Here is a 101,184-nt window from a genome sequence, read left to right on the forward strand (position 1 = left end):
GCTGCCAGGCTGTTTTAAAATAATATTATCGCGGGGTGAAGCAACGAGCGTTGCCTCATCGAATAATCTGCGAGTTGTACCCATCGAACTGCTACTTGAATAAGCTACTGAGATGGGGACAGTCCATGAAACTATGAGCATGGACAATATTAATAACTTTTATTATCGCGGGGTGGAGCAGTCCGGTAGCTCGTCGGGCTCATAACCCGAAGGTCGCAGGTTCAAATCCTGCCCCCGCAATCTGGTCTGGTAGTTCAGTTGGTTAGAATGCCTGCCTGTCACGCAGGAGGTCGCGGGTTCGAGTCCCGTCCAGACCGCCATTACATAGCAGATTAAACACACTGGAAAAAGTGTGTTTTTTTGTTTGCATTTAACTATTTTTAAAGCATTCTCGATCATTTCTATTAAAGACAAAATTAGAAAAAAACTCGAAGAAATGTCGTTAATAGGCCCTATTAACGACAAAACACCGAAAATATTTTGATAAAATGTCTTTAATGGAGCTTCTTAAAGACAATTTTGCAGAAAAAAACACAGAAGTGTCGTTAATAAAAATCCTAAAGCTAAAATTGCTAACTGTGCTGGTCAGAACAGAACCATTCGCCTGTCTTTCAAAGGCTGTAACCTAACTTTTTTTGCTCAAAAGATAAAAATCAGGTAAACTACTATAGATTAGGTGTCCTTAGGCGAGTGCCTAAGGTTTTTTTTATGAAAAAATAAGGTAAAATGAAGATATGTATAAGGCATGGATAAAAGGTGATGGTATGAACCAATTTGAACGAAATACAGCAAGCTCTGAAGAAACTTCCCAGTTTGCCCAAAGGCTTGCTGCACTGTTGCAGCCTGGAGATGTCATTGCTCTTGAAGGAGACTTAGGGGCAGGTAAAACAACCTTTACCAAAGGCTTGGCATTGGGATTAGAAATCAAGAAAACAGTCAATAGCCCGACTTTTACCATTATTAAAGAATATCATGGCAGATTGCCCTTGTATCATATGGATGTGTACCGGGTAGAAGACGCATTAGAGGACTTAGGTTTCGATGAATACTTTGAGGGTGAAGGAGTCACCGTAGTAGAGTGGGCCCATTTGATTGAAGAGCAGCTGCCTGAAGCGCGGTTAACGATTTATCTGTATCATGAAAGCGATGATAAACGGAGAATCGTTCTCGTGCCTAAGGGCAAGCGATATGAGGAATTATGTAAGGAGATTTTTCAATGACAATATTAGCGATTGATACTTCTAATAATCCATTAGGAGTAGCGCTTTTAGAAGAGGACCGAGTCCTTGGCGAATATATTACCAATTTAAAAAAGAATCATTCTATCCGGATTATGCCGGCGATTGAGACCCTGATGAAGGAATGTGAGCGGGTTCCCGCTGACCTGACGAAAATTGTGACGGCAAAAGGGCCAGGGTCTTACACCGGCGTCCGGATTGGGGTCACGATTGCCAAGACATTGGCTTGGACACTGAACATTCCTCTTGTAGGGGTTTCAAGCTTAGAAGTTTTGGCTGCAGGGACAGGACGGTATTTTGATGGCTATGTATCCCCGCTATTCGACGCGAGAAGAGGGCAAATCTATACAGGTCTTTACCAGTTTCAGAACGGCAAATTAACTGTGGTGGAGCCGGATCAGCTTGTGCTAGCGGTTGATTGGGCGGAAAAGCTTTCCAAAACCAAACAACGTATATTATTTGTAGGAACTGATTTGCCGCTGCACCGTTCCGTTTTGCAAGAGAAACTAGGGACACAGGCGGTTTTTGCTGGAATGACGGAACAGAATCCCCGGCCGGCGGAGCTGGGTTTATTAGGAATGGATAAACCAGGAGAAGATATCCACACTTTTGTCCCGAACTATATCCGGTTGGCAGAAGCAGAGGCCAAATGGCTGGAGAAACAGGGAAAAATCATAAAAGGATAGGATAGATAAATGGAAGACACATTTAGTTTTCGTTATATGAGGGAAGAGGATATTGATCAGGTTTTAGAGATTGAACATGCATCTTTTACCCTGCCGTGGAGCAGGGAAGCTTTCTATAATGAATTGCATAACAACAAATTTGCCGTCTACATTGTGTTAGAGCACGGTGATAAAGTCATTGGCTACTGCGGGGTATGGATTGTCCTTGATGAGGCGCATATTACGAATGTAGCCATTCTGCCGGAATACCGCGGCAGGAAGCTTGGGGAAGCCATGATGCGCAAATTAATGACGACGGCCAGGGAAATGGGCGCTAAGAGCATGACCCTGGAAGCAAGGGTAACAAATTATGTGGCACAATCTCTGTATCGAAAAATGGGATTTCAAAATGGCGGAATCCGGAAAAACTATTATTCGGATAATCAGGAAGATGCCTTAGTAATGTGGGTGAACTTATAATGAAAGATCAATTAATTTTAGGAATTGAGACAAGCTGTGATGAGACAGCTGTAGCCATTATTAAAAATGGCCGGGAAATAACAGCCAATGTGGTAGCATCGCAAATCGAAAGCCATAAACGGTTTGGGGGTGTGGTTCCAGAAATTGCCTCCCGTCATCATGTCGAGCAAATGACCATTGTGTTGGAGGAGGCCCTTAGTCAAGGGCACGTAACGATGGCTGATATTGATGCCATAGCGGTTACAGAAGGTCCGGGATTGGTAGGCGCCCTGTTGATTGGTGTCAATGCTGCCAAGGCACTGGCATTTGCCAATCAAAAGCCGCTGGTCCCTGTCCATCATATTGCTGGGCACATTTATGCGAACCGGTTAGTGACAGAGTTTAAATTTCCGCTATTGGCTTTGGTAGTGTCCGGGGGACACACTGAGCTGGTCTACATGAAAGAGCACGGCCATTTTGAGGTAATTGGGGAGACGCGCGACGATGCGGCTGGTGAGGCCTATGACAAGGTAGCCAGAACGTTAAATATGCCGTACCCAGGCGGACCGCACATTGACAGGATGGCCCATGAAGGAACTCCAACAATTGATCTGCCCCGTGCATGGCTGGAAGAAGGCTCTTACGATTTTAGCTTTAGCGGCTTGAAATCGGCTGTGATTAATACAGTCCACAATGCTGAGCAGCGCGGTGAAACAATTGCCCCGGAAGATTTGGCTGCCAGCTTTCAAGCCAGTGTTGTCGACGTTTTAGTGACGAAAGCGAAAAGGGCTGTTGAACAATATGGAGTCAAACAATTATTAGTGGCTGGTGGCGTTGCGGCTAATAAGGGCCTAAGGGAAGCATTACAACAGACCTTTTCACAGCAGTCTGATGTGGAACTGGTCATTCCTCCGTTATCATTATGTACCGACAATGCTGCCATGATTGCTGCTGCAGGCAGTGTCATGTTTGAAAAAGGAATTAGAGCCGAAATGACCTTGAATGCCAACCCTGGGTTAGATATTGAGATATTTAACTAAGTTCCCCTTAAAAGGGGAATTTTTTTGTGGAAAAGTAAATTGGGTTAAAAAGGATTCTTAATTAAACGTTTAAGTAGGAATGAAGAGATTTAATTAATTGTTTGTTTAAATATAATTAAACATTTGATTAAAACTGCTGAACACATGTTTTAAATGGGTTTTCGCGATTAATCAAACGATTGAGTAAGAATAATTAAACGTTTGATTAGTTTCTCAAGTTTTTAACTAAACGTTTGTTTAAATGAATAACTGTGGATAATAAAATCGCATACATAACGATGGAACTGTGGATAAGTTATAAAGTTTGTTGATAATGTGGATAAATTCAATATAAATTGTGGATAATGTGGAAAAGTCAGTGGATTACTTTAATAAAGCCATCCTTTTTGTGAATAAGCTTGTGGAAAAACAAGAAATTATTATCTTTCTATAATACTTTATGTAAAAAAAAACCGGACAAAAGTGTCCGGTATCACCATTATTCCGCCAAATCAGCCCATTCTTCCATTAATTGTTCGAGGTCTGCTTTGGCTTGTTCATTCTTACTATTAATTTCTAATACTTTTTCGTGGTCTTGGAATACTTCAGGCTCGCATAATTGCTGTTCATAGGATTGTATTTCTTCTTCTAGTTGTTCAATCTTCTGTTCGATTTCTTCTAGTTTTCTTTTGCGCTGACGTTCAAGCTTTTTAGATTCTTTGTCTTGTTGATAACTTGTTTTTTCAATCTGGTCATTGGCTGCGGCTTTCTGCTGTGATGATTGTGCCTCCAAGGCGGCCAGCTCTTCTTGTTCTAGTTTCTTTTCTAAATAATAATCGTAATCGCCAAGATATTCGGTACTGCCTGTTGGACTAAGCTCTAATACCTTTGTGGCAATCCGGTTAATAAAGTATCGGTCATGGGAAACGAACAAAATCGTTCCCGGATAATCGACTAAGGCATTCTCCAAAATTTCCTTGCTGTCCAGATCCAAGTGGTTAGTCGGCTCGTCGAGAATTAATAGATTGGCTTTTTCCATCATCAGCTTGGCCAATGCCAGCCGAGCCTTCTCACCGCCGCTTAAGGAGGAGACTGTTTTTAATACATCATCACCAGAGAACAGGAAATTCCCCAAAACGGTGCGGATTTCTTTTTCCGGCTTGAGCGGGTATTCGTCCCATAATTCGTTTAAGACACGTTTATTGGAGGATAGGTTTGCTTGCTCCTGATCATAATATCCAATGGATAAGTTTGTCCCATATTGGACCGTTCCTGCAAGGGACGGAAGCCTCTTGATAATTGTCTTTAACAGGGTTGATTTGCCGATACCATTGGGACCGACAAGGGCAATGCTATCCCCGCGAAACACACGAAAGGAAATTCCCTCAGACACTTTATCGCCATCATAACCGACTGCAAGTGACTCTACCGTTAACACGTCATTTCCACTCTGTTTTTCAATATCAAACAAGAAGTTGGCCGATTTTTCATCGCCTTGTGGACGGTCCATTACTTCTATCTTCTCGAGTTTCTTTCGGCGGCTTTGTGCCCGTTTAGTGGTTGAAGCCCGCGCTAGGTTTCTTTGGATAAAGTCCTGGAGGGCAGCAATCTCTTGCTGTTGCTTTTCGTACAGCTTCATTTCCCGTTCGTAATTGGCTGCCTTCTGTTCCAGATAGGCACTGTAGTTGCCTGTATACTTTTGCATTTGCCGGCGCGACAGTTCGTAGACTTGTGTTACCACTTTATCTAGAAAGTAGCGGTCGTGGGAAACGATGAGAATCGCCCCGTCATATCCTTGCAAATATTGCTCGAGCCAGGAGAGCGTCTCAATATCGAGATGGTTGGTAGGCTCGTCCAAAATTAAAATATCAGGCTTGGTCAAAAGCAGTTTACCCAAAGCTAACCGGGTCTTTTGTCCGCCACTGAGGCTCGAGATCATCAGTGAGTGGTCCTGAAAGTTTAATCCATGCAGGATAGAGCGGATGTCCGCTTCAAATTGATAGCCACCCTGCTCTTTAAACTTTACCTGTAGTTGGTCGTAATCTTTTAAAATCCGTTCATACTTTCCCTGATTGTTGAAAATGTCAGGGTCAGCCATTTGCTCCTCCAGCCGTCTTAACGTTTTTTCCATGATCCGTAATTCTTCGAAAACAGTCAGCATTTCCTCCCATATCGAGAGGGTTGACTCCAAACCCGTATTTTGTGCGAGATAACCGATCGAGACATCCTTAGGTTTGATGATTTCCCCGCCATCATGCGACAGATGGCCGGCAATAATTTTCAAAAGAGTCGATTTTCCGGCTCCATTACGCCCGACCACGGCAACGCGGTCCCGGGTTTGTAATTCAAGCTTTATATTCGATAAAATAAGGTCAGCACCATAAAATTTTTGCAGTTGATTAACTTGTAATAAAATCATTTTTTTCACCTCAATTACCTATGAATAGTGTACCTTATTCCGAATAGGTCGGCAATAAAGGGACGTTTTTCGGGTATGTGTATATTTTGGGAAAGGCTTTGTTAATTGGGCTGTAAAGGGGTCAATAATAGCGGTTAATAGAACTTTTGGAAAAAAATAATCTAATTCGTTCAAAGTTTCACAGACAGATTCGTGAAAATATAGTATTATTCCTTTGGGAGGCTTTTTTTATGGCTGAGTTTACGCATTTTAATGAAGAAGGCAGGGCCAAGATGGTGGACGTTAGTGATAAGCCGGAAACCGCACGGACGGCACTAGCTCACTCCAGCATCACGGTCAGCAAAGAAATTTATGAAAAAGTGACCAATAATCAAATGAAAAAAGGCGATGTTCTGGCGGTGGCCCAGGTTGCAGCCATCATGGCGGCTAAAAAAACATGGGACATCATTCCAATGTGTCATCCAATCCCCTTGACCGGTGTGAACGTGAACTTTTCATGGGAACCTGTGGAGGAGAATCAGTATAAGTTACTTATACGAGCCGAAGTAAAAACAAAGGGCAGCACTGGCGTCGAGATGGAAGCGCTAACAGCGGCATCGGCTTGCGCATTAACGGTATATGATATGTGTAAAGCTGTCGATAAGGGCATGGTAATTGGCCCGACCTATTTAGTAAGGAAAACCGGAGGGAAAAACGGCGACTTTATTAGAGAAGACATAAATCATTTTGAGAGGTGAGGAGTATGGCGAACGAGACAACAAAGATTCCACAGGCAACAGCGAAACGACTACCCTTATATTATCGATTCATCCAAAACCTGCATGCCTCCGGGAAACAACGGGTTTCTTCAGCAGAATTAAGCGAGGCTGTAAAGGTAGATTCGGCAACGATTCGCCGGGACTTTTCCTATTTTGGTGCTTTGGGGAAAAAAGGATATGGCTATAACGTCAATTATCTCCTAAATTTCTTTCGGAAAACACTCGATCAGGATGAATTGACCAAGGTAGCCTTGATTGGTGTAGGTAATTTAGGAACCGCTTTTTTGCATTATAATTTTATGAAAAATAATAATACAAAAATTGAATGTGCGTTTGATGTGTCCCCTGAGAAAATTGGGACTTCGATTGGGGATGTTCCGGTTTACTCCATGGATGAATTGGAAAATTACCTAGTCGAGGAAAATATTCCGGTTGTTATTTTGACGGTACCGGCTCCGGTTGCCCAACAAATTACGGACCGAATTGTGAAAACCAGTGTCAAAGGGATCCTAAATTTTACCCCGGCCCGGTTAAATGTTCCACCCGCCATTCGTGTTCATCATATTGATTTAGCAGTCGAACTGCAGTCATTGGTATACTTTTTAAAACATTATCCAAATACCTTGGAACCAGAGGAAGATTAAAGAAAGAACAGACCTTATCAAAAAGGTCTGTTCTTTTTAAAATGAGATAATCATGCCGCCTTTGCCGGCATAGGTCCCCATTGTTGCCCCCATGTAGTTGACGAGAACGTCTTTAGGTTGGAACCTTTCTATGAGTTCTTGCTTAATGGCTTCGGCTTCCTCCACATTACCGGTGTGAGTAATCCCAAATACCGTATTAGAAAAATCACTGTGTTTCTCTTGAATGAGTTCCATTGTGTGATTATGAAATCGTTTCTTGCCTCTAACTTTCTCTTTGATCTCGACTTTCCCGCCCTCGACTCTTTCTAAAATAACCTTGATATTAAGAATTTTCGCTAACGAGCCTTGAAACTTGCTGAGGCGGCCGCCTTTGACGATATTCTCCAGGGTATCCAGGAGGACCAGGATGGTCATTTTTTCTCGGTAATCGGTCAGGTCCTTCAGGATTTCCTCCATCGACTGGCCTTGCTGGGCGAGTTCTGCGGCACGGATAATTTGCAATCCATGTCCTAACGAGCCGGCAAGTGTATCAAACACTGTGACGTTGGCGTCTGACAGGTCTTTGCCAAGGCAGGCAGATTGATAGGTGCCGCTCAGGCCGGATGAAATGGTCAGGCAAAGCAGCTGGTCATCTTTGGTGAATTGGTTAAAGGTTTTGGCAAACAAGGCCGGTGAAGGTTGAGATGTTTTTGGCAGCTCATCTGAATGGAACATTTTTGTAAAAAAGTCCTGTGGGGACAGGCTGACTCCTTCAGAAAAGGTTTTGTTGTCGATCAGAACGGTCAACGGGACCACAGTGATGTTGTATTTTTCTATTAAATGTTTCGGCAAATCAGCCGAGCTATCGGTGATAATTTTGATCATAGAGACCCCGTCCTTAAATATTTTTCTTTTATTTTAGTATAACAGTTAGCGGAGTGGATGGTACTTTAAATAATTTGTCTGGTCGTTCTCCCTATACAAATTTGAAGGATACGGGTAAAATGTATGTAAACCTATAAAACTAATAAGAAAGGTCGGGATTAAAATGACAGAAGCTGTTCGGTCGATTCCACGTCCGCTTGTTAAAACCAATCAATGGGTGATTGTGATTAGTGTACTCCTAACATGGGTAACCGGTTATGAGTGGATCTTATTAATACCATTTATAGCAGGAATACTTGGTTTATTATTCGGATTTAATCCGGTTATGCAAATAGCAAAGCTGTTTTTAAAGAAGGATCCCAAATCGTATATTCCAGAGGACTGGGAGCAGCAGCAGTTTAACCAAAAGATTGCGGTGTCTTGTCTTGGAATTGGATTTATCGGTTTTGTGCTGGGCTGGAATACGCTCGGTTATGTGTTTTCGGCGCTGGTAGCGATTGCTGCGTTTGTCGCGATCCTGGGATTTTGCATCGGCTGTTTTATCCACTACCAATGGAGACAATACCAATATCGCAGAACCCAACAACAATAGAGAGAATTTAGGAAGAGAGCTGTTTTTATGCAGCTCTTTTTTTTAATGGGGAGATGATTAGTCCTAGCTATGTTATGAGGACAAGGATTACGAAAATCCCAGGAGATTTGTCTTCATGGAGCCGTTATGAGGACAAGAATTGCGAAAATCGACAAAGATTTGTCCTCATGATTCCCTAATCACATTCAAACCTCAGCCGTATTCCTCACATTGACGCCCACCCCTTCCCCAGCTTAAAATGAAACTAAATATTTTGTAAAATTCTCCCAAAAAGAAGGGGTGACATTCAATGAACATCGCTTCCCAAGACAACGCCACTAGAGGAGCCAATTCCTATAGCTTTGATGAATTTCTCGAAAAACGCGCCAGCCTTGACTGGTACCGGGACGAGCCATTCCTACAGAAAGCCGTCAAAAAATTCACCGCAGCGCAGTACGAAGCCATCGATGAAACCTTAAAAACTTTCTCCCCCACTGTATCAACCAAATGGAATTCCTTAGCTGAACGCATTGCCCGTCCGGAAGTTCGTCCCTACATGCTCCACTACGATGCATTTAACCATCGGATTGATCGAATCGTCCGGCCATTCGAAACCCTCGAACTTGAAAAGGGCATATTTGGTGAAGGCCTGTTTTCTAGCAAAATCCATCCATGGGAAAGCTTTGTCAAAAGAATGTTAATCCATCAGCTCGGCGAAGCGGGAGTCACTTGCCCGTTGACCTGCACCCATGGCTTAGTGGCCCTATTAGAGCAGTTTCCAAATGAAGATATCCCCGAGCTTCAAGAAATCCTCGAGCATACAAAAGAAGGCATCCATGGAGAATTTGCCATCGGGGCCCAGTTCATGACGGAAATCCAAGGCGGGTCCGATTTGCCGGCCAATGTTTTGGAAGCAGTGCCAGAAGGGGCGTATTACCGGTTATACGGGAATAAGTTCTTCTGCTCGGCTGCACATGCCGATTATTCAGTAGTCACCGCCAAAATAACCGGAACCAATAAAGTCTCCACGTTTATTGTTCCGTCCTGGCTCCCAGGCGATAAAGAAAAAGAAAAACGTAACGGATACGAAATTAACCGCATCAAATGGAAATTGGGAACAGCGGAACTTCCGACGGCAGAAATCCAATATAACGGAGCGCTTGCCTATCCAATCGGCCCTAAGGATAAGGGGATTGCTGTCGCCGTGGGAATCGTCTTAACTCTATCAAGATTGGAAATCGGCATTGCCTGTGCCGGATTTATGCTGCGGGCTGCAAGAGAAGCCAATCTTTATGGGGATTTCCGGACCGTTTTTGGCAAAAAGGTAAAAGACTATCCGCTTTCAGCCAGCAAACTAAAGAAGATCGAAAACGCCGCCCAACGGACAACTGCAGGGGCTTTTAAAATCTATGACTTATTTTTAAAACTGGAAAAGCCACTTCACCCGGGGATCCACTCCGATCAGCCACTAGAGATTCGAAAAAGACTATTCAATCTACGGGAACTCGTCTTGCTGCAAAAAATTTGTGCAACCAATGAGGGGGCAGAAATCCTCCGCGAGGCCATCTCCGTTTTTGCGGGACACGGAGTCATGGAAGAATTCTCTTCTTTGCCGCGAATTTTTCGGGACGTCGTGGTCAACGAGCAGTGGGAAGGGCCACGTAATCTATTATTAACGCAAATCTATCGCGACCTGCAGCGGGTGGCTGACTGGTATCCGCCGGAAGAGTTTGTCGCCCATGTCTTGGAGGGAGCCTCCGAAACCACAATCAGGTCATTTGCCAATCAACTAGCTGAACTCATGGAAAAACCCGTCTTAGGCGAGGTAAGTGAGGCATCAATCGAAGCTGCGGCAGCTTGGGATTTGTTCTGTGATTCCTTCTTTAAAGCCTACCAACAGGTGGCTTTAGCAGATATGGAATAAACCAGGAGAATGGTGTCAGTTGCTGGCACCATTTTTGGGCTTTGCAAACGTAACAGTGTTATGTTACACTGTTGCTATGAAAGAAAGGGGTTCTGAATAATGAGCGAGGAGTTAATATCCAAGAAGGATTTATTAGAACTGGCCGGGATTTCTTACGGACAGCTGTATCGTTGGAAGCGGAAGGACCTAATTCCCGAAGAATGGTTTATAAGGAAGTCCACCTTTACTGGGCAGGAAACCTTTTTTCCAAAAGAAAAGATTTTGCAGCGGATCGAAAGAATTCAAACCATGAAGGAGAATCTTTCACTAGATGAGCTGGCAGACATGTTTTCGCCTAATGTATCCGAATTGCAATTAACGAAGGATGATTTATTAAAACGTAACATTGTTTCAGAAACAGTGATGAACATTTATATAGATACCGACAAAGGCAGTTCAGTTTTCGATTTTTCCCGCATTCTTGAAGTATATGTGCTTGAGAAGCTGCTTCAGTCAGGGGAAATCAGTCTGGATGAAGGGAAAATGCTGCTTGGGGTGTTGAAGGAAAATCGGGCTGTGGTGAAGCAGAAGAGCTGTGATTTGGTGATTATGAGAAAGCTGGGGATTTCCTCCTGTCTGCTGGTGGTTAACGCGGAAAGCTTCTCCTTCGAGACGGGAACAAAGGTGGCTGCCCAACTGAGCTTGATGACATGTGCCGAAGAAATCAAATCGAAATTATTATAAAGGAGAATCAGTATGGAACTGAAAAAACGGGGCGACTTGACACTGAATGGATTAGGGTCAGCTAACGGGGGGCAATTTCACCATGTGAAAATAAACGGCACTGGGACCGTTAATACAGATATTGATTGTACGGAGTTCGAATGCCATGGTTCAGGCAGCGTGAATGGAAATGTTACCTCCCATAAAGTGAAGATTAGCGGCAATGGAAAAGTGAAGGGAACGATCGAAACCGGCCTGATGACAGTTGAAGGGACAGCAAAGATTGGTGAAAACCTATTTGCGAAAACAGTAGAGGTCTCTGGTAAGGCTGTTATAGGCGGGAGGCTGAAGGCAGAGGAAATTAAAGTGAAGGGAATGCTTGTCGTCAAAGAGGATTGTGAAGCCGAGCTATTTAAAGCAGAATCTCACTTTTCCATAGGAGGTCTGTTAAATGCGGACCATATCGAGGTAAGCCTGTTTGGTGAATGCAAGGTGAAAGAAATTGGCGGGCAGAAAATTTTTATCAAACAAAAGGCTGCATTGCTCGGATTGTTCAAATCATTCCTACCGACACAGTTAGAGGTGGACTTAATCGAAGGGGATGAAATAGAAGTAGAAAATACAAAGGCCGCTGTCATTCGGGGGAACCATGTGACCATTGGCCCTAAGTGCCAAATTGGCCTTGTGGAATATAAAGAAGAACTGACAATCGATAAAAAAGCAACCGTAAAAGAATACAGAAAGGTATAAAAGGGGGGAGTTCATATGAAAGCAAGTCAAGACCTTAAAATCAATGGCTCAGGGAACTACCCAGGAGGTCGTTATGACAAAGTCAGCATCAGAGGGGAAGCCACAATCGAAAACTATGTTGAATGTACTGTATTCAATACCTATGGCACCGCTGAAGTGTTAGAGGGGGTGCGAACAGATTCGATCAAAATAATCGGAGAGTCAGAAATAAGTGGGAATATGGAAGCTGGGGACATGCTGATCATGGGGAATATGGCGATTGAAGGCAGTGCGGTTGTCCATAAAATGAAGGTCCTTGGGACGCTTTCCGTAGGGGAAAGGCTTCAAGGCGAAACCGCTAATGTGAAAGGCAGTGTATCGGTAAAGGGGGACGTAGAATATGAAACTTTTATCCTCAAAGGTGGATTTGAGATAAAAGGCTTGCTAAATGCGGATCACATTGAAGTCGGCCTCCATTTTGGGGAAAGTACAGCGGAAGAAATAGGTGGAGAAAAGATTAAGATCAAAAAGAAATCGTCTTTTCTTCCGTTTGTAAAGGATACGGGATTTCTGACAGCGAAAGTAATCGAAGGGGATGACGTTTCTCTTGAAAATACAAAGGCTGAGATTGTACGGGGGAAGTTTGTAAAAATCGGTAAAGGCTGTGAAATTGGGACAGTAGAGTATTCTGAAAATCTAATTCAAGATAAATCTGCCTCTATTAAAACGTTTAAAAAGGTATAAACAAAAATCCCCTGGATCATATCTAGGGGATTTGCTCTATTTTTTCAATTGGTCTCTATATTTAAAATGAAAGGCGATCAGTTTGATACCGGAGCCAAAGTCAAAGGTTGCAAGGATAACAAGTAGGTAGCTAAAAAAGCCCCAGCCATTATCTTGAACATCGTCGATGGCGAAGAACGTAAACAGACCGCCAATTAAAAAATAAATCAGACCGGAAACAAAAGGTGAACGTCTCATAAGAAACCTCCGATAAAGTTTTGCACCGCCTCAGCTTGTTTTAACAGTCTTTCAATATCATCACGAAAAACAGATTGGACCAAAACGACCATCGTATTCATGGCAACATGGGCAAACATCGGTACGATGATCCGTTTTGTTTTTACATAGAGAAAGGCGAAGGTAAAGCCCATCGCTGAGTATAGGATGATGTGTTCCGGCTCCATGTGGGCAAGAGCAAAGATGACGGAGCTGATTAGGCCGGATATAAAAAAGTTATAGCGCCTATAAAGGCTTCCAAAGATAATTTTTCGAAAGACGACTTCTTCCAGGATCGGACCGAAAATGGAAGTGACGATAATCGCCAGCGGGAATGTATCAATTAAATGAAGAATCTGCTGGGTATTTTCGGAGCCGCTTTGGACACCTAACATCGACTCCACAATGGCGGCAGCATATTGGGAGAACAGAGCCAGAAAAAAACCAAGGAAGGCCCATTGGACCGATTGTCCCCAAGAACTGCCGATTGCTCGTTGGCTTTTCATTTCCTTGCGCAGGATAAAAAGCGTAATCAGCAAGGCGGCTAAAAAACTGATGAGCAGCCAAACAGGAACAGCTTGCTGCTTGTCAATCCCGATTGTAGGTAAAACCAGCATAAGTAAGGGAACCCCGACCAGACTGGAAAATTGCATTCCAATATACACGATTAAAATAATCCAATATTCCCGTTTCAATCTTTCGTCTCCTTTGTCTTCTATTTTTGATATAGAAAGATAATCTTATACTCTTCTCGGATATTGTGCTGTTGTATTTACTTAGGCAATTCTTTTTCATTCTACCGTTAAATATAGGTAACTTTCAATTTTAAATGCTTTTCATGCAAGGGGGAAATGAACTTTTTCGTTTTTGCAGGAAAATAATGTATAGATTGGGAGGTTCATCACATACTTTATAAGGTGGAAAAAAACAGAATTCTTTTTAAAAAATTTATGCTTCATACTTGCAAAAGATTTTTAGATTCATTATTATAATAATTGTGTTAGCACTCATCATTACCGAGTGCTAATAATGACCCGAATAACATATATTTGAGGAGGTTGTTTGTATGTTAAAACCACTAGGTGATCGCATTGTCATCGAACTAGTTGAAACAGAAGAAAAAACTGCAAGCGGTATTGTATTACCGGACACAGCTAAGGAAAAGCCTTCGGAAGGAAAAGTAGTTGCTGTTGGTACAGGCCGTGTACTTGACAACGGCGAACGTGTAGCACTTGAAGTTTCTGTAGGCGATCGCATTATCTTCTCAAAATACGCTGGAACTGAGGTTAAATACCAAGGTACCGAATACTTAATTTTACGTGAAACTGACATTCTTGCGATTGTTGGCTAAAAAAATCACGTCTCTTAAATAAACAAGCTTTTATATCATATGAGGAGGTTATTTTACAATGGCTAAAGAGATTAAATTTAGTGAAGACGCTCGCCGCGCGATGCTTCGCGGTGTTGATACTCTAGCAAATGCAGTAAAAGTCACTCTTGGACCTAAAGGACGCAACGTGGTTCTTGAGAAAAAATTTGGTTCACCATTAATCACGAACGACGGTGTGACGATTGCAAAAGAAATCGAATTAGAAGATGCATTCGAAAACATGGGTGCAAAACTAGTTGCTGAAGTAGCAAGCAAAACAAACGATGTTGCCGGTGACGGTACAACAACTGCTACTGTTCTTGCTCAAGCGATGATCCGCGAAGGCTTAAAGAACGTAACAGCTGGTGCGAACCCAATGGGCATCCGCAAAGGGATTGAAAAAGCTGTGCTTACTGCTGTTGAAGAGCTAAAAGCTATTTCAAAACCAATCGAAGGAAAATCTTCTATCGCTCAAGTTGCTGCGATCTCTTCTGCTGACGACGAAGTTGGCCAATTGATTGCTGAGGCAATGGAGCGTGTTGGTAACGACGGCGTTATCACAATTGAAGAGTCTAAAGGCTTCACAACTGAACTAGATGTTGTAGAAGGTATGCAATTCGACCGTGGATATGTTTCAGCTTACATGGTAACCAACACAGAAAAAATGGAAGCTGTTCTAGAAAATCCATATATCCTAATCACTGACAAGAAGATTTCTAGCATTCAAGAAATCCTTCCATTATTAGAGCAAGTGGTTCAACAAGGTAAGCCATTATTGCTTGTTGCTGAAGATATTGAAGGGGAAGCTCTTTCTACATTAGTAGTCAACAAGCTTCGTGGAACTTTCAATGCTGTTGCTGTTAAAGCTCCTGGCTTTGGTGACCGTCGTAAAGCTATGCTTGAAGATATCGCTGTCCTAACTGGCGGTGAAGTAATTACTGAAGAGCTTGGCCGTGACCTTAAATCTGCAACGGTTGCTTCTTTAGGCCGTGCTGCTAAAGTTGTGGTTACAAAAGAAAACACTACAATCGTAGAGGGCGCTGGCGCTACTGAAGATATCCAAGGCCGCGTTAACCAAATCCGTGCTCAATTAGAAGAAACAACTTCTGAATTTGACCGTGAAAAATTACAAGAGCGCTTAGCTAAATTAGCTGGCGGTGTAGCAGTCATCAAAGTTGGTGCTGCAACTGAAACAGAATTAAAAGAACGCAAACTTCGCATTGAAGATGCTCTTAACTCAACTCGTGCCGCAGTTGAAGAAGGAATCGTATCCGGCGGTGGCGTTGCGCTTCTAAACGTATACAATAAAGTAGCTGGTATTCAAGCTGAAGGTGATGTTCAAACAGGTATTAACATCGTTCTTCGTGCCATCGAATCTCCAGTTCGCACCATTGCTGAGAACGCAGGTCTTGAAGGATCTGTTATCGTTGAGCGCTTAAAACGTGAAGAAGTTGGCACTGGATTCAATGCTGCTACTGGCGAGTGGGTAAACATGATCGAAGCTGGTATCGTTGACCCAACTAAGGTAACTCGTTCAGCTCTTCAAAATGCTGCATCTGTTGCTGCTATGTTCTTAACAACTGAAGCAGTTGTAGCTGACCTGCCTGAAAAGAATGCTCCTGCAATGCCTGACATGGGCGGCATGGGTGGAATGGGCGGCATGATGTAATAGGGGTTTTAAAACCTTGTTATATCAACGTCTAAAATAATAATATGCTTTTCTTGTCCTCGGATTTGTCCTCGTTTTTAAAAAAAGCAGGGCAACCTATGACTAAAAAGCTAACTAAAGGAGAAGGTCTTTCATCAGTTTGCTAAACTGTTGGGAGGCCTTTTCTTCCATATTGGCGGTCATATGAGCATAGATGTTCATTGTCGTATTAATATCTGTATGTCCAAGCCTCTGTTGTATTTCTTTAATGCCGACTCCAGCTTCAATCAATAATGAAGTGTGGGTATGTCTAAATGAGTGTGGAGTAATGTTCTTTACTATCTCTGCTTTTTTCAGAAGTCTTTTAAGCCGGGTCTCAACAACTTTTCTTAATTGTGGATGCCCATCCTCTCGAGCAAAAATAAACTCGTTGTCTTGATATATAGGTCTATTTTTTAATTTCATTTCATTTTGTTTAAGCCGATGCTTCTTTAACATGCTGATAAGCATTTCATCAATCTTGATTGTACGGACAGAGCCTTTTGTTTTTGGCGTTAAAAGCTGATATTTTTCAAAATGATTGGTAGGGTTATAAAGAGTTTTAGTAACTCGGATAGTACCTTGCTTTTCGTTAAAATCCCCCCATTTTAAGGCCAATAATTCACCTATTCGTAATCCAGTATAGGATAGTACCGTGAAGACAAGATGATCCATTTCAAGCCCGTCTGTATGGGCTAATTTAAGAAAATGGGCAAGCTCTTCTTTTTCAAGAAAAACAATTTTCTCTTCTGCCTTCTCCAGTTCTTCAACACTTTGCTGCTTTTTAGGCATTTTTAAATCCTCAGTAGGATTAATTTTTATCAGTCCTTGAGTTAATGCTTTCCGAAAAATCATTCTTCCGCAAGCATGAATACCATCCATATAATTTTGGCTGTATTTTTCGTTTAATTCCAGAATCCTTTCTTCATACATTTTCTTAGTAATGCGGCTGATTGGATAAGGTCCCCAAACAGAGGTAAAATGCTTCATTTCTTTTTCTCGAGCTCTCACACTGCTTATCTTCACACCACTGTGACTATACGTTTTTAACCAATCCTGGGCGAATTGTTCAAAAGGCATATCGGATTCTTTGGTAAAAGTGCCATTTTGAATTTCTAATTCAACTAGGCGTGCTGCTGCCTTTGCTTCTCGTTGTGTTTTAAAGCCACCTTTAGATATCTCCTTGCGTTTTTTTGTAAGTGGATCCAGCCCTAAATAAATATGATAACTCCATGTTTTCCCTCGTTGCCTGAATTTTGCCATGTTAGCTTAGCTCCTTTTTCATTTTTCAATGTAAATTTCAAAAAGTTCATTTAGGGATTTACTAATTTCATCCTTTTCTCTTTGAGCTATTCTTAAAAGTTCATATTTTTCCGATGGTGAAAATCCACCTTTTTTATTTCCCATGCCAAAGCCGTTTTTTGCTTTAAGGATAGAATTAAAGATTTTCTGTAAATAATCTAGCTCTTTATTTTCTTGATTTCCGATGGCATGATCACACGTTAGAAAAAATAATATATCATGTATTTTTAATATTTGTTCTCTTAAACCAGGTTCAGTTTTACTAAGCATTTGATTAAAGTCTTCAGTGTACCGAATAACCTGGTATTCTTCAAAGTTAACAATGTCATCCCCTCTTGTAAGGTAATCCATTGAAACCCCAAAATATTTGGCTATTTTTAAAACTAAACCAAAATCAGGGCTTCGATCCCCACGTTCATAATTACCTAGAGTTGTAAAAGGAATCCCCAATTCAGAAGCTAATTCCCTTAAAGTCATGTTTCTCCTTTTCCTTAGTTCCCTGATCCGTTCTCCAATCATAATACATTCCTCCTATTGAGTAATTACACTTTAATATTACACAGTTTGGGTACGATTTTCAACTTGAATTACTCAAAATGGGTTGTTATTATTAATTTGTACTCAAATCGAGTAATTAGTGGAGGTGTGATTATGGAGTGTACACTACAAGTTAAGCATGAACAGTACCTAAATATTGATGGAGCAAAAGTAAAAATTGCACGGGTTGAAAAAGACTGGACAATATCAAAACTTGCCGAAAAGTCAGGCGTAACAAGAAAAACCATTGGAGAAATTGAAAGAGGAAATAAAAAAAGAATACGTCCTTCTACAATTCAACAAATTGCTATTACTCTTGATAAGCAAGTCGCATATTTTTGTACCAGAATTGAAAAAAGGAAAGAAGGGGTGGGATTGGATGAACTTTAAAGTAGATTTACCAAAGGGTGAGGTGGAAACATGCTTGAAATAAGGCTGGATGACGAAGAGTTAAAGGCCTTGTATTTGGCTGAGGTACAGAAGCGATTAGACAAAATCGAACTTCAATCAATGTTAATGGATACAAAGCAATTGTGTAAGATGCTCTCGTTATCATGGCCCACAATAGAAAAACTATTCCTTAGTGATCCAAACTTTCCATCAATACGAATAGGGAAGAAGTGGGTATTTAACCGAAAACAGGTCCAGGACTACATTGACCTATGGTCTATTGAAAAGAAGAAAAATGTGTAGGTGAGGTGATAATGCAGGGATGGATTAAGTTACATCGTCAAATTCAAGACCATTGGTTATATAAAGAGAAAAGAATTTTCTCAAAGTATGAGGCTTGGATTGACCTATTGATGATGGCTAGCCATAAAGATACTAAGTTTATTCACGGTAATGAATTGATTGAATTAGAAAGAGGAAGCTTTGTTACATCTGAATTAAAACTAATGGACCGTTGGAAATGGGGAAAGTCAAAATTAAGAGGTTTTTTAGAAATTCTCGAAAAAGACGGAATGATTGTTAAAAAATCAGACCACAAAAAAACCATGATAACCATATGTAAATACAGTGTTTATCACGATTCGGAAACAAAAAACAGACCAAAAGTAGACTACGAGCAGACCGTTGGCAGACCGTTGGCAGACACAATCAAGAATGTTAAGAACGATAAAAAAGATATAAATACTTCTTGTCGTAAGTCAAAAACTTACGATGAAGAGAGTGTTCCTTTTCAGTTATCATTAAGGCTTTTACATAACATCAGGAAAAACAACGAGGCATTTAAAGAGCCTGACCTTCAAAAGTGGTCAAATGATATCCGATTGATGATGGAAAGAGACAATAGAACTGAAGATCAAATTAAATATTTAATCGATTGGTGTCAGCTGGATTCTTTCTGGAAAACTAATATCCTTTCTCCAGCAAAATTAAGAAAACAATATGATCAATTGGTAGCAAAGATTAAATCAGCAAATGATAAGAAAAAGAAAAGTCCCCACGATATTCCAACAAAACGTCCGGAACATTGGCCGGAAAGAAAACCCTTAACAAAAGAAGAATTACGTAAAATTGAAGAATTAGAGGCGGAAATGCCTTTTTAGGAGGTTGGCTTGATGCAAGCTATTAAGCGTTTTATGAAAATCGAGGATGTTTATAAAGATGCTGTTAAAAAAATAGTTCCGACATTAGCTGAACGAGACGATTTCGAAACGGAATACCAATATAAATTGCCATGTCCTAGTTGTGGGGACGAAACTGCAAGTGGGTTATTTTATCGAATGATAAATCAAGATGATTGGTATGCAGTTGGCAAAACGATGAAATGCTCAGTTTGTAGGGATAAGGAAGCTTTCAATATTTATCAAAGTAATAGCTTAGAAGAATTAAGAACATTAATTGGTGAAAGGCTTACGAACGAGTATTTTCTCCTTCCGGAGGATTTAATGGCTGCTGGGTTTAAGAATTTCGAGAAAACTAACGATGTTACTTCGAAGGCAAAAGAAACGGCAATGACATATACAAAAATGTTTTTGGCAGGTGAACTTTACAACTTGCTAATTATGGGAAATCCCGGAACAGGAAAAAGTCATCTATGTGCTGCAATTGCAAGGACTATAAAAGAAGTGAAAGAAAAAGGCTTTTCCGTAGGTTTTTTAACTACAGGTCAGTTGCTATCAATGTTTAAGACAACCTACAGAAAAGGAGCTTCTAAATCTGAAGAGGATATTTTTAGGGATATTAAAAGATTAGATCTTCTAGTCCTGGATGATATGTGCTCAGAGGCAATCGGGGGAAATGACGATTGGAGAAAGGGAATGTTATTTCAAATTGTAGAGGGTCGGTCTGGGAAACCGACAATCTACACAAGCAATTTGACGGATACAGACTTACCATTTGCAGTGGGAGATCGTGTCTTTAGCCGTCTTTATAATAATACAAAATTTATAGATTTATTCATAGAAAATTATGATTATAGAAAAAAACTCCAGGGTCATTAAATGGATTTTCTAAGGGGAAATGTACAGAGTAATTGATATAGAATGTAAGGTAAATCAGCCCACATACACGCCATTTTTTCCCTTTAGGACTGCTAGAAACTTACAGAGAGCCCAAAGACAATTCTCAAGGGCTCCTGTAGGTTCCTAACATTTATCCTTTTCCTATGGATTACACTTAAAAAATGAAAAACAAAATCTCGCTTAGAAGGGCCGGAGAGAATTAATATTCCGGAAAAAAAGGACTTATTTTTACAATGATGAAACATAAATCGGATTTTTTATCACGTTTTGTAAACTTAAAATTGGCGAAACCCTTGATGTACTGGAATATTTCTAGTTTACAAGAAAAGGAGCCAAAGTATGAATAAACATTTTACTAAAGACATTAGGATTAACAAGCCTCAAGACATTAGAAGGATGTTAGCAAAGGTGATTAATATTTTGCTGAAAGATGGAGAAATGACAATAGACAAAGCCAAAACTATAGCAACCTTATCGAATACAGCTTTAAAATCAATGGAATTAGGAGATTTAGCGGAAAGGATGAGCAAGATTGAGAAAATGGTTGATAACCAGGAATAGTAATGAATTATTGAAAGGACCGATTTTAAATGAGTTTAAAATCTCGGCTGAAATATCTTGAGCGAAATATAAAGCCAAAGGGAAAAGACCTTGTTCAAGAGTGGCAAGATAGGGTTAAAAGGCATGATGAAATGGAAAGCCTTTCTCCTGCTATTGAAGAAGGTAATTTGCAAGCTTGCATTCGCTACTGCCAGTTGTGTGAGGAAAGTGTCGTTGACAGGACATTTGCTTACCGGAATGTTTTTATTAAAGTTGCTGCAATGAACGGAGGTTATGAACCGAGATATGAGGAAGAAACAGAGATTGATGTTTGGTATCACAATCTAAAGGCGACATATAAATATCTGAACGAGAAAGTAAAGGTTCCGCATACACAGGAACCTGAATTAAAAATCTGGAACTCCTAAAGTGTAATGGTTCCAAATAAATATAGTTGAAAGATGAGCTACCGGGAGTTGGGTGTAGTCGGTTTATATACATACCAGCCTAATGTGGGCCCAGCTATCAAGGAGCTCATTTTGGATATTTGGAGTGTATGTGATTATCAGGAATAAGGAGCAATTTTGTGCTCCTTTTTTAATGCAATCAAATTCTTTAAGGGCATATTCTATAATTAATACTTGCAGTGAATCGGTTTTGGTAAAGAAAGAGGATTTGAATTACTTGAGATTGAGTACATTAAAGACCAAACAAGATGGGACCCTGCTGTATTAGGAGGGAGTAATTTACTAGGTAAAATGACATAAAAAAAGATTAGTATTTCAAGTGAATCCGTTCCTACCTATCTTCCAATCGTGTAATATAAGTACTAAGAAATCTCTAATAAAACAATCATGAGCTTTCTCTCCCAACCCAGGCATGAAAATTAATTCCTCCTGTCCATAATGTTAGTGACACAAACAGTATTTAAGGATGTGCCTTTTTATGGTGGCGTTAGACCCTGTAAATAAAACTGTTTGAGTGAATTTGGTGTTCAACCCTTTGTTAGCTTCTTCCTTACGGAAGGATGACTACGGACAGAAAAATGCTTATTTTACAAATTCACTCACTGTTTGTGATCTTAATAGACAGGAGTTTTTCTATGGAAGTGTTTATCGAACGATGTGCTGGATTAGATGTCCATGCGGAGACAATTGTAGCTTGTGTAATTTCCGGGAGTAGAGAAGACGACTTGCTTAAGGTAACGGAAACTTTCCCTACTCTTACAAAAGATCTTTATCGTTTATTACAGTGGCTTGAACATCATGGAGTCACTCATATTGCGATGGAAAGTACCGGTGTTTATTGGAAACCCGTATTTAACATCTTGGAAGATTACTTTGATATTACACTCGCTAATGCACAACGAATTAAAAATGTCCCTGGTCGGAAAACCGATGTTTCTGATGCAGAATGGATTGCAAAATTATTAAGACATGGGCTGATTGAAAAAAGCTTTGTTCCACCTGTTGATATTCGGGAACTTCGTGATTTAACACGACTTCGTAAGAAGTGGATAGGCCACTTAACATCGGAGAAGAACCGGATTCAAAAGGTATTAGTGTGTTCAAATGTTAAACTCAGTTCAGTCATTTCCGATGTTTTTGGCGTATCAGGGAGGAAACTTCTCAAAAAGTTAATTGAACAAGGATATGTAGATGAATCTGACGTTGAAAATAGCATACATGGAAAAATGGCTGGAAAGAAGCAGAAAATTACTGATTCACTTTTTGGTACTTTAAACGAACATCAAATTTTTCTTATTAGACAGTCTTGGCAACACATCATATATTTGGAATCGCTAATCTCTGAAATTGAAGAACGTGTGGATAACCTTTTGAAAAACTATCAAGAAGAATTGAGCTTACTACTCACAATTCCAGGTATTAAAAAAGACACAGCGGCGATCATCATTGCGGAAATTGGAGTGGATATGGGACAGTTTCCTACCTCTCAGCATTTAGCCTCATGGGCTGGAGTATCACCAGGAAATCATGAAAGTGCTGGGAAACGAAAAAGTACAAGGACCACAAAAGGAAATCCTCACATTAAGTCAGCGATGTGTGAAGCCGCCTGGGCTGTATCAAGATGTCGAAATCGATGGTTAGCAGCAAAATATTGGTCAATAGCAGCAAGAAGAGGAAAGAAAAAAGCACTCGTTGCCATATCGCATCGAATGCTTCGAATTATCTACTCCATGCTTATAAACAAGGAGCCTTTTAAAGAAAAGCAAATTAGTTAGTATAACCAAAATTCAATAAGCTTAAACAGAGTTGCCCTCCCACAGGTCCCTCTGCTTTCTTACTGGCTTTTTTAGGTTACTTTTAGGATTTCCAACCTCGATCTAATGCATACCTAAAGGCCAAGGTTAATTTATTTTCACAGAAAAGAGGTGAATAAATGAATATTATTGAGCGGTTAAATGAAGAAATACAGTCCATTCGAAGACAAAGGTATCAATATTTACTTATAAAATATAAACAAAGTAGTGGAAATGATTTACATAAGGAAATTGAATAGATGGACTTTCCATCTATTAACGTTAATAAGGAACTGGCTTTAAGTTTAAAGGATGTTCCAGTACTAAGACGCCAACGTATTGTTAAGGATGAACTGCAAAAACTTATAAATGACTATGACAATCATGTTATTTTTTTAAGTCGAATACATTATCTATTTGATGAAGAATTAAAAAAAATCCAATCGGCTTATTCGAATATATCAGTGGTAATAAGGTAATTCTAATTGATTGGCCGGGCGAAGTAACTAAGGGATCTATAAGATATGGAACACCTGATCATCCAGAGTACTTTGATGCAGATGGATTTGAAGATCATATTATCAATTTTAAAGGGAGAGATCATTATGCAATATCGTAATTTGATCCAATTTGATCCGGTCGAAACAATTGTCCAGTTGAAAGATCTACAAATACCCGAAAGGCCTTTGAATTAGTTGATACATATGTAATCTCTGACCGCATGGCAGATGTGATTAACGACACAATTATTGAGCAATTACAATTTGAACGGCCTACTGATAATAAAGGATTACTTGTTGTTGGGAACTATGGAACAGATAAATCACATTTAATGAGTGTTATTTCTGCGATTGCTGAACTTGAGAATTCTGTTGAAAGGGTTAATTACCCACAAGTAGCAAAAAAAGCAATTGAGATTGAAGGTTAAATGCTTTTATTTTATTGGGGTGGCCGAGAATCTGTGGTGAATTCTAAGGCTGCCGTCAAGATTAATTTCGAGATCCCTATAACAAAACAGCCTTGATCAAATATGGATTGCATGAAGAAACAGATGTCGAGGGAACCCAGGTTTGATTATAAGGTTTTAAAGGTAATTATGTTAAATGTATTTTTTATTGCCAACGCTTACAATCTCGGATATACTTAATTTAAAGTTAATATTTTGTGAAGAGGACTCGGAGACTCACTAAATTATTTTTTTCAAAAGATAATTTTAGTGTGTCTCCTTTTTTGTTTTCCTTTTCAATATTCTACTTTTTGGGGGAGGTGAGACATCTTAGAGCAGGAATACAGAACTGGTACACTTTTTATATTTTTTTGGTGTGCGGCTAGAACTAATACCTTATTAAGTTATAAAACAGGGGGATAATATGAAAAGATTAAAAAAGCCAATCGTATGGATTGCCATTTCGTTAGTGTTGATATTGGCAGGCAGCATTTTCGCCAGTTTATTTAACAACTCGTATGGAAAAACCGACGTGTCACGCATCCATTTTAAAACTCCAAGCGGGGAACTTTCGGGATTATTGTATAAACCAGAAGGAGCGGATAAAGAACCAAGACCGACAATCATAACTACGCATGGATACCTTAATTCTGCGGAAATGCAGGATGCCCAGGCTATAGAAATGTCAAAAAGAGGATATGTTGTCTTAGCATTAGATCAGTATGACCATGGACATTCAACAGGGAAAATGAAAAAACCCGTTCCGTTCTTTTCATTTTGGCCGACTTCCATGTATGATGCTGTCCAATATATGTATGAGCAGGACTTTGTGTTAAAAGATAAAGCAGGGAACGGCATTATTGGGGTTTCAGGACACTCTATGGGTGGATTTTCTTCAACCAATGCGGTCGTACTTGATGAAAAGGAATTCCAAAAAAGCGGCATCAGAAAAATCTACAGTTCACTAACAATGGGCTCTGATTATTTATGGCTCCATGCGCTCAAAAATACAGATGAAGATATCAATAATTCTTACGGACCTAGAACGTCCGGAAAAGTAGCTGCGCAATACGATGAATTCTTCTTTGATGCAGCAGCGGAAGCTACTGGGAAAACTGTAGTGAAGAAGAATTACGTCGGCACTCCAGAAGGCAGCGGGTTCTTGGGAAATCCCAAAAATCCACAGGCGGGACAATTTTATGATGTGAATGGTGGAAAAAGAATCGTATATCAACCTGCTGAAACTCATCCTTGGAACCACTTCTCTAAAGAAGCGACCTCCGATGCGATTGATTTTTATAATACGGCCTTTTCTGATTATAGTGATCTTGTATCCGTCGATAAATCGGGACAAACATGGATGTACAAGGAGTTCTTTGAGTTTATTGCTCTGATTGGATTCTTCCTGTTGTTTATTCCACTGATTATGTTGATTTCGAAATTACCGTTCTTTAATAAGATTTATACAAAGAAACCGGAACCATTATCCGTACCAACAACAAACGGGGCAAAGGCGGCAAACTATTTAATCGTCCTATTTGGTGCATTGTTCCCGGCACTATTCTTTTCATCCTTATATGGCGGCAATGCAAATGAGGCCTTTTTTGGGATGAGATTATTAAGGCAAGTTAGTATCATTTTGATGGTTATATCAGCAATTGTCATGATTATCTCTTTTGTAAAGAAATCAGATAAAACGATTAAAACGTGCTCTGCGATTATGCTCGTGTTAAGTGCGGTTCAATATATCTATCTTAAATATCAGGCAGAACTTATTGCGACAACACCGTTCTTTGGATCACCGACAACAAATCCAGTTGTCTATTGGGCCATTAATGTCGCCATCGTTACCCTTATGCTAATGGTCTGCTATCATTACGTTACCAAGAAGCCGGAAGGGGCAACGATTGCCAATTACGGTGTTAAGGTAAATGTACTGGCAGCTATTGCGGCGATCGCCAATGCCATTGTGGCTGTTGTGATTGGGTTTGCGATTCTGTTTATCATCGATGCCGTATTCAAGACCGACTTCCGTTTATGGACATTTGCAGTAAAAACATTTGAGGGTAAACATGTAATCGCATTGCTAAAATATGCACCACTGTTCTTCATTTACTACTTTATCAGCGGCATTTCTACCAATATGAACACAAGCGGCAAGAAATTTGATGGAATCAAAGGTTATATTATTTCGATTCTTCTATACGTAGGAGGCTTAATCCTGTACCTAGGCTATCAATATGGTTTGTTGTTTGTAACAGGAACCGCCGGATACCCTGAACAGGCTCTTTCATCCATCATTGTAATTGCCCTGGTACCTGTACTTATGATCGCGGCTATTTTCAATCGCTTCTTATATCGTTTGACAGGAAATGTTTATGTCGGGGCTGTCCTTAATACATTGTTATTCACAATGATTACAGTAGCTAATTCAACCCTGTATACAATATTTTAATACCATGTCTTAAGTACCAAATAAAGAATACCTTTCGAATGAAAACGTTGAAATAGAATTCAAAAAGGATTATAATTAGAATAACAAGTTAATAATTATGTTTAACTTAGAATCTTGTAACTTTTTTAAAATTCTAGTGTTTTGCTGAGGAGATACGGGGACAGCGGTAGAAAGGAGACCATCACTTCTTTTTATCTGCTGTCTTTTTTGTATTCTTAGTTAGGAAGATGACAAAATTGTTACCGAGGAAAGGGTTGCCGGTATAAATGGACCAGAAAATATTGCCTGCTTCGGCAAACATGAAAGAATTCGAGCTATTTTTGCAAAGTCCTTATGAAATTGGCGTATTTTTGGAAATGCATGTTGCCCAATTAAAAAATATCAGTCAAATGGCAAAGCAGTTCGGGAAGAAAATGATTTACCATGTCGATTTAATTCGTGGAATTAAAAGCGATGAATACGCAACCGAATATATTTGTCAGGAATTCAAACCATTTGGACTCATTTCCACAAAAGCAAATGTGATTCAAAAAGCGAAACAAAAAGGGGTTTTCGCCATCCAAAGAGTTTTTTTGATTGATAGTCACGCCTTGGAAAAAAGTTATAAATTAATCGAAAAAACGAGGCCTGATTTTATTGAAGTACTCCCGGGCGCCATGCCATGGATGATTACGGAAGTGATAGAACGGGTGAATATACCGATTTTTGCAGGAGGACTAATCCGGACTGTGGAAGAAGTGCAAGCCGCGCTAGATGCGGGGGCAAAAGGAATCACCACCTCAAAGCGGGAATTGTGGGACTTTTTCGCCAACCATCGTTAATCTATTTGAATATATCTGACAAGGGGAAGGGTTTATAATGGACAAATACATTCTGGCATTGGACCAGGGCACGACGAGTTCTCGTGCGATTCTGTTTAATAAACGGGGTGAAATCGCTTTTAGTGCCCAAAAGGAATTTACGCAGTATTATCCAAAACCAGGCTGGGTTGAGCAGAATGCCAATGAAATCTGGGGCTCGATTCTATCCGTCATTGCCGAAGTCTTATCTGAATCCGGCATCAGACCAGAACAAATTGCCGGAATCGGAATCACCAACCAGCGGGAAACAACAGTGGTTTGGGACAAGGAAAATGGCCAGCCGGTCTATAATGCCATCGTTTGGCAATCGCGACAAACAACCGAAATTTGTGAAGACCTGAAGGCAAAGGGCTATCATGATTTATTCCGTGAAAAAACAGGATTGCTAATTGATGCTTATTTTTCAGGCACCAAAGTAAAATGGATTCTCGAAAATGTGGCCGGAGCACGTGAAAAAGCAGACCAGGGTAAATTGTTGTTTGGCACGATTGACACTTGGTTAATTTGGAAGCTTTCCGGCGGGCGTTCCCACGTAACTGATTATTCTAACGCTTCCAGAACTCTGATGTTCAATATTTACGAATTGAAGTGGGATGAAGAATTGTTAGCTATACTTGGTGTGCCAAAATCAATGCTGCCTGAAGTTCGCCCATCATCGGAAATTTATGCGAATACGGTAGATTACCATTTCTTCGGCAAAGAGGTTCCGATTTCTGGCGTGGCCGGGGACCAGCAGGCAGCCTTGTTTGGCCAGGCTTGTTTTGAACAAGGAATGGCGAAAAATACCTATGGTACTGGCTGTTTTATGTTAATGAATACCGGAGAGAAAGCCGTCCAATCGGATCATGGATTATTAACAACCATTGCCTGGGGGCTTAATGGAAAAGTGGAATATGCGCTCGAAGGAAGCATATTTGTAGCCGGTTCTGCGATTCAATGGCTTCGCGACGGGCTACGAATGTTCAAGGACGCAAAAGATAGCGAGGAGTATGCTTTTCAGGTCGAATCAACGGAAGGCGTTTATGTGGTGCCGGCATTTGTCGGCTTGGGAACCCCGTACTGGGACAGCGATGTACGCGGTGCTGTATTCGGACTGACACGGGGGACAACGAAAGAACACTTTATCAGGGCAACCCTTGAATCACTCGCCTATCAAGCAAAGGATGTCCTGTCTGCAATGGAGGCGGATTCCGGAATCAAGCTTAAAACCCTGCGCGTCGATGGCGGTGCGGTCAAGAATAATTTCTTAATGGATTTTCAAAGTGATATCCTGGGCGTTCCAGTTGAAAGACCAGTGATCAACGAGACAACCGCATTGGGTGCGGCCTATTTGGCGGGGCTTGCCGTCGGTTACTGGGAAGACCAAGAGGAAATTTCCAAGCAATGGGCAGTGGAAAGGCAATTTAGACCGAAAATGCCAAAGGAAAACCGCGAGCAACTATACGGTGGCTGGCAAAAGGCAGTGAAGGCGGCAATCACCTTTAAATAATCATATATCCACTAGCGGGTTATTTGTGATATAATAAAATCAAGTTAATAATTGTCAGGAGAAACTGGAGAGACCACAAACATTATCAGTAGCGGTAATGTCTTTTGTGGTCTCTTTTTTATTTTTCCTAATAACCAGAAGCATACTATAGTAGGCTTATACAATCGGGAGGAAGCAGCAATGAACTTTTCAAATTTAAATCGCAATGAAATTGTCAATAAGCTAAAAAGCGTTCAATATGACCTTTTAATCATCGGCGGCGGCATTACCGGGGCGGGGATTGCACTTGATGCCGAGACGCGGGGAATGAAAACGGCGCTTGTTGAGATGCAGGATTTTGCCGCAGGCACCTCCAGCCGCTCGACAAAGCTTGTTCATGGCGGGCTCCGTTACCTGAAGCAATTTGAGATTAAAATGGTGGCTGAAGTTGGGAAGGAACGAGCGATTGTGTATGAAAACGGCCCGCATGTAACCACTCCAGAGTGGATGCTATTGCCGATGCATAAGGGCGGGACGTTCGGCAAGTTTTCAACATCCATCGGCCTGCGGGTCTATGACTTTCTTGCTGGTGTCAGAAAATCCGAGCGAAGGACGATGCTGTCTGCCGAAGAAACGTTAGCGAAAGAACCGCTTATTAAAAAAGCTGGACTTAAGGGCGGAGGCTATTATGTAGAGTACCGGACGGATGATGCCAGATTAACGATCGAAGTGATGAAGGCGGCTGTCGATAAAGGAGCTGCAGCCCTTAATTATTCAAAGGTCACTCAGCTTATATACGAACATGGAAAAGTTGTCGGAGCCGCCATACAAGATCAATTAACGGGTGAAGAATATGAAATCCGGGCCAAAAAAATCGTGAATGCAACAGGCCCATGGGTCGATAAAATTCGTGAAATGGACCATTCCAAGAGGGGGAAAACACTCCAGCTCTCAAAAGGGATTCACCTTGTTATTGATCAGTCCCGATTCCCATTAAAACAGGCAATTTATTTTGATACACCTGATGGGCGGATGGTGTTTGCGATTCCACGGGATGGGAAGGCCTATGTGGGGACAACAGATACCTTCTATAATGAGGATGCCGTTAACCCCAATATGACAGTAAGCGACCGCGATTATATAATCAATGCGATTAACTATATGTTCCCTGACGTCAAGATTAGTGAACAGGATATCGAATCCAGCTGGGCCGGCGTTCGTCCGCTCATTTACGAAGAAGGGAAGAACGCCTCGGAAATTTCCCGGAAGGATGAAATTTGGGTATCGGATTCGGGACTAATCACCATCGCAGGCGGGAAATTAACTGGCTATCGAAAAATGGCAGAAACAATCACGAATCTTTTAGCTGAAAAATTTCTTTCAGAGGAAGGAAAAAGTTATCCGGCCAGCCAAACGAGAAACATGCCGATTTCCGGTGGGGATGTAGGTGGCTCAGGAAATTTTGATGCCTATGTTTTAGAACATATGATGCAGGGGCTGGAGATGGGGCTGTCCAAAGAAGAAGCCGAAAAGCTGACAAGGACATATGGCTCCAATATCGGTCGAGTATTCGAATTATTGGTTTCAAATAAGGATGATGCATTCAAGTATCAGCTACCGCTCGATTTATTTGCCCGACTCGTCTATGCGGTTGAACTAGAAATGGTGGCCACCCCGATTGATTTCTTGAATCGGCGGACAGGGGATATTTTGTTCAATATTCAATCCGTACAAAAATGGAAGAACCAAGTCATTGCTTACATGTGTGATCGTTTTAATTGGACTGAGGAAGATTTAAACAACTATACTTTGACCGTAGAGGAAGCCTTGAAAGCTTGTATTGTCCCTGTTGATGAGCAAGTGTAACCTCATGATGCACACAACTACACGTAATGGTGTAAAATTATTTTTCAAAGTATTTTCTTAGTGACATGGCACGGATACAAAATAAAAAGGAATAGCAAAAACCCTTAGAACGAATTAAAATAAATAAACTCACCAGCACCCATGAGGTGCCACAAACACTCCGCACATGTGGATTGTGTAACTGCGGTTTAAAAGCGATGCAAACAGAATTTGCACAACTTATGTTTTAAGAGACATCAAGTTAATTGCTAATCATTGACGGCTAACATGCTAACATTTTGCTAACGAGTCCAATAAAACGAAGTAAATTAGGGTTAAAGATATTACGCTTGATGCCTGAGGAATGTTGATTCGACGGGACTTTCTTCTACCGTCGTTAAAAATGTTACAGCTTAAAACCATATGGGAGTCTGTCTAACAATTAATTGTAACTATTCGAGTGGAAGTATCACCTGAGAACTTACCTAAGCATAAAAGGCTAGTTTATGATCGATTATGTGATGTAGAATGTCAAAAGTGTGAGAAAATTGAATATTCGCAGCCATATGATTTCGGTAAGTCTGTTAATCCTGTTAGAAATATTGCCAGGTGATATCTGTAGAAGTAAGTTGAAGAAGGATTGTAAAGAGGAAAAAGCCCGACTCAATTGAGACGGGATGAATACATTATTACATCTGAATGTGTCCTCTTTTGTCCTCCGGTTTGTCCTCCGATGTTTTATATTGCATTTTAAACCTTTAAGTGAATTTTTTATAAAATGTTGATTAAGACCCTTTTTTATACACAATTTCTTTCTATTATATATGAAAATGAATGGGCGGCATGATGTAATCATCCATTAATATGACAATCCTTGATTGGATTGTTCTATTGATACTCATGTTTTAAAGGAAAATTATTTTAGAGGTATTTCAGTAAGTTAACTGACTTATTGGAATACCTCTTTTTAATTTTTATCAATGTGAGTATATACATGCAAGGTAGTAAAGTATGGAAGTGGTTAAACATTGTTCATCAATTGAAATGATCATTTAGTTTCTTCTTAGTCATAGAATATCTTCATTATAATAGGAGGCAAAAACTAATAAATAGGGATGTTCTCGTTAATATTGTGGTGTTACTAGGATAAGGCGGATACCCATGTATATCCTGTATCGTATGCATATCAAATTGCATTAAGGCAAAAAATGTGTTTGGTATAGGTATTTCATAACTAGGTGGAGGCGTCTGCCCGTGCTTATCCCTATAATTAGAAGTCATTTAGGTCTAATCGAAATATAAGCAACCTATTTTGCAGGCAATTGAACGACCAATTGCCAACAAAATTCTATAAAGTATAATATGAGGATAGAAAAATACAGCAAAAGGAAGAACTCTTGATTATTTTTAAACAAAGTCACCAGTCCCTTTTATAGTTTAAGTTAAATAGTAAGTCGAATTTCTTAACAGGAGGGGAAAGATGAAAATTTATGTGGATGCAGATGCTTGTCCGGTGAAAGATATTATTATTGCGGAAGCAAGGGATGTTGAAATTCCAGTAATCCTTGTTACAAGCTTTTCTCATTTTTCTAATGCAGAACAGCCATCAGGAGTGAAAACCATTTATGTTGATTCTGGAGCAGATGCTGCAGATTATCGGATTGTGAAGTTAGTGGAAAAAGGAGATATTATTGTGACGCAAGATTATGGTCTAGCGTCACTAGGTTTAGCAAAAGGAGTTATCGTACTCCACCATAAAGGATTTAGATATACAAATGAAAATATTGACCAATTATTACAAACACGTTATTTAAGTGCAATGGCTAGAAAAAGCGGACAGCGAACAAAGGGACCAAAGCCTTTTACCAGAAGACCGGGAGCAATTTAGGGATCTTTTTAAACAGGTTATTTCTCGTGAAAAGTAAAGCTAAACTCAGAGATTCAGAAAGGAGATAAATATTTTGAAGTACTTAAAATCGCAAATGCAACAACTAATTAAGGAAAATAAAGAACTGCATACACGCTTTAAAGAACTGAAGGCTGAGCATGGTCTTGAGAAAACAATGCCCTCAAGGCCTTGTACCATTCAGAAGTTGCGGATGGAGGAAAGTATCAGGTAGCTTACCAAGCACTTGATCAGCCCAAAAAGTAGACTCTTATATCTTATTTATACTTACAAAAAATACTGTTATAAACTCTGTATGGTTATAAGTGGATTAAGGTAGTGACCAAAATATAAAGTAGGTTGCTACGTAGTACAAGGATACGATTCAATAGAAAATGGAATTTAAAACCTCTTGACGTTTCTATATGGTAAATTCGTTAATAGCAGTTGTAAATTTCGTGGTCGTAACCTGGCTAACAAATTGCTAACATTTTGCTAACGCAATCCAGTAAAAAAGAATGAAACCTCATTAAAAATGTTACAGACTGGATCTAACAGAACATTGATATAATGCACTCTACGCACACCAGGTTAAAGATATTTCACTCTCACCTAAGGGCGGCATGATGTAATACTTTTGAGCCTAACATCTGCACGCAAAATGGGAAATGGTTACGGCTATTTTCCCCCATTTTGTGAAGTGGTCATGTAGTTAATCCATATCAATACCAAAACCACTTCCTATAAAACTTAGGGAGTGGTTTTGGTGTTGATAAAATTTGCGTATCAAGGCTTTTTGAATGACAGGCATTTCAATAACACAACCAAAACGAATTAAAAATTATGAAATGCTTTTAGTTAAGTTTGTGGATTATTTCATTGAGAACTAAATAGTAAATGTTGAGGACATAACATATAGCCATGCTTGGCGGCATCTTTTAAATTGCCAATGACAAACTAATAAGAATTCGTATATTTTCAAATTACAAGGTCGAATGTGAAGTTATCAAAAAAAGTAAGACAAAAGATGATGTATAAATTGATGTTTTCATTGATGAACAAATAAGGCAAATGTTGAAGTTGTATTGAAGAATTAGGCAGCGAGGAAAAAGCAATATAGCATATCGTGATTACATGATAATTATAGCCATTCTTGGAAAAGGGAAAAGAAGAGTTGAGTTCATCATTCTTCAATGGTCTGCTTTTGATTTTGTGAATAAATCAGTATCAGTGCTCAGGAAGAGGAGGGGAGGATCGAGTGAGGAACGAACGAGTGACGGGCTGATAAGACCAAAGGCATTTAAAAAGAAAAGAGTTGTTGGACCAAGCCTGTCACTTCGCTACGCTCCGTTCCTCCTCGGCAGTTGCTCGTTCTTCGCTACGTTCAGAACGGCAACTATCATAATCAATTTGGAATTCTGTACTATGCCTATAGAATGACTAAGTCACAGAGGGATAAACCTAGGTGGACATTTTTATGTATTGGAGCGGTTGATTGATAGTGAGTAGAATGCAGAAGGTCATTATACAAGATTAATAAAACTTTTATGTGCCTTCACATATAGTTCAAAAAATAAACAATTTCAGTTCGTTATTGTTGATATTTGTAATTTCATGGAAGTATGTGGGATAATATTACAATGAGTCAACTGGATAAAATTTAACCCATAAGAAGATGTAAGTTATATTAATATACATAAATTTTTGCACCGACTAATGCTGAAAATGTTAAACTTAATGCGTATAGTAGTTAGGAAAGTGTGATTAATGTGAATTATATGTACCTGAACAGATTCTTTAGCAAAAAATATTTAATGACGGCTTTGTTTACTGATGTATTCAATACAGAAGAATTCAATGAAGAAATCAAGAAAAATTATAATATATTGACCAAAGATTATAGGAATGAATTTTTCTTTAAAAGTACTCTGTTCAATAAGTTAGTGTTGGGAAAGTACAGTTTAACAACTACTTCCGCTTTTAGTGAGGTTGTTGTTGGGAAGTCAAAGGCGGATTTTGTATTAATAAATCGGAATAAAGGAATGGTTTATGAGATTAAAACCGACCTAGATAACCTTGATAGATTAGTTTATCAGCTGGGTGATTACTCAAGTGCATTTAGTGAAGTGTATGTTGTAACTTCTGAAAAGAATTACTACCCAGTATACAAAGTTATAAAAGAATCAAATCCATCAGTAGGAATAATAGTTTTGACAAACGATGTTACCTTAAGTGTTAGGAAAAAAGCAATTGAAAATTATAGCAATCTGAATCATGAGATTTTATTTAAGTTATTAAGAAAAAAAGAATATGAGCAAATTCTATTATTAAAATTTGAATGTTTACCAGACGTAAAGCCAGTACAATATTTTAAAACATCTCTTCAATGGTTCAAAACTATTAACATTAAGGAAGCGCAGAGGCTGGTATTTAATCAATTGAGAAAAAGAATTGATATTGAGGGTATTGAGATATTAAAAGGTTTACCAATGCCTATTAGATGGCTCGTATATACGAGTAACTTTAAATATAAAGAACTGCAAGAGATATCTGATAAATTGAGTTTACACTAGGGGGAGAGGAAATGTATTTTCCGATTATTAGAGGAAGACAATATGATTTACTAGCTCTTAGGGAATTACAGGTTAAGGGGCTTTTAAGTGAGAGAATAATTCCAATTATTGAGCCCATAAAATTAAGCTCCACTTTAATGTCTACTGTCAAAGTGTTTGAAGACAATCACCGAAAATTAATAATAGTATCGAACCCAAGAGTTGGGTCGTTTACGGGTGAATTGACGTTTCCAAGTGTTTATAGTCAATTTAAAGAGCTAATGAATAATGATTCAGTTATTATTGGACATTATTTAAATAGGGATTCAGAAAATCAAATCAAGCAATTGCAACAAGAGTTTAATGTAAAGCTAGAGGAATTAGCAATTATTCATTCTGAGAGAAACCTTGTACCTTTGTATAGAGAAATTTTTAATTCTTCAAAAGCACATCTTAATGTTATTCCATCTGATAATTCTTTTAGAAGACAATTAAGTGGTCAGGAGTTAGCAGGTTTAGATGATAAATTTAATAAACTTCCTAGAAACGAAGACTATTTGGAACAAGTAAATGAGTTTTTTTCAGAGGAACATCTTTTTTTCAAGGATGAAGGATACATTGGATTTTCAGATTTTTCTGTAGTCGGAGAGGAATATAACGAAAGCGGTTTTGCTCCGTATGCAGTAGCAATTCATATTGTTTATCCAAATCCAGAAAATGCTCTAGAGATTATGCATTTTGTTTCGGATTCTAATAGTGATACAAGTGACCCCGCAGGAAAATTTTCAGAGGCCTTAAAAAAGTTGGTAGAGTGGTATCAACAATTCATATCAGATGAAAGAATGAACACTTTGGCTATGCAATGCTTTGTGCAGCACTATGAAGAAGGAACATACCCCGGGTTACCAACTCTAAAGAAATTATCTATCATGCACCATTTAGAATTAATCGGTAAGTTGCTAGACTAAGAGGTGGAATAAATGAATTGCTGCGTCAAATGTTTCATGTCATCAGAGATAAAAAGTATAATAAAAAGTTTGGGTAACCTTGGGGATTGTAGCTTTTGTGGTAGTAACAATGTTCATGTTTATGACCTTCATAACGATAATGGATTAGACGATTTGTTTAACGATATTTTAAGCATATTTAAATTAGGTACAGATTTGATTGTTGACGGTTTTTCACAATACAAATTAATTAGTATAAAAGATGAGTTCGAAAAAAAGTGGAACATTTTTAACAACTTTGATGGAAGTAAAATTCATCTATTTCTAAATTCACTCCTTGAGCGAAATCACCAAGATAAACTTCACTTTTTGAATAACCAAGTTGGAATAATAGAATGGATGAATGATAGTTATCTCGAGAAGAAGTCAGTATTAAAAGGATATTCTTGGGAAGAATTTGTGAATTACATTAAACATGAAAATAGATTTCACTCGAACCACGTAAATTATGAAGTGTTAAAGGATTATTTAGAGAGACTAACAACTATCGTTGAGGAAGATACTTTTTTCAGAGCAAGAATTTCCAATAATAAAGAGTTGGATAAAGAAGAGATGGGAGCGCCTCCTCCATTATTTGCAACAGCGGGAAGAGCGAACTCAGAGGGGATTAGCCATCTGTATTTAGCAAGTGATACGGGAACAGTAATAAGTGAAATTCGCCCTAGCCTCAGTGATACTGTTTATATAGGAAGGTTCCCAATTAGACAAGAACTGAAGGTAGTTGATTTTAGATTACTGAAAAACTTAGATGTCTTTAGATTCACTGACCCAACAATGTATGCAATAAACTTAGATATCTTTAATGAAATGGCAAAGGCAATCTCAAAGCCAGTTCGTAGCGGCGACAGTAAATTGGATTATTTGCCTACGCAATTTATTGTAGATTACATTAAAAGCCTTAATGAAACTGAATCCGCGGGGTATCAAGGTATAGTCTTTGAGAGTACATTGAGTACGAGTGGTTATAATTTAATGGTATTTGACCCTAATCTATTAAGTTGTACAAAAGTAGAAAAAAGAATAATCCAAACCTTGAACTATACGTCCGTTCAATGTGTTTAATAATTTTGAGTCACCAAAACAAATCCATTCGTAGGGTTATAGTAACCACTCTTATATACACAAGGGCCGGGCAAAATTTTCTCTTGCAATGCCTGACATGGGCGGCATAATCTAATAAAGTCGTTTCACCCCTTGTTAAGATAAGGGCAAATGGCTAACATAGATGATTTTAAAAGAGGCTTCTCAAAAGTACACCAAACTTTTGAGAGGCTTCTTTTTTCATATCTTCCGTAACATGGAGATTCTACTTGAGGCATGCAATAACTACACTTTACATTGAGTACCGTTTCTTAGCAGATTTCATAGTACAAGCATAAGCGTAATATGACCAAGATGATTTGTTCAATCCTGACGTTTAGCTAAGGTCAGAATGACTAATGGAGAGATTCTTGTTGACCCAAGCAATACCATAGATTTCTTCATTAGAATACTTCAAAGAATACTTCAAAGAATACTTCAAAGAAAGAATAATATGTCCTCCTCCTTTTCAATTTCCATCTATCCAGTATAAAAAATTTTTTAAAAATAACCTGTCCTTTTTCCGGTTTTATTAATAAATAACTGGTGAAGGGACGTAAACCAATCGGTGGGCTGCTCGTGGCTTACGACGGAGTCAGGTTCCTTTTCGTACATACAGTAAGGGAGAGATTCGGTTGAGTAGGTTATTAATCAATGAAAGTCCGGTTATGATTATTCCTAGTTTGGCAGCTAAGATTGGATTAAATGAGGCAGTGGTGTTGCAGCAAATTCATTATTGGCTTGGAATCAGCAAGCATCATATTGAGGGGAGAAGCTGGGTTTATAACACATATGAAGATTGGCAAAAGCAGCTGCCATTTTGGTCAGTGAGTACGATTAAGCGGACGATACGCTCGTTAGAAATGTTAGGATTGCTTCTTTCTGAAAATTATAATCGGATGAAAATGGATAAGACCAAATGGTACAGCATTGATTATGAAAAATTGCAGGAGTTTGAAGACCGCCTGCCCGAGGACCAATCTACTCCTATTGAGGAGATAGCACCAGAGGAAGATGAACAGAAGGTGCAGGATTCTGAAGTCCATTCTCCTGTGAAAACGGAGATTCCATACGCTGAAATCATTGGCTATTTAAATGAGAAGACGGGAAAAAACTTTAAACTAAGTTCGATTAAAACGAGGGAGCTGATTCATGCTAGATATCGAGAAGGTTTTTTGCTTGAGGATTTTAACCGAGTGATTGATAGAAAGTCAGCTGATTGGCAGTCTGATCCTGTCTGGAATAAGTTCCTGCGGCCGGAGACATTGTTTGGGACCAAATTTGAATCGTATCTCAATCAGCAGGAACCGAAGAAGAAACTGACTGAGGAGGACTTTAACCTTGATGACTAAGAAAGAGATTTATCAGTTAATGGTTCTCATTCAAGCCTATTATGAAAAGTTTCAATTTGATCAACAGAAGCTGGATGCCCGGCATACGGCCCTGCAAAGATATTCATATGATAAAGTGCATGAGAAGCTATTGGAATTTGTGATGAATTCGCCGCATGCGCCAAAGATAAGTGATTTGGTCTATAATCCTTCGGGTGGGCGCGACATCCCTCGTGGGTTCATACTCGATTTAACTGCAGGAGAAGAGTAATTGGGAGTATGCCGGTCCCTCTCATTCCCTGGCGATCTTGTACTATAGCTTTTTTCTATGAGTTTCCTTCGACAATAACTATTTCTAGACGATAAAAACCGAAGCCAAAAGAGATGAACACCCAAACTGGCAGTCACCTCTTTTTTATGTAAAATTTCATTTCGATAATCCTAAAATTAACTCTTTATAGATATCGAAGAACGCAAAGTAGTAATCTTTGTAGACATATTCATCTGTTTTGTGTGCCATTTTTGTTTCGCCTGGTCCAAACATCATGAATGGAAAGTTGGCATCTTTGCCTCGTAATAAGTTGGATGCGTCCGTCACCCCTGGTGAACCCTTCACAGAAATTTCTAAGCCTAGATGTTTTTTACCGAGTTCTTTAGCAAGATCAACCATTTCAGACTGTCCGGAAGTAAACACGCTTGGTAATGACATGGTCACTTCAACCTTAATATCAGAGCCTTCTTGATTGTATTTGTTCGCTGTTGTGTGGAATAAGTCGATCACTTCATTGTTATCAAATTCTGGAATCGTCCGCACGTTTATCTCGGCTGCTGCTTTTGCTGGAACGGAGTTGACTTGGTTCCCTGCATGAAAAATCGTTGTACTCATCACCAATTTACCGAGAACTTCATTTTTACGATCATCACCATTCAATTTTTCATCTATTTCTAATAGATATTTCATTAATGGATTTATCGCGTTATAACCTTGGTCAGGCATCGAACTGTGTGCTGCTTCACCAAGGGATGTTACACGCCAGTTCAGGGATCCTTTGTGAGAGTAAATGATTGTGTCATGAGAAGGTTCAGCTACCCATAGATAATCTACATCATCCATATAGCCTTCTTCGTATAATTTTTTAGAACCTGCACCACCGACTTCTTCACCAGTCGTTGCCATAAAACGGACAGTACCGTTTTTCAGTTCATGATTTTCTTTGAGCTCAATCATTACTAAAGCAAGGTTTACTAGCCCTGCTTTCATGTCATTGGTTCCACGTCCGTATAATTTTCCGTCTCTTTCTGTCAATGTGAACGGATCAGATGTCCACTCGCTTTCATCACCAGGAGATACGACATCCATATGACCCGAAACGCCAATGACCGGACTCCCGCTTCCAATTTCAGCCACTAAGTTCACACGAGTGTCGGTAACCGGAACAATTTTAGATTCAATCCCGTATTGGGCAAATAAATCTTTCAAGTAATTTGCCACTTCGATTTCGTTTTCATTAATAGATTTCATCGCTATAATATCAGATAAAATTCTGATCTTTTCTTCTTCTGTAAAAAGCTTCATGTTAATTTCCTCCAAAGTTCTATCTGTCTATCCTCAATGAGAATACAACTGTATTTTAAACAAAATAAGTTAGCCACATTAGCACTCACTGGAACAAGGGTCTGTTGATCATCTAAAGAACCGATAACAACGGAATAAATGTAATGAAACTAAATCAATCACATTATTAGCTGAATTACCAAAATGGCCATATCTATCATGAGTTGTTGCTGCTCCCCTTATACAGAATAAGTTTCTTGGCAGTTGGTCGTAAGGAGTCAAAAACCTTTTTAACATCGAAAAATGGATTTAATACATTGTTTTCTCCGGTTAATGCTTCACGCATCCGTAAACCATCTACATTAATACGAGCTTGCCGGAAGTAATCTGGACCTAATTGAGACCAGTAAGCCTTTGATGCGTCCACATTGGCATAGTAATTAAAGCCCTGGTTTTTCAAATAGTAATATTTATCATTGGAATACTGTTTCCAGTCTCCAATATCACTACCGAAAGCGAAAATAATCGTGTCTGTTGGTCCGACAATTGGTTCCACCTCTTTTTTCCATTTAGATGTATCTTTTTTTAAAAGATCCAAAGATACTTCCTTTGCATTAAGATGTCCCCAAGTATGAGAGGCAAACCTCCATCCCTCTTTTTTCAGAGCATTAGCTACTTTTTTCGCTTGCTGCTGATCCTTTTTGAAATTTGGATTAGGCTCATCACTATTTGGGCCATAGTCACTCTCTGAGGTTCGATATCCCAGTACTCCGTTATATCCGGTTAATGAAATGATTCCTTTAGCTCCCTTGTAAGAAAAATCCGGATGTTCTTTAACAAAGTCATCTATGATAGGAACTAGATCATAAGCTCCTTGTACGGCTTTCCCCTTCTCATTTACATAGGTACTTGTGACATTTCCATTGGCATCAAGTGTTAAGTTTTTGGCAAATCCATCATTTTTCATGTATTCATAATAGCTAACATCATCCTGCGACAATATCATTGGTTTTTTACCAGGCGGCAATTTAATGTCCTGGTAAACCATTTTCCCCTTTTTATCGAGTGTTGCAATGTCCTGAAGATTCAAAAGGACATATCCTCTCTCGTATAATTGATTGATAATTTTTTTAAATTCATTGATAGTCACCATGTTATCTTCATACCCATGAGCCATCTCATCTCCATCAAATGCTTTGGATGGATCAACAATTAATGAGTGAAAAAATAAATGAGAGATCTGGCTATTGTCTGGCCATGTCACAAGATTTTTCATTTGTTTTTCGTATGTATCAATGGCATTTTGAATGTCTACATCCATGGAAATATCTGATTTCTTTAATAGAGTTATAGATTTTTGGTAATCATATTGTTCAGCTGAAACCTTGGCCTGTGCTAACAGTTGCTCTTTTTGACTTTTCTCTTCTTGTATCTTGTTAGGCTTTGTTTTTTTGTCATGGTGTTCCTTTTGGCTAGAATGAGAATGTATTTTCGCTATAGTTGTTGTGGATGTATGATCGTGACAGCCAACCATAAAAGCTATTATTAGCAAAATTGGGATCAGGGTAAAACATTTCTTCATTAAATCTACTCCTAGTATTGTAGTGTTCCGTGTATATCGCATAATTCCTTATAAAATCTATAATGAAACAACTGGCATTTCCCCGCATTCAATCTATCTTAATCATATTTACTATCACTTTCATAACCTTGCTCCCTCGTAATACTAGAGGGGAATTTCCTCCTTTCTCCCATATTGATTACATGTGTAATATTTGACTAAACGCACAAGACTACACATGTAGTACTGAATGTGTATTTAATACTACATGCGTAATAAAAAGATGTCAATCTCACTTTGTATTTGAATGTCCTTTTGATCACGGTCAATGCCTAAAACCCGCTGATTAATGATATGCGTTGCACTGTGCGGCTGAGCATATCCATCACGGTAGGCATTTGGCACAATAACAGCAATAGCAATCTCGGGATCATTGAATGGGGTATAACCAACAAAAGATAGAAAAGGTATTAAATTGGTTTATTTGAATTAAACTTGTATTTTTCTAGGTAAAAAAGCGGTTGACAATATAATCCTACAAGTGTAGTCTATAACAAAGATTACACTTGTAGGATGGGTGAAGGAAGATGAAGAATATAAATTGCAAAATATCTGATGCAGAGTGGATCGTAATGAAGGTGTTATGGGAAGAAGCCCCATTAACGGCTTCAAAGATAATAGAGGCAGTAAGTTCTAATAAGAATTGGAGTCCGAAAACAATTCATTCATTAATAAGCAGACTAGTAAAAAAAGGGGCTTTAGGTGTGAATAAGGAGATGCCTCATTATGAGTATTATCCTTTGGTAGATAAAAGGGACTGTATACTGGATGAAACAAGGTCGTTTATTCAAAAGGTATACGATGGTTCTCTCCACCTTATGCTCGCTAATTTTATAAAGGATGAGAAGATTTCGGAAAAGGAAATAGAAGAACTGCAAAAATTGCTTGATAAAAAAATTGACGAGTAAAAGGCAGGTATTGAAGCATGGTTTTATCTGCAGTATTTAAAGAAGTCTTATTACTGTCACTTATGGGCAGTATTTTAGCATTAGGGATACTTGCCATTAAGGCTATTCTTAGACAAAGGCTAAGCGCAAAGCTTCATTATTATATTTGGTTTTTGCTTGTACTTAGGCTAATACTGCCAATAGGCATTCAAAGTCATATAAGCTTGCTGAATTTTATTCCAAATGAGCAGAAGAAACCTGATACTTATTTTATAGCAGAGCAATATGTCCCTAATATAATAAGCAGAACTATTAAAACCGGAAATACACCGTCTAAAGAAGATCACAAGGCCTTAGCTGATCCAGGTAGTAAAGGTGCTATTTTTAATTATGATACTGCAGCGGTGCTGTGGATCATAGGTGTTTCAGCAGCTTTACTGTATATTCTATGCGTCAATATCTTGATGCTGGCTAAATTGAAAAAGTGTTCAATCTGTGAAAGAGAAGACTTAATTGAAATTCTTGAAGTAGAAAAATCAAGGCTTAAAGTAAATTCAAAGGTGAAAATTATTTATAGTAATTACTCGAAATCGCCTGCAGTTTACGGGATGATACGTCCTAAAATTTTACTTCCAGAGGAGCTAATAGACAAATTAACCCCGGAAGAGTTTAGGTTTGTGTTCAGCCATGAATTAACTCATATTAAGAACAAGGATTTAGCGGTAAACACCTTACTTATGGTTGTTAAAGCGATATATTGGTTCAATCCCTTAATCTGGTATGCACTTAATCAGATAAAACAAGACTGTGAGATGGCTTGTGATGCGGGTGTGCTCAACACTTTAAAGACAGAAGAAGTTAAAAAATACGGTCAGACTATGATCAATATACTTAGATTATTCTCAGAAAAAAGGGACATTACTGGGACATTAGGATATGCAAGTAAATACAATAAAAAGAGAATTATTATGATTACACGTTTTAAGAAAAGTTCGGCAATTTGTGCAGTTTTAGCTGTGTTTTTTACAATTATGGTAGGCTGTTCAAGTACCATTAAACAAGATAGTTCATGGGTTATCGCAAATAAAAACAGCGGTACAAATAATTCTACTCCGTCAGTGGAAAAAACATCTCAAGATGAAGCAACACAAAGCAATACAACGCAAAATCATACAAGCCAAGCATCACAAAACAATACAACGCAAGACCATACAAGCCAAGCATCACAAAACAATACAACGCAGGATCATACAAGCCAAGCATCACAAAACAATACAACACAAGACCATATAAGCCAAGCATCACAAAGCAATCCAACACAAGATAATACAAGCCAAGCGTCAGCATCGAATAACCATTCCGCTGCTTCATCATCTGATGAGGGTATTCAGAGAAAGCTTCTTTCAAGTATCATGCAATTGGCAAAGCAGGGTAAAATCATCAATTCGGAGTTCCCTGTTAAAACCACTGTTATAGAAGACGTAGAGAAAAAGCTAGGAAATCCAGATAAAGTTGATTGGGTACCTAATGCTAACGGAAATTATGCCGTATTTTCAAAATACAATGTGGTATTTGGCTTCAACAAAGGGGAGCAGATTTTTGAGGCGAGATCTTTTGATACGGAATTAAATGAATTATCACTTTCTATGGTGAAGAAAGAATATGGAACTCCGGCTTATGATGTAAAAAGTAATGGTGAAGAAATTATAGGGTATGTAGTAAGTTCGGATTACAAGATTTTGTTAGTATTTCCTCAGCCTTCAAATAGCCAAAAGGACCCAGTAATGGACCACTATTCCGTACTTTACCCTAGGGGTACTGTTAATAATATGGCAAACTATCCGGGAAGACAATGGTGATAAATAGGAAACAAAAAAGTATCGACTATTGCTAACAAGTTCTGTTATATGGTGCAAACATTATAATTAACAACTTAAATAGAGGATGAAATCATTATGATTTCATCCTCTTGTATGATAAAGACTAAGTTAGAAAGGAGAATTGGAGTATGAAAAGACAAAGGAATTCTCGAAGTAAACTACTTATTTTTACGATTCTACTTTTAACATTTGCCTTAATCATTGGAGTTTATTATGCAATCAAAGAAAATGATAGCGAACAGACGCCAGCTAAAGAAAGTCCAATGATAACGAATCCTTCCGGTAAAAAAATAGTGGATCCGAACAAAGATCAGACCTCAAGTCTTGTGAAATTAGTAGAGGAAACATTTTCCTTGTCTAAGGTAGGTAAGGTTCCGAACATTTCCTTCGTTTCCGGCAAAACAGAATGGAAGGAAGTAAATCAAGAGTGGGGAAAATCAGACCATATTTCGGAAACGGCTAAAGGCAGGTATGAGGAATACGAAAGTCATCATGCTACAATCGGCTATGCCGATAATACTGTGAATGATATACGATCCTATGATTCAGAACTACAAAATATTTCATTAAATGAAATTAAGAAAACGGGTGGAGAACCCGATGATATTCGATACTTTAAAGATTCAACTCATGACCAAATGATCCTTGTCTATCATGCAACGACTTCTACTGATTTATTATGGGTGTTACCAATAAAAACTAAGCAGGAGCCAAATCCTAAAGTTGACCATATCTCACTCTATACACAGGTTAAAAAAACACCAAATCAAGAAGCACAAGTTGAAAAAGAGCTGAATCAACAAGGAAATCAAACCATTTCAGAAGTCATTTCTAAAATGAGTTTAGACGATAAAATTGGCCAGATGATTCTTGCTGGGATTTCCGGGACCACGATTGATGCAAACGCCAAAAAATTAATAAGCCAATTCCATGTCGGAGGAATTATTTTTTACAAAAACAATTTCGAAACCCCTGCACAAACTATCCAACTTGTGAATCAACTGAAATCTGGAAATAGTTCGAGTCTACCGCTTTTACTAAGTGTTGACCAAGAGGGTGGACGTGTGACAAGATTGCCGGGTGGACTTGTTAACTTTCCTCCAAATAAACAAATTGGACAGGTAAACAATCCCGAGTTTTCTTATAAAGTCGGAACACTTTTAGGGAAAGAATTAAAGGAATTTGGTTTAAATCTCGATTTTGCACCTGTTCTTGATATTAACAGCAATCCAAATAACCCAGTAATCGGAGATCGATCATTTGGAAACAATCCGGAAATAGTAAGTAAACTTGGGACTCAAACGATGAAAGGAATCCAGTCGCAAAACGTTATCCCTACCGTCAAGCATTTTCCTGGTCACGGAGATACATCGGTTGATTCCCATCTGGAACTCCCAATTGTCAATAAGAGCCTTGAAGAACTCAAAAAACTAGAGTTAATTCCGTTTGAACATGCAATTGATCATGGAGCTGATGTTGTGATGGTCGCCCATATCCTATTGCCTCAATTAGATAAAACGAATCCAGCGTCCATGTCAAAAGCTGTCATGACGGATCTTCTGAGAAAACAACTTCGTTTCAAGGGAGTAATCATAACGGATGATATGACAATGGGAGCTATCACAGAACATTTTGATATTGGAGAAGCGGCGGTGGAATCGGTAAAGGCAGGAAGCGATATTATTTTAGTCGGGCATGACTATAATAATGTGGTTAAGATTACCTCCTCTTTAACGACAGCTGTCCAAAATGGGGAAATTTCAGAACAAAGATTAAATGAAAGCATAGAAAGAATTATTCAACTAAAAAGGAAATATAGCATTAACGATATGAAAGTAGAAAATCCTAACATAAATGAAATAAATCACTCAATCAATAGTCTTCTGAATAATTATTTACATTAATTATTCATATTGGATTGTGGTTAACCTTATAATACGAACGGGTGCGTTGATCCAAGAAGGATTAATGCACTTTTTTTGTTGAAGTTATTAAACTAATGGAGCAGGTTACTTTAAGAAGAAGTTGTTTTTAAGTAGTAATAATTGGGGGAATGGTCTGTAAGCATTAAAGGCCCATTAGTTCAATAATAATTATTGCAGTTAACATCCATAAGCGTCTCTTTCTTCTCAACTAAGCGTTTTAATCAACAAGGATTTCGATAATAAGGTATCAAAATAGTTATTACATCGTACATAGAAAAAACCCACTCTTAGCTATTAGTAACGGGTTCTTTTCAGGGGGACAAAAGTTAAAAAAGTAATTAAAATCGCATAAATTTTAGCATCAAAAAAGCATCGGTTTTGGCACCGATGCTTTTAATTTAAACTGACAATTAGCATTAGAAACCGCATATTTTTCAACTCATTATGCCTTTTAACCGTCTATTTTGCCTGTTCAAGAAGAACCATATTAAGCCTAAAACAATAAACAAGGCAAAGAATAAAATCGGCAACTGGTAAACGCTCCAAACGCTCGGTCCATAATATTTTAATTGATGGTACTTTTCAACGGTCTTTTCGTAAGAGGATTTATATTCATACTGAACAATCCAGTGTTCATTTGCTTTTATAACTGTTCCTAAGTCATAGTCGCTCGGCACAATTTGTTCCTTGTTATTAACAACACCTTCATCACCAATTACGATGGCTGCCTTGTTATATGCTATCGGATAAACATTTGTGGGTTTGTCTCTAACAACTGCATTTTCTTTTAACCAATCTTCTGAGCCAGACACTGGAAATACTGCTAATAAATTAAGTTGTTTATTGTACTTTTTAAATATATCTTGTAATTGACTTTTTTCGTTTTCAGTAACTTTTTCTGAAGCATTGAGCACATCAAATGCTTCATTCATTATATCTCCTTTATCCTGTTCAACGGCTTCCAGGTGTTTGAATTCTTTATTGAATTCCTTTCCATCCGAAAATGAATTGATAAGAAAGAAAATGCCAAATACCAAAAAGATAAGTGCGAATGATAATACATAATTACTAAATCTTTTCTGGACTTTGAAGAATTCAGATAACCCTTGTATTATTTGATTTTTACCTCCAAAATTCTCGATTGCTATACGGATAGCTTCTTCTTCTGTTTTTCCCTTTGATTTTAACTCTTCAACGGCTTCAACTAAATGTGACCGCATTTCTTGCCTTAAATCCTCAATTTCTTGTTTATCCCCTGCAACATTTTTATAAATTGAATTTACATATTTATCAATTTGTTTCAAAGTTATCTCCCCCTTCTAAAAACGTATCAATAATTTTTTTGACAAATTCCCATTCTTTCCGTTTCTCTTCAAAACCCTCTTTGCCTAACAGCGTTAGTTTATAATATTTCCTTCTCCCGCCTGGTCCTTGTTCATCGCCCCAGTAAGAAGAAATCCATTTGTTGTTTTCCAATCTCTTTAATGACAGATAAAGCGTGCCTTCTTTTAATTCGAATTGTTCTTCGCTCTTTTCTCGTACTAACTTGGCTAATTCATATCCATACATATCCCTGTTATGTAGTAACGATAGAATTAATGTATCAATATGTCCTTTTAAAACCTCTTTATTAATTTCCATTTTTTCCACCTCCTATTTCACTTTAAATTATATTACTTAATAATGCAAGGTATTCCTTCAAAAAAATATCCCATCTATCACAAAATGTAAATGGGATACTTTTCAGTTACCTTAAATACAATATATCCTCTATTTTGAACTTCTTATCTGTAATACCTAAACGCTGTGCTGGGGTCAATTTTTGTTTATCATAAGACTTATATGGCAAACAGAAGTTGTAATAGGTTCTCAGAATGGTGGTAGCCATTTGTGCGTATTTGGGATTGAAATTGGAATAGATGTAGCTTTTTCCATCGCCTCTCGCGGTAGTAAGCGGACGTTCCAGAACCGACAATTTTCTCCGAATATGTTGGATAAAGAAGTTGGTGGCGTGGTCATTTACATTCAAAATTAATCTTGCCACTTCTTCGGGTTCTAACGAAGATAAGTCGGTTTCACAATCCACTTTCGTATATCCTCGGTCAATCGAAGCAAGAGGGTGAACAATTGGATTTTTATCTTTGACCGTGAAGCTGTGTGTCGGCAATATTATCTCCTTATGAAATTGATGACCACGATTTTTAAACAAATCAACCAAATAATGATAGGCAATCGTATAAGGATTACGGCTGTCAATCCCCATTGCTATTCCCCAATTATACAAATCGGTACTTGCCTCTCTATACTCCTGATACGCTTGTTTCCGTGATTTCTCACGGTTAGTAAGGCAAAGGAAGTGGTGAGCCGAAAATGACCTAAAATCCTCTGAAAACACCCGATAAATTGCTGAATGCAGGGAACTTTCGTTGTCAGTCACAAATCGCCAATTTTGAGCCTTTAACAGGTCTTTGATAAGCCAATAATGAGCCATCGTGGTGTAAGTGCTGTTTGTATGCAATCCTTCAATATAGTGGCTTCTGGTATCAAATTCATCGAGTTTTTTCTTGTATTCAGCCAGCGTTTGATTGTCATTTTCCGTTGGCTCCTGCGGGTAGGCACTTACCCGCAATCTTGCGTGTTTCCGAGCGAACAAATGAAGATGGTCTTCTTTATATAAAATAGTGTCCAGCATTATGTCCTCTAGTCGAACATCCCAATCGTAAGCAACATCCGCCCGAAATACATAGCGGGAAAACACATCGGCAGAAATGATGATATGAGTCGGAAATTGACTATCTTCCACATCATCATATCTTGCTCCGCCCATTCCTTTTTTTCGAACATTATTCAAATAATAAATCATTTTGTCGGTATTAATCCAAACCGTTCCGAACGATTTATTTTGAAGTGGCTTTTGTTCGTGCCGCTCTAAAAATTCCAAGCAACGGCGATAGACCCATTCCAGTTTGCTGTAATAGGTTTTGACCCCAATCTCCAATACATCAATGGCTCTTGATACAGCCATTTTATTGACAAGCAGCTTCGTGAACAATGGAAGGATGTCGTTTCGTTTTTGATTATATGTGGATGTTTGCCTCCTTGTCGGCATCATATCCGTTCTTTTCCCGCACTTTTTACACTGCCACCGTTGCGTTCCAGTTTTACTTTTTCCCCTTTTATAGAAGAGGGAGGGGTGTTCGAAAGGAGTTTCATCTGTATATTCACAGGACTCTTTATGAAATTCGTATACAGGTTCAATATCCCTAACGGAATTGATACGAACTAATCGTTCAATTTCCTGTGCCGCACTCCAATTTGAATAAGTTTTAGAAGTGCAACCGAAAGTCATACCCCTATTTGGATATATAGGGTCAGGATTGCACTGGATTGATTTCTTTTCAGATTGTCCTACGAGCTTGTACCGATATGGTTTATTTTTGACAGTGGTAAATCGGACTTGTGGCTGACCGAACCACTTACAAAAAGGGTCATCACAAAAGTTATATTGGATACTGTGCTCTTTTTCGTTTAAACGAAATGTAGCTGGAAGAAACAATGACTTGCTGTACTTTGTCGCAAATTTTTTATCCGATAAAACGGGATAATCTTTATTTCTCTGATTGATTTCATTCAATGAAAACGGACTATCAATTTCAACAATCGTATCCGAAATTGTAGCGAGTCGTTTTAATTTACTCAACTGGCTGTTCCTCCGTTCTGAGGTTCTTCCATCTCCAACAATTTCAACAGTTTCTTGTTATTCCGCTTCTTAATAGCCCAATCTCGGAACCGTTCATCTTCTTGAATTTGGTTTAAATAATACTCGACAACCTCATTTTCGGTGTAATCCGTGTATTCAGAATATGCCTTGACCAAATCTATTATCTTTTGCGGAACTTCCCAATCCGTCCTTTTTAAATTCTTTTCCTTTGGCACCATAAATCGCATAATAAAGCCTCCTTTACTTAGGAAAAATAGCACACTTTTTAGTATATATTTTAGCCAATAAAATCGCAGTTCATACCTATTGTACAATGGCTATTGTACAATGTCATTTGAATGCCATTTCCAGTACCATTTTTACTGATTTTTGTAATCCAATGGCTTTATATCAATAAAAAATGACCTATCAGATAATACTGATAGGTCAGCTATTTTATATACTATTAGGTTATTTTGTCCCCATCAAGAGAACCCGTTAAGCTATTAGAGTGGATTTTTTCTATTGCCTCTATTTTTCCGAGGTTTTATTCAGCTGATGTAAGAGGAAAGTGATTGTTTCGTTTATTTCATCCAATTCCTTTTTATTCATGCCAGTAGCATCGAATAAGGATTGTGGAACACACGATGCCTTTTCCTGTAGGGCTTTACCAGCTTGCGTTATAAAAAAGTTTACGACGCGTTCGTCCACTGTGTCACGGCGACGCTCGATGAGCCCGGCAGCTTCCATACGTTTGAGTAGGGGCGTCAGAGTACCTGTATCAAGATTAAGCACTTCACCCAGCTCTTTAATGGTTCTTTGTGGCTTCTCCCACAAGGTAACTAAGACTAGATACTGAGGATAAGTGAGCTGAAGTTCGTCTAGGTAAGGGCGATAAAGTCGTAAGATGGCCCTCTAATTGACCGCCTGCTTTTTTTGTATCACTTCAAATCAGATTATTATGGCAATTGATGAGATGGTATAAGATGATTTTGACTTTTAATAAAGGCTAGGAAAAGGAATGCCTAAATTGAAGTCTTTGATAAGCTGGAAACAGCCTATTTTAAAGAAATTCATACTGGAAAAATTACAGTAAAATTAAAAATTATATAATTGAAATTTTATATTTCTATTCATTTAATTGAATTTGACCAATGGTAAAGCCCCAAAATACATAGATGTATTCATCTTTGTATTTTGGGGCTTTTTGCATTTTTATGTGTATTAAGTTATCTGTTACATACTTATTTTAAAACATAGGCTCTTTTTTAATGCTACTTGAAGATTAGTTCAGTAATTTTCCCCTTAACAATTTCAGTTCCAATTATTAAAATGCAGAACTTATCCCACTTTTTATAATATTTCATTTCATTTATCCGTAGTTCAGTAGATTCTTGTGTTTTGTTCGAATATAATAGAACAAAGTAACGGTTCGATAGGAGACGAACAATATGAATGATATTAAGTTGGAAATTGAATTTTCTGAAAGCAACGAGTTAATTACTAGCTTATTAGCCTTTAAAACGAAGTCACTACATAAAGGTATTCAATTAGGAAATAGCTGGGTGAGAAATGTAAAAGGTAAACTGAGTGAAACCACATTGGAACTTATAGCAAATACAGAATTAAAGGAGAGCATTCTTAACTTGCTTTTATTAGCATGTCCTAAAAAAGATAGTGTGCATGATTTTTTAGAGTGGATTGGGGATGTATCAGTTGGGGAGATATTTGAGCAAGTATCTACTTGGATTCCTGAAGAGATAAATGATTTGCGTAATATTAATGAATGGCGTTCAAATATGGTTCAGTTATTATCTTTATGGTATGAAGAATACTATCAACACTTAGATCCATCCATCATTAATACTCTTACTAAAAATGCTCAGAAAAATAAAGAGTTGTTGAAGGATTACAAGCCTGTTGATCTCATTGAAGAAATAACAAATGGTTTAAGATTAGAATTTATAAATAAGGTTAAACGGATTATTTTGATCCCACAATATCATATTAGTCCATACAATCTGACTAATGACTTTAATGGTCTGATCATTATTTATTATTCAACACAGATTGAACAAATGAACCCAGACTTTCCTTCATTATCGATTTTAAATATCGCAAGAGCTCTTATGGATGAAAATCGCTTAAGAATTCTACGATATTTAACTAATGGAGAAAAAAGTTTTACAGAAGTTGTTCAATTTATAGGGTTAGCCAAAAGTACAGTTCATTATCATATTGTTACTCTTCGATCAGCAGGATTAGTCCGTGTACACGTCTATTCCCAAGGCAGAGAAAGGTACAGTTTGAGAAATGGAGCACTAAACAAATTTAACAGTGATTTAACCAGCTTCTTAGGTTTAGAAAAATTAAAGTTGGATTGATAATGATGGATGGGGGATAAAAAATATGGCAGATTTATTTAGAAATCGTTCATTTGTCTTTATATGGCTGGGGCAAGCAGCTTCTGGTTTGGGCGGTCAATTTGCTACGTTTATCATGAGTTGGATGGCTTACGAAATAACAGAATCATTAGCTGTGTTAGGCAGTATTGTAGCCGTTGAGCTGTTTACCAGCATATTCATTCAATTAATTGCAGCTCCCTATTTAGATAGATGGGACCGGAAGAAAGTAATGGTATTGTCAGAATGGTTACGGGCATTTGCATTTCTTATTCCAACAGTGTTGTTTGCATTTGAAACACTACATATATGGCATTTATATATTACAGCGATTCTTATTGGAGTAGCTGAACCATTATATAGACCATCAAGTATGATTTATATAGCTGGAATTTTGCCAAAAAACCGTTTGAATAGTGGAAATGCAATACTAGAGGGAACTATGCAAACCATGATTTTGGTGGGACCTCCACTTGCTGGAGTGATATTGCAATTTTTGGGTGCGCAGGTAGTTTTGTATGTATTAGTTGGAATAATGGGTATAACCGGTTTATTACTATTACAGTTAACAAGTTTGAAAGCAGAAGCTATGCCAGTTAAAGTAAATTGGTACAAACAATTTGCAGAGGGTATACATTTCTATAGAATGAACAAAGTGTTTTTAGGATTAGGATTGTTAATCATGATATTCAATATGGGCTTTGCAGCTCTAAGTTCAATGTTTTTGCCATTTATCACAAAAGATATTGGGGGTACCTCTTTTCAGTATGGTTTATTTACTTTATTCTTTTCTTATTACAGGATTAAAGAAGGAATCGGACAACCGCCGTATAATCATGCTTAGTTCGTATATGATTGCAGGAGTCTTTATTGGTTTGTTAGGAATATTCCAGTCCTTTTCTATTCTATCGATTTGTATCTTCTGTGTAGGTTTTTGTTCTATTGTTTTTTCAATTAATAATACAACGTTGTACCAAAAATATGTTCCAAGCCATTTACGTGGTAGAGTTTTTGCTGTTCGAATATTACTTTCACAAATCGGCATCCCAATAGGTGCTTTATTTGGTGGGCATTTTGCAGATTATTTCGGAATAGCGTTCTTATTTAGTGTCATGGGAGTAGTGATTATTCTTGTTGCAATCATCGCTTTTTTCTTACCTGTTTTTCACCAACTTGATAAAAATACATTATCTTCCATCCCGCAAAAACAAACTTTTACACAATAGGGACGAGATAATTAAGAGCTATATTTTATAAAACTATGGCGGCTAACTAAAAGGTGCTTTGGTTCTTCAAACAAACCCAAACCATGAAAACCGCCCCTTAATAGTAGGAATTACGTTAAGTGGACTTGCTTCAGCCGTTGCTAATGCTGGGGAAGTTGGGAGCATGTCAGGAACTGGGTTTAACGTCGACAAGAAAGATTATAAAAGGAAAGTATAAAGGAATCAGACTATTCATAAGGAATTACCACTAAAAGATTAGTCCCGCTTTTTCGAGATATCAAATGCCCACGTAATACATTTGTGTTACCTTGTTGTTCCGTATAACCATTCAGTTTTCTCTCACTCAGCATTGCGGTTCTTAATTTTACTTTCAACAAGATTTTGGATGAAGTCTTTATCGTTCACAAAAACATATCGGCCAACTAAGGAACGTCTAACATGCAAACAGTCGCTAATGCCTTGTTTACATATTATTAACTCTCTCGCACATCCTGCCCACCAGTGTATTGACCAATATGGTACTCCCGTATGAAAATCATATACGTGAAAATTTACACGTTTTCGATAAGCGTTCATTCTTGCTTCTTCAATTAACTTTTCCACCACTTTATCTGTACATTCATCAACATTCACAAAAATATAATCTTTATGATACGAGATTTTTCCTGTTGTACAAAGACTTATACATTTAAAAATCAACTAGCTACAGATAGGTATATTTCCTTGTTTGATAGTGTGTTTTTATAGGCCGTTTTTAAAAGGACATTGAGGTGAGTTCAATGCGAAAATCAGGTATGTATGGTATATATAAGGGGAGAGAGAAACATCGATAAATCTCTATTAGGATGTGATAAACATGATACATAAGGAACTAAAATCTTTTCCAAAGAATTTTTTATGGGGATCCGCTTCTGCTGCTTACCAAGTAGAAGGGGCTTGGAATGAAGATGGAAAAGGAATATCCAATTGGGACGAATTCGTCCGCATTCCCGGGAAAACGTTTAAAGGAACCACCGGTGATGTAGCAGTCGACCATTATCATCGATATCAAGAAGATGTACGATTAATGGCTGAAATGGGATTAAAAGCATACCGTTTCTCGGTTGCCTGGTCACGGATCTATCCGCAGGGAAACGGCGAAGTCAACGAAAAAGGCCTTCAATTCTATGATAATCTCATCAATGAATTGAAAAAGCACAACATCGAACCTATCCTTACAATTTACCACTGGGATATGCCGCAGGCCCTCCAAGAGGAATACGGCGGTTGGGAATCGAGAAGAATTATCGAAGACTTTACCAACTATGCGGTCACGCTTTTCAAACGGTACGGTGACCGGGTCAAATATTGGGTTAGCTTAAATGAGCAAAACATCTTTACTTCGCACGTCTGGAAGGATGGAACGCACCCACCTGGAAAAACAGACGAAAAACTCTTCTATCAAGTCAATCACCATGCAAACCTTGCAAATGCCAGTATTATCAAGGCGTTTAGACAATATGTTCCGGATGGGGAAATTGGTCCGAGTTTCGCCTATACTCCAGCATATGCTGCCACATCAAAGCCGGAAGATATTTTAGCAGCCGAAAATGCCGAAGACTTCTTGAGTCATTGGTGGATGGACGTATACGCATGGGGAGAATATCCAATTGCGGTATGGAATGAGCTTGAACGTAAAGGAATTGCTCCTACACTTGAAGAGGGAGATGCCGAACTATTAAAGTCGGGTAAGCCTGATTTTATGGGTGTGAATTATTATCAAACGAAAACCTATGAAGTAAATCCTCTTGATGGAGTTGGGGGAGAAGGGATCATGAACCGGACAGGGGTAAAAGGAACGACCCGGCCGACTGGAATTCCTGGTGCATACAAAACATTTGCTAACCCTCATTTACAGACAAGTAATTGGGATTGGGCAATCGACCCAACAGGATTAAGGATTGGTCTTAGACGGATTACCAGCAGATACCGTTTGCCGATCTTAATCAGTGAAAATGGTTTAGGAGAGTACGACAAGCTTGAGCAGGGAGATATGGTCAACGATGATTATCGAATCGATTATCTCCGTGCCCATATCAAAGCAATACAAGAAGCCATCACTGACGGTGTAGATATGATCGGCTATTGCACATGGAGCTTCACCGACCTTTTAAGCTGGCTGAACGGTTATCAAAAACGTTATGGATTTGTCTATGTCAACCAGCATGAGGAAGGCGACCATGACCTTCGCCGCCTGAAGAAGAAGAGCTACTTCTGGTACAAGGATGTCATCGAAACCAACGGCGAAAAACTGTAAAAAGAGGCGGGTATTCCTAACGGGTTCCGTTGCCTAACGCAAAACCCGACAATTTTATCGAAAATGTAGCCCAATTTGTACTGCCATTTGTCTCTGTTTTTGTAAATAAAAAATAAACCGGCTCGGTTCACTTACTGAGCCGGTTTTTAAAATCCATATTTGGTAGCTTGTTGAAATAACGCCCCCGTTTGTTTTAGTGTAATTCTTCACAAACTAGCGCTCGCCTTCTTTAAAAATGAATGAGATGTGTCTAACTTTAGTATTGCCTTTTTTTGTGTTACAGAACTTTATTTTCATGGTAGCACAATAAAAAACTTTAACAAAAAAGCATCAATCCTTCTAGGATCAACGCTCCCTATTGTGGAAATTCCTTTACTATTTCTAAGACTTCTATATTGCCATCAATTAAAGTTTCTATTAATTGCTCTTTACCAAGTTTATTACGTTTATTACTCCAATAATAATCTGCATTTCTTTCATTTTCTTCAGAATTAACAGCTCCGTCAAATACATTATACGCATCACCATCAAATACCTTTCCATACGATTATAGTTCAAAAGGTCCTTAATGGTTCATTGTCAAACTGGGAAAGACGATGTTGTCACCAGAAAAATGATATCAGCACATTCGTCCAAAAATGGCCATATTTTTACAAATCGCTGCCACTCCCAAAATTGTGGCCTCACTCGCTTCAACTATACGTCAACCCTACCGCTGAACCGTTTGATCGCTTCCTCTGTCACTGGTTCGAAGAGGTTAACGAGGTTGCCGTCGGGATCACGGAACAACATAGAACGGTTCCCCCACGGCATCGTGGTCGGTTCCTTTACCCACTCGTCAATAAACGGCTTTAAACGTTCGTATTCGGCATCGACATTGTGAACGCGGAATTCGATGATGACAGTGTGATTGCTGGCAGCTGTTGCTGAACCAGTGCCGAACATCGGCACCGTCTGCGAGTGGCCGATTGCCAGGGTGCACGATGTCAAAACGAGTTCGGCAAAGACAGGCGCTGGGCGATCCGCCGAAACACCCAAGACTTTTTCATAGAACTTGATAAGACGATCCAAGTCGTCGGTAATAATACGTACAGAAGCAAAATTCACTAGATATCATCCTTCCTATAATAAATCATAAAATATCGTTTCAAATCATTTTTGAACAGAACCAGCAATACTATCGTAAATTGTAAAAGGTTACGAGGACCAATTTTTCCTATTTTAAGTAACCTAATTTGTGGGTAAACCAACGCTCGTGGGTTCTACCCATATTTAAAACTGTAAATGCTCGGTTTAATCAATAATTATTCCATTTTTGTTTTAACGACCATCCTTCCATGCATGGCTACTGTACAATTGGTCCATAGTGATATGAATTATCCTTTGCAAGACATAATTCGCATTTATTTCCCACTCCTTTACGTTACTTACTCCGATTATAAAAAAACACTACTGACAACAGTATGTCAGTAGTGTTTTAACATTTTTTTGGCTTCCTCACGAATCCGGTTTCGGAATGATTCAGGCTCCAATACAATCACTCCCGCTCCCCAGCCAAGCACCCATTGCAGCAATTCGTCTAGTTGACGAACCCGTAAGACCACATGCAATCCATCTCGATGCTCTTCCATATTCTCTATATAATGATAGTTCGACTCCCTCACTTTATCTGCGTTGTCATGGTTAAATCGAAGGCGAACTCGCAAGTTCCTATCATCCGGAGGGGTATACTCCCTTAAGTTAAAATGCGCCGGCAGTTCGAATCGTTCTTCCAGACTGATAAGTTCCCTCATTCGGGACAAGCGGAAGTGGCGAATGTCTTGGCGCAGATCACATCGAGCTACGAGCATCCAGGATCCTTGAATGAGCACCAATCCATAGGGAGCAACGGTACGAACACTATGGTGATTCTCCTCGGTATCTGCAAATCTTTTTGCATAATGAAAGTTTATCTTACGCTCGTTTAATATTGCTCGACGGATCTTTTCTAGATATTTTTTTTCTTTTGACGGCGTAACCTGTTTATCGGAAATGAGCAAACGCATAGCCTTGAGTACATGAGAAGTTTCATTGCGAACGCTCGAAGGAAGAATAGCCTCGATTTTGCCGCGAGCGGCTTGAGCCCTGACACGATAATCATCATCAAATTGTTGTTCAATAAAGTCTGTTCCAATCAGTAGGCTCACGGCTTCTAGTACTGTGAAACTGATAGGGGGCAGGAAATAGCCTTCCATTAAGGAATATCCTGTCCCAGGGGCTCCTATGATTGGCACACCAGCTTCACTCAGCGCCTGAATGTCGCGGTAGATGGTTCGAACGCTAGTTTCAAATAGGGTTGCCAAATCTTCGGCACGTACAACTTCTTTACGTTGCAACTCCAGCACGACGGCTAACAATCGGTCTGTTTTGTTCATCAGTTGGCCCCCTTGAATGTTTATTACAAAATAATATACCACATCTTAATGCAGAAGATAATTTAGTGACTCTGGAGTTGTTGGATATGGCTGTGTAATGGCAGCTATGAGGGAATCTCTACAAAATAAGGGCAAGGCTTCTGTTGGAGTTATTCCGTTAACTGGCACGAATGTTGAATATAAGTTAAACAATGTTCTTCAACTAAACTGCCGTTAGCGGAAGTACATACTTTTCACAAACTTTAAATTATCTTCACAAAATCATTATTGTGCTTTTTAGGGTGAAACACGTGGGATAGGGGAGCCCAATACTAAAGAGAGGGAATTTTGGTGATATAAAGATATTTAACTAATTAAAATATTAAAAAGATTCTTATTTGTCCAAAAAAACAATTGATATAGCTTTCCGTCATAATTTATAATCAAACATATGTATAGATGAAAAGAAAGGGAGGAATTTCATGATCGATCAAATTGTCAATACCATTACCGGATGGTTATGGAGCCCTGTATTGATTGCGTTCATTGTTTTATGCGGTTTGTATTTTAGCTTTCGCACCAGATTCCTGCAAATTCGTCATATCAAACAAATGGTGAAACAACTGGCCTCAGGGAAAGGTTCCGATGAGGGTGTTTCCTCGTTCCAGGCGTTAGCGATGTCATTGTCAGGCCGTATCGGTGTGGGAAATATCGCCGGAACTGCAACTGGTATTGCTTATGGAGGACCAGGCTCCGTATTTTGGATGTGGGTCATTACCTTTGTCGGTGCTGCTTCAGCGTTTGTGGAATCCACTCTTGCTCAGATTTATAAAGAAAAGCAGGACGGAGAGTATCGAGGTGGTCCGGCCTTCTACATAGAAAAAGGACTTGGCTGGAAATGGTTCGGCGTGGTTTTTGCAGTGGCAACACTACTCGCGATGGCTGTCTTAATGCCGGGAATCCAAGCAAATTCCATTGCAGATGGTGTACACAATGCTTTTGGCATTAACAAAACAATTACGGGTCTAGTTGTTGTTATACTGCTTGCTTTAACTATTTTTGGTGGGGTTAAGCGTATTGCTAAAGTGGCAGAATTGGTTGTTCCGTTTATGGCGGCTGGTTATCTGTTAATTGCGCTAGCCATTGTCGTAGTTAATTTTGAAAAAGTTCCCGAAGTATTTGGACTTATTTTTAAAAGTGCTTTTGGTACTCAAGAAGTATTTGGTGGTATTATTGGATCAGCTGTTATGTGGGGCGTAAAGCGCGGCCTATATGCCAATGAAGCTGGTCAGGGTACGGGTGCCCATCCAGCCGCAGCAGCTGAAGTATCCCACCCAGCCAAACAAGGACTTGTCCAGGCATTTTCCATTTATTTAGATGTATTCTTGGTCGTTACATCGACTGCCATGATGATTTTATTTACCAATCAATACAATGTTATCAATGAAAAGACCGGGAAGTTTATAACGGAGACCCTTAAAGGGGTTGAACCAGGACCTGGTTTCACGCAGGCAGCTGTTGATACCATCCTTCCAGGTTTCGGGCCAGGATTTATCGCGATTGCCCTTTTCTTCTTTGCCTTTACGACGATTTATGCTTACTACTATATTGCAGAAACCAACCTCGCTTATCTGGTACGCGGCAAACACAGAGGAAAAGCATTTGTTCTGTTAAAACTGATCCTTATAGCAGCTACTTTCTTTGGAGCAGTAAGAACAGCATCAACTGCCTGGGCAATGGGGGATATCGGACTTGGCATCATGGTTTGGCTGAACTTAATTGCGATTGTTTTGTTATTTAAACCAGCCAATATTGCTCTAAAAGATTATGAAGAGCAATTAAAGCAAGGAAAAGACCCAGAGTTCAATTCCTCTAAGTATGGAATAAAGAATGCTGATTTCTGGGAAAATGGCTACGAAAAATCCAAAAAAGATAAGCAGAACGTTTCATAAAGATTCACCACTTCCTAACGAATTTAGGAAGTGGTTTTTTGTTGTAAAGCTGGGTTTTGCTGAATCCAAAATAGTTTTCCTTCAAGTTAAAACCTTGTTCACACTATTGACACATTTGCAGTATTCTGGTAAGGTAATAAAGTTACTTTTGATAACTATTACCCTTGGTAACTAATTTAGGCGGTGATGATCATGAAGCTTTCCCAAAAATTTTTTCATCAACTATTAATGCTATATCGTCCTTTTGAAAAAAGACTAAACATCGAGCTGAGTAAGCATGATTTGCACAGGGCACAATGGACGATCATCTATTATTTAGAAAACTTCGGCACTGCTACCCTAGTTGAACTATCCAATTACCAAGGTGTGGAGAAACCAACGATTACCAGGACTGTCAGTCAACTCGAAGAATTAGGCTATGTTGAACAGGTACCTGGAAAGGATAAACGAAAAAGGCAGATGCAACTGACGGAATCTGGAAAACAGATGTATCAAACTGTTCGCATGACAGTTGATGAATACGAAAAAGATATATTAAAGGGAATTCCCGAAGACGATCAGCTAACAGCCATCCGTGTGATGGATGCCATACGAACAAATATCATTCAATAGGAGATGGAGAGATTGGAACAAACACGACCCAAATTGTGGACGAAGGATTTTATCATCATTTCGTCTGTAAACTTCTTCTTATACTTAACTTTTTATTTATTATTGGTGACCATTGCGGTTTACGCAGTCAACCACTATCATGCCAGTGAAAGCCAAGCCGGCCTTGCGACAGGGATTTTTATTATAGGAACCTTAATTGGCCGCCTGATCATCGGCCGTATGATCGAATCGGTCAGCACGAAGAAAACGATGTTTTTCGGACTTATCTTTTGTATTTTAGCATCAGGTTTATACTTTATTGACTTAGGAACGTCCTTTTTACTGTTTACTCGGTTCGTACATGGTTTAGCTTTAGGGGTTGCAAGTACTGCAACAGGAACCATCGTGGCCCTGATTATTCCAGCCGTACGTAAGGGAGAAGGAATCGGTTACTACAGCATGAGTACCACATTGGCAACCGCTATTGGCCCTTTCATTGGTATTTACATGAGCCAGCATGCTAGCTTCACCACGATCTTTAGTTTTTGTTTAGTATTAGGAGTAATCAGCTTCATCATTGCTCTTTTTATGAATGTGCCAGAAATGAAAGCTTCAACCAAACCAGCAGAGTCAAAAGGATTCAAACTTTCTGACTTTGTTGAGCCCAGAGCGCTGCCGATTGCATTGGTTACGTTAATTGTCAGCTTGGGTTACTCGAGCGTCTTATCTTTTATCAACTTTTACGCAATTGAAATTGACCTAGTAGATGTGGCAAGTTTCTTTTTTATTGTCTATGCGGTAGCTATTTTGGTGTCACGTCCTTTTACAGGAAAATTACTGGACGTAAAAGGTGCCAATTATGTCATGTATCCGGCTTTTATTCTTTTTGCAGCAGGGTTATTTTTATTAAGCACTGCTAACCATGGTATTAGCTTACTAATTGCCGGTGTCTTGATTGGATTTGGATTTGGTAATATGCAATCCTGTACACAGGCCATTGCCGTGAAAGTGACACCGCGCGAGCGAATGGGCTTAGCGACATCGACGTTCTTTATCGCTTTAGATGCCGGACTGGGATTTGGTCCATATGTTCTAGGGTACATTATCCCGTTAACCGGTTATCGCAATCTATATCTCATCATGGCGGTAATCGTCCTAGCAAGCACGATTCTTTATTATTTCATGCATGGCAAAAGAAAGCCCGCTTCTCAACTTAAAGTGGATGCGGCTTGATTTGAACTGAATAGGAATGACCAACATAAGGTTTTTCACCAGTTTGCTGAACTGGTGGGAGGCCTTTTTTATTTGCGCTTAAAGCTGTTAAAGACTGTTGCCACTGGTTTACATTTTTTCTGAAGATAATAACAAACTTGAATATTTAGAAATCAAAATGTACACTATTTATACAAAAATAAATAATTATTAAATAAAATTAATAATTATGAATACATATGGGGCTGAAGAGTAGCCCTAAGATTTAAGGGGAACTTTGTTAGGAGGGGTGTTATGGATGGTTTATATCTCCTTCCAAATGCTGAAGAAGAAATAATAGATTCATATGACGAGGATATCATTGTTACCAACAGGACTGGTAAAATCATTAAGGTTACACATATCAGCGGGCAGCAATATGGGATAACCTCAAGGGATTTGTTGGGGCAATCTGTCTATGATTTAGAAAAGAGGGGGATTTTTTCTCCTGCAATCACTCCACAAGTTATGCAGCAAAAAAAGAAAATTGTCGTTATTCAAACCACATTAGATAAACGAAAAATCCTGGTTACCGGGATTCCGTTATTTAACGAACATAATGAAGTGGAGTACGTTTTAAGCTATTCCTATGAAGTGTCAGATCTGCTTGTCATTCAAGATTACTTAAATGAACTTGAAGGCGAGATGACCAAGGTAAAGGAAGAGCTGGAATTATTGCGGGAGAAGACCTTAAGTGTAAATGGCATTATTGCTGAAAGCAAATATATGAAACAAGTGCTTAAGACCATCGCTAAGGTGGCCCCTCTCCCAGTATCGGTCGTGCTGCACGGTGAAAATGGGGTTGGCAAATCCCTGTTAGCCAAATGGATCCATAAACAAAGCCGTTGGTCGGACGGTCCGTTTATCGAGGTGAATTGTGGAACCATACCAGAGGCCATTTTTGAATATGAGCTGCTGGGAGGCTCAAAACCGGATGCCACAAAAAAAATCGGGTATTTGCAAATGGCTCAAAATGGAACATTGTATTTGCAAGGGATAGATGAATTATCATTAACAGCCCAAACGATATTAGTAAAAGCACTCCGGCAGCAAAAGGACCATTTTCGAATGATTAGCTCGACGGAAAAATCCTTGGAAGAGCTAATGAACCAAAAACAGTTGCGGGAAGATTTGTTTTATCTCATCCATGTCGTCCCGATTACAATCAAGCCTTTGCGCGAAAGGCTGGAAGATTTAACAGAGGTCATTCAGCAGTACTTCAGAAAATTTTGCGATAAGTATCTAGTACAAAAAGAATTATCGAACGATTTGTTTCACGAATTACTGCATTTGGAATGGTACGGAAATCATTTGGAAGTGAAAAATGTTATGGAAAGGCTGGTTGTCCAAAGCGAAGGTCCAATCATTACGAAGGATGACCTGCCCGTTGAATACCGAAAGCAACCCTCCCAAATCGAAGGGCTGGAAATCGAAGGGCGGACGCTTCAGACGATTTTGGACCAAGTCGAAAAACGAGTTCTGTGCAGCGCACAAAGGCGATACAAAACCACAACAGAAATGGCAAAAGCTTTGGGGATTAGCCAGCCTTCCATTGTCCGGAAGATGAAGAAATATTTTAATGAATAAGCCCTAACGGAAGGCTGCTTTATATATGCTCTGCAGTTTATGAGGTGTATAGGGTTAATAATAGGTAAGGTGGATTTGTATGTATATGCAGCAGCTCATTTCAAAGCTAGGCAGTGAAAAGGTAAGTCAGAGTGAAACACAATTGTTCCGTCATAGCCATGACGAATCACCACATATTTCGGTAGAACCAGATGTAGTATGTTTCCCTGCGTGCCGTGAGGATGTGGAAGCCATATTGGAGATTGCTAGGGAATATCAAGTTCCTGTCACTGCATTTGGAGCTGGTTCGGGGTTAGAAGGGGCGGCCATTCCGGTGAAGAAAGGCATTTCCTTAAACTTCGAAAACATGGATCAGGTACTCGACTTTTCACCTGAAGACATGCTCATAACCGTCCAACCCGGAATGACCCGGATGCAGCTAAACAAAATCGTGAATCGTCATGGACTTATGTTTCCAATCGACCCAGGTGCGGATGCAACCATAGGTGGGATGGTGGCGACAAATGCTAGCGGAACAACAGCCGTTCGATATGGGTCAATGAGAGATCAGTTATTGGATTTAGAAGTGGTTTTAGCGGATGGTACGATCATCCATACGGGTACAAAAGCGAAGAAATCTTCTTCGGGTTATCATCTAACCGGTCTTTTTGCGGGCTCAGAAGGAACACTCGGGATCATTACCGAAATCACGCTGCGCCTCCATGGAATTCCTGAGCACACAATGATGGCAACCTGTACATTTGATACACTTGAGCTTTGCGGACAAGCTGCCCATTGCATGCTGCAAAGCGGGATTCCTGTCATGCGAATGGAACTCATTGATGCAGCCAGCATCAGTGAAATTAATCGATATAATGATTATCATTTTCCGGTGAATCATTCATTATTTATCGAATTCGCAGGCTCGAAAACTGCGGTTGAGGAAGAAGCCATATTAGCTGCTGAAATTTTGGGGGACCTTGGTGCAAAAAATTGGCAAGCAGCAAGTGACCCAGCGAAGCAGAGGGAGATTTGGAAGGCGAGGCATGAATTATCATACGCCTTTATGCATCAAAGCGGGATTGATGAGGTGGGGGCTGACGTCTGTGTGCCTATTTCAAAGGTGCCGAATCTTGTGGCATATGCCCGTAAACTGATAGACGAGAGCGGATTAAAAGGTGGAGTTTGGGGTCATATTGGCGATGGCAATTTTCACACTTTGATTGTATTTAATCCAAAGGTTAAAGGGGAACGAGAGAAAGCGGAACAAATTAATGACTTACTGGCATTACGTGCTATTAAAGAAGGCGGCACGTGTACGGGAGAACACGGAGTAGGACTTGGAAAAAGAAAATTTCAAGAAGCAGAGCATGGTACTTCCCTTGGTATCATGAAAAATATTAAACAGCTATTGGACCCGATGGGGATTCTAAACCCAGGTAAAATCTTTTCATAAAGTAGAGTGAAAATCTATTAAGATCAACTCTCCGATACATAAAAATACTTTGTTATTTCAATGAAGCCCGGTATCTGCCTGGCTTCTTTTTATATTCATATTCAAAAATGAATAAAAATAAATCACTGAAAATTATAAAATAATATTGTCTAATTGTTTTATTTGTCGTATAATGGCTATACAATTTTGTATAATTATTCAATTATGAATAGTTGCGTATTTTATACTTTTCTATCAATTTATTTAATACAACAAATTCACGATGTTTCATCAAAGGGGTCTTCAAAATGGAAAAGCTAGAACCAGATTGGGTGGAGTTAGTAGATTCGATTGGAAATTTTCTTGCTCCAAGTATGGCGAAAGATCATCCCAATTTGCCGGTTGTAAAAGCAGAGGGGTGCTATTATTACGGAGCTGATGGGGTTAAATATCTTGATTTTACATCAGGAATTGCCGTTGAAAATGTCGGGCACAGACATCCGAAAGTGGTCCAGGCAATCAAAGACAGTGTCGATCATTTAGTCCACGGGCCTTCAGGGGTTATCATCTATGAATCTATTTTAAAGTTAGCCCAAGAGCTGCAAACCATCTTGCCGCCAAAGCTTGATAATTTCTTCTTTGCTAACAGCGGTACGGAAGCGATCGAAGGGGCAATGAAATTAGCCAAGCATGTGACAAAGCGCCAATATGTTGTTTCGTTTACGGGGTGTTTTCATGGCCGTTCCATCGGGTCATTAAGTGTTTCTACTTCTAAAAGCAAGTATCGAAAATATCTGCAGCCATCTTGGCTTACCTATCAATTGCCATATGCACACCCAGACTATTTGCCTGAAGGAGCCGACCCGGAAGTATTTTTTCCAGAGAAGCTAGAAAAGGATGCCGCCACCCTATTTAAGCATCAAGTCACTCCAGAAGAGGTTGCGTGCATGATTGTCGAACCAATTTTAGGTGAAGGCGGATATATCATACCTCCAAAAGCATGGTTGAAAAAAGTCAGGGAAATCTGTGACCGGCACGGGATCCTGCTCATATTTGATGAGGTTCAAACCGGGTTTGGCCGGACAGGAAACTGGTTTGCCGCGCAAACATTTGATGTAAAACCAGATATTATGGCCATCGCCAAAGGAATTGCCGCAGGACTTCCGTTAAGTGCAACCGTTGCGTCAAAGGAACTGATGTCGCAATGGCCATTAGGCTCACACGGAACAACATTCGGAGGCAACCCAATCGCTTGTGCTGCAGCAAGAGCTTCACTAGCAGTGATCCAGGAAGAAAAACTGTTGGATAATACACAGGCAATGGGGGCATATGCTCTTAAACGGTTAAACGAAATGAAGGAGAAGTTCCCAGTCGTTGCCGATGTTCGCGGTATTGGCTTAATGATTGGAATTGCCCTTCAAGATGTTGAAACAGGGGAACCAAGCGGTGCCAAGGTGATGGAAGTATTAAATAAATGCCTTGAAAAGGGAGTTCTCTTTTACTTGTGCGGTAATTCAGGAGAGGTCATTCGTATGATTCCGCCGCTTACAATTACCAAGGAACAAATTGACCATGGTCTTGATGTGCTCGAAGAGGTTTTAGAAACTGTATAAAAATACAGCAAACAGGAATACGGCAGTATTGCCACAAATAAATGACAGGTACGAATAAGGGGGATTTTACGTGAAAATGAAAAATAAGTTTTTAATACTTATTACGTTCGTTTTGCTGCTTGCTATGTCTGCATGCAGCAAGGGTGAGACAACAGGAAGTTCTACGGGTTCGAAAGAGAGTTCCAAAGGAAAAAGTGAGTTAAAACTTACGTTGTCTGCACAGCCGCCAACACTTGATACAGTGGCAACCAACTCAGTGGACTCAGCGACAGTGGCAAGAAATGTATTTGAAACGTTGGTAACACCAAACGGCAATTTTCAACCTACGCCAATGCTGGCGAAGTCAGTAGACCTTAGTGACGATGGAAAAACGTATACATTTGTCCTAAGAGAAGGCGTTAAATTCCATAATGGCAAAGAGATGACATCAGAGGACGTTGTCGCTTCCATGAACCGTTGGAAAGAAGCGTCAGTTGTGGCCAAGGATCTCCTTGGTGACGCTGTATTTGAAGCGAAAGATAAGTACACAGTGACATTGCAGCTTCAGCAGCCATCATCAGGCGTGTTAAATATCCTTGCTTCGACCAAGCAGTTCCCGGCGATTATGCCTAAGGAAATTGTTGATAAAGCAACTCCTGAAGGCGTGACAGAATTTATCGGCACTGGTCCATTCAAGGTGGCAGAGGTAAAACAAAACCAATACATCCACTTATCAAAAAATAAAGACTATCAACCGGTAGAAGGAAAAGCTGACGGATTGGCAGGAAAAAGAGAAGCGCTTGTAGATGATGTGTATTTCTACATTGTAAAAGACGCAGCAACTCGTTTATCAGCCATCCAGACAGGTGAGTACGATGTTAATACCGATGTGTACTTTGAACAATATGACACGGTGAAAAAGGACAAAAATATTACAACCTACCCAGACCAATATGGTAATTTAATGGCTGTTTATAACAAAAAAAGCGGTTTATTCACAGACCAAAAAATGAGACAGGCCATCAATGCGGCCATCAATACAGAAGATATTATGTTAGCAACCTTCTCGCATAAAGAATTGTTTAACCTAGACCATGGTTATATGAGCAAAGACCAAAAAGACTGGTACACCAAAAAAGGGCTTGAATCCTATAACCAAAATGATGCCAAGAAGGCCAAAGAATTGTTGAAGGAAGCTGGTTATAACGGCCAGGAAATTAAGATCATTGCCACAAGTGATTACAGTGAACACTATGATTCTGCGGTTGTCCTGCAGAGCCAATTAAGTAAGCTTGGCGTAAATGCGAAACTTGAGACATTTGACTGGCCAACGTTGTTGGAGAAACGAAAAGACCCATCAGCATGGGATATTTTGGTGACAGGTTACTCAACAGTTACAACTCCTGCGCAAATTTTATACTTGAATCCAAATGATCATGGTTGGACAAATGATGCAAAAATTGCCGATCTATTGGCAAAAATCAACGCAGCTCCTTCTGTTGCTGAAGCACAGCCATTATGGGCTGAACTGCAAGAGTATGCATCAAATGAGTATGTTCCCGTTACTCCATTCGGAACCTACAGCTTGGTTGCAGCAGCAAGAAGCAATGTAAAAGGCTTTACGATTTTCCAAGGTCCAGTGGTTTGGAATACATCTGTTCAATAATTTTAGCTGCCCTCCCGGTGCTATTGCGCGGGAGGGTGTTATGTAATTGCTTATAAAAGTAAGGTGAGAGGGGGAAGAACATGTATATCTACATATTAAAACGTATTTTTTCCCTTGTTCCCGTTTTATTCGTTGTCTCGATTGTTGCCTTTCTGCTTATTTATCTAACACCAGGTGATCCTGTTTCCGTTATGCTAGGGCAAGAAGCAACAGCAGAACAAATCGAAGCATTACGTGAGCAAATGGGGTTTAATGATCCATTGTATCTGCAGTATTTTCATTGGCTAATCAATGTGCTGCAGGGGAATTTAGGAGATTCCTATTTTATGCATATGCCAGTAACCACAGCGATTGTCGAACACTTAGGCCCGACTCTTTCAATTGCTGTTCTGGCTGAATTGATTGCCATTCTCATAGCGTTGCCGGTAGGGATTTTAGCAGCAAAGCATCGGGGGTCGTTGATGGACCAATTTGTGATGGGCTTTACCTTAACAGGAATGGCGATTCCTAGTTTCCTTTTTGGTTTAATTCTCATGCTTGTCTTGGGAGTTAAGCTTGGCTGGCTGCCTGTGGCAGGATATCAGCCCCTAAGCACCGGGTTTTGGAATTATTTACAGTACTTGTTGATGCCAGGACTAGCCCTTGGAATCATCCAATCCGCCCTGATAGCCCGCATGACAAGGTCATCGATGTTAGAGGTGTTAAATGCCGATTTTATCAAAACAGCCCGTTCGAAAGGGGTTAAAGAACGTTCTATCATTTATGTTCACGCATTGCGGAATGCATTGCTTCCAATCATAACGGTTGTTGGACAAACATTTGGGCTGCTGTTAGCGGGAGCTGTTGTCATTGAAACGATCTTTAATATTCCTGGCATCGGCCAATTAGTGTTAAATTCCATTCAAAGCAGGGACTATGCCGTTATCCAAGGAGTCATTTTAATGGTGGCATTTTTCTATGTAATAATCAACTTGGTGATTGATTTGTTATATATGCTCATCGATCCTCGTGTAGGTTATTAGGACATAAGGGGGATAAGACATGAACGTTGTTGAAGTAAATGTGAACCCAAAAAGAGTCAAACATGATTTAAAGAAACAAGAACGCTCGCTTTTACTGCGTCGGTTTCTATCTAATAAATTGATGGTGACAGGCAGTATCATCATTGTTTTGTTGCTATTGCTTGCTATCTTAGGGCCAAAATTAACTCCTTTTGATCCTTATGAAATGGTGGTAAAGGAGCGTTTGGAGGCGCCTAGTTCCCATCATTTGCTGGGAACGGATAACTTTGGCCGTGATTTGTTAACGCGAATTATTTATGGAGCAAAGGTTTCGATGTGGGTGGGGTTTGCATCCGCTCTGCTATCATCCATTATTGGATTGGCGATTGGCTTGACGGCCAGTTACTATCGTTATTTGGACAACATTTTGATGCGTATTTGCGATGGGCTGCTTGCCTTTCCGGCTATTTTGTTTGCTATAGCCTTAATGGCGGTACTCGGAGCAAAAACTGAAAATGTCATTATCGCATTGACCATCGTATTTTCCCCGGAGGTCGCCAGAATTGTCCGGTCACGGGCACTGGTAGTCAGGGAGGAAACTTATATTGAAGCCATCCGCAGCCAGGGGGCAAGCGCAGCGCGGATTATTTGGAAGCATATTGCCCCAAATACCATTTCACCGCTGCTTGTAAAAGCGACCTTTGTTTTTTCAGAAGCCGTGATTGTGGAGGCAACATTGAGCTTCTTGGGAGCGGGGGTTCCGGCACCAGACCCGAGCTGGGGGAATATCCTGTCCGATGGAAAAGACGTTATCTATACCGCTTGGTGGATGACCGTGTTTCCAGGGCTGTTTATTATTTTATCCGTGCTGGGCTTGAATTTACTTGGTGACGGACTGCGGGATTTAATCGACCCGCAATCCAGCACGAAATAGAATACCGTCATTCCGTGAAAGAAAATGGAGGAATTATCTATGGAACAGCCTCTTCTTGAAATAAATAACTTGAAAACCCATTTTAAAACTGAACGGGGACGGGTTACAGCCGTCGATGGCATTTCGTTTTCGGTTGAAAAAGGGGAAATCCTTGGGGTCGTGGGGGAGTCCGGGTGCGGAAAAAGTGTTACTGCCCAATCGATCCTGCGGCTGTTTGATGAAAAGTACACAGCCAGTTATGAGGGTGAAATCAAACTCCAAGGAGAAAATTTACTACAGCTATCAAAAGCTGAAATGGAAAAAATCCGCGGCAATGAGGTTTCCATGATCTTTCAGGATCCACTGAGCTCATTGAACCCCGTGTTTACAATTGGATATCAATTAATGGAGACGATTCGGATCCATCAAAACCGTACAAAAAAACAAGCCCGGCAAATGGCAATTGACTTGCTCCGCATGACGGGAATTCCTTCACCGGAAAAGCGGGTCAGCGAATATCCCCACCAGCTTTCTGGCGGGATGAGACAACGCGTGATGATTGCCATGGCGCTTGCCTGCAAGCCCAAGCTTTTAATCGCCGATGAACCAACAACGGCTTTAGATGTAACCATCCAGGCACAAATACTAGATCTCATGTTGGAATTGAATGAAGAGCTGGGGATGGCGGTTGTTTTTATCACCCATGATTTAGGGGTTGTCGCCGAGGTTTGTACCCGTGTTGTGGTCATGTATCTGGGTCAGGTCGTCGAGGAGGCGAATGTCGAAGAGTTGTTCACAACACCATTGCATCCTTATACAAAAGGGTTGATGAAGGCTATTCCGCAAATGGATGGGGACCGTTCCCAAAAGCTGAATGTCATCGGGGGAACTGTTCCGGCACTAAACGCCATTCCAAGTGGGTGCCGATTTGCCTCACGCTGTGAGTTTGCGAATGACCTATGCAAGGAAAAAGCTCCCGACCTTCAAGTCCATGAAGGTAACCATAAGGTAAGATGCTGGCATTACGCCGAAATTTCCAATAAGGAGGCGGCCCGACATGCCTAACCAACAAGCGGAATCTATTTTACAAGTGCAAGGATTGAAAAAGTACTTTTCGGTAAAAGGATTTAGGAGTAAATCAAAAAACCAGCAAGTGAAGGCAGTCGACGATGTTTCCTTTACCCTTTATAAAGGGGAAACATTAGGGTTAGTTGGGGAATCCGGCTGTGGCAAAAGTACGACTGGAAGAGCCCTGTTACGGTTGATTGAGCCTTCTGGCGGCACCGTGTTGTACAACAATGAAGACATCTTAAAAAAGTCACCGAGAGAATTCCGCAAGGTCCAAAAGGATATGCAAATGGTGTTTCAGGATCCGTTTTCTTCTTTGAATCCAAGAATCCGGATTGGCGAAAGCATAAAGGAGTCCCTGACGATTCACTCCATTGGGAACAGGAATGAAAGGGAAGAAATCGTAATGGACATTCTCGGCAAGGTGGGGCTTCGGTCTGATCACTATTTCCGATTCCCGCATGAATTTTCCGGCGGACAACGGCAGCGGATTGGCCTGGCAAGGGCGTTAGTGGCCGACCCTAGTATCCTAATTTTAGACGAGCCGGCATCCGGACTAGATGTATCCATTCAATCGCAAATCCTCAATTTATTGCAGGAGCTGCAGGATGATTTTAAGCTGACTTCTTTATTTATTTCTCATGACATGAGTGTGGTCCGCCATATCTCGGATCGCGTCGGGGTCATGTATCTAGGGAAACTGATGGAAGAGGCGGATACTGATACGTTATTTTCTAACCCAGTACACCCCTATACAAAAGCATTGCTCTCCGCAGTTCCAATTGCAAAGGTTGGCAAAAAGCGGGAGCGAATCGTTTTGAAGGGTGAAATCCCGTCCCCTTTAAACCCGCCTTCGGGCTGTATTTTCCACACAAGATGTCCATTTGCCATGGACGTATGTAAGCAAGTGGTGCCGGAAAAAGTGGAGATTCAAGACCGCCATACCGTGGCATGCCATTTGTATAGTTAGGCGGGAAGGAAGGGAGAAGAGTATGAACATTAACTGGAAACAAGAAGCGGAGCGCCTAAAAGGCGATTATTTAGCAAGTACAATGGAATTTTTAAAGATTCCCAGTGTTTTAGATGAAACGACCATTGGGGAAAATTCCCCATTTGGTCGCCCGATTGCGGATGCTCTTGAACATATTTTAGACTTTTGTAAAGAGTTAGGGTTCACTGTCCATAATGAGCAAGGGTATGCCGGGCACGCGGATTATGGTACAGGGGAGGAATTTATCGGCGTTCTTTGCCACGTTGACGTTGTTCCGGCAGGAAACGATTGGACTTCTCCTCCGTTTCAGCCGGAAGTGAGGAACGGAAGATTGTATGCGCGCGGGTCCAATGATGACAAGGGGCCGACAATGGCTGCTGTCTATGCACTGAAAATCATTAAGGAGTTAGGTCTCCCATTGAAGAAACGGGTACGCCTTATTTTTGGTACCGATGAGGAAAATGGCGAATGGCTGGGGATTCAAAAGTATTTTGAAAAACATCCTGTGCCAACAATGGGGTTTTCTCCTGATGCTTATTTTCCCATTGTGTCAACTGAAAAAGGGATTCTTTCATGTCATTTTATCCAAACCTATAAAGCTATTAATGAAAACACTAAAGAGTGGAAGCTAGAGTCCTTTGTTGCTGGTGACCGTGTAAATATGGTGCCTGACCAAGTGGAGGCAGTCCTTACTGGAAAGGGTGATGTGGCTGCTACGGAAGCTGCATTTGCTTCATTTTTAAAGGAGCATCATATTCCTGGAAGGGCTAAAGTGGAACTTGGCAAAGTTTCATTAAGCCTAGAAGGCATCTCCCATCATGCAATGGAGCCATATAAAGGGTTAAATGCCGGTCTAGCCATGGCCCGATTCCTTGAAACTATGGAGCTAGATGAAAGAGGCCAGCAATTTATTTCGCTTTTATCTAATCACTTCGTAGATGGCTTTTTCGGCGATCAACTAGGCATCTCGGTAGAGGATGAGATTAGTGGAAGGTTAACAGTAAACCCGGGCACTTTCTATTATTCTGCTGAAAGTCATGCTCAAGTTGGGCTTAGCATCCGTTATCCTGTGACAACGAACTTTGACAGTGTCATGAATCGTCTGGAAGAGGTAGCGGGTTTATATGATTATATGATTTCACCTGACTTTGTTAACAAGCCGCCACACCATATTGACAAGGACCATGAACTAATCAAAGTGCTGCAGAAGGTTTATGAGGAGCAAACAGGCGAACCGGCAGAGTTGCTTGCCATTAGCGGCGGCACCTACGGCCGGGCCATGAAAAGCGGCGTAGCGTTTGGGCCATTCTTCCCTGGTGAAGTAGATACTGCACACCAAAAGGACGAATATATTGACCTTGAAAACATGAACCGGGCAATGGCCATCTACGCACAATCCATATATGAGCTAGCAAAATAAGAAAAGGTCTTTCACTTGTAGCTAAAATGGGTGAAGGACCTTTTTTAATCCATTGGTGAGTTATATGAATATCTAGCCTATCTAGCTGAACCTTCCACACCGATAAGCATATGATATTTTTAGAACTGTGGAGGGAATGAAAAAAATGTATAATGACCCTGGTATGTACGCCTATCCAAATCCCTATTATCCTTATGCGAATGGACAGATGTACCCCTATGTAAACCAGCCAGATTATCGAACGATGCCTTATGGCCCGCATCATTATGCTCTTAAGGATTATGGACCAGCGCCATTTGTTGTGAATATTAATGAAGCAGCGAAGCAAAACCAAACCTATCGGACTGCCATTTGGACAGGAAGACACTTGCAGGTGACATTAATGAGTCTGAATCCGGGTGAGGATATTGGGCTAGAGATTCATCCTAACGTTGACCAATTCTTACGTGTGGAGCAAGGGCAAGGAATTATGCAGATGGGGAAAAAAAGAGATCAGCTAAACTTTGTCAGACGGGTATTTGATGATTTTGCCATTATGATACCGGCAGGCACATGGCATAATTTGACCAATACAGGCAACACCCCGTTAAAGCTGTACTCCATTTATGCTCCCCCGCAGCATCGACATGGTACAGTCCATCCTACGAAAGCAGCTGCCATGGCAGCAGAATAAATGTATGTTATCGAAAAGGTCTTTCATTAATTGGCTATGCTGGTGGAAGACCTTTTTCCATGCAGAAAAGCCTTCTAGGACTCGTTCTACTACATAATTCCTATTAAAATAGGTATTTCTTCGTATATCCAGCTACTTGAAATATTTGTAAAATTTAATAGTACGAAGTCGTACAACCTATACGAAGGAGGATTTCTATGCTTGGGAGGAAGTTTCGAACGGGGTTAATGGCTTTGGTTATGTCAACGACCATCCTGTCCCCGGTATTATCGAGTGCATCAAAAGCAGCTGCAGCCAGCTCTTCAACCACTGTCACGAACCAATCAAAAGCAATCACCCAGCCTGTTCAGAAGTGGGACAACACCATGTATGATCGTTTCGAAGAATATTCCAGTTACACCACCATGAAAGATGTTAAGATCACCATGCGAGATGGCATTGTCCTATATGCCGACGTCCATATACCGGAAGGGACTGGCCCGTTTCCTGTCATCTTAACGCAAACCCCCTACAACAAAAACACCCCAGTGAGTTATCACAAAAATGAATACTTGGTCAAACGTGGCTATGTCCATGTTGCAGTCGATGTCAGAGGTACTGGTTCCTCTCAAGGTACATGGGATTCCTTTGGTATTGCCGAGCAGCAGGATGGCAAGGAATTAGTAGAATGGGCGGCCAGCCAGCCGTGGAGTGATGGGAAAGTCGGTTTATACGGACCTTCTTATATGGGCATCAATCAATTTTTTACGGCGGCCCAGCACCCGAAAGGCTTAAAGGCGCTATTCCCAATTGTTCCAATGGCAGATGAATACCGCGACATCGTCATGTCAGGAGGGCTCGTCAATACCGGCTTTATCCCACTGTGGATGGGACTTGTTGCCGGCATGGGGTTGCAGCCGCCAAGCTATACAATCCAAGACCCACTTGGAGCCGTTTCTGTCCTGCTTAACCATGCGGGGGGACTGATAAACTTCCCGGTCTCATCGATATCATCTGCTCTTTCTGGAGGGGATTTTGCCTACGATGGTCCGGCAGCCTGGATTCGCTCCCCGTATTATATTGCCGACCAAGTTGACGTGCCTGCCTTTATCTCTGGCGGACTGCACGACCTATTCCAGCGTGGAGAACCGCTTTTATACGAAAAACTGAAAGCCAAAGGCGTCACGGCGAAGCTGTTAATGGGCCCTTGGACACACGGTGATTTTGGAAGTGGTTTACCAGGGGATAATGTACCAAGTCTTGACCAGCTTGCCCTTAGGTGGTTTGACCAGTACCTAAAAGGTATTAACACAAACATTGAGAAAATTCCCGACGTAACCCAATTCGTACTTGGGGATGGACATTACGAAGTTCAACCTGGCTGGCCTCATGCGAAGGCAAGTGCACAAAAGTATTACTTGCGTGGAAATAAAGCTTTAACAAAAGAAATGCCTGCAACAGGTGAAGCATCAAAGATCATGGTCCAGCAGCCGGTAAACGGCATCTGTTCGCAAAGCACGTCGCAGTGGACGGCAGGTATGCTTGGTGTCATACCTTGTACAAAGGACAATCGACTGACCGAGTTAACAGAAGTGACCTACACGACGCCGCCGATGTCGAAAGACTTTAGAATTTCCGGTCCCATCGCGGCAAACATTTTTGCAAAAACAACGGCAAGGGAATTGGTGTTATCCGTCCGGATTACCGATGTGGCCCCAGACGGAACGTCCACGGAACTGACAGCGGGCTGGCTTGCTGCCTCACATCGGGCAACCGATTCGTCGAAGAGTCGTTACTTAGATGGAGTAAACATTCAGCCTTGGCATGCATTCACAAAGGAAGCGCAGCAAACGGTTAGACCAAACGAAGTGATGGAACTAAATGTCGAGATTTTTCCTACCAACGCGGTAATCAAAGAAGGACATAGTCTACGGGTTGCCATCGGACCAAGCGACTTTCCGCATACAGTAGCACCGTTGCCATCGTTATTGAATGGGCTATTAGGGTTTGCCACTATTTTATCCGATCAATCGCACCCGTCTTCGGTTATTCTCCCAGTAGTGGAATAAATAAACCAAAGGGCTGTCCAAAAAGTCTTTGGATAGCCCCCTTTTTTATACTTTTTGGCAGATTCGATTTAGTCTGTTGATTTGCGCTCCAGGCGCTTCGCTTTCCGCGGGGAGGCTCCCAAGACTTCTACATCCCGCAGGAGTCTTCGCGCCTTCCGCTCCAATCAACAGTGTGCAATCTATAAGTTTTGGGCTCCAAATAGCCAAATGACACTTCTTCCGACCGGAACAGCTTTTCCAAAACGGACAAAGACGCAACCTTTATGAGAATGAAAGAAGGTCATATGAAAAATGGCCAACTTAAGCCTGGGTATAATGTACAAATGGGGACAAGAAATCAATTTATCTTGTTTTACTCCATCCCATCAACGGCCTACAGAGAAAATTATGTTTATACGGTTAGTGGCGAGAAGAAAAACGATTTGACTTTCTCATTCCAAATGGAACCTTCTTACACATGAACAAACTAGGAAATTCAAAAAGGATTCGGTCACAAAGTGCACGTCGGAATTGTGGCTATTTCCCACAACATTCTGAAAGTAGCAGGCATTCGCCAGCTTTCAAGAAATAATCCTAATAACATAAAAGAAGGTGAAGAAAAATGACTCCACCTTCTTTCTATTAGGGACTTTTGGGACAGCCCCTTCTACATTGCCTTAAGCTTCTTTTGTTGCTTGATTCAATAGATGATTGGCATACGATATTTCCTTAATCGTTACTGACAGAGCACCCGTTGGGACCTGCAATAATATTTGTTCTCCTACATTTTTAAGAAGAAGCTGTCTTCCTACTGGAGACAAAAAGGAGATATAGCCTAAATCTGGGTCGGAATGCTCCGGGAAACAAATGACATAATCCTCTGTTTCATCTTCATCATCGTACAATACCGTAACTTTTGTACCGATATACACCTTTGGAAAAAGAGGAATCGTACTTTTTTCCTTGTTTATTTTTATAAGCTCCTCCACTTCTAAGAAATAAATAGAGAAAAAGTGCTTTAATCTTTCCTGAATGGGGGTTGATGAGATATAAAGGTCCGTTAGCTCTTTGATATTTTCATCAATATAGACTAATTGTTGTACAAAGTCTTCCTTACATTGTGGAAAACTATGGTTCATAGAAGATCGTCCCTAAACTTGGATTAAAACGCTTGCAAAACTTGGTTGACTTTTTCATTGCCATTCCTCCTAAATCTAAATATAAAAATAAAACCTTCCCATACAGGAAACAGATAGGTACAGTCATCTGTATCCTTTGACTAAAGACAGTTCTTTAGCATGTAGAAGGCTCTATTTTAATTTTACCATAAATAGTGGAGGGGTACCATGATTCCCCAGTTCAGTTCACTAAACTTTACCAAATGAACCATAGTTTATAGGCAGTTATGGTATAATTTATAGGTCTGTCAATCAGAAAGGAGCTGCGGCTTTGGAATTATTAAATTCAAATGCTCAAACTAAATCTACTTATACATATATGCTTATAGCGGGGATTGTCTTAATTGCCTTTAACCTGCGACCGGCGATTACATCTTTGGGTCCGTTAGTTGGCATGATTCAGAAAGATGTGGGCTTGGCCCATTGGAGCGCTGGCCTATTAATGAGTCTGCCTTTAGTGGTGTTTGCCGTGATGTCTCCTCTGGTTCCTAAGATCGCTAGGCGGTTAACGAATGAGAGAACCTTGCTGCTAGGTCTGACCTCTCTTTTCGTCGGCATTATCATCCGGTCAATTCCAGTGACGTTTTTTCTTTTCGCAGGTACACTCTTAGCCGGGCTCGGCATCGCGATTGGAAATGTCCTCTTGCCTGCCGTTGTGAAGGACAAGTTCCCGGAAAGGTTTGGGCTTATGACAAGTGTTTATAGCACCTCAATGGGATTAATTGCCTCGTTAGCCTCTGGAATCAGTGTGCCTATGGCTGAGGGGTTAAACTTTGGATGGAAAGGTGCGCAAATCGTTTGGGCGATACCGGTAATCGTGGCCATTGCCGTATGGGTTTATCTTCTTAAATTTAGCTCAACGAAGGACACCAACTACAATAAAGCAGTTGCCGGCTCCAGCCGAATGTGGCGCTCACCACTTGCTTGGCAGATTGCCATGTTTATGGGGTTTCAATCGTTTTTATTTTATGTAACGGTCTCTTGGCTGCCGGAAATTTTACACAGTCACGGGATCAGCTTAGGTACAGCAGGTTGGCTTCTGTCTTTCACCCAGCTTGTCGGACTGCCTGCCAGCTTCTTTATACCGGTTCTAGCGGCTCGGTCCCAATCACAAGTAGGGATTGCCTCCCTACTAAGCTTGTCTTCTATTTTGGGCTATAGTGGATTACTATTTGGTGACTCTTATCCGATTTTAATCATCAGTATTATACTAATTGGGATTGCACTGGGAGGCATTTTTCCACTTTCGTTAAGCTTTATGGGACTGCGTACCCACAATGCCCGTCAGGCAGCAGAATTGTCGGGAATGGCACAATCTTCAGGCTATATTTTGGCAGCCGTAGGACCATTATTTATTGGTTATCTCTTTGATCAATTTTCTTCATGGACGATTCCGCTCATCACTTTGATTGTTATATCTTTTATCATACTGATGTTTGGAATGCTGGCAGGACGCAATCGATATATCGAGTAGAGCCATCTGTCGGGGAAGGCGGCTTCCTTGAGGCTTTGGATTTAGGCGTGAATCGTAGTGATTCACGCCTAAATTTTTTACTGACGCATTCACTTTTCCTTCCTTTTTTATTATAAAAAATTAAGGAAATATTCCCTATTTAAATAGGGAAAAGTATAACAGGTGTTTCATTCTAATGGTATGGAGGCGTTAAAGTGGACGCAAAGTATATTTGGGAAGATGTTCTAAAAACAGTAAAACAATTAGATCCGAAAAAGCTAGAAATAGTCAAAGCAACCTTGCCCGTTGTCAAAGAGCATGGCGAAGCGATTACCACCCGTTTCTATGTTCGGATGTTTGAGAAGCACCCAGAATTAAAGAATATTTTTAACATGACCCACCAAAAAACCGGTCACCAGCCGAGAGCATTAGCCAATGCTGTGTACGGGGCAGCCGCTAATATCGAGGATATGAGTACGATCATGCCGGTACTCGAGCGGATTGGACAGAAGCATCGCAGCCTGCAAATCAAACCGGAACATTACCCAATTGTTGGGGAAAATCTATTGGCAGCGATTAAAGAGACACTAGGGGATGCAGCCACTGATGAAGTGATTGACGCTTGGGCTGATGCTTATGAGGTAATCTCCGATGTCTTTATCAGGATGGAAGATAAACTTTACAAAACAACCGAAGCGGAGCCAGGTGGTTGGGCAGGATTTAAAGAATTTATTGTCGATCGGAAAGTTCAAGAGAGCGATGTGATTACGTCTTTTTACCTGAAGCCAAAAGACGGGGCGACATTGCCAAGGTTTATTCCGGGTCAATACATTACTGTAAAAATTGATATTCCACAGGAAGAATTTACTCAACTTCGGCAGTATAGTCTATCGGACAAGCCTGGCCGCGATTATTTTCGCATTAGCGTTAAAAGGGAGGAACCTATAGGAGAGGGTTATCCTCCAGGCGTCGTATCCAATGACTTGCACAAATTCTTTAATGAAGGAGATATTCTCCCTGTATCGGCCCCTGCAGGCGACTTCTATTTAGATATGGACAGCAAAGAGCCGGTCGTATTACTTAGCGGCGGGGTCGGCTTGACACCGATGATGAGCATGTTAAATACAATTGCCGAAGAACAGCCCGAGAGAAAGGTATACTATTTTCATGCGGCCCGTAACAGCAAGTTCCACGCGTTTAAAGGATATGTAGAGGATTTGGCTGCCACGAAGCCAAATGTACAGTCTTTCGTCATTTATGATAATCCTACGGACGCAGACCGAAACGCCAAAAATTATGATAAAGAAGGCTATATCACTTTGGAATATCTAAAAAGTGTCCTTCCGTCGAAGGAAGCTCAATTCTACTTTTGTGGACCTACTCCATTTATGAAGGCAGTCAATAACGCGTTGAAGGAGTGGGGCGTTCCTGCTGAAGATATTCACTATGAATTCTTTGGTTCGTTTGATGATATTGAGGGCTAGTCTTAAATGCTATCAACTATAGGTCCCCGGGGGAGGGGACCTGCTGATTTCGTTGCATACCTATTGACTTTTTTAACTGTATATATTAAATTTACAGTATGTACTCCCAGGGAAGGAATGAGTGTAAATGAACAGTGATTTTGTCATCGCGTCCCACAGCCTGGTTTTATTAGCGAACCTGCCCGATCATATGGCAAATAGCGAAACGATTGCGGAGAATGTTTGCACCAATCCAGCAAGGATTCGAAAAATCATGAGTACATTGAAGAAACACGGGTTGGTAAAAACGAAAGAGGGAATTGGCGGAGGATATATTTTAGGTTGTGATCCTGAAAAAACAACACTGTCGGAAATTTATTTAGCCGTCTCATCCGGTTCCTTAAAACCACACTGGTGTACAGGTGACCCTGACCAGGAGTGTGTGATTTCTTCCAATACACAAAGTGTCATGGATGAAATTTTTTCAGAGGCAGAAAAACATATGCAATCCTTTTTGAATCAAATAACGATTAGTAGTGTACTAGAAAAGATTAAACATTGCGAGTCAAATAATTAATCTTCTTTGGCACTAAACTGTATATTTTTTAATAACATATGATAAATAGCTCTAGATTGGTTCGGCTTAACTGTATATTTTTAATAAACATTTAGTAAAAGTAGGTGAGAAGCGATGATCAATGAGAAGTATAGCTTAGAAGTTGGCGACTGGGTCAAGGGAGAATCAAGGGACGGTGCATTCATCCATGGGTATATTGAAACGATTAACACATTATATGGAACGCTTAAAGTAAAGGTGGTTGCGAGTGATAACGAGAGAAACATTGGCAAGACCCTTGAGGTGGCTAATCGGGTTGAAAGGCTGCCTGTTTCCGATTCTATAGTGGAAGGTGAACTTAGAGACCTAATTGATGTGGCGTTGGCTACCAAGGACCAGCAGTGGTTTAACGAGTTATCAGAGAAATTAGCTTCACTTACAAAGAAGTCCAATCCTGACGCGTTTTCCAAATCGGTAGAACTGTTGTTTGAAAATAATCCGGAAACATCGGAAAAAGAGAGTGAGAGAGGGTAGTCCTCTTGAACATTTTTTTGCGAATATCTCGATTTCATAATAAAGCAATTTGAAACTTAAATGGTCTTAGGGAGAGTGTTTAAAATGATAAACCTGTATACGACCCCAAGCTGTACTTCATGCAGAAAGGCAAAGGCTTGGCTGGAAGAACATCAAATTGATTTTAAAGAACGAAATATCTTATCTGAACCACTGACAGAGCAAGAGATTAAATCAATCTTGCTGATGACGGAAGAAGGAACGGATGAAATTATTTCTACTAATTCTAAGGCTTTTCAAGAACTGAAAGACAAAATTGAAAACATTGATTCGCTGCCGCTTCATGAATTATATAAATTGATTATTAATAATCCAAAGATGCTGCGGCGCCCCATTATCCAAGATGAGAAACGACTGCAGGTCGGTTATAACGAGGAAGAAATCCGCAGCTTCCTGCCACGCACGATTCGGACCTATTTAAGAACGGAATTGCAAAAGATGGCGAATTAATCAAGAAAGGGGATTCTGAACGATGATTGAAGTAATGGTTACGGTTCAGTTTAAAAATAGAAATTATAATACAAACGTCATTGTTCAAAAAGGAATGACGGACAAAGAGATTAAACGTTTAGCAGAAGAGCAAGTTATGAAACAATGGAGAATATAAAAGAGGACTGCTTCCGAATATGGGGAGGCAGCCTTTTTATTATAAGTGACCGGGGAAGAAAAAATACAGGGGATCCGGTCATTAAGTGAGGCTCTAAATGCCCGCGGAGAGTGAAAAAGGAAGGGAGCGGTCATTAAGCGGGGCTCTAAATGCCCAAGGAGAGCGAAAAAGGAAGGGAGCGGTCATTAAGCGGGGCTCTAAATGCCCGCGGAGGGCAAAAAAGGAAGGGAGCGGTCATTAAGCGGGGCTCTAAATGCCCGAAGAGAGCGAAAAAGGAAGGGAGCGGTCATTAAGTGAGGCTCTAAATGCCCGCGGAGAGTGAAAAAGGAAGGGAGCGGTCATTAAGCGGGCTCTAAATGCCCAAGGAGAGCGAAAAAGGAAGGGAGCGGTCATTAAGCGGGGCTCTAAATGCCCGCGGAGGGCAAAAAAGGAAGGGAGCGGTCATTAAGCGGGGCTCTAAATGCCCAAGGAGAGCGAAAAAGGAAGGGAGCGGTCATTAAGCGGGGCTCTAAATGCCTGCGGAGGGCGAAAAAGGAAGGGAGCGGTCATTAAGCGGGGCTCTAAATGCCCGCGGAGAGCAAAAAATCAAGAGAACGGTCACTAAGCAGTCCTCTAAGTGACCGATAGATGCTTATTTTAGGAAAATCGGGCATTTATGCTATGCTGCTGCTAAAATCCAAAAGCCTATTCCTCAAATTCCCCCTCCAACAAAGGAGACAGCGCCTTTGTCCTGTCGACATGAATAAAAGCATCATACCGTTCTGACAAACGGGAAGGCACATAATTGCCATAATGCTCGTAGGCCGGATCGTAAACAACTCCAATGGCCCGGTGTTCTATTTCCCCACGAAAGGCATCCTTATTTTCTTTTGTAAACATCAAATATTGGTCATATGCCCCTGCACGATGAAGGGCTTGTTCCCAGCTTCCATTCGCCCCTTCAGGTACCGTCATCACCTCATACGGCACGCCCCAATTTTCAGCGGCAATCACCGTACCTTGATACGTCCCCATGCCAATCGCATACACATTCTCCACGCCGTACTTCTCCCGAATTAATTGCCCCGTATTGACCATGCCTTCCTTTGCCATATCGGTAGCCCGGGCATCGCCAATATGGGTGTTATGCTCCCAAACAATCCCCTTTGCGTCAGGGCCATAAAAATTTCCGATAGTATCGAGCGCCTCTACCATATGCCGATCCCGAATGTTCCAGGATTCATTGTCATTGGTGACCATCGTATGATAATAAAACTCCGCATTCGAAGCAACAAGGGCGTTGATGTTCATGTTTAGTGCCGATTCTGGGTCGTGCTCATGTATTCTTCTATTTTCCCTAATGGTCTTTAGCAAATCCATAATCTCACTCATGCAGTCTTCTCCGTAAAAAGCAGCCGATATCCCGTACCTTTCCGGTTTGCGGTGGAACGGTTCAAAACAGCTAATCGCCGTCATCGCCTTTTCCAAGTCAGGTGAATTGATTTTTTTTAAATAATCCACAATGGCATCCATCGATTCCCAAAGGCTGTAGACATCGAGCCCATAAAAACCGATCTTCTTTCCGGGCCGACCTTGATTATAATCCCGTAGCCATTCAATCAAATCCACTATTTCCTCATTAGCCCACATCCAGGTTGGCCAACGGTTAAAGGATGACTGCAATACCTCTTTGGCATTTGAATATTCCGGGGACTGACCTTTGATATAGCGGTTGACTTCATAGCAGGCTGGCCAATCGCCTTCGACGGCTATAAACGAAAAATGCTGCTCTTGAATGAGCCTTTTGGTCATTTCCCTGCGGAGGGTATAAAACTCGCTTGTTCCATGGCTCGCTTCCCCCATCAGCACATACTTCGCTTTGCTGGCAGCCTCCACTATGGGAGTAAGTTCGGCTGGCTGTGAAAAACGGACAGCGTATTTTCGAATCTGGTCCAATAAAGCCTCAGTTTTTAACAATGAACTTCACCTCAACTGTAGTATGAACCAGGTGGGCCTGCTTCATTTAAAAAACAAAACCGGGAATCAAGGATTCCCGGTTCAAGTTAGGCAATTTGTTTTCTTTTTATTAGAGACATCGACAGGAACACCGCAATCACAAGCGTCACCATGCATACGACAACGCCTACATATGGCAGCAAAATTGGATAATTCGATATATTCACCGTAATAAAATTCATATACAATGCTTCAACCTTCATAATATTGGTCAAGGTGAAGGTTAACAATCGATCCACCCAGCGGATATCAACACTCATTATGCTTTGTGCCACAATCGGAACCCCGTACAGCAGCCCTGAAAGGAAGAAAGACAGGACCGAAGACTTGGCTAAAGTAGAAATGACCACAATCACTCCGGCAAAAGCAAGCGCAGCAAGCAGGTGCAATCCAAGCTGGATGAGATGGTACTCGAAAAACGTAAGGCTGAACGGAGAGGCCTGGTATTTATACGCGAATTGAATCGGCAAATCCCAGCCATCAGTGCCATAAAGGGCTGTTTTCATGAGTAAATTGTAGGCTTCCCAAACCACAACAACTATGATGGTAAAAATAAATGAGGCGATCAGTTTTGCTTTCATCGTCACCTGCCGTCCGTTCTTTGTACTCAAAATATAGTTTTCAACGCCCGTTGCATGCTCGTTGGAATAAATCCCTGACAACCCGATAATCAGGAACAGGCCGGTCAAAATCAATCCGAATACATTGACAAAGTCGATTGCCTCCCGTGGAGCGGCATAATACGAGATTTTATCCACTTTTACATTGCTGTACATATCCTTCGCAAGATCCATTCTGTTCTTTTCAAGCTGGTCCCCTTTTTGTTCGGCCTGTTTGGATAATTGAGTGTAATCGGCAGCCAGCTGCTGGTTTTGCAATTGTATCGTGTGGGCGAGAGTGATGTCATTGCTGACCCCGGCCAAGGCACTAGTCTTATCATCATAACCATTTTCAGAATGTTGGTTCTCCAATTCTGCTCGCAGCTTATCTGCTCTTTCAATCTTCTCTTGAGTAATCGGGCCTTGCCACTCACGGTATACATCTCTAGTTACGTCATTATCCCAGACGTTGGTCAAGGAAACCAATGTCAGCCAGCCAAACATGAAGATGCCGGCAAAATAAAGGCTTTTTTGTTTAAAAATCTTGATTAACTCCCACCTGATCATGCTCCCGCCTCCTTGTCGAAATAATAAAGATATAAATCCTCCAGATTAACCGGAGTGTGATCGGCATCTCCTGCTGGTTTTCTCTCCGAAATGATTCTTAATTCTACTCCGTTAGACCCGCGCACCATATTGCCGACTTTATAGGAGCTTTGATAGGAGGCCACTTCTCGGTCATTCACTTGGACCTTCCACACCTGCTGCTGAATTCCTTCCATCAGCTTTTGCGGGGTGTTTTTCTCAATTAACCGGCCGTTTTTCATAATGAGTATTTCTTTTGCGATATATTCAATATCCGAGACAATGTGGGTAGACAAAAGGACAATTCGGTCCTGAGCGATTTCCGATAGCAGGTTGCGGAACCGGATCCTTTCCTTCGGGTCGAGCCCTGCCGTCGGCTCGTCAACAATAAGAATTTTCGGGTCATTTAGCAAGGCTTGGGCAATACCCACCCGCTGCTTCATCCCGCCGGATAGTTTACCAATCTTCACCTTTGTTTTTTCAGTAAGATTGACACGATCAAGTAATTCGGTGATTCTTTGCTTAGCGCCATGCTTATCCATTCCTTTTAAACTGGCAATGTAGAATAAGAACTTCTCGACCGTAAAATGCTTATAATAACCGATATGTTGGGGGAGATAGCCCAGCAAATCACGATAGCTGTCCCCTAATTGGAAAATATCATTGCCGTTTAAGGTAATCCGTCCGGATGTGGGGGTCGATACCGTAGCCAGCATCCGCATAAGTGTTGTTTTTCCAGAACCGTTCGCCCCGAGAAAACCATAAACACCGTTTGTTAGTTCTGTGCTTACACCGTCAACTGCACGTTTATCACCAAATGTTTTTGTCACATTTTCAAGTGTTAATTTCATATTCCTTGGCTCCTTATATTGAAGGTTTTAATTTTTACAATATGCACTATCCAGATGATAACTCCGGCCATTATAAAGGCAGCGGCCTTAAAGCCGTTCAATTGCATCAGAAATTCTTGGGTTACAGGTGTTTGAATCATGACATAGCAGAACACAAACCAAACTGTTAAAAGGACGCTGCTTACCATGTTGCTCTTCATGCTCATTGCGATCAAAAAGGCGATGCCGGACACCAGTACATAGGGAATTGTCCAGGAGAGGAGCAGTTTTGAAAAAATCAGCCCCGGATCTACCTGCAAACAGAGCGCCGTTATAGCGGCATTGATGAACAAATTAAACACGCCAACAACTAACAGCCGGGAAGAAACGATTTGATGCGCGTTGTATTTTAACGTCATTTCTAATTCAGTTAGCCCTGCATGCTGGCTCTTAAGGATTTCAAAAATCCCAGCAATAAACGGCATAGGGGCTAGAGCAAACAGAGTCAGATAGGGATCTGTTTGAAAAACGGTTAAGCTCATAATGCCGAAAAACAGGAATACACTGTTTAATGCCCAAAAAGTCCAGTTGAACATCAGCATCTCCCGCAAACTGTTGGCAATAATGGTTTGGGCGCTGGTTTTGAAACTGGCGAACCGTTTTTTCTTCTGTGGGACCTGGGATAGAATGTATTCAATCGATGTTTCCATTTCCTCTTCATTGGGGTAATCGATGGTATAAGAATTGAGAAATTCACTGATTTCTGGGTCAATTTGTATTTCTTTCATCCTGCTCACCTCTGTATAGATAAGTTTTGAGCTTTTCTAAGCCTTGCTTTAATCGAGATTTCACTGTTGGCACACTGCTGTTCGTCACCACGGCAATCTCCGAAATTTTCATGTCATTGAAGTATTTTAAAAGAATGGCTTCGCGCTGGTAGCTGGGAAGGTGTTCTAATGCCTGTTTGATTTCCTTGCGCCGCTCATTTCTTTCAAAAATGGATGACACGCCTTTTTCACTCCGGATATCTTGGTTGGTCAGCTCGTATGTATGCAACCGGTCTTTATGGGCTCGGCTTTTAAAATAATCTTTTGCATGGTTACTGGCGAGCGTTAGCAGCCAGCTTTTAAAATCAGCAGAAGGCTGGTATTTACTAATGTTTTTTAACAGTTTAATAAAGGTTTCCTGGGTCAAATCTTTGGTCAGCTCTTTGTCGCCCGTCATCCGGTAAAGAAAGCTGTACACCAGTTTATAATGGCGCCGCACCAGGACCTCCTGACTGGAAACAATGCCTTGTTTAATTTCCGTAATCAGCTCATAGTCTGTCATACTATCACCTCCGAATAGGAAACGAGAATGGGATGGAAAAGGATTTATCTTTTTAAAAAAATTTATAGGTCGATGGCTGAAAGCCGGTTAAGGCCCGTTTTTTTCAATAAGATTAATCATAATCAGCCTAATTGTCCGATGCTGTTACTCCCATTATATTCCTATAAATAGTCTGAAAAAATAATAGATCATAATTGTTGTGAAAATACCTTCCATACATGTCGAATTTCTTCCATCTTTTGAATAATATGAGACTTTAATACAGGAATTTATTTTGCGATGATAGAATAGATAGGTAGGTTAATATTGGTTTTACATTGAGGAGGAGTCAACTTGGCAACCGAACAAATGAATCCCGCAATAGATAAAATACTGGCTAATATTGAAAAAGTAATGATTGGTAAAAGAAATGTCGCGGAATTAAGCCTGACTGCCCTGCTCGCAGGAGGACACGTGTTATTAGAAGACGTGCCAGGTGTCGGGAAAACCATGATGGTACGGGCAATGGCGAAATCCGTGAATGCAAAATTCCGAAGAATCCAGTTTACTCCAGACCTGCTTCCTTCAGATGTCACCGGGGTATCCATTTACAATCCAAAAGAGATGGAATTCCAATTCCGTCCTGGTCCGCTAATGGGAAATATTATTCTCGCCGACGAAATCAACCGGACTTCGCCAAAGACCCAGTCCGCGTTGTTAGAAGGGATGGAGGAAGCCAGTGTTACGATTGACGGGGTTACCCATAAATTAAATCAGCCATTTTTTGTTATGGCTACCCAAAACCCGATTGAATATGAGGGTACATATCCGCTGCCTGAAGCCCAACTCGACCGGTTTTTATTAAAAATGAAAATGGGCTACCCGGATATGGATGAAGAAATTGAAGTGTTAAACCGCGCCCAAAAGGTTCCGCCAATTGAAGATTTGCAGCCAGTGGTTGACCTCGAAGGTCTACAGGAACTACAAAAAGAAGTGAAAGACGTCTATGTCGATGAAACTATTAAGCGATATATCGTGGATATTGTCCATCGGACGCGGGGATATGGCAGTGTTTACCTCGGGGCGAGTCCAAGGGGATCGATTGCCTTAATGAAGGCAGCTCAAGCATACGCATACGTGTTTGGAAGGAATTATGTCCTTCCGGATGACGTCCAATATTTGGCGCCATTTGTCTTATCCCACCGGATTATTTTAAAATCGGAGGCCAAGTTCGAAGGCATCTCAGCAGAAGAAGTCGTCAACCGGGTGGTCGCCAGAGTGCCTGTACCAGTTCGAAGGTTAGTGAAATAAATGGATACAATGAGAAATTTGATTAAAAAGGCGTGGCGATTCATCTTATTATTTGCACTGATTCTCCTTAGTTTTTCCTATGCCATGTTCCAAGGGGGATTTGTCAGCTGGTTTTTATTTTACAGTTTCCTGCCTTTCGCCATCTATTGTCTCGCTTTGACGATGTATTCCTTAAAGGATTTCGAAGTAATCCGGGAGCTGCCCAAAACAGATTATAATGCCGGTGAGTCATTGAAGGTATCAGTTGTGATCAAACGAAGAAGAGCGTTCCCGTTATTTTATCTCGTCATGGAAGATAACATCCAGGATTCGTTAAAATATGCACAGCACGACAAGAGGGCTAAAGCACTGATTTTCCCTGGGTTTAAAAAAGAAATCTCATTTGAATACCAAATTGAAGAACTGCCGCGCGGTGAGCACTTATTTGACTCGTTGACACTAAAGGTCGGCGATCCGCTTGGGTTATTTGAAAAGGAAAAAATTTATCCGGCCAAAGATGCTATTGTGGTCTATCCAGCGTTTACCGAGATGATTTATCGGCCGCTGGAGAACCAGTATGATCAAGGATTGACAGCATCCCGAGAGCGAGTCCAGCGCGATACCACCATGGCAGTTGGTGTCAGGGACTATCAGCCAGGCGATCGCTATTCGTGGATCAACTGGAAAGCGACAGCCAAACGAAATGAAATTATGACAAAAGAATTTGAGCAGAGGCAATCCCATGATGTGTTTGTGGTCATGGATTGTGTTCCGGATAAAAACTTTGAAAAGATTGTCGCCTTTACGGCCTCCCTGCTGCGGGCAGTGTTGAAAAAGGGGGCCCAATCCGGTTTGTTGACTGTCAGCAAAGAGCGGGTGTCGTTTCCAATCCGTGGCGGTGAACAGCAGCTGCACCAGCTGTTTTATCATCTTGCCAAAATCGAAGCAAAAAGCTCCACTTCGCTCGATAGAGTAATTGAAACAGACGGTCTGTTCGTCCAGCAAACTGTTTCGTTTATGCTGGTCACGGGTCAATTGACCAAAACCTTAATTGAAAAAGCCAGCTTTCTTGGCCAGAGAAAGGGAAGGATGACGATTTTTCTGGTGAAGGGGCAAAAAGAGGCCGCCGCCGCTGAAGAACGATCTTTGATTAGTACAGCCAAGTCCCGCGGTGTACGCGTGATTATCGTTCACGAAGGCAGCTTTCCTGCGGCCTTTTCGGAGGTGAATGTACGTTGATTAGACGGAGTTTTCCTGCCTTGCTGTTGTATGGTCTTGGATTTCTGCTGCTATGGGAATGGCTGCGGCCGATTGAGCAGCTGACAAACACCAGTCATGTCGGTGCGTTTATCATTTTCCTGCTGATCGCGTTTGCCTTATCATTTCTTCATGTCAAATGGTTTTGGCAGGCTATCATTCAGATAGTGTTTATCTTGTTTTCAATTAATCGGTTTCATTATCAAGAGCCGTTTTTTCAGTTATCTTGGCTAGGTTCGTTTATGGGGGATATCGTCAACAATCTGATATTAATTGGTTCAAGGGATTGGACAAGATTATCCAATGAGTTTCGTACGTTATTGCTATTTATTCTCCTATGGCTGATGGTGTATTTAGTGCACTATTGGCTGCTAAGACGACAGCGGATCTTTTTGTTTTTCTTTATGACTTTGATTTATATTACCGTTTTAGATACATTTACTGTTTATAATGCCGGTGCAGCCATCATTCGTACCATTATTGCCGGATTTGCCGTTATGGGGACCTTGACTTATTTTCGCATTATTCATGACGAAAAGATCAGTCCCAATTCCTCTTTTCTAAAAAAATGGATGATCCCGCTTACTGCGATGATTGCCCTAAGTGTTCTAATCGGAATAGCTGCACCTAAAGCGGCACCCATATGGCCAGACCCAGTTCCTTACTTAAAAACAGCAGCCAATAAAGGCGGTGAGGATGGTCCCAATAGTGGAATTAGCCGGATTGGGTATGGCACAAATGATGAACGATTAGGCGGTCCGTTCATCGGAGATGACAGTCCGGTATTTCAGTATGAAGGGTATGGGAAAACGTATTGGAAAGTAGAAACCAAGGATGTCTATACCGGAAAAGGCTGGGTTCCTCCAGGGTCAACGCCGATTACATTTTGGGAAACTGACCTCGTTCCTGTTTACTCCATTCCGAATACCGTGGAAACGGCCGAAGAAACAGCCCATGTTACCTTCAATCCCAGCTTTTTTGCGACTGACTTTATGGTATATCCTCTTGGTATCGAAAAGTTTGAGAAGATAGAGCCATCGGGAGGAACAGTTTTTAATATTGATACAACCAAGGAGAAAATTACATCCAGAGAAAAGAAAATCACCAGCTATTCTGTTCAATTTAAGGTTCCAAAATATAAGGCGGACAATCTAAGAAAAACAACAGTCTATCAATCGTCTGACATGGGTGAAGAATTTTATGAGCGGTATACACAGCTGCCAGAGGAATTGCCTCAGCGAATTAAACAGCTGACAGAAGAAATCACCGCCGGGAAGACAAATTGGTTTGATAAAGCAAAAGCCGTAGAAGAGTATTTTGGTAAATCTGAGTATATTTATGACCAGAAAAATGTTGCTTTGCCAAAAGGGAACACGGACTACGTCGACCAATTTTTGTTTGAAACCAAAACGGGCTACTGTGATAATTTCTCCTCGTCCATGGCGGTTATGCTGCGCACGATTGGGATTCCAACCCGCTGGGTAAAAGGGTTTACAGGCGGGGACTTTATTGCCTACAGCCAGGGAGAAACCTCCATGCAGCTCTACCAGGTTTCGAATAACAACGCCCACTCATGGGTGGAGGTTTATTTGCCGGGCCAAGGCTGGGTACAATTTGAACCGACGAAAGGTTTTTCTAATGGAATTAGTATTGATTATTCCACTGGTCAATCATCTTCAAGTGCCGAGACGCCAATCGCGCCTCAGGTTAAAAAGCCGAATCAGCAGCAAGAGGAAGACACGAAAGGCAAGCAGCAGGAATCCTCATTCGATTGGAACACAGTATGGACTAATGTCCAAACGTTTTTAACCAATAACTGGATGAATGCAGCGTTGGTTGTTATTTTACTCATCATATTGGCCGCCATGCTTTATCGGATACGCGGCAAATGGTTCCCTTACGTATTAATGTTCAGGTATCGCTTTAAGAAAAAGGATGAAACCATTGGTGCAGCGTATATGAGCTTGCTCAGCCAGCTTGATCGCTTTGGAATAAAGCGCAAGGAAAGTCAAACGCTGCGAAACTATGCCCACTACGTGGATTCCTTCTATTCCACCAGGGAGATGACCAAGTTTACCCATTACTATGAACAATATTTGTACCAGCAAAATTTGCCTGAAGGCAGCTGGGAAGATGTCCGGAAATTGTGGGAAAATTTAATTAAAAAGACAATTGCTTGACCAAAAAAACCCCCTATTGATAAAATATGAGGTAATTTGATAAGGATAACGGGCTGGCTGAAGCGACTAGTTCTATACGAGCGCTTTAGCTTTCCTCATCTTCATATATCCTCGATAATAGGGTTCGAGAGTCTCTACCAGGCTGCCGTAAATGGCCTGACTATGAAGGCAGGGTTTTTTATATAGTGATTATGCAAGAAAACTAGAATTCTGCCTTCCGGATTGCAGGGGGGGAGATTTCTAGTTTTTTTTGTTTGTATTTAGTAAAAAATAGGCTGTGTTATACTTGGCAGTTGATTTCTGCTCCAGGCGCTTCGCTTTCCGCGGGCGGTACGAGGAGGCTCCCCTGTCCCGTACTCCCGCAGGAGTCCTCGCGCCTTCCGCTCCAATCAACTAGTTTATAAAAATCAACAGTGACCTTTAACACAGTCAAAAGAATAAAATAACTTTTTAAAGAGGTGGCCGTTTTGACGGGAAAGCAGGATATGATTGTTGTTTTAGACTTTGGAAGTCAATATAATCAGCTGATTACACGCCGAATTCGTGAGTTTGGTGTGTATAGTGAGCTGCATCCGCACACGATTACAGCGGAGGAAATTCGCCGGATGAATCCAAAGGGAATCATTTTTTCCGGGGGACCTAACAGCGTGTATGATGAAAATTCATTCCGCTGTGATGAAGCCATTTTTGAATTAGGTTTGCCGATTCTCGGTATTTGCTATGGCATGCAGTTAATGACTGTTCACTATGGCGGAAAAGTAGAACCAGCGAAGCAGCGTGAATATGGCAAAGCCACAATGAACAGTGAACGCGAATCGGTTCTGTTCGATGGTCTACCAAACGAACAGGTTGTATGGATGAGTCACGGCGATTTAGTCGTGGAGGTACCAAATGGCTTTACAGTTGATGCAACCAGCCCATCCTGCCCGATTGCGGCAATGAGCAATAAAGTGCAGAACCTGTATGCGGTGCAATTCCATCCGGAAGTGCGCCATTCGGTTTACGGGAATGAACTCCTGAAGAATTTTGTATTCCGTGTCTGTGATTGCAGCGGCAGCTGGTCGATGGAAAGCTTCATCGAAATGGAAATCGCTAAAATCCGTGAAATGGTTGGCGATAAAAAAGTCCTTTGTGCGTTAAGCGGCGGGGTAGACTCCTCAGTGGTGGCGGTGCTAATCCATAAAGCCATCGGGGATCAGCTGACCTGTATTTTCGTTGATCATGGTTTGCTGCGAAAATATGAGGCAGACAGTGTCATGAAGACATTCTCCGAAGGGTTCCATATGAATGTCATCAAAGTGGATGCAAAAGACCGGTTCCTGAATAAATTAAATGGCGTCTCCGATCCAGAGCAGAAGCGGAAAATTATCGGCAACGAATTTATTTATGTGTTTGACGATGAAGCGACTAAGCTTGAGGGTATCGAGTTTTTGGCGCAGGGAACGCTTTATACAGACGTGATTGAAAGTGGTACGGCAACGGCGCAAACCATTAAGTCCCATCACAATGTGGGCGGACTGCCAGAGGATATGCAGTTTAAATTGATTGAACCATTGAACACTCTGTTCAAGGATGAGGTCCGTGCGCTTGGCACTGAACTAGGGATACCGGATGAAATTGTTTGGCGTCAGCCTTTTCCTGGACCAGGTCTCGGAATTCGCGTCCTTGGGGAAATTTCCGAAGATAAACTGGAAATCGTCCGTGAATCCGATTGGATTCTCCGTGAAGAAATCAAAAATGCGGGTCTTGAGCGCGATATCTGGCAATATTTTACCGTTCTGCCGAATATCCGCAGTGTAGGTGTTATGGGTGATGCTAGGACGTATGACTATACAATCGGCATCCGTGCCGTTACTTCGATTGATGGTATGACATCCGACTGGGCGCGCATTCCGTGGGAAGTCCTTGAAGTCATTTCAACGCGGATTGTTAATGAAGTGCCTCATGTAAACCGGGTTGTGTACGATATCACCAGTAAGCCGCCAGCAACCATTGAATGGGAATAAAAAAGGCGGAGCACCCCGATCTTTTTGAGCTGTAGTAGACACTTCCCAAATACGGCAAAAAGGGGCTGTCCAAAAAGTCAGGTAACTGACTTTGGATAGTCCCCTTTTTTAAATTTTTGGCTGGTTCGATTGGGCCTGTTGATTTGCGCTCCGGTTGCTTCGCTTTCCGCGGGGAGGTTCCGGGAGCCTCCTCGGCGCTTGCGCCTGCGGGGTCTCCCGAGACCTCTGCATCCCGCAGGAGTCTTCGCGCTTCCGCTCCAATCAACAGGGCTCCAAATAGCCAAAATTTTTAAAAAATCACAAAAATCATCTTTTCTTTTCTTGTAATGAAAGTTACCACAGCAACATTTCAGAAATATAAGAAGACGGAGAAAAAAGACTCCACCTTCTTTATTTTAGGGACTTATGGGAAGCTCCTCTTTGTCTTTAATCTGCGAATCTTATTCCAATCTTTCCTTGTTGCTTCGCGTTCTCCAAATACCGGAATGCCTCTTCAAACCCTTCAACATCAAACACTTTGTCCACGATTGGATGAATCTGATGTGCCTCCACGAATTGCAGCATCTCCTGATATTCTTCAAAGCTGCCCATCGTGGTGCCTTTTAAGTTGAATTGGCCGTAGAAAAAGCCTCTGAGGTTAAAATCAACAACATCACCGGTTGAAGATCCAAACATAACCATTGTGCCGCCTTTTCGCAGGCTATCCAATGATTTCTGGAAGGTAGCAGCCCCAACTGATTCAATGACTATGTCGAACTTATCACCGTTTAGGGCAGTGCTCCAGTCTTCATCTGTTACCAATCCCTGGTCTGCACCCAGTTCAAGGGCAGCTGCCAATTTTTCCTTTGAACGCGAGGTTACCGTAACATGCGCCCCAGCAGCTTTGGCGAATTGCAATAAGAAGCTGGCCGCACCACCGCCAATACCGGGAATCAACACTTTGTCCCCCTTTTTTACCTCGCCGCGTGAAAATAACGCGCGATATGCCGTCAATGCTGCTAATGACAGTACTCCCGCTTCCTCCCATGAATAGGACTTGGGTTTAAGGGCAATATGCGTTTCAGCTGCGATCACTTCTTCAGCAAAGGTGCCATTGATTGGATTGCCGAGAATTTTAAAATCATCATCAGGGGCATCCGACTTTCGATCCCAGCCAACTGCTGGATAGATCATGACTTCATCATTCACCTTGAATTTCGTTACCTTACTGCCGACTTCCGTTATCACTCCAGCAGCGTCAGAACCGATAATGAGCGGTTCTCCGTTTGGATCGTGCTGTTGTAAGGTAAAAAGATCCCTATGATTTAGACCTGCGACTTTAACCTTTATTCTTACTTCATTGTCTTTAAGCAAAACGGACTGTATTTCTTTTAACCGTAATCCCTCAAGTCCTGTCTTACCATAATGGACTAGAGCTTTCATCTGCATTACCTCCTAAAATGTTGTTCTCCCCTATGTATTCTCCAACCAAGGGACAAGACCTGCCTTTATTGTTGAATAATACGAATCTTCGGCAGTTACAATCAGATTGCACGAACAATGATGAATTTATTTTAAAAAATGTTCGTGTTTTATATTGACGAATAATACCTTCCTTGATATTATAATAGAGTATTTAATAAGTTGTCGAATTACGTCGTATAATATTGGGAATATGGCCCAAAAGTTTCTACCAAGCCACCGTAAACGGCTTGACTACGAGGTAAGTGTTGATAAAAAAGGCAGAGATGCCTTTGTTGCACATTACCCTAGTCAACGTTCTGGTAGAAAAAAGCCAGAACGTTTTTTTATTTTAAAAAAGAAAATTAGGGGGAAAGAATCATGCAAAAGTACTTTGAGTTTGAGAAGTACGGTACCAATTATCGTCGGGAATTTATTGGCGGATTCACTACATTTTTAGCAATGGCTTATATTTTAGTAGTCAACCCGTTAACATTGTCACTCGCTTCCATAAAGGATCTTCCAGATGCATTAAGAATGGACTATGGCGCGGTTTTTGTTGCGACAGCCCTGGCATCTGCAATCGGTTCGATTATCATGGGCCTGATCGGAAAATATCCGTTGGCACTCGCACCGGGGATGGGCTTAAATGCGTTCTTCGCTTATTCGGTTGTATTGGGCAGTGGAATTCCATGGCAGCATGCACTTGGAGCGGTTCTTATTTCGGGTATTTTCTTCTTCTTACTGACGTTAACTGGTCTTCGTGAGAAATTAATAAATGCGATTCCACAGGAATTAAAGTATGCGGTAAGTGCCGGAATTGGTTTGTTTATCACGTTTGTTGGCTTGCAAAATGCGAAAATCATTGTCAATAATGATGCCACCCTTGTTGGGTTGGGTGACCTAACAGATGGAAATGTATTACTAGCTATTTTTGGAATTTTCGTGACAGTGATTATGATGACGAGGAAAATCAACGGAGCTGTTTTTTATGGAATGGTGATCACTGTTATTGTCGGAATGATTTTTGGTTTAATTGATGTCCCACACCAAATCGTGGGGAAAGTTCCTAGTTTAGAACCAACCTTTGGTGCAGCTTTCTCTTCCTTTGGTGACAGTTCGTTCTACACAACTGCTATGTTGGGAGTTATTTTAACCTTCTTGTTTGTCGATTTCTTTGATAATGCAGGGACACTTGTTGCTGTAGCGGGACAGGCTGGGATTATGAAGGATAACAAACTTCCTCGTGCCGGAAGAGCGTTAATTTCCGACTCGGTTGCTTCAAGCGTTGGGGCCATTCTTGGAACCTCTACAACGACGTCTTTTGTGGAATCAACGGCAGGGGTTGCCGCGGGGGCAAGAACTGGTTTTGCTGCACTTGTAACAGCAGCATGCTTTATCTTATCGATCTTTTTCTTCCCATTATTGTCTGTTGTTACTGCACCTGTGACAGCACCAGCTTTAATTATTGTCGGAGTACTGATGGTTTCATCACTAGGAAAAATTGATTGGACCAAATTTGAAATTGCTGTGCCATCGTTCTTAACGATTATTACGATGCCGCTTTCTTATAGTATTGCAACTGGTATCGCAATCGGCTTTATCTTCTACCCAATCACGATGATCGTAAAAGGTCGTGCGAAAGAAATTAATCCGATTATGTACTTATTCTTTATCATCTTTGTACTTTACTTCATATTCTTAAAATAAAAATTGTTTGACGTGAGCTGTGGGGATAGAACCTGCAGCTTTTTTTATTCTTCATTATAGAAACCTCGGAAAAAAGAAACTTGCACTATCTTGTTTTATAGAAAAGGATTCAGGGCTCCGCTTCAAGGAGTTTCCAGCAATTTTACAGGTGCTTATCGAACATTGTCGTTGACTTTTCCTAGCTGCCTCTTTTACCATGTTAATGGATGAACAAGGAAAAGAGGAAAAACTATGGCGGAATTGCGGATTGATAAGGTATTAAATAACAATGTACTCATAGCTGAACACCCATCCTATCAAGAAGTCGTTTTGATTGGTAAAGGAATAGGCTTTAATCGCAAACGTGGCGATCTTATCAACGCGGATGCCGGGGAAAAGCTGTTTGTCTTGAGAAATGAAAAAGAACAAGCAAACTATATTCAATTACTTCCATTTATAAATAATCAGCATCATGAGGCCATTATTTCAGCACTTGAGCTAATCAAGCAGAGAACAAACGCTCAATTAGATGAACATATCATTGTTGCCCTGACAGATCACTTGATGTTTGCTCTATCTCGTGTCACTCAGGGGATTGAACTAAGAAACCCCATTTTAGCTGAGACGAAAGCGCTCTATCGATTTGAATACGAAATCGCATCAGAGGTGGTTCAGCTTATAAAAGATAGGACCGGAATCCTTCTTCCTGTAGGTGAGATTGGGTTTATTGCGATTCATATCCATAGTGCCATGACGAACAAAAATCTGTCGGAAGTTAATCAACACTCCCAGCTCGTAACTAAGCTAGTGGAACTGGTAGAGGAACAATTCGGGCTGGAGATTGATAGAGACAGTGTAGGATACATGAGGCTCGTCCGCCATCTTCGCTTTGCCATTGGGCGTGTCGTGAAGGGTGAAAGAGTGGAGGAACCTGAAAAAATTGCTGCCCTTCTTAAAGAGGAGTATCCTGTATGTTATAATCTCGCATGGAAGCTTATTAAAGTAATGCAGCACACTTTAAAGATGAAAGTATTTGATGCAGAAGCTGTGTATTTAACGATGCATTTGCAGCGCCTGCAAAATAAATTTAAATAGCAGCATGTTTACGTGTTACTGATTCGATCAGGCATGAGTAATAAGTTTTGATGAATGGGGAGCAGTAGGTAAAAACTATACCCATTGCTATCATCATTGGACTTTTTATTCATGCTTTTTTGTTGTTGGAATTGTAATCGCTTCATGGGCTCTTGCTTTATCTTGGGAGGTATTATTTACATGTTTAAGAACGCTTTTGGTGTCTTGCAAAAAGTCGGTAAAGCACTCATGCTTCCGGTTGCCCTGTTGCCGGCAGCTGGTTTGCTGCTGGGGATCGGCAATGCATTGCAGCAGCCGACAACGCTAGATTATTTACCGTTTCTTCATGCACATTGGATCCAATTGGTGGCTAGTGTCATGGAGAATGCAGGCTCCATCATTTTTGGCAACTTAGCACTGATCTTTGCAGCGGGTGTTGCCTTAGGTTTAGCGGGAGACGGTGCGGCTGCACTTGCGGCTATTGTTGGTTATTTGGTATTAAACCAGGTAATGAGCACTTGGGCTGGTGTCACGGCAAAGATGGTTGCTAACGATCCATCCTTTGCAAATGTGTTAGGAATCCCTACCCTGCAAACAGGTGTATTCGGAGGTATTATCGTCGGATTGATTGCGGCTTTTTCCTACAATCGATACCATAATATCGAGATGCCTTCCTTCCTAGGATTCTTTGCAGGCAAACGGTTTGTCCCGATTGTAACAGCTGTTTTTTCGCTGTTAGCGGGTCTTTTGCTATTGCTGATATGGCCGCCGATTCAATACGGCATGAATGTTGCTTCTAACTGGATGCTTGGAAGCGGGACCTACTTTTCCGTATTCATGTTTGGCTTTATTAAAAGGCTGCTTATTCCGTTTGGTTTGCACCACATTTGGTATGCTCCATTCTGGTATGAGTTTGGTTCCTATAAGACAACTGCAGGTAATATTGTTCACGGTGACATGACGATTTTCTTTGCTCAATTAAAAGATAATGTAAAACTTACTGCTGGATACTTTATGCAGGGGGAATTCCCGATTATGATGTTTGGTTTGCCAGCTGCTGCTTTAGCTATGTATCATACAGCAAAACCAGAAAAGAAAAAGATGGTGGCAGGGTTATTGGGGTCTGCTGCGTTGACTTCGTTCCTAACAGGTATTACAGAACCACTGGAATTCTCATTCTTATTTGTATCGCCGTTATTATTCTTTATTCACGCAGTTCTAGATGGTTTAGCGTTTGTATTGATGGCCATGTTCAAGGTCCATTTGGGTTACACATTCTCCGGCGGTGCCATTGATTATCTCTTATTTGGCATCCTTCCTGGAAAAGAGCTCTGGTGGATTGCCATTCTTTTAGGGATTGTTTTTGGAGTCATTTACTACATAATATTCCGGTTCATTATTAGCACGTTCAACATTAAGACTCCAGGTAGAGAAGAGGAAGAGGATGAATTTGTAGAGGAGGCTCTGAAAGGACAAGCCGGAGAGCTTCCTTATCAAATTCTTGATGCAATGGGTGGACAACGGAATATCGCTTTTCTTGATGCATGTATCACGCGTCTTCGGGTTTCGGTACATGATATCAACGACGTAAATAAAGGTAAATTGAGAAAGCTCGGAGCAGCAGGCATGTTAGAAGTGGGCAACAATATTCAGGCAATCTTTGGGCCACGTTCTGAAATTATTAAGGGACAGATGGAAGACATCATGAGCGGCAAAAGACCAAGGAACATGGAGGATCCAGAACAGAAGGAAGAAGATGCTAGTCAGAAAATACCGCAAGCTGATGCCAGCAATACAATTGTGGCCCCAATTAAAGGAGAAATAAAAGAGATTACTGAAGTGCCAGACCAAGTCTTTGCTAACAGAATGATGGGTGATGGCTTTGCGATTGTTCCATCAGAGGGTTTGGTAGCTTCACCAGTTGACGGCAAAATTATCAATATGTTCCATACCAAGCACGCAATCGGTATTCTTTCTGACAGAGGCCGTGAGATTTTAATTCACGTGGGGCTTGATACGGTCAACCTGCAGGGCCAAGGCTTTGAAGTTTTAGTGTCTGAAAATGATACAGTTAAAAAAGGTCAACCGTTATTAGAATTTAATATCGATTACATTAAAGACCATGCGAAATCAACCATTACACCAATTGTCTTCACTAATTTAGCGGAAGGCGAAAAAGTTGTTATCAAAAAACGAGGACTTGTTGATCAAGGACAAGAAGACATTATTAACATTACAAACTAAATGAAACCGGCCCGATTGAAAAGGGCCGGCTTTTCGAAATAAGTTTTTGGAAAATTGTTTTATTAATATTTACATTGACTTCAATTGGAGACGGTGATATTATACATAAGCAGTCGTTGATGAGCAGTTAACAACTTGAAAATGATAAAAAAGTTGTTGACATTGAAATTGATGATGTGCTATATTAGTAGAGTCGCTTTTGAAAAGCACTCACGAAAATTGCTCTTTGAAAACTAAACAAAC

89 protein-coding genes, 2 tRNA genes, 2 pseudogenes and 2 riboswitches are annotated in these 101,184 nt (G+C 40.6%); of the genes and pseudogenes, 71 read left to right on the forward strand and 22 right to left on the reverse strand.

The window, feature by feature from the left end; genetic code table 11:
* The first annotated feature begins 166 nt into the window (after nt 1-166).
* From BN2425_RS02260 to tsaD, 6 genes are all read left to right on the forward strand, one after another.
* Nucleotides 167-240 (forward strand) — tRNA-Met (locus tag BN2425_RS02260).
* A gap of 3 nt (nt 241-243) precedes the next feature.
* Nucleotides 244-320, forward strand: a tRNA-Asp gene (locus BN2425_RS02265).
* A gap of 444 nt (nt 321-764) precedes the next feature.
* On the forward strand, nt 765-1,220 hold the full coding sequence (tsaE, locus tag BN2425_RS02270; RefSeq protein ID WP_042454738.1) for a tRNA (adenosine(37)-N6)-threonylcarbamoyltransferase complex ATPase subunit type 1 TsaE: 456 nt from the start codon (nt 765-767) through the stop codon (nt 1,218-1,220).
* Nucleotides 1,217-1,924 (forward strand): tRNA (adenosine(37)-N6)-threonylcarbamoyltransferase complex dimerization subunit type 1 TsaB, encoded by a 708-nt coding sequence (gene tsaB, locus BN2425_RS02275; protein ID WP_042454589.1) that lies wholly within the window; start codon nt 1,217-1,219, stop codon nt 1,922-1,924. Before tsaE ends, tsaB begins: the two co-directional genes overlap by 4 nt.
* A 9-nt stretch (nt 1,925-1,933) precedes the next feature.
* Entirely contained in the window at nt 1,934-2,383 is a 450-nt protein-coding gene (gene rimI / locus BN2425_RS02280) for a ribosomal protein S18-alanine N-acetyltransferase (RefSeq protein WP_042454591.1), read from the forward strand.
* Complete coding sequence (gene tsaD / locus BN2425_RS02285; RefSeq protein ID WP_042454739.1) at nt 2,380-3,402, forward strand: tRNA (adenosine(37)-N6)-threonylcarbamoyltransferase complex transferase subunit TsaD; 1,023 nt, start codon at nt 2,380-2,382, stop codon at nt 3,400-3,402. The genes rimI and tsaD overlap by 4 nt, the downstream gene beginning before the upstream one ends.
* Before the next feature lie 478 nt (nt 3,403-3,880).
* Here tsaD and BN2425_RS02290 read toward each other — a convergent pair whose 3' ends face one another.
* Nucleotides 3,881-5,800, reverse strand: coding sequence for an ABC-F family ATP-binding cassette domain-containing protein (locus BN2425_RS02290; RefSeq protein ID WP_042454593.1), 1,920 nt, complete (start codon nt 5,798-5,800; stop codon nt 3,881-3,883).
* Between the two features lie 230 nt (nt 5,801-6,030).
* On the opposite strand from BN2425_RS02290, the gene moaC reads away from it, so the two are divergent.
* Nucleotides 6,031-6,537: a cyclic pyranopterin monophosphate synthase MoaC gene (gene moaC / locus BN2425_RS02295; protein WP_042454595.1), complete on the forward strand. Its 507-nt coding sequence runs from the start codon at nt 6,031-6,033 to the stop codon at nt 6,535-6,537.
* Between the two features lie 5 nt (nt 6,538-6,542).
* On the forward strand, nt 6,543-7,202 hold the full coding sequence (locus BN2425_RS02300) for a redox-sensing transcriptional repressor Rex (RefSeq protein WP_042454597.1): 660 nt from the start codon (nt 6,543-6,545) through the stop codon (nt 7,200-7,202).
* Between the two features lie 36 nt (nt 7,203-7,238).
* Here the strand turns inward: BN2425_RS02300 and BN2425_RS02305 are convergent, their stop codons facing one another.
* The gene (locus BN2425_RS02305; RefSeq protein ID WP_042454599.1) at nt 7,239-8,066 is read right to left on the reverse strand and encodes a DegV family protein; all 828 of its coding nucleotides are present in this window, start codon (nt 8,064-8,066) and stop codon (nt 7,239-7,241) included.
* Nucleotides 8,067-8,229: 163 nt separating this feature from the next.
* Between BN2425_RS02305 and BN2425_RS02310 the strand changes: the two genes are divergently transcribed.
* The 5 genes from BN2425_RS02310 (at nt 8,230) to BN2425_RS02330 (ending at nt 12,736) form a co-directional block, all read left to right on the forward strand.
* On the forward strand, nt 8,230-8,658 hold the full coding sequence (locus BN2425_RS02310; RefSeq protein ID WP_042454601.1) for a DUF4395 domain-containing protein: 429 nt from the start codon (nt 8,230-8,232) through the stop codon (nt 8,656-8,658).
* A 289-nt stretch (nt 8,659-8,947) separates the two neighbouring features.
* The gene (locus BN2425_RS02315; protein WP_042454602.1) at nt 8,948-10,561 is read left to right on the forward strand and encodes an acyl-CoA dehydrogenase family protein; all 1,614 of its coding nucleotides are present in this window, start codon (nt 8,948-8,950) and stop codon (nt 10,559-10,561) included.
* 99 nt (nt 10,562-10,660) lie between these two features.
* On the forward strand, nt 10,661-11,284 hold the full coding sequence (locus tag BN2425_RS02320) for a YhbD family protein (RefSeq protein WP_042454603.1): 624 nt from the start codon (nt 10,661-10,663) through the stop codon (nt 11,282-11,284).
* A 12-nt stretch (nt 11,285-11,296) separates the two neighbouring features.
* Nucleotides 11,297-12,013 carry a polymer-forming cytoskeletal protein gene (locus tag BN2425_RS02325; RefSeq protein ID WP_042454604.1) on the forward strand — a complete coding sequence of 239 codons (717 nt, stop codon included), beginning with the start codon at nt 11,297-11,299 and terminating at the stop codon, nt 12,011-12,013.
* A 15-nt stretch (nt 12,014-12,028) separates the two neighbouring features.
* Nucleotides 12,029-12,736, forward strand: coding sequence for a hypothetical protein (locus tag BN2425_RS02330; RefSeq protein ID WP_042454605.1), 708 nt, complete (start codon nt 12,029-12,031; stop codon nt 12,734-12,736).
* Between the two features lie 36 nt (nt 12,737-12,772).
* Here BN2425_RS02330 and BN2425_RS02335 read toward each other — a convergent pair whose 3' ends face one another.
* The gene (locus BN2425_RS02335; protein ID WP_042454606.1) at nt 12,773-12,973 is read right to left on the reverse strand and encodes a YdiK family protein; all 201 of its coding nucleotides are present in this window, start codon (nt 12,971-12,973) and stop codon (nt 12,773-12,775) included.
* Nucleotides 12,970-13,686, reverse strand: coding sequence for a CPBP family intramembrane glutamic endopeptidase (locus tag BN2425_RS02340; RefSeq protein WP_042454608.1), 717 nt, complete (start codon nt 13,684-13,686; stop codon nt 12,970-12,972). Before BN2425_RS02340 ends, BN2425_RS02335 begins: the two co-directional genes overlap by 4 nt.
* A gap of 371 nt (nt 13,687-14,057) precedes the next feature.
* Between BN2425_RS02340 and groES the strand changes: the two genes are divergently transcribed.
* Together groES and groL are read left to right on the forward strand one after the other, a co-directional pair.
* Nucleotides 14,058-14,342, forward strand: a complete 285-nt coding sequence (gene groES / locus BN2425_RS02345; RefSeq protein ID WP_042454610.1) for a co-chaperone GroES — start codon at nt 14,058-14,060, stop codon at nt 14,340-14,342.
* A 58-nt stretch (nt 14,343-14,400) separates the two neighbouring features.
* A complete protein-coding gene (groL, locus tag BN2425_RS02350; protein ID WP_042454612.1) occupies nt 14,401-16,029 on the forward strand; it encodes a chaperonin GroEL in 1,629 nt (542 codons plus the stop codon).
* 114 nt (nt 16,030-16,143) lie between these two features.
* Here the strand turns inward: groL and BN2425_RS02355 are convergent, their stop codons facing one another.
* Nucleotides 16,144-17,310, reverse strand: coding sequence for a site-specific integrase (locus BN2425_RS02355; RefSeq protein WP_042454614.1), 1,167 nt, complete (start codon nt 17,308-17,310; stop codon nt 16,144-16,146).
* A gap of 18 nt (nt 17,311-17,328) precedes the next feature.
* On the reverse strand, nt 17,329-17,868 hold the full coding sequence (locus tag BN2425_RS02360; protein ID WP_052352752.1) for a helix-turn-helix domain-containing protein: 540 nt from the start codon (nt 17,866-17,868) through the stop codon (nt 17,329-17,331).
* 132 nt (nt 17,869-18,000) lie between these two features.
* Between BN2425_RS02360 and BN2425_RS02365 the strand changes: the two genes are divergently transcribed.
* The 19 genes and pseudogenes from BN2425_RS02365 (at nt 18,001) to BN2425_RS02465 (ending at nt 38,854) form a co-directional block, all read left to right on the forward strand.
* A complete protein-coding gene (locus BN2425_RS02365; RefSeq protein WP_042454616.1) occupies nt 18,001-18,276 on the forward strand; it encodes a helix-turn-helix domain-containing protein in 276 nt (91 codons plus the stop codon).
* Between the two features lie 30 nt (nt 18,277-18,306).
* A complete protein-coding gene (locus tag BN2425_RS02370) occupies nt 18,307-18,579 on the forward strand; it encodes a MerR family transcriptional regulator (RefSeq protein WP_042454618.1) in 273 nt (90 codons plus the stop codon).
* Between the two features lie 11 nt (nt 18,580-18,590).
* Nucleotides 18,591-19,436 carry a hypothetical protein gene (locus BN2425_RS02375; protein WP_042454620.1) on the forward strand — a complete coding sequence of 282 codons (846 nt, stop codon included), beginning with the start codon at nt 18,591-18,593 and terminating at the stop codon, nt 19,434-19,436.
* A gap of 12 nt (nt 19,437-19,448) precedes the next feature.
* Entirely contained in the window at nt 19,449-20,333 is an 885-nt protein-coding gene (locus BN2425_RS02380) for an ATP-binding protein (RefSeq protein WP_042454622.1), read from the forward strand.
* A gap of 360 nt (nt 20,334-20,693) precedes the next feature.
* Complete coding sequence (locus tag BN2425_RS02385; RefSeq protein WP_042454624.1) at nt 20,694-20,915, forward strand: hypothetical protein; 222 nt, start codon at nt 20,694-20,696, stop codon at nt 20,913-20,915.
* 29 nt (nt 20,916-20,944) lie between these two features.
* Nucleotides 20,945-21,322: a hypothetical protein gene (locus BN2425_RS02390; protein ID WP_042454626.1), complete on the forward strand. Its 378-nt coding sequence runs from the start codon at nt 20,945-20,947 to the stop codon at nt 21,320-21,322.
* Nucleotides 21,323-21,996: 674 nt separating this feature from the next.
* Complete coding sequence (locus tag BN2425_RS02395) at nt 21,997-23,136, forward strand: IS110 family RNA-guided transposase (protein ID WP_042454628.1); 1,140 nt, start codon at nt 21,997-21,999, stop codon at nt 23,134-23,136.
* Nucleotides 23,137-23,875: 739 nt separating this feature from the next.
* Nucleotides 23,876-24,082, forward strand: coding sequence for a DUF6079 family protein (locus tag BN2425_RS02405; RefSeq protein WP_042454631.1), 207 nt, complete (start codon nt 23,876-23,878; stop codon nt 24,080-24,082).
* A 442-nt stretch (nt 24,083-24,524) separates the two neighbouring features.
* Nucleotides 24,525-26,555, forward strand: coding sequence for an alpha/beta hydrolase family protein (locus BN2425_RS02410; RefSeq protein WP_042454632.1), 2,031 nt, complete (start codon nt 24,525-24,527; stop codon nt 26,553-26,555).
* Nucleotides 26,556-26,821: 266 nt separating this feature from the next.
* Entirely contained in the window at nt 26,822-27,376 is a 555-nt protein-coding gene (locus BN2425_RS02415; protein WP_042454633.1) for a glycerol-3-phosphate responsive antiterminator, read from the forward strand.
* Nucleotides 27,377-27,413: 37 nt separating this feature from the next.
* Nucleotides 27,414-28,904: a glycerol kinase GlpK gene (glpK, locus tag BN2425_RS02420; protein ID WP_042454634.1), complete on the forward strand. Its 1,491-nt coding sequence runs from the start codon at nt 27,414-27,416 to the stop codon at nt 28,902-28,904.
* A gap of 180 nt (nt 28,905-29,084) precedes the next feature.
* Nucleotides 29,085-30,749, forward strand: coding sequence for a glycerol-3-phosphate dehydrogenase/oxidase (locus BN2425_RS02425; RefSeq protein ID WP_042454635.1), 1,665 nt, complete (start codon nt 29,085-29,087; stop codon nt 30,747-30,749).
* Nucleotides 30,750-32,208: 1,459 nt separating this feature from the next.
* Nucleotides 32,209-32,653, forward strand: a pseudogene (locus BN2425_RS02430) (YaiI/YqxD family protein).
* Between the two features lie 36 nt (nt 32,654-32,689).
* Nucleotides 32,690-32,880 (forward strand): annotated as a pseudogene (locus BN2425_RS02435) (hypothetical protein).
* Between the two features lie 1,511 nt (nt 32,881-34,391).
* Nucleotides 34,392-35,186: a sce7726 family protein gene (locus BN2425_RS02445; protein ID WP_154663449.1), complete on the forward strand. Its 795-nt coding sequence runs from the start codon at nt 34,392-34,394 to the stop codon at nt 35,184-35,186.
* A gap of 11 nt (nt 35,187-35,197) precedes the next feature.
* Entirely contained in the window at nt 35,198-36,133 is a 936-nt protein-coding gene (locus BN2425_RS02450) for a sce7725 family protein (protein WP_042454639.1), read from the forward strand.
* A 12-nt stretch (nt 36,134-36,145) separates the two neighbouring features.
* Nucleotides 36,146-37,234 carry an RES domain-containing protein gene (locus tag BN2425_RS02455; RefSeq protein ID WP_042454641.1) on the forward strand — a complete coding sequence of 363 codons (1,089 nt, stop codon included), beginning with the start codon at nt 36,146-36,148 and terminating at the stop codon, nt 37,232-37,234.
* Between the two features lie 653 nt (nt 37,235-37,887).
* A complete protein-coding gene (locus tag BN2425_RS02460) occupies nt 37,888-38,604 on the forward strand; it encodes a conserved phage C-terminal domain-containing protein (protein WP_042454643.1) in 717 nt (238 codons plus the stop codon).
* Complete coding sequence (locus tag BN2425_RS02465; RefSeq protein WP_052352754.1) at nt 38,597-38,854, forward strand: hypothetical protein; 258 nt, start codon at nt 38,597-38,599, stop codon at nt 38,852-38,854. Before BN2425_RS02460 ends, BN2425_RS02465 begins: the two co-directional genes overlap by 8 nt.
* Nucleotides 38,855-39,010: 156 nt before the next feature.
* Here BN2425_RS02465 and BN2425_RS02470 read toward each other — a convergent pair whose 3' ends face one another.
* Both BN2425_RS02470 and BN2425_RS02475 read right to left on the reverse strand, forming a co-directional pair.
* Complete coding sequence (locus tag BN2425_RS02470) at nt 39,011-40,159, reverse strand: ArgE/DapE family deacylase (protein WP_042454645.1); 1,149 nt, start codon at nt 40,157-40,159, stop codon at nt 39,011-39,013.
* A 196-nt stretch (nt 40,160-40,355) separates the two neighbouring features.
* Nucleotides 40,356-41,720 carry a polysaccharide deacetylase family protein gene (locus BN2425_RS02475; protein ID WP_042454647.1) on the reverse strand — a complete coding sequence of 455 codons (1,365 nt, stop codon included), beginning with the start codon at nt 41,718-41,720 and terminating at the stop codon, nt 40,356-40,358.
* A 566-nt stretch (nt 41,721-42,286) separates the two neighbouring features.
* On the opposite strand from BN2425_RS02475, the gene BN2425_RS02485 reads away from it, so the two are divergent.
* The 3 genes from BN2425_RS02485 (at nt 42,287) to nagZ (ending at nt 46,430) form a co-directional block, all read left to right on the forward strand.
* Entirely contained in the window at nt 42,287-42,667 is a 381-nt protein-coding gene (locus BN2425_RS02485; RefSeq protein ID WP_042454649.1) for a BlaI/MecI/CopY family transcriptional regulator, read from the forward strand.
* A gap of 17 nt (nt 42,668-42,684) precedes the next feature.
* Entirely contained in the window at nt 42,685-44,505 is a 1,821-nt protein-coding gene (locus BN2425_RS02490; RefSeq protein WP_042454651.1) for a M56 family metallopeptidase, read from the forward strand.
* 149 nt (nt 44,506-44,654) lie between these two features.
* Nucleotides 44,655-46,430 carry a beta-N-acetylhexosaminidase gene (gene nagZ / locus BN2425_RS02495; RefSeq protein WP_042454653.1) on the forward strand — a complete coding sequence of 592 codons (1,776 nt, stop codon included), beginning with the start codon at nt 44,655-44,657 and terminating at the stop codon, nt 46,428-46,430.
* Between the two features lie 455 nt (nt 46,431-46,885).
* Here the strand turns inward: nagZ and BN2425_RS02500 are convergent, their stop codons facing one another.
* The 5 genes from BN2425_RS02500 to BN2425_RS02520 form a co-directional block, all read right to left on the reverse strand.
* Nucleotides 46,886-47,755: a permease prefix domain 1-containing protein gene (locus tag BN2425_RS02500; RefSeq protein ID WP_052352755.1), complete on the reverse strand. Its 870-nt coding sequence runs from the start codon at nt 47,753-47,755 to the stop codon at nt 46,886-46,888.
* Nucleotides 47,742-48,092 carry a PadR family transcriptional regulator gene (locus BN2425_RS02505; RefSeq protein WP_042454655.1) on the reverse strand — a complete coding sequence of 117 codons (351 nt, stop codon included), beginning with the start codon at nt 48,090-48,092 and terminating at the stop codon, nt 47,742-47,744. The genes BN2425_RS02500 and BN2425_RS02505 overlap by 14 nt, the downstream gene beginning before the upstream one ends.
* A gap of 106 nt (nt 48,093-48,198) precedes the next feature.
* On the reverse strand, nt 48,199-50,151 hold the full coding sequence (locus BN2425_RS02510) for an alkaline phosphatase family protein (protein WP_042454657.1): 1,953 nt from the start codon (nt 50,149-50,151) through the stop codon (nt 48,199-48,201).
* Nucleotides 50,148-50,399, reverse strand: a complete 252-nt coding sequence (locus BN2425_RS02515) for a hypothetical protein (RefSeq protein ID WP_042454659.1) — start codon at nt 50,397-50,399, stop codon at nt 50,148-50,150. Before BN2425_RS02515 ends, BN2425_RS02510 begins: the two co-directional genes overlap by 4 nt.
* A 283-nt stretch (nt 50,400-50,682) precedes the next feature.
* The gene (locus BN2425_RS02520) at nt 50,683-51,060 is read right to left on the reverse strand and encodes a MarR family winged helix-turn-helix transcriptional regulator (RefSeq protein WP_042454662.1); all 378 of its coding nucleotides are present in this window, start codon (nt 51,058-51,060) and stop codon (nt 50,683-50,685) included.
* Between the two features lie 542 nt (nt 51,061-51,602).
* Here BN2425_RS02520 and BN2425_RS02525 point away from each other — a divergent pair.
* The 4 genes from BN2425_RS02525 (at nt 51,603) to BN2425_RS02545 (ending at nt 56,075) form a co-directional block, all read left to right on the forward strand.
* The gene (locus BN2425_RS02525) at nt 51,603-52,535 is read left to right on the forward strand and encodes an ArsR/SmtB family transcription factor (protein WP_042454664.1); all 933 of its coding nucleotides are present in this window, start codon (nt 51,603-51,605) and stop codon (nt 52,533-52,535) included.
* 25 nt (nt 52,536-52,560) lie between these two features.
* Nucleotides 52,561-53,397: an MFS transporter gene (locus BN2425_RS02530; RefSeq protein ID WP_042454666.1), complete on the forward strand. Its 837-nt coding sequence runs from the start codon at nt 52,561-52,563 to the stop codon at nt 53,395-53,397.
* Nucleotides 53,321-53,779, forward strand: a complete 459-nt coding sequence (locus BN2425_RS23290; protein ID WP_081797986.1) for an MFS transporter — start codon at nt 53,321-53,323, stop codon at nt 53,777-53,779. Before BN2425_RS02530 ends, BN2425_RS23290 begins: the two co-directional genes overlap by 77 nt.
* A gap of 856 nt (nt 53,780-54,635) precedes the next feature.
* Nucleotides 54,636-56,075, forward strand: coding sequence for a glycoside hydrolase family 1 protein (locus tag BN2425_RS02545; protein WP_042454671.1), 1,440 nt, complete (start codon nt 54,636-54,638; stop codon nt 56,073-56,075).
* Nucleotides 56,076-56,771: 696 nt separating this feature from the next.
* Here BN2425_RS02545 and BN2425_RS02550 read toward each other — a convergent pair.
* Both BN2425_RS02550 and BN2425_RS02555 read right to left on the reverse strand, forming a co-directional pair.
* Nucleotides 56,772-57,182, reverse strand: coding sequence for a VOC family protein (locus BN2425_RS02550; RefSeq protein ID WP_042454674.1), 411 nt, complete (start codon nt 57,180-57,182; stop codon nt 56,772-56,774).
* Between the two features lie 359 nt (nt 57,183-57,541).
* The gene (locus BN2425_RS02555; protein ID WP_042454676.1) at nt 57,542-58,489 is read right to left on the reverse strand and encodes a helix-turn-helix transcriptional regulator; all 948 of its coding nucleotides are present in this window, start codon (nt 58,487-58,489) and stop codon (nt 57,542-57,544) included.
* Nucleotides 58,490-58,950: 461 nt separating this feature from the next.
* On the opposite strand from BN2425_RS02555, the gene BN2425_RS02560 reads away from it, so the two are divergent.
* From BN2425_RS02560 to BN2425_RS22420, 15 genes are all read left to right on the forward strand, one after another.
* Nucleotides 58,951-60,420, forward strand: a complete 1,470-nt coding sequence (locus BN2425_RS02560) for an alanine/glycine:cation symporter family protein (protein ID WP_042454678.1) — start codon at nt 58,951-58,953, stop codon at nt 60,418-60,420.
* Between the two features lie 192 nt (nt 60,421-60,612).
* A complete protein-coding gene (locus BN2425_RS02565; protein WP_042454680.1) occupies nt 60,613-61,032 on the forward strand; it encodes a MarR family winged helix-turn-helix transcriptional regulator in 420 nt (139 codons plus the stop codon).
* Nucleotides 61,033-61,044: 12 nt separating this feature from the next.
* Nucleotides 61,045-62,244 (forward strand): MFS transporter, encoded by a 1,200-nt coding sequence (locus BN2425_RS02570; protein WP_042454682.1) that lies wholly within the window; start codon nt 61,045-61,047, stop codon nt 62,242-62,244.
* A 273-nt stretch (nt 62,245-62,517) separates the two neighbouring features.
* On the forward strand, nt 62,518-63,849 hold the full coding sequence (locus BN2425_RS02575; RefSeq protein WP_042454684.1) for a sigma 54-interacting transcriptional regulator: 1,332 nt from the start codon (nt 62,518-62,520) through the stop codon (nt 63,847-63,849).
* A gap of 79 nt (nt 63,850-63,928) precedes the next feature.
* Nucleotides 63,929-65,284: an FAD-binding oxidoreductase gene (locus tag BN2425_RS02580; RefSeq protein ID WP_042454687.1), complete on the forward strand. Its 1,356-nt coding sequence runs from the start codon at nt 63,929-63,931 to the stop codon at nt 65,282-65,284.
* Between the two features lie 287 nt (nt 65,285-65,571).
* Nucleotides 65,572-66,876: an aspartate aminotransferase family protein gene (locus BN2425_RS02585; RefSeq protein ID WP_042454689.1), complete on the forward strand. Its 1,305-nt coding sequence runs from the start codon at nt 65,572-65,574 to the stop codon at nt 66,874-66,876.
* Nucleotides 66,877-66,952: 76 nt separating this feature from the next.
* The gene (locus BN2425_RS02590; protein ID WP_235714557.1) at nt 66,953-68,521 is read left to right on the forward strand and encodes an ABC transporter substrate-binding protein; all 1,569 of its coding nucleotides are present in this window, start codon (nt 66,953-66,955) and stop codon (nt 68,519-68,521) included.
* Nucleotides 68,522-68,601: 80 nt separating this feature from the next.
* Nucleotides 68,602-69,543: an ABC transporter permease gene (locus BN2425_RS02595; RefSeq protein WP_042454693.1), complete on the forward strand. Its 942-nt coding sequence runs from the start codon at nt 68,602-68,604 to the stop codon at nt 69,541-69,543.
* A gap of 19 nt (nt 69,544-69,562) precedes the next feature.
* Entirely contained in the window at nt 69,563-70,456 is an 894-nt protein-coding gene (locus tag BN2425_RS02600) for an ABC transporter permease (RefSeq protein ID WP_042454695.1), read from the forward strand.
* 39 nt (nt 70,457-70,495) lie between these two features.
* Nucleotides 70,496-71,500 (forward strand): ABC transporter ATP-binding protein, encoded by a 1,005-nt coding sequence (locus BN2425_RS02605; protein WP_042454697.1) that lies wholly within the window; start codon nt 70,496-70,498, stop codon nt 71,498-71,500.
* Nucleotides 71,493-72,473: an ABC transporter ATP-binding protein gene (locus tag BN2425_RS02610; RefSeq protein WP_042454699.1), complete on the forward strand. Its 981-nt coding sequence runs from the start codon at nt 71,493-71,495 to the stop codon at nt 72,471-72,473. Before BN2425_RS02605 ends, BN2425_RS02610 begins: the two co-directional genes overlap by 8 nt.
* A gap of 22 nt (nt 72,474-72,495) precedes the next feature.
* Nucleotides 72,496-73,914 carry a dipeptidase PepV gene (pepV, locus tag BN2425_RS02615; protein WP_042454701.1) on the forward strand — a complete coding sequence of 473 codons (1,419 nt, stop codon included), beginning with the start codon at nt 72,496-72,498 and terminating at the stop codon, nt 73,912-73,914.
* 145 nt (nt 73,915-74,059) lie between these two features.
* A complete protein-coding gene (locus BN2425_RS02620) occupies nt 74,060-74,587 on the forward strand; it encodes a cupin domain-containing protein (protein WP_042454703.1) in 528 nt (175 codons plus the stop codon).
* A 197-nt stretch (nt 74,588-74,784) separates the two neighbouring features.
* The gene (locus tag BN2425_RS02625; RefSeq protein WP_052352756.1) at nt 74,785-76,635 is read left to right on the forward strand and encodes a CocE/NonD family hydrolase; all 1,851 of its coding nucleotides are present in this window, start codon (nt 74,785-74,787) and stop codon (nt 76,633-76,635) included.
* 263 nt (nt 76,636-76,898) lie between these two features.
* A complete protein-coding gene (locus tag BN2425_RS22420) occupies nt 76,899-77,096 on the forward strand; it encodes a hypothetical protein (RefSeq protein ID WP_154663446.1) in 198 nt (65 codons plus the stop codon).
* A gap of 195 nt (nt 77,097-77,291) precedes the next feature.
* Here the strand turns inward: BN2425_RS22420 and BN2425_RS02630 are convergent, their stop codons facing one another.
* Nucleotides 77,292-77,753: a GreA/GreB family elongation factor gene (locus BN2425_RS02630; protein ID WP_042454705.1), complete on the reverse strand. Its 462-nt coding sequence runs from the start codon at nt 77,751-77,753 to the stop codon at nt 77,292-77,294.
* A 358-nt stretch (nt 77,754-78,111) separates the two neighbouring features.
* Between BN2425_RS02630 and BN2425_RS02635 the strand changes: the two genes are divergently transcribed.
* The 8 genes from BN2425_RS02635 to BN2425_RS22430 all read left to right on the forward strand — a co-directional run bounded on the left by BN2425_RS02635 (nt 78,112) and on the right by BN2425_RS22430 (nt 82,944).
* Nucleotides 78,112-79,266, forward strand: a complete 1,155-nt coding sequence (locus BN2425_RS02635) for a CynX/NimT family MFS transporter (RefSeq protein ID WP_042454752.1) — start codon at nt 78,112-78,114, stop codon at nt 79,264-79,266.
* A 194-nt stretch (nt 79,267-79,460) separates the two neighbouring features.
* The gene (gene hmpA, locus BN2425_RS02640; protein ID WP_235714556.1) at nt 79,461-80,729 is read left to right on the forward strand and encodes an NO-inducible flavohemoprotein; all 1,269 of its coding nucleotides are present in this window, start codon (nt 79,461-79,463) and stop codon (nt 80,727-80,729) included.
* Nucleotides 80,730-80,856: 127 nt separating this feature from the next.
* On the forward strand, nt 80,857-81,285 hold the full coding sequence (locus BN2425_RS02645; protein ID WP_042454707.1) for an RrF2 family transcriptional regulator: 429 nt from the start codon (nt 80,857-80,859) through the stop codon (nt 81,283-81,285).
* Nucleotides 81,286-81,399: 114 nt separating this feature from the next.
* Entirely contained in the window at nt 81,400-81,798 is a 399-nt protein-coding gene (locus BN2425_RS02650; RefSeq protein WP_042454709.1) for an IDEAL domain-containing protein, read from the forward strand.
* A gap of 84 nt (nt 81,799-81,882) precedes the next feature.
* A complete protein-coding gene (gene spxA / locus BN2425_RS02655; protein ID WP_042454711.1) occupies nt 81,883-82,287 on the forward strand; it encodes a transcriptional regulator SpxA in 405 nt (134 codons plus the stop codon).
* A 22-nt stretch (nt 82,288-82,309) separates the two neighbouring features.
* On the forward strand, nt 82,310-82,444 hold the full coding sequence (locus BN2425_RS02660) for a BA3454 family stress response protein (protein ID WP_042454713.1): 135 nt from the start codon (nt 82,310-82,312) through the stop codon (nt 82,442-82,444).
* Nucleotides 82,445-82,593: 149 nt separating this feature from the next.
* Nucleotides 82,594-82,737 (forward strand): hypothetical protein, encoded by a 144-nt coding sequence (locus BN2425_RS22425; protein ID WP_154663447.1) that lies wholly within the window; start codon nt 82,594-82,596, stop codon nt 82,735-82,737.
* Between the two features lie 63 nt (nt 82,738-82,800).
* Nucleotides 82,801-82,944 carry a hypothetical protein gene (locus tag BN2425_RS22430; RefSeq protein WP_154663448.1) on the forward strand — a complete coding sequence of 48 codons (144 nt, stop codon included), beginning with the start codon at nt 82,801-82,803 and terminating at the stop codon, nt 82,942-82,944.
* Between the two features lie 184 nt (nt 82,945-83,128).
* On the opposite strand, the gene BN2425_RS02665 is transcribed toward BN2425_RS22430, so the two are convergent.
* The 5 genes from BN2425_RS02665 to BN2425_RS02685 form a co-directional block, all read right to left on the reverse strand.
* Entirely contained in the window at nt 83,129-84,400 is a 1,272-nt protein-coding gene (locus BN2425_RS02665) for an erythromycin esterase family protein (protein WP_042454715.1), read from the reverse strand.
* Nucleotides 84,401-84,486: 86 nt separating this feature from the next.
* Nucleotides 84,487-85,605 carry an ABC transporter permease gene (locus BN2425_RS02670; protein WP_042454717.1) on the reverse strand — a complete coding sequence of 373 codons (1,119 nt, stop codon included), beginning with the start codon at nt 85,603-85,605 and terminating at the stop codon, nt 84,487-84,489.
* Nucleotides 85,602-86,474, reverse strand: a complete 873-nt coding sequence (locus BN2425_RS02675; protein ID WP_042454718.1) for an ABC transporter ATP-binding protein — start codon at nt 86,472-86,474, stop codon at nt 85,602-85,604. Before BN2425_RS02675 ends, BN2425_RS02670 begins: the two co-directional genes overlap by 4 nt.
* Nucleotides 86,471-87,241 carry a hypothetical protein gene (locus tag BN2425_RS02680; RefSeq protein ID WP_042454720.1) on the reverse strand — a complete coding sequence of 257 codons (771 nt, stop codon included), beginning with the start codon at nt 87,239-87,241 and terminating at the stop codon, nt 86,471-86,473. Before BN2425_RS02680 ends, BN2425_RS02675 begins: the two co-directional genes overlap by 4 nt.
* Entirely contained in the window at nt 87,222-87,782 is a 561-nt protein-coding gene (locus tag BN2425_RS02685) for an RNA polymerase sigma factor (protein WP_042454723.1), read from the reverse strand. The genes BN2425_RS02680 and BN2425_RS02685 overlap by 20 nt, the downstream gene beginning before the upstream one ends.
* Nucleotides 87,783-88,130: 348 nt before the next feature.
* Here BN2425_RS02685 and BN2425_RS02690 point away from each other — a divergent pair, with 348 nt between their 5' ends.
* The 4 genes from BN2425_RS02690 (at nt 88,131) to guaA (ending at nt 94,494) form a co-directional block, all read left to right on the forward strand.
* Nucleotides 88,131-89,072: an AAA family ATPase gene (locus BN2425_RS02690; RefSeq protein WP_042454755.1), complete on the forward strand. Its 942-nt coding sequence runs from the start codon at nt 88,131-88,133 to the stop codon at nt 89,070-89,072.
* Complete coding sequence (locus BN2425_RS02695; RefSeq protein ID WP_042454725.1) at nt 89,073-90,290, forward strand: DUF58 domain-containing protein; 1,218 nt, start codon at nt 89,073-89,075, stop codon at nt 90,288-90,290.
* Nucleotides 90,287-92,488, forward strand: a complete 2,202-nt coding sequence (locus tag BN2425_RS02700) for a transglutaminase TgpA family protein (RefSeq protein WP_042454727.1) — start codon at nt 90,287-90,289, stop codon at nt 92,486-92,488. Before BN2425_RS02695 ends, BN2425_RS02700 begins: the two co-directional genes overlap by 4 nt.
* Before the next feature lie 81 nt (nt 92,489-92,569).
* A riboswitch (purine riboswitch) is annotated at nt 92,570-92,671 on the forward strand.
* Between the two features lie 302 nt (nt 92,672-92,973).
* Entirely contained in the window at nt 92,974-94,494 is a 1,521-nt protein-coding gene (guaA, locus tag BN2425_RS02705; RefSeq protein ID WP_042454757.1) for a glutamine-hydrolyzing GMP synthase, read from the forward strand.
* A gap of 426 nt (nt 94,495-94,920) precedes the next feature.
* On the opposite strand, the gene BN2425_RS02710 is transcribed toward guaA, so the two are convergent.
* Nucleotides 94,921-95,916, reverse strand: coding sequence for a quinone oxidoreductase family protein (locus BN2425_RS02710; protein ID WP_042454729.1), 996 nt, complete (start codon nt 95,914-95,916; stop codon nt 94,921-94,923).
* 194 nt (nt 95,917-96,110) lie between these two features.
* Nucleotides 96,111-96,212, forward strand: a riboswitch (purine riboswitch).
* Nucleotides 96,213-96,315: 103 nt separating this feature from the next.
* Here BN2425_RS02710 and BN2425_RS02715 point away from each other — a divergent pair.
* From BN2425_RS02715 to ptsG, 3 genes are all read left to right on the forward strand, one after another.
* A complete protein-coding gene (locus tag BN2425_RS02715; RefSeq protein WP_042454732.1) occupies nt 96,316-97,644 on the forward strand; it encodes an NCS2 family permease in 1,329 nt (442 codons plus the stop codon).
* Between the two features lie 231 nt (nt 97,645-97,875).
* On the forward strand, nt 97,876-98,718 hold the full coding sequence (glcT, locus tag BN2425_RS02720) for a glucose PTS transporter transcription antiterminator GlcT (RefSeq protein ID WP_042454734.1): 843 nt from the start codon (nt 97,876-97,878) through the stop codon (nt 98,716-98,718).
* Nucleotides 98,719-98,898: 180 nt separating this feature from the next.
* A complete protein-coding gene (ptsG, locus tag BN2425_RS02725) occupies nt 98,899-100,941 on the forward strand; it encodes a glucose-specific PTS transporter subunit IIBC (protein ID WP_042454736.1) in 2,043 nt (680 codons plus the stop codon).
* Nucleotides 100,942-101,184: the final 243 nt, after the last annotated feature.

The organism is Neobacillus dielmonensis (assembly GCF_000612665.1).
Lineage (GTDB): Bacteria > Bacillota > Bacilli > Bacillales > Cytobacillaceae > Neobacillus > Neobacillus dielmonensis.

What these genes read in the sequence shown, in the direction of transcription:
- BN2425_RS02290 (WP_042454593.1), bottom strand. Translation starts at nt 5,800, where the DNA reads ATGATTTTATTACAAGTTAATCAACTGCAAAAATTTTATGGTGCTGAC.
- BN2425_RS02390 (WP_042454626.1), top strand. Translation starts at nt 20,945, where the DNA reads ATGAGTTTAAAATCTCGGCTGAAATATCTTGAGCGAAATATAAAGCCA.
- BN2425_RS02475 (WP_042454647.1), bottom strand. Translation starts at nt 41,720, where the DNA reads ATGAAGAAATGTTTTACCCTGATCCCAATTTTGCTAATAATAGCTTTT.
- BN2425_RS02715 (WP_042454732.1), top strand. Translation starts at nt 96,316, where the DNA reads ATGCAAAAGTACTTTGAGTTTGAGAAGTACGGTACCAATTATCGTCGG.
- BN2425_RS02410 (WP_042454632.1), top strand. Translation starts at nt 24,525, where the DNA reads ATGAAAAGATTAAAAAAGCCAATCGTATGGATTGCCATTTCGTTAGTG.
- BN2425_RS02565 (WP_042454680.1), top strand. Translation starts at nt 60,613, where the DNA reads ATGAAGCTTTCCCAAAAATTTTTTCATCAACTATTAATGCTATATCGT.
- BN2425_RS02585 (WP_042454689.1), top strand. Translation starts at nt 65,572, where the DNA reads ATGGAAAAGCTAGAACCAGATTGGGTGGAGTTAGTAGATTCGATTGGA.
- BN2425_RS02670 (WP_042454717.1), bottom strand. Translation starts at nt 85,605, where the DNA reads ATGATCAGGTGGGAGTTAATCAAGATTTTTAAACAAAAAAGCCTTTAT.
- ptsG (WP_042454736.1), top strand. Translation starts at nt 98,899, where the DNA reads ATGTTTAAGAACGCTTTTGGTGTCTTGCAAAAAGTCGGTAAAGCACTC.
- BN2425_RS02685 (WP_042454723.1), bottom strand. Translation starts at nt 87,782, where the DNA reads ATGACAGACTATGAGCTGATTACGGAAATTAAACAAGGCATTGTTTCC.
- BN2425_RS02505 (WP_042454655.1), bottom strand. Translation starts at nt 48,092, where the DNA reads ATGGAAATTAATAAAGAGGTTTTAAAAGGACATATTGATACATTAATT.
- BN2425_RS02620 (WP_042454703.1), top strand. Translation starts at nt 74,060, where the DNA reads ATGTATAATGACCCTGGTATGTACGCCTATCCAAATCCCTATTATCCT.
- nagZ (WP_042454653.1), top strand. Translation starts at nt 44,655, where the DNA reads ATGAAAAGACAAAGGAATTCTCGAAGTAAACTACTTATTTTTACGATT.
- BN2425_RS02370 (WP_042454618.1), top strand. Translation starts at nt 18,307, where the DNA reads ATGCTTGAAATAAGGCTGGATGACGAAGAGTTAAAGGCCTTGTATTTG.
- BN2425_RS02690 (WP_042454755.1), top strand. Translation starts at nt 88,131, where the DNA reads ATGAATCCCGCAATAGATAAAATACTGGCTAATATTGAAAAAGTAATG.
- BN2425_RS22420 (WP_154663446.1), top strand. Translation starts at nt 76,899, where the DNA reads ATGAGAATGAAAGAAGGTCATATGAAAAATGGCCAACTTAAGCCTGGG.
- BN2425_RS02310 (WP_042454601.1), top strand. Translation starts at nt 8,230, where the DNA reads ATGACAGAAGCTGTTCGGTCGATTCCACGTCCGCTTGTTAAAACCAAT.
- BN2425_RS02645 (WP_042454707.1), top strand. Translation starts at nt 80,857, where the DNA reads ATGAACAGTGATTTTGTCATCGCGTCCCACAGCCTGGTTTTATTAGCG.
- BN2425_RS23290 (WP_081797986.1), top strand. Translation starts at nt 53,321, where the DNA reads ATGGTTTATTTACTTTATTCTTTTCTTATTACAGGATTAAAGAAGGAA.
- tsaB (WP_042454589.1), top strand. Translation starts at nt 1,217, where the DNA reads ATGACAATATTAGCGATTGATACTTCTAATAATCCATTAGGAGTAGCG.
- BN2425_RS02530 (WP_042454666.1), top strand. Translation starts at nt 52,561, where the DNA reads ATGGCAGATTTATTTAGAAATCGTTCATTTGTCTTTATATGGCTGGGG.
- BN2425_RS02680 (WP_042454720.1), bottom strand. Translation starts at nt 87,241, where the DNA reads ATGAAAGAAATACAAATTGACCCAGAAATCAGTGAATTTCTCAATTCT.
- BN2425_RS02660 (WP_042454713.1), top strand. Translation starts at nt 82,310, where the DNA reads ATGATTGAAGTAATGGTTACGGTTCAGTTTAAAAATAGAAATTATAAT.
- BN2425_RS02650 (WP_042454709.1), top strand. Translation starts at nt 81,400, where the DNA reads ATGATCAATGAGAAGTATAGCTTAGAAGTTGGCGACTGGGTCAAGGGA.
- groES (WP_042454610.1), top strand. Translation starts at nt 14,058, where the DNA reads ATGTTAAAACCACTAGGTGATCGCATTGTCATCGAACTAGTTGAAACA.
- BN2425_RS02330 (WP_042454605.1), top strand. Translation starts at nt 12,029, where the DNA reads ATGAAAGCAAGTCAAGACCTTAAAATCAATGGCTCAGGGAACTACCCA.
- BN2425_RS02455 (WP_042454641.1), top strand. Translation starts at nt 36,146, where the DNA reads ATGAATTGCTGCGTCAAATGTTTCATGTCATCAGAGATAAAAAGTATA.
- BN2425_RS02335 (WP_042454606.1), bottom strand. Translation starts at nt 12,973, where the DNA reads ATGAGACGTTCACCTTTTGTTTCCGGTCTGATTTATTTTTTAATTGGC.
- BN2425_RS02405 (WP_042454631.1), top strand. Translation starts at nt 23,876, where the DNA reads ATGGCAGATGTGATTAACGACACAATTATTGAGCAATTACAATTTGAA.
- BN2425_RS02555 (WP_042454676.1), bottom strand. Translation starts at nt 58,489, where the DNA reads ATGAACAAAACAGACCGATTGTTAGCCGTCGTGCTGGAGTTGCAACGT.
- pepV (WP_042454701.1), top strand. Translation starts at nt 72,496, where the DNA reads ATGAACATTAACTGGAAACAAGAAGCGGAGCGCCTAAAAGGCGATTAT.
- BN2425_RS02360 (WP_052352752.1), bottom strand. Translation starts at nt 17,868, where the DNA reads ATGATTGGAGAACGGATCAGGGAACTAAGGAAAAGGAGAAACATGACT.
- BN2425_RS02630 (WP_042454705.1), bottom strand. Translation starts at nt 77,753, where the DNA reads ATGAACCATAGTTTTCCACAATGTAAGGAAGACTTTGTACAACAATTA.
- BN2425_RS22425 (WP_154663447.1), top strand. Translation starts at nt 82,594, where the DNA reads ATGCCCAAGGAGAGCGAAAAAGGAAGGGAGCGGTCATTAAGCGGGGCT.
- BN2425_RS02315 (WP_042454602.1), top strand. Translation starts at nt 8,948, where the DNA reads ATGAACATCGCTTCCCAAGACAACGCCACTAGAGGAGCCAATTCCTAT.
- groL (WP_042454612.1), top strand. Translation starts at nt 14,401, where the DNA reads ATGGCTAAAGAGATTAAATTTAGTGAAGACGCTCGCCGCGCGATGCTT.
- BN2425_RS02385 (WP_042454624.1), top strand. Translation starts at nt 20,694, where the DNA reads ATGAATAAACATTTTACTAAAGACATTAGGATTAACAAGCCTCAAGAC.
- glpK (WP_042454634.1), top strand. Translation starts at nt 27,414, where the DNA reads ATGGACAAATACATTCTGGCATTGGACCAGGGCACGACGAGTTCTCGT.
- glcT (WP_042454734.1), top strand. Translation starts at nt 97,876, where the DNA reads ATGGCGGAATTGCGGATTGATAAGGTATTAAATAACAATGTACTCATA.
- BN2425_RS02375 (WP_042454620.1), top strand. Translation starts at nt 18,591, where the DNA reads ATGCAGGGATGGATTAAGTTACATCGTCAAATTCAAGACCATTGGTTA.
- BN2425_RS02380 (WP_042454622.1), top strand. Translation starts at nt 19,449, where the DNA reads ATGCAAGCTATTAAGCGTTTTATGAAAATCGAGGATGTTTATAAAGAT.
- BN2425_RS02325 (WP_042454604.1), top strand. Translation starts at nt 11,297, where the DNA reads ATGGAACTGAAAAAACGGGGCGACTTGACACTGAATGGATTAGGGTCA.
- BN2425_RS02575 (WP_042454684.1), top strand. Translation starts at nt 62,518, where the DNA reads ATGGATGGTTTATATCTCCTTCCAAATGCTGAAGAAGAAATAATAGAT.
- BN2425_RS02395 (WP_042454628.1), top strand. Translation starts at nt 21,997, where the DNA reads ATGGAAGTGTTTATCGAACGATGTGCTGGATTAGATGTCCATGCGGAG.
- BN2425_RS02320 (WP_042454603.1), top strand. Translation starts at nt 10,661, where the DNA reads ATGAGCGAGGAGTTAATATCCAAGAAGGATTTATTAGAACTGGCCGGG.
- BN2425_RS02515 (WP_042454659.1), bottom strand. Translation starts at nt 50,399, where the DNA reads ATGCGATTTATGGTGCCAAAGGAAAAGAATTTAAAAAGGACGGATTGG.
- BN2425_RS02470 (WP_042454645.1), bottom strand. Translation starts at nt 40,159, where the DNA reads ATGAAGCTTTTTACAGAAGAAGAAAAGATCAGAATTTTATCTGATATT.
- BN2425_RS02590 (WP_235714557.1), top strand. Translation starts at nt 66,953, where the DNA reads ATGAAAAATAAGTTTTTAATACTTATTACGTTCGTTTTGCTGCTTGCT.
- BN2425_RS02595 (WP_042454693.1), top strand. Translation starts at nt 68,602, where the DNA reads ATGTATATCTACATATTAAAACGTATTTTTTCCCTTGTTCCCGTTTTA.
- BN2425_RS02305 (WP_042454599.1), bottom strand. Translation starts at nt 8,066, where the DNA reads ATGATCAAAATTATCACCGATAGCTCGGCTGATTTGCCGAAACATTTA.
- BN2425_RS02695 (WP_042454725.1), top strand. Translation starts at nt 89,073, where the DNA reads ATGGATACAATGAGAAATTTGATTAAAAAGGCGTGGCGATTCATCTTA.
- guaA (WP_042454757.1), top strand. Translation starts at nt 92,974, where the DNA reads ATGATTGTTGTTTTAGACTTTGGAAGTCAATATAATCAGCTGATTACA.
- BN2425_RS02450 (WP_042454639.1), top strand. Translation starts at nt 35,198, where the DNA reads ATGTATTTTCCGATTATTAGAGGAAGACAATATGATTTACTAGCTCTT.
- BN2425_RS02710 (WP_042454729.1), bottom strand. Translation starts at nt 95,916, where the DNA reads ATGAAAGCTCTAGTCCATTATGGTAAGACAGGACTTGAGGGATTACGG.
- tsaE (WP_042454738.1), top strand. Translation starts at nt 765, where the DNA reads ATGAACCAATTTGAACGAAATACAGCAAGCTCTGAAGAAACTTCCCAG.
- BN2425_RS02300 (WP_042454597.1), top strand. Translation starts at nt 6,543, where the DNA reads ATGGCGAACGAGACAACAAAGATTCCACAGGCAACAGCGAAACGACTA.
- BN2425_RS02580 (WP_042454687.1), top strand. Translation starts at nt 63,929, where the DNA reads ATGTATATGCAGCAGCTCATTTCAAAGCTAGGCAGTGAAAAGGTAAGT.
- BN2425_RS02635 (WP_042454752.1), top strand. Translation starts at nt 78,112, where the DNA reads ATGCTTATAGCGGGGATTGTCTTAATTGCCTTTAACCTGCGACCGGCG.
- BN2425_RS22430 (WP_154663448.1), top strand. Translation starts at nt 82,801, where the DNA reads ATGCCCAAGGAGAGCGAAAAAGGAAGGGAGCGGTCATTAAGCGGGGCT.
- BN2425_RS02490 (WP_042454651.1), top strand. Translation starts at nt 42,685, where the DNA reads ATGGTTTTATCTGCAGTATTTAAAGAAGTCTTATTACTGTCACTTATG.
- BN2425_RS02605 (WP_042454697.1), top strand. Translation starts at nt 70,496, where the DNA reads ATGGAACAGCCTCTTCTTGAAATAAATAACTTGAAAACCCATTTTAAA.
- rimI (WP_042454591.1), top strand. Translation starts at nt 1,934, where the DNA reads ATGGAAGACACATTTAGTTTTCGTTATATGAGGGAAGAGGATATTGAT.
- BN2425_RS02560 (WP_042454678.1), top strand. Translation starts at nt 58,951, where the DNA reads ATGATCGATCAAATTGTCAATACCATTACCGGATGGTTATGGAGCCCT.
- BN2425_RS02600 (WP_042454695.1), top strand. Translation starts at nt 69,563, where the DNA reads ATGAACGTTGTTGAAGTAAATGTGAACCCAAAAAGAGTCAAACATGAT.
- BN2425_RS02545 (WP_042454671.1), top strand. Translation starts at nt 54,636, where the DNA reads ATGATACATAAGGAACTAAAATCTTTTCCAAAGAATTTTTTATGGGGA.
- BN2425_RS02610 (WP_042454699.1), top strand. Translation starts at nt 71,493, where the DNA reads ATGCCTAACCAACAAGCGGAATCTATTTTACAAGTGCAAGGATTGAAA.
- BN2425_RS02445 (WP_154663449.1), top strand. Translation starts at nt 34,392, where the DNA reads ATGTACCTGAACAGATTCTTTAGCAAAAAATATTTAATGACGGCTTTG.
- BN2425_RS02675 (WP_042454718.1), bottom strand. Translation starts at nt 86,474, where the DNA reads ATGAAATTAACACTTGAAAATGTGACAAAAACATTTGGTGATAAACGT.
- BN2425_RS02425 (WP_042454635.1), top strand. Translation starts at nt 29,085, where the DNA reads ATGAACTTTTCAAATTTAAATCGCAATGAAATTGTCAATAAGCTAAAA.
- BN2425_RS02355 (WP_042454614.1), bottom strand. Translation starts at nt 17,310, where the DNA reads ATGGCAAAATTCAGGCAACGAGGGAAAACATGGAGTTATCATATTTAT.
- BN2425_RS02365 (WP_042454616.1), top strand. Translation starts at nt 18,001, where the DNA reads ATGGAGTGTACACTACAAGTTAAGCATGAACAGTACCTAAATATTGAT.
- BN2425_RS02465 (WP_052352754.1), top strand. Translation starts at nt 38,597, where the DNA reads ATGACTAAGAAAGAGATTTATCAGTTAATGGTTCTCATTCAAGCCTAT.
- BN2425_RS02625 (WP_052352756.1), top strand. Translation starts at nt 74,785, where the DNA reads ATGCTTGGGAGGAAGTTTCGAACGGGGTTAATGGCTTTGGTTATGTCA.
- BN2425_RS02485 (WP_042454649.1), top strand. Translation starts at nt 42,287, where the DNA reads ATGAAGAATATAAATTGCAAAATATCTGATGCAGAGTGGATCGTAATG.
- BN2425_RS02525 (WP_042454664.1), top strand. Translation starts at nt 51,603, where the DNA reads ATGAATGATATTAAGTTGGAAATTGAATTTTCTGAAAGCAACGAGTTA.
- BN2425_RS02415 (WP_042454633.1), top strand. Translation starts at nt 26,822, where the DNA reads ATGGACCAGAAAATATTGCCTGCTTCGGCAAACATGAAAGAATTCGAG.
- spxA (WP_042454711.1), top strand. Translation starts at nt 81,883, where the DNA reads ATGATAAACCTGTATACGACCCCAAGCTGTACTTCATGCAGAAAGGCA.
- moaC (WP_042454595.1), top strand. Translation starts at nt 6,031, where the DNA reads ATGGCTGAGTTTACGCATTTTAATGAAGAAGGCAGGGCCAAGATGGTG.